Raw genomic sequence first — 113,392 nt, forward strand, 5'->3', positions numbered from 1 at the left:
GCCAAAGCCCGGCGGCGCCCCGCACCCGTCACTTCACTTTCGGGTTCAGCAGCGCCGCGATCTTCGGATCGTCCATGTTGGCCTTGGTCACCAGGTTGGCGCCGGTGTCGACGTTGGCGTCGACCTTTTCGCCCTTCGAGGCGGCAAGCGCGGTCTTGATGCCGTCATAGCCCATCCGGTAGGGGTCCTGCACGACCAGCGCCGCGATGGTGCCGTCCTTCAGGAAGCCGACCAGCTTGTCGTCATTGTCGAAGCCGACCAGCGCGACCTTGGCGGCCACCTTGTTTTCCGCGATTGCCTGGCCCGCGCCCTGCGCCATGATCAGGTTCGAGGCGAAGATGCCAACCAGGTTCGGGTCGGCGGTCAGGAGGTCGGTGGTGATGTTCAGGCCGGTCGTGGCCTGCCCGTCAGCGACCTTGTCGGCGGTCAGCTTCAGGTCGGGATACTTCGCCGCCAGTTCTTCCTTGAAGCCCTTGGCGCGCTGGTCCAGCGAACCGACGCCCGGCAGCGCGGTGATCAGCGCGACGTTGCCCGCGATCTTGCCGGTCTTTTCCTTGATCGCCGCGGCAAGCCCGTCGGCGGCCACGCGGCCGCCCTGCACGTTGTCGGTGGTCAGGAACGAGGTGAAGGCTTTCGAATCGGCGGCCGAGTCGATGCCGATGATCGGAACCGATTTGGCGGCCTCGTCGATCGGGGCGCCAAGCGCCTTGAACTCGGTCGGCGAGATCACGACGGCGGCGGGTTTGCCCGCGACGGCGTTCTCAAGGATGCTGATCTGGCCGTTGATGTCGGATTCCGACTGGGCGCCCAGTTCCGGCACGTTCACGCCCAGGTCTTTGCCGGCCTGACGCGCGCCCGCGAGCACGATCTGCCAGTAGAACGAGGTCGTGTCCTTCACGATGATCGGAATCGTCACGTCGGCGGCGAAGGACGGCGTTGCCGGCAGCAGGCTGACGGCAAACGCGGCCCCAAGGACGCCAAGCGTGGCGCGGCGGCCAAAGCTAGTCAATGATTTCATTTTTCTCTCTCCCTAGGCACGTCCAGTTCACGGGGCGCGATGGTGCCCTTCTGTCCGTTGCGAAGATGATTATTATGGATAAGAGACAAAGCTGACAAGGAGTTTCTCGCCGCCAACAGGTCGGGACGGGTTATCCCGACCGCGCCGCCAGCGCCCTCAGGCGCGGCATCGGCAGGGGTCCGGCGGCCCCCGCCCAGGTGATGAAGGCACCGATCCGGCTTTGCAGTTTGGCGCCGTGGCCCTTGGCGATATCGGCGACGCGATGCGCAAGGAACGGGTTGTCGAACCGCCCGAGCGTGGTCGCCAGATAGGCCTTGGCCTCTGGCCCCAGGCCGCGCGCGGCAAAGCCGGGCAGCACCTCGTCGTGATAGAGGCGCAGCAGGTCCGTGCGGGTACGGACATCGGCCAGCATTTCACGCACCGTCGTTTGCACGGGCCATCCGCCGTCCAGCCAGGTTTGCGCCAGGACGGTGTGGCCGAGGTTGAGGATGTGGACCTTCAGCCGCTGATAGGGCTCCAGGTCGTCGACGATCCGGATTGCGGGATGGGTGCAGGGCGGCACAAGGTTCGGTCGGCGCTCGATCGCCCACAGCGCATAGGGCTCGGCGACCGCGCCCAGCGGTTCAAGGGACTCCGACACGATGCGGTCGACAAGGCTGTTGGCGAACACGCAGCGCGCCGCCATCCAGTCGAGGAAGCCGGGCGTGGCCCCGTTGCGCCGCGCCATGTCGCGCACGAGGGTTTCAAGCACCGCGCCGTTTCGCGCCACCAGTTCGGTCGGAAAGACCGTCAGCCCCTCACCCCCGGCGGCATGGCGCGCCGCGAGGCAGGCGAGCAGCTTGCCCGGAAACGACGGCGGCACCGACGCCTCGGGGTGGCGCAGGTCGATGACCTCGTCGCCCGCGACCAGCCCCGCCTCGGTCGTGTTCGAGATCACGCAGCGCGCCTCTTGCGCCGCGATGCGCAGCACCTCGGGCCAATCCGCCTCGGCCGTCAGCCCGCGCGTCACCACATGCACCTGCTGGCGCGTCTCGACCGGCTGGCCGTCGACAAGGCCGCGGAGGATCACCCGATAGCCCGCGGGGTCGTTGAAGGCGCGCGCCCGCGCCAGACCCGCCGCGCCGCCGCTGGACGCAACGACGGTCACCGGCCCGGCCCCCGCCTCGTCGAGGAAGAGGTCGGCATGGGCTTGCAGGAACCGGCTGGTGCCGAATTGCAGCACCGTGCCGGAGGGGCGCCCGATCAATCCCATTGCACCGAGTCCATCAGGGTCTGGCGCGCCGATTGCAGGTGTCGGCGAAACGCTTCTTCGGCCCGCGCGGGATCATCCGCCAGCAGCGCCTCGATCACCGCCAGATGCTCGATCGCGGCAATCCGGTTGCGGTCCTTTTCATGCGACTTGTTCCAGCGGTAATGGAAGTGGAAGATCAGCGAAACGAGGGCAAAGAAATCGTCGACAAAGCGGTTGTGCAGCCGCGACGTGATCAGTTTGTGAAAACGCTCGTCGAGGCGCGGAAAGCGGAGGAAATCGTCGTCGATACGGCCCAGCAACGCCTTGTGCTGCGCAGCGAGCGCGCGAAGTTCCGTCACCGCCGCCGCGTCGAGCGGGGCCCCCAGCAGATCGCGCAGCGCGCGGATCTCGAACATCTCGCGCACGTCGAAGACCTCGATGGCGAAGTCGCGGGTGAAGCCGTTCAGCACCCAGTGGCGGTTCGGTTTCTTCTCGATCAAGCCAAAGCGCGAAAACCGGATCAGGTATTCCCGGATCGCCGAGTGGCTGACGCCGAACTCCCGCGCCAGTTCGCTTTCACGCAGGATCGCGCCTGGCGCCAGATCGCCGCTGAGGATGTAGTCCATGAACGCGGTCTCGACCCGTTCGGTGGCCGACAGCGTCTCTTCCTCGGCGAAGTAGTCCGGCGGGCCGGGCAGGCGGATGATCGTCTTGCTGCGCCCGTTCCAGCGGATCACGCCGGTCTTGTTCAGTTGGTTCAGCACCGCGCGCACCGTGGTGCGGCTGGCGTCCAGACGCGCGGCCAGTTCCGTTTCGGGTGGCAGGTCTTCGCCCAGCCCACGGCTTTGCACCAAGTCAAGGCTGCGATTGTGGATCACCTTGTAGACGCTGTTGCTGCGCGACACCGGGAGCCTCTCTGTTCTTTCCCGATAAATACACGCTACCGGCGCGGCGGCAAGAGGTACGCCACGGTTGGCCACCAGCAGGGGTCACGCGCGCGGTTTTGACCCGTCGCGGATCGCCTTGTGCACCGCCCGTTGCAGCTCCAGAAACGCGGTGGTTTCCATCACCTCTTCACGCCGCGGCCGCGCCAGCCCCACCTCGAAAACCTGCGTGATGCGGCCGGGCCCGATGCCCATCACGGCGATGCGGTCCGACAGGTAGACCGCCTCCTCGACATCGTGGGTGACGAACAGCACGGTCAGCCGGTGGCGTTCCCAGATGCCGGTCAGCAACTCCTGCATCTGGTGCCGCGTCAGCGCGTCGAGCGCGCCGAAGGGCTCATCCATCAGCAGCATCTTGGGCCGGTAGGACAGCGCGCGGGCGATCGCCACGCGCTGCTTCATGCCGCCCGACAGTTGCGCCGGATAGCGGTCGCTCGACCCGGTCAGCCCGACCAGCGCCAGATGTTCGCGCGCGATCTCGCGGCAGCGGGCCGCCGGTTCCCCCGCCGCCTTCAGCGCAAACTCGATGTTCTGCTGCGCCGTCAGCCAGGGCAGCAGGGTGTAGGACTGGAACACCACGCCGCGATCCAGCCCCGGTTTCAGGATCGGTGCGCCGTCGATATCCAGATCGCCCGCGTCGAAATCCTGCAACCCCGCGACGATCGACAGCAACGTGCTTTTCCCGCAACCCGAGGTGCCGACGAGCGAGACGAATTCGTTGTCGGCCAGATCGAGCGTGATGTCGTGCAGCACCTCGACCCGCTTGCCGGGCGGGCCGAAGCTTTTGCTCAGGGCCCCGATATGCAGCTTCGGCGCGGTCATTGCAGATCCCGTTCCTGCCGGAACAGCAGCTTTTCCAGCGCTTTCATCGCCTGATCGGTGATCAGGCCCAGCACCCCCAGCAGCAGGATGTAGCCGATGATCGTGTTGGTCTGAAAGAACCGCTGCGACACCGTGATCCGGTAGCCAAGGCCCGAGGTTGCCGCCACCAGTTCGGCCAGCACCAGCCAGGTCCAGGCCCAGCCCAGCGTGATGCGCATCGTGTCCCAGATGCCGGGCAGCGCGCTGGGCACCACGATGCGGGTCAGGATCTGGCGGTCGCTCAGGCCCAGCGTGCGGCCCAGCCCGATGAAGTCGCGCGGCACACGTTTGACGTTGTCCATGATCATCAGCACCTGCTGGAAGAAGGTGCCGATGAAGATGATCAGGAACTTCTGCAGGTCGCCGGTGCCGGTCCACAGGATCGACAGCGGCACGAAGGCCACCACCGGCATGTAGCGGATGAAATCCACCAAGGGCTCGATCGCCGCCTCCCAGGCGGTGAAGTTGCCGATCACGACGCCGATCGGGATCGCCAGCACCGAGGCGATCAGGAAGCCGAACCCGATCCGGTAAAGCGAGGCGGCAAGGTCGGTGCGCAGCGTGCCATCGGCGGCAAGGGTGTAAAGCCGGGCGATGACGCTGCCGGGCGAGGGCAGGAAGATCGGCGTGACCAGCCCGAAGGCGGTCACCGCCCACCAAAGCACGCCAAGCCCGGCAAAGACCGAGACCGCGATGCCGACGAACCGCCCCCGAGAGATCGGCGCACCGATCCCCGAGGCGCGCATCCGCGCCCTTTGCCCGGCCTTGCCCGCCATGCCCGGCCCGCGCGCCCTAACGGCCCGCTGCCGTCACGGCGCCGCCTTGACGAAGGCGGGGTCGATCATCTGCTCGGGCGTCACGTCGGCCTTCAGCAGTTCCGCCTTCTTCGCGGCCGCCTCGACATCGGCGAAGGTCTTGGTGGAAAAGTCGCCGGTCAGCGCGGTCTTGTTGTCGGCCACCGAGTAGTAGCGCACGCCGTCGAAGGCGGTGTTCAACTCGTCCACGCTGGCGCCGACGGCCTTCGAGATGATCGCGCGGCCGCCGGGCGTGTCGGCCTTGTAGGCGGCCAGCGCCTGATCCCAGCTCTTGATCATCGCCAGCACCTGGCCGGGGTGCGACTTGATCACCTCGTCGCGCACCACCAGCACGTCGCTGATCAGGCCGGGGTCGATGCCGGCCGAGAAGATTTCCTTCACGTCCTTGTCCTGCGCCATCGCGGCGGTCAGGTAGGGCTCGTAGGTCACCGCCACCGGCACCCGGCCCGCGATCAGCGCGCCGCCCGCATCCGAGGCGGGCATCGGCACCGGCTGGATATCCGCCACCGACATCCCGGCCTTGTCGAGCGCGTATTTCAGCAGGATGTCGCTGGTGGTGCCTTCCTCGAAGGCGACCTGCTTGCCCTTCAGATCGGCGATCGAGGTGATGCCCTTGCCCGCGATGATCGCGTCGGCGGTCATGCTGACGTCCAGCAGCAGCACGATCTTCACCGGCAGGCCCGCCGCCACCATGCCCATCGCGGTATGGGTGGCGATGTTGGCGGCATCAAGCTGGCCGCTGGCGAGCGCGGCGTTGATGTCCTTGTCTTCGGCGAAGTTCACGATCTGCACGTCGGCAAGGCCATTCTTGGCGAACAGGCCCTTGTCCTGTGCGACATACCACTGGCCATAGCCCAGCCAGGGCTCGATCCCCAGCTTGAAGCTGCCGGGTTCCGGCGTCGTCGGGATGCCGTCGGCCTGCACCGCAGGCGCGGCGCCAAGGCTCAGGAGGGCCGCGGTGACGAGCCCGAGAAACGGATTGGCGAAGGTTTTCATCTGGATATCCCCATTCTGTGGCCGGGCGCTGTCAGGTTCGCGGCGGCGTTCTTCTGGTTGGCACAAACACATCAGCACAAATGGTCATCGCGCCCGACCGGTCGGCGACGAGCCATTCCAACGCGGGCCGGGCGGTCCTGTCAAGGCCGCACACCCCCGCGCCCAAGCCATCAATCCGGCGCGATCGCATCAAGGAACGCGGTCACCCGGTCCCGACCCTGCAGCGGCGCGCTGCCCGCCATCACCGCCACCGAGAAGGCGATCAGCGATGACGTGGGCGTATGCGCCTGCGCCCCGGCGCGCAGGTTCATCACCAGCGTCGGGCACAGGAACAGCGCCAGCCGCAGCACCTCGCGCCAGTCGGCGGGCAGCAGGTCGCGCGCCTTCAACTCGGCCAGCAGCGGGCGCCAGAACTGGTCGGCCTTGACCGCCAGCAGATCGCGGCGGATCGGGGTCAGATCCCAGTCGGTCTCCACATGCAGATCGGTGCCGTCGCGGCGCGCCGTGGCGCGGAAGGCCGCCGTCGCCTCGGCGGGATCGTAAAGCCAGAACGGATGGGCGAAGACGTTGTGGAAGGTCGCCTTCACCTCGGCCAGCAGGGTCGGCACATGGCGCCCGGCGAAGGCCGGATCGAAGAAGATCAGGCGCGGCCCGGTCTCGCCCGCCGCATACCAGACATTGGCGTTGTGGGCATCGCCATGCGCCGTCACGCCGCCCGCGTCGGCCAGCCGGTCGGGGCGCAGCCGGTCGGCGGCGGCATCGAACAGCGCGCCAACGGGCCGCGCATAGGGGCGGCCGTTGATCACGAAACGCAGGCGGGCGAACTCCTCCCACGCAAGATCAAGGCCGGGAAACCGCACCGTCTGACCAAGGTAGAACGAGGCGAGCCGCCCGCCCGGATAGGCGCGCGTCCGGCTGTCGATCAGGCGTTCGTGGAACAGCCGGTGGATCGGTTCGGCCGCCGCCTCGGCGGCCGTGATCGGGTGCAGCGTCGCGCGGGTGACGCGCAGCAGATCGGCCGCCAGCGGCTGTTCGGCCCGCACCGCCAGCGCGCGCGCGGCGGGATCGTCGGCGCGGTCGAGCGCGTGCAGCACATCGGAAAAGCGCGGATCGTCGCGGCGGCGGTAGATCAGGATCTGCTCGCCCGGTTCGGCCGACATCCGCACCGGCAGATCGACCGGCAGCCCCACCTCGGCCAGCAACCCGGCGCGATAGTATTCGCCGGTCATCGCCTCCTCGCCCTCCTCCTGATGGAACTTGAAGAAAAAGGCGGTGCCCTGATGCGTGAAAAAGCCGTTCAGCGAGTTGAGGCTGTACTTGTCAAGGTTGATCCGCACGTCCTGCGCCACCATCCCGAACCGGTCGCGCAGCAGGGCGGCCAGCGCCACCGTCGCGGCCGCCGGATCGGCATAGGCCAGCGCCCTGATCTCGGCGGTGCGGCTCATCGCTTCAGATAGCCGTCGCGGATCGCCGACACCGCGTTGGCGTGCGAGCTGAAGCCCTCGTAATCCGCCAGCAGCCTGGCGTTGCGGGCAAGCTCGGGGTAGGCGACCGAGGTGACATAGCCGATCGAGGACCGCTTGACGAAATCGGTGACCGACAGCGGGCCATAGGTGCGCGCCCAGCGGCTGGTCGGCAGCACCGCGTTGGGGCCGAGCACGAAATTGGCCAGCGTGACCGGCGTGTGCGGCCCGAGCAGAATCTCGGCCGCCTCGGTGATCCGGCCCAGATGGGCGAAGGGATCCAGCGACAGAATCTCCAGATGCTCGGGCGCGAAGTCGTTGATGAAGGCGTAGCTTTCCTCGACCGAGCCGGTCAGCACGATGCCGCCGCGCGGGCCGGTCAGCACGGCGCGCGAGAACGCCACCCGCTGCGGCGTCATGCGCGCCCAATGGCCGGGCAGGGCGGCCAGCGCCTGTTCCGCCACGCGGCGGCTGTGGGTGACGAGGTAGGCCGCCGAATCCGGCCCGTGTTCCGCCTCGATCAGCAGATCGAGCGCGGCAAGGCCGCCGTCGATCCCGTCATCGGCAAAGATGATCGCCTCGGACGGGCCGGCGGGCAGGCCGGTGTCGATCACCTGTGCCAGCACCGATTTCGCGGCCACCACATAGGGGCTGCCGGGGCCAACCAGCTTGATCGCCGGGCGCACCGTTTCGGTGCCATAAGCCACCGCCGCCACCGCCTGCGCGCCGCCGCATTTGTAGACCGTTTCCACCCCCGCCAGCCGGGCCGCGACCAGCGTCGCAGCATCCACCCCGCCATCGGGCGTCGGCGGCGTGACGATGGAAATCTGCGGCACCCCCGCCACCACGGCAGGCACCGAGGTCATCATGGTGACCGAAGGAAACGCCCCCTTGCCGCGCGGCACATAGAGGGCGACCGACTGGATCGGCGTGAAACGGTCGCCGGCAAAGGCGCCGGGGCGGATTTCCTTCAGCCACATCGGCTCGGGGCGCTGTTCCTCGTGGAAGCTGCGGATGTTGGCGATGCCGAATACGATCGCCGCGATCACCTCGGGGGCGACGCTGCGGAAGGCCGCTTCGAACTCGGCCTGCGAGACCTGCAAGCCGCCCTCGGGCACCTCGGCACGGTCAAACTCGCGCGCAAAGCGGATCAGGGCGGCGTCGCCCTCCGCGCGGACGGCGGCGATGATCGGCTCGACCCGGCGCACATACTCCGACAGGTCGGTTTCGGCGCGGCGCAGCAGGGCGGCGCGTTCGGGCGGGGTGAGGGTGGCAAGGTCGTGGAAACGGATGTCGGACATGGGTCGCCTCTTGATCGGGCGGGGCAGGACTTGCCCCGTGTCGGAACGTCACGCGCGGGTCAGAGCGCGGCCAGAATGCCGCCATCGACCGCAAAGCACTGGCCCGTGATATAGGCCGAGGCGTCGGAGGCAAGGAAGACCGCGATGCCGTGCAGATCGGGCAGGGCGCCGAAACGACCCATCGGGATGCGCGCCCGCATCCGGTCCTGCCACGCGGGATCGGCGTAGAACGCATCCGTCATCGCGGTGCGAAAGTAGCCGGGCGCGATCGCGTTGACGCGGATGCCCTGCGGCGCCCACTCCGCCGCAAGCGCCCGCGTGATGCCCAGCAGCCCGGACTTCGACGCGCCGTAGGGCACCGCCGTCGGGATGCCCACGGCCGAGGTCAGCGAGCAAAGGTTGACGATGCAGCCGGGTCGATCCGCCGCGATCATCCGCCGGGCCGCCGCCTGCGCGCAGAAGAACGCGCCTTTCAGGTTGGTGTCGAGGATGCGATCCCACAGCGCCTCATCGACATCCAGCGAGGGGCGGACCTCTTCGACGCCCGCGTTGTTCACCAGAATGTCAAGCCCGCCCATCCGCTGCGCGGCCTCCTCGGTCGCCGTCGCGATGCGGCCCACATCGGTCACGTCGAGGCCGACCGCGTGCGCCGCGCCGCCTGCCTGCCGGATCGCGGCGCAGGTCTCGGCCAGCGCGGCGGGGTCGCGGGCGGTTACCGCCACCTCGGCCCCGGCGGCGCTCAGCGCCTCGGCGATGGCGCGGCCGATGCCACGGCTGGCCCCGGTGATCAGGGCGTGGCGGCCGGTCAGATCGAACAGCGTGGCGTTGGGCATGGCGTCCTCGGTCTGGTTCAGCGGCACGGTCAGACGATCAGGATGGTCGATCCGGTGGTCTGGCGCGCTTCCAAAGCGGTATGGGCGGCGGCGGCCTCGCGCAAGGGGCGCGTGGTCGCCACGTCAAGCCGGATCGAGCCGTTCAGCAGCCGCGCGAACAGATCGCCCGCGCGGTCCAGCAGTTCGGCCCGCTCGGCGATGTAGTCGAAGACCACCGGCCGGTTGGCCGACAGCGAGCCGCCCGCGGCAAGGTCCGACAGCGCGAAATCGCGGATCATCCCCGAGGATTGGCCGAAGTTCACGAACATGCCGCGCCGCCGCAGGCACTTGAGCGAGCCGCGCCAGGTGTCGGCGCCGACGCTGTCATAGACCGCGGCGCAGCCCGCGCCGCCGGTCAGCTCGGCGACCACCGCGGCAAAATCCTCGGTCCGGTAGTTGATGACGTAGTCGTAGCCATGCGCCAGCGCCAGCGTCACCTTTTCCGGTGTGCCCGCGGTGCCGATCGCCCGCGCCCCCAGTGCCCGCAGCCACTGACCCAGGATCAGCCCCACGCCCCCCGCCGCCGCATGAACCAGCACGGTATCCCCGGCCTGCACCGCGTAGGAGGCGGTCACCAGATACTGCGCTGTCAGCCCCTTCAGCATGGCGCCCGCGATCGCCACCGGGTCGATGCCCTCGGGCAGGCGCACCAGCCGGTCGGCGGGCACCGCGCGGTGAGTGCGATAGGCGCCATGCGGCAGGATATAGGCGACACGGTCGCCGGGGCGCAGGCCGGTCACGCCCTCGCCCACCGCCTCGACCACCCCCGACGCCTCGGCGCCGGGGATCATCGGGCCGGGGGGCCAGGGGTAAAGCCCGCTGCGGAAATAGATGTCGATGAAGTTCACCCCCACCGCGGTCTGGGCCACCAGCGCCTCGCCGGGGCCGGGGGCGGGGGTGGGCAGGTCGACCCATTCCATCACCTCGGGCCCACCGGGCGCGTGCGCGACAAGGCCCCCCGGCGTCATCGTCAGCTCTCGACCAGAAAGGCCGGATCGACCGGCAGTTGCATCGCGGTGACCAGATGGTTGGTCTGCGCCGCCAGCCCGATGATCGCCAGCAGTTCGGCATGCTGCGCCGGGGTCATCCCCTTGGCCCTTGCCGCGGCGGTGTGCGAGTGGACGCAGTAGGTGCAGCCATTGGCGGTGGAGACGGCGATATAGATCATCTCCTGCACCATCGGGGGCAGGGCGGTGTCGCCGGTCATCACCGCCTTGAGGCCGACCCAGGTTCGCGCCAGCGTCACCGGGTCGTTCGCCAGCCCGCGCCAGAAGTTGTTGACGAAATCCGATTTCCGCGTTGCGCGGATGTCGTCGAAGACGGCCTTGACGGCCGGAATCGCCTCGGCCTCGGCGTCGGTCAGCAGTTTCACGGTTGCCATGTCATCCTCCGTTTGGTCAGGCGTGCGCCCAGTCCATGTACAATTGCCGCGCCTTGCGGGCGATGGGGCCGAAGGGCAGCGGCCTGTCGTCGAACCCGATCACCGGCACCACTTTCGAGATGTTGCCGGTCGAGAAAATCTCGTCGGCCCCGCGGAAATCGGCGATGGTCAGCGTCATCTCGTGCACCATGACGCCCGCGCCGCGCAAAAGGCCGATGACGCGCTGGCGGGTGATGCCGTTCAGGAAGGTGCCGTTCGGGATCGGTGTGAACACCTCGCCGCCGCGCGCCATGAAGACGTTGGAGGTCGCCAGTTCCGCCACATTGCCGTTGGCGTCGCAGCACAGCGCGTTCTGGTAGCCCTTCGATTGCGCCTCGCGCACCATGCGGGCGTTGTTGGCGTAAAGGCAGGCGGCCTTGGCGTTGACCGGCATCACCTCCATCGTCGGGCGCCGAAAGCGGGTGGTGGTGATGGTAAAGCCGGTCGGCGCGACCATCGGCATCTCTTCCAGACAGAGCGCGAAATCGGTGCTGTCGGGCCTGGGTGGCAGCACGCCCGCGTCGCTGTCTTCGGCCCAGTACATCGGGCGGATGTAGACATCGGTGCCGGGCGCGAACTTCTTCAGGCCCTCGAAGGTCAGCGCCTCGATCGCCGCGCCGGTCAGGGTCGGCGCCAGCCCCAGCGCGCGGGCAGAGTCATTGACGCGGGCGGAATGGCGGTCAAGGTCGGGGGCGACTCCGTCAAACAGGCGCGCGCCGTCGAACACCAGGCTGCCCAGCCAGGCGCCGTGCGTTGCCGCGCCGAGGATGCGGGTGTCGCCCTGATGCCAGGCGCCGCGATAAAAGGTCCAGGTCGTTTTCGTCACGGTGTCTCCTTGGCCTCCGCCTAGTGGACGGCGGCATACATGATCTTTTCTTCCGTCGCCTCGGCGGGCGACAGTTCCTCGACGATGCGGCCCTGCCGACAGACAAGGATGCGGTCGGACAGGTTCAGAATCTCGGGCAGGTAGGACGAGATCATCACCACCGCCAGCCCGGCATCGGCCAAGCCGTTGATGATCTGGTGAATCTCGGCGATGGCCGCGACATCGACGCCGCGCGTCGGTTCGTCGAAGATCACGATGCGCGGCTGCTGCACCAGCCCCTTGCCGATCACCACCTTCTGCTGGTTGCCGCCCGACAGTTCCACCACGCGGGCATCGGGGTTGATCGACTTGATGTTCAGCTTGCCCGTCCATTCCGCCGCCAGGTCGTGGATGGCGCGGCTGCGGATCACCAGCCCCTGTTCGTGCCCCGCCGCCAGCAGGCCGCCGAACAGGTTCTCGCCGATCGACATGGTTTCGAAAATCCCCTCGGACTTGCGGTCCTCCGAGACATAGGCGATGCCGTCGCGCACCGCCTCGGCGGGCGTGGTGTAGCGCACCGGGCGATCATCGAGCGCGATGGTGCCGCCGCGCTTGAAGTCGCGCTTGAAGATGCCCGCGACGATCTTGAAGGTTTCCGTCCGGCCCGATCCGATCAGCCCGAAGACCCCGGTGATCTGCCCCTCGAACACCGAGAACGAGGTGTTGCGCACCATCGCCCCCATCGAGATGTCCTGCACCGACAGCACCTTGCGCCCCGGCTTGCGCAGCCGCGCCTCGTCGCGCTGGCGGTAAAGCGCACCCGACAGCGTGCGCCCGACCATCGCCGCGATGATCTTGTCACGGTCGAACCCGGCGGTCGGGCCGGTCGCCACCAGCTCGCCATCGCGCAGGATCGTGATGCGGTCGGAGATCAGCAGCGCCTCCTCCAGCGCGTGGGAGATAAAGACGATCGACACGCCGCGCGCCTTCAGACGGCGCAGCAGCGCGAAGAAGTGGCGCTTTTCCTCGGGGGTCAGGCTGGCGGTCGGTTCGTCGAAGATGATGACGCGGGCGTTGTGGTGCACCGCGCGGGCGATCTCGACCATCTGGCGCTTGGCGGCGCCCAGCGTTTCGACCATCGCGGTGGGATCGACCGGGAAGTTCAGCGATTGCAGGAACTGCTGCGCCGCGATGTAGGTGCCGCGCAGCCGGTTCATGAACGGCTCGGCGCCGAGGTAAAGGTTCTGCGCCACCGTCATCGAGGGCACCAGACTGGTTTCCTGAAACACCATCGCGATGCCGACCTGCAACGCCTCGTGCGGGTTCGCGAACCGCACCTGCTGCCCGCGGTAGATCATCCGGCCAGAGGTGGCTTCCACCACCCCCGCCATCACCTTGGTCAGCGTGGATTTGCCGGCCCCGTTCTCGCCCAGCAGGGCGTGAATCTCGCCCTCGGCCAGATCGAAATCGACCTCCCTGACGGCAGGCACGCTGCGGTAGGCCTTGGTGATCTTCTCCAGCCGCACGATCGGGGTCATGCCATGCCCTCCGGCGCCAGAACGCAGTTGCCGCCGCGGCTGGCGACCAGCGGGCGGCCCTGATGCTCGATCACGCTGCAGGTGCCGTGGTGGTGGCCGTTGGCGCGGCTGTGCAGGCTGCTGACCGGGGCAAGGTCGGGGCCAAGACGCACCGCCAGCCCGTAGGACCGGCTGGGCGACCAGGCCTTGTGCACCCCCATCGTGCGGATGCCGCCGCATTGCAACGGCTCCAGAAAGCTGCGGCCCGAGGCCATCGCCGGGGCGATCCAGAACGCGCGGGGCACGCTGGCCATCATGTCGAACCGGTAGTGGGTTTCCTGCAACACCAGCTCGATCAGCCGGTTGCGCGGGGCGAAGATCGCGAGCCAGGCCCCGCCATCGGCGCAGGGCGCGAGGCGCGCGGGATAGCCGGGCAGGTGCTTGAGCACCGGCTCCACGGTGCCATCGCCCACCCGCACCAGCCGGTGGCGCCAGCTTTCGCTGACCACGCAGCCCCTGGCGTCGGGCAGCAGGCCGAAGGGCCAGGCGAGGGCATCGGCCTGGGCGACGAAGGCGCCATCCGCCCCCCGCCGCCAGACCGAGCCACTGGCGTTCTTCTCCATCAGGTCGGCGACCCAGCCCGAGGCCGGGTGACGGTCGGACCCGTTCGCCAGCCACAACGCGCCATCGGGGCCATAGGCCAGCGCGGTGATGCAGGCGACACCCCTGGGCAGCGCGACGGGCGCGCCGTCCACGCTCAGGCTGCCGTCGTCCAGCGCCACCGCCAGCGCACCATCCGCGCCTGCGGCCAGCGCGGTGATGGCGGCGGGGAAGGCCCGCACCACTTCCGGCATGAAGTCGGGAAGAAGCTCAAAAAGGTTCGCCCCGCTGGTGGCCAGCAGCCGCCCGCCCGCGATACAGAGGTTGTCGGCCTCGGGCAGCGCGGCGAAGACCGGGGCCTCGTCCAGCGCGGTGTTGGCGCGGAAGGCGCCGTCCATCGGCGGGATGGTGATCGCGCGGCCGCGCAAGAGGTTCAGAAGCGGGTCAAAGATCATGCGCGCGGCCCCCAGTAGGCGTCGTTCGCCGTCCAGGTCGGGTCGGCGCCCTCGATCCGGAAGCGGCCGATGCGGTTGTTCAGGATGCCGCCGATGAACAGCTCGCCCTTGTGTTCGCGCATCGAGGTGACCATCGGATGCGCCAGCCCGGTCAGATCGCCCAGCGTCTGGAGGATCTCACCCTGTTCGGTGAACTTCACAACGCCGCCGGTGTTGATGTTGGGAAACAGCCAGTCATCCTGCGGCAGGCGCCGCGCCATCCGCTTGCGCATCGCCGGGTGGCGCAGCGACAGATCGAACGAGGGCGTGCGCATCCCCAGCCAGGCCATCCAGTAGGTGCCATCCGAGGCGCGGTTGATGTTGTCGGGATAGCCCGGCATGTCGCGGATCACGCATTCGGCGGTGTCGGCCTTCGGCCCCTCCAGCCAGTAGCGGTGGATGCGGCAGGCCCAGCTTTCGCAGAAGAAGACTGACCTGTTGTCATGCGCCATCACCACGCCGTTGGTGTAGCGATAGCCGTCCAGCAGCGTCTTGGTGCTGCCGTCGCGGGGGTCATAGACCAGCAGCCGCCCGGTCGCCCGGTTCTCGATGCTGTCGAGCGCCCAATCATGCGCGTCGTAACGCTTGGTGGAGTCGGTGAAATAAACGCGGCCGTCGGGCGCGATGTCGAGGTCGTTGGGGTCGCGCAGCCGGGCGTCATCGACGATCGAGGTGAACGACCGGCGGGTCTCGGCAGAGAGCTTGGTGACCTTGCGGTCGGGCGAGATCGCGTAAAGCCCCATCGCGCCGACGCAGCTCAGCAGGTTGCCCGCGCGGTCGAAGGCAAGCCCAAGGGGGAAGCCGCCGACATGGGCGAAGACCTCCGACCGTGCGTAGTCGGGGGCGAAGAAGCGCACGATCTCGCCATGCCGGGTGCCGCAGTAAAGGTGGTCGTCGCGGTCCAGGATCACGTCTTCCGGCCCCTCCACCGCGCCCAGCCCGATATGCGCCGCCTCCGCCAGCCGATTGTTCAGCGCATAGGGTGTGCCCGAGCCCGGCACCGCCGAAGGTGCCTCGCCCATGCGCAGGTAGACCGGGGCGACGTAAACCTCGTTCAGCACCTTGTGGCGGTTCTTCAGCCAGCGGATGTCGGTGGTGACCGCCACCGCCAGCAGCAGGCCCAGCACCATCTGGTTGGTGCCGGTGCCATAGCCCAGCCGGATCAGCCCGTTGGTCATCACCAGCACGATCACCGCGCCCATCAGCCCCTTGACGACCGAGCCGCGGCCGCCGCCCAGACTGTTGCCGCCCACCACGGCGGCGGTCAGCGCCAGAATCTCCAGCCCCTGCCCGGTGCCGGGGCCCGCGCCGCTGAGGCGGGTGGCGATCAGGAACCCCGCCGCCGCCGCGCAGAGGCCGGAAAACACGTAGGTCAGGAACACCGTCTGGCGCACCTTGATGCCCGCGTTATGCGCCGAGCGGCGCGAGCCGCCGACCGCCAGCACATGCCAGCCGGGGCGTGAACGGGTCAGCGCCACATGGGTGACGACCGCCAGCACCAGCGCCGCCAGAACCGGGATCGACAGGCCCGCCACCGTGCCGTCGCCGATGAAATCCCAGACGTCGGACGACGCGGTGGACATCTGGATTTTCGAGCCGAAGCTGACCACCAGAATGTCGTAAAGCGCGCGCCCGATGATGAAGGTCACCAGCGTTGTGATGAAGGCGCGCAGCCGCAGGAAGCCGATCAGATAGCCGTTGATCGCGCCGAACACCGCGCCGGTCGCCATCGAGGCGGCGAAGGCGAGCCAGACCGGCTGATCGAAGATGAAGAACACCGAGACCGCGGCAAAGGCCGACAGCGCGAAGATCGAGCCCACCGCCAGGTCGATGCCGCCGCCCAGCATCACCACCGTCAGGCCGATCACCACCAGGCTGAACTCGCCCAGTTGGCGGGTGGATTCCTGCAGCGCGTAAAGCTTGAAGAAGCCCGGAATGGCGCTGCCGAAACCTGCCACCACGATCACCAGCGCCAGAAACGGGATCGCGTTATCGGTCCAGCGCTTGGTCAGAATCTCGCCGATGACGTGATCGGGCACGAGGTTGTAGCGCCAGGCCTGCAGCCGCTCGCGGAGGGTCATCGGGCATCCATCGGGTCAGGGAAAGGAGGGCAGCCGAATGGCTCCGGCCGCCCGATCATGCCGGTGTCCGCGGCATCAGTTGCCGGCCATCGCCTGCAGCGCCTTCAGATCCCAGCAACTGTCGGGCCGCAGATCGGCCTTCGTCGTCGACTTCAGCAGAGTGTAGATGAAGGGTGACGAGGTGCCCGGCTTCTGCCCGCTTTGCAGCAGATACTTGATGATCGTCACCATGTTGGTGCTTTCCTGCGCCAGTTCGGTCATCACCACCGCGCCATAGGTGCCATTCTCGATCATGTCGCAGTCGGCCGCCTTCTCGCCGCCGCCGGTGGTGACCAGGAACACCTTGTCCTGCAGCTTGGCATCGCGGATCGCCGCTGCGGCGCCCGAGGCGTCACCATCCCAGAAGTCGATGATCGCGCAGATCTCGGGGTGCTGTTGCAGCATCGTGGTGGTCACGTTGCGCGAGGTGGTCGCGTCCCAGTTCGAGTCGGGCTTGGCCACGACCTCGAAATCGGGGTGCTTGGACAGCACGTCCATGATGCCCGCGTATTGGTAAAGGCTGGTCGCGTTGACCTCGTCGCCCTGCACCAGACCGATCTTCTTCGACCCGCCCGTGCAGCCCTTGATCGCCGCCTCGGCCTCCAACCGGCCAAGCTGGGTCCAGTCGCTGCCCAGATAGGCGTCGGCGGCGAAGTTGGCCGGGTTGTCGATCAGCAGAACATAGATGCCCGCCGCCTGCGCCTTCTTCATCAGCTTGGAGTAGGAGTTGAGGTCGGGCGACATCACCACCAGCACATCGGGCTTGTGGTCCGACGAAATCGCCTCGGTGATCGCCTGCGCCCCGGCCTCGACGCTCCAGTTCGGGTCGCGGGTCTCAAGCACGCCACTGAAGGCGGTCACCTCGCGTTTCAGGATCGCGGCCCAGCCCTGCGCCAGGTCGAAGCCCATCGCCATCGGGACCAGCAGCACATGCTTGCCCGCCAGTGCCTTGGCATAGATCGCCGGGGATGCGTCCTGGGCCGCGGCCGGAAGGGCGGCCAGACCCGCCACCGTCATCGCGGCGGCGGTCAGAAGGGTTCGTAGCATCTTCATCGCGTTGTCCTTTTCCCTGTTGGTTTTCGGTGGTCTCGGGGGTCTCAGATGTCCCCTTGTTGCGCGGTCTGTTCGTCGCGCGGGTTGAGCAGGCCATCGACGATGATCGCGAACAGCAGGATCGTCGATTTGATCAGGTTCTGATAGATCAGCGGAATGTCGAGGATCGTCATCGCGTTCAGCATCAGGCCGATCAGCGCCGCCCCCACCAGCACGTTGCGCACGCCGCCCTTGCCGCCCGACAGGCCGATGCCGCCGATCACCGCGACCAGCACGATGTCGTAAAGCAGGGTGGAGTTCACCACCCGGGTGTTGATCGAATGCAGGCTGGCCGCCGTCAGCAACCCGCCGGTAAAGGCGGTCAGCGCCGACAGCACATAGCGCAGTACCAGCATCGGGCGCACCGGAATGCCGATGTTGCGCGCCGCCACCGGGTTGTCGCCCGCGAAATAGACGTAGCGGCCCCATTTGGTGAAGCGCAGGAACAGGAACACCGCGCCCGACAGCAGGCCGAACAGGTAGACCTCGACCGGCACGCCCAGAAAGCGCAGCCCCCCCATCAGCGCCACCCAATGGCCATCGGGCACCGGCACCGCATCCGACATGATCAGTTGCGAGCGGACGTAGCCGAACACGAACGACCCGCTGGCCAGTGTCACGAAGATCGCGGGCACCTCGGCGTAGGCGACCAGAAACCCGTTCACCAGACCGATCGCCAGCACCCCCGCCAGCACCAGCGCCAGCGCGCTGTGATCGGCCATGCCGCCGCCCAGCAGTTGCAGATACCACGCCACCGACATCGCCATCACCGCGACCATCGACAGGTCGATGCCGCGGCCGATGATGACGACCGACATGCCCAGCGCCAGAATGCCCAGCACGGCGATGGACCGGACCACCGAGATCAGGTTGTCGACGGTCAGGAAGCCCGGCAGTTCCACCGCCGCCGCGCCGAAGATCAGCACGGCGACGACCAGAACGATCCGTTCCTGGTTCAGGGTTCTGAACTGCCGCAAGTCATTCCCGGCCATCTTTGCCCTGCCATCCTTCCAGCGCGTCGCAGGGGCCGTTCACAGCCCCGTGTTGCGCAGCGTAGCGACCGACAAACAGATGCGTCCAATGAAAGATTTGGCGGCAAACCCATGCCGATGCGGAATGAATCAGACGATGTGCAGATGCCCGCGCGCCGGTTGCGGATGGCTGGCCTGTTCCTCGGCCAGGATATGGGCGCGCAGGGCGGCCACGAAGCGGCGGCCATAGGCGGGCAGCGGCGCGCGGCTGTCGGACATGGCGCAGATGTCGAAGCGGACCAGTTCGCCGCGCAGCGTGATCGGCCGACTGACCAGTGCGCGCCCCGAAAGTCGCGCCGACGAGGGCACCACCGCGATGCCGTTGCCGCCCTCGGCCATCGCAAAGAGGGTATGCGGCGAGGTGCTTTCCAGCACGATCCGCGGCACCGCGCACGCAAGCCGACAGGCCGCGTCGAACACCTCGCGCGAGGCGTGGCGTTTGTTCAGCGTCAGGATCGGGCCTTCCAGCAGGTCGGTGATCTCGATCGGGCCGCCGGTGTCGGGCAGGAATTCGGGCGTGGCGACGGCAAGAAATGCCAGTTCGCCCAGCCGCACCGTCTCGAACACCTCGATGGGCGCCGAGGGCATCGCGCTGATCGTCAGATGAACGGTGCCCGCGTGCAGCTTTTCGGCCAGTTCGGGGCCGCCGCCATCCTCCAGCCGGACATCGACGCCGGGGTTGGCGCCGCGCCAGACACGCAGGAAATCGGGCAGGTAGCGCTCGATCAGTTGCGAACAGGCGCCGATCTTCAACAGCCCGCTCTGGTTGCGGGCCAGATCGCCCGCGAAGGCGCGCAGATCGCGGTCGGCGACCAGCACGCCGTTGATGCGGGTCAAGAGCGCCTCGCCCGCCGCCGTCAGGCGCACGTTGCGGCCCGACTTCTGAAAAAGCCGCAGGCCCAGCGATTCCTCCAGCCCCTGGATCTGGCGCGACAGGGCCGATTGCGTGATGTTCAGCCGCTGCGCCGCCAGCGTGATGTTGGCAAGCTCGGCTGCGGCGACGAAACCGGCGTAGGTGCGGATATCCATGACGGTGCCCCTGTCGTTGTGTCGACGCTAGGGGCGCTGCCGGGGCGCTGTCAACCGGCGGCTCAGTAGATCGCCGCGTAGCGGGCGCAGAGCGCATCGTCGATCGCGGCGCCCGCCAGCGCGATCTCCATCCGTTTCATGCCGGTGTAGGTCGCCACCAGACGCGGGTCGAACCAGCCGGTGACGGTGGTGTCGGCCATCAGTGCCGCCAGCGCGTCGGGCAAGCTTGCGGGCAGGCGGTGCAGGCCGAGGCGATCCCGCTCCGCTTGCGGCAGCAGCGCCGGATCGCCGGAAAACAGCGGCGGCGCGGGCAGGGCGGCACGCAAGCCTTCCAGCCCGGCGCGCACCATCACGGCCAGCGCCAGATGCGGGCAGGCGGTGGCGTCGGCGGGGCGGTATTCGATGTTGAAGGCGCGCGCCGGGTCGCCGCCGCCGATCCGGTTGACCGGGCAGATGCGCAGGCTCGCCTCGCGTTCGCGGTCGCCGAACCAGGTGTAGCTGGACGACCAGTGGTGCGGTTGCAACCGCAAGCCGCTGACCGGGCTCGGGGCGGTGAAGGCGATCAGCGCGGGCAGGTGGCGCAGGATGCCCGCCACGAAGGACGCCGCCTGCGCCGACACCCCGCCGGGCCGGGCGGCGTCATGGGTCACCGGACGATCGGCCGTGTCACTTAGCGAGAAATGGATATGCACGCCATTGCCGACGCCATCGACCGCGGTCTTGGGCGCAAAGCTGGCGCGCCAGCCGCGCAGCGCCGCCATCTCGCGCACCACCTCGCGCAGCGCCACCGCGCGATCGGCGGCCACCAGGCCGGGGGCGGGGGCGATCGCCACCTCGTACTGGTCGGTGCCGTATTCGGCGATGACGACCTCGGGGCCCATCCCCGCGGCATCGAGCAACGCCATCAGGTCGGTCGCAAACGGCTCCGCCCGCCGCAGCGCGCGCAGCGAGAAGGCGGGGGCGGCGGGCCAGCCTGCGCCGAGGATCTGGAACTCGTGTTCAAAGCTGATGCGCAGGCGCAGGCCGCATTCGGCCTCCAGCGCGGCCAGCGCCGCCTTCAGCACCCCGCGCGGGCACAGCGGCCAGGGCGCGCCGTCAAGCTCCACGATGTCGGCCTGCGCGAAGTCGAGCGGGGTGGGCGCGCCCGGCAGGGCAAAGTGCAACCGGCTGGCGGGATCGGCCAGCAACCGCAGATCGCCGGTGGAACCCCAGGGGTTGGGCTCCGCGATCAGGTCGAACGGGGTCAGCGCGGCATTGGCGGGCACCCAGCCGACCGAGTTCGGCCCGCCCTTGCGCCACGACGCGGCGGGGATTGCCCGGCCGCGGGTGATCCCGGCGAAATCGGTGGTGACGAGGCTGACGAGGCCGGTCACGCCGCAGCCTCCAGCCGGGCCAGCACGGTGGCGCTGTCGGTGACCCAACAGTAACCGCCGAAGGCGGCCAGCGCGGCGGTGTGGCGGGCCTCGGTGTAGGTCGCGCAGGCATCCTCGGGCAGCGTCACCAGATAGCCGCGGTCGGCGGCGTCGCGCACCGCCATGTCGACGCATTGGTCGGTCACCACCCCCGCCACGATCAGCCGCCGGATGCCCATGTTGCGCAGCACGTAGTCGATGGCGGTCGAGTTGAACACACCGGATGACGACTTGGGCAGCACGATCTCGTTCACCCGCGTGGCCAGGGGTTCGATCGGCCCGGCCTCGGGGTGGCCCTTGGGCACCAGCAGGCCCGACAGCCGATGGTCCAGCGAAATGTCGCGGCCGTCCTCGGTCAGCGCCTCGATGATGGTGTGCAGCACCGGCACGCCGACAGCACGGGCGGCGGCCAGCAAGCGGGTCTGGTTCGGGATCACCCGCTCGGCAAGGCGGCGGTGATAATAACTGTCGGCGCCCATGTCGGGGTGGCCGGGGTCACGGCCGGGGGTGCAGAACATCCGCTGCATGTCGACGAACAACAGCGCAGTATCGGCGCGGGCATAGTCGGTCATGCGCGGGTCGGGGCGGGTCATGCGCGGGATCCTTTCGGGCGGGGCCTGCGCATTTGGCGCAATCGGAACGCCGCCCGTCAAGGGGGCGTTCCAGGCCCCCCGCATTCTCAGCCCGTCGCGCCGGTGACGCAGAGCACCACCGACACCAACCGGATCGCCGATCGGCAATCCGGGGCTTGCAGCCTTGGCCGATCCGTCACGCCTCGGGCACGACCCGCACCGCGCCCTGTGCGGCGCTGGTGGCCATCAGGGCATAGGCCCGCAGCGCGGGCGTCACCTTGCGGGCGCGGGGGGCGGCGGGCTTCCAGCCCTTCGCGTCTTGCGCGGCACGGCGGCGGGCCAGTTCCTCGGCGGGCACCGCCAGCACGATGGACCGGCTGGGGATGTCGATCTCGACGCTGTCGCCGTCCTGCACCAGCCCGATCGTGCCGCCCGAGGCCGCCTCGGGCGAGACGTGGCCGATCGACAGCCCCGAGGTGCCGCCCGAGAAGCGGCCATCGGTGACCAGTGCGCAGGTTTTGCCCAGACCCTTCGACTTGATGTAGCTGGTCGGATACAGCATCTCCTGCATCCCTGGCCCGCCCTTCGGCCCTTCGTAGCGGATCACCACCACGTCGCCCGCGACGATCCGGTTGGACAGGATCGCCTCGACCGCCGCGTTCTGGCTTTCGAACACCCGCGCCGGGCCGGTGAACTTCAGGATGCTGTCATCCACCCCCGCCGTCTTCACGATGCAGCCTTCGGGCGCGAGGTTGCCGCTGAGCACGGCCAGCCCGCCATCCCTGGAAAACGGCGTTTCGGCCGAGCGGATCACGCCCTTTTCGCGGTCAAGGTCAAGATCGTCCCAGCGCGCGCTCTGGCTGAACGCCACCTGCGTCGGCACCCCGCCCGGCGCGGCGAGGAACAGGTGTTTCACGTCCTCTTGAGGATTGCGGCTGATGTCCCAGCGGTCGATCGCGGCACCAAGGCTGGGCGCGTGCACCGTCGGCAGGTCGCGCGCGATCAGGCCCGCCGCGTCAAGCTGGCCGAGGATCGCCATGATGCCCCCCGCGCGGTGCACGTCTTCCATGTGCACGTCGGATTTCGCCGGGGCCACCTTGCACAGCACCGGCACCCGGCGCGACAGCCGGTCGATGTCGGCCATGGTGAAATCGACCTCGCCCTCATGCGCGGCAGCAAGGATGTGCAGCACCGTGTTGGTCGAGCCGCCCATCGCGATATCGAGCGTCATGGCATTCTCGAACGCCGCCTTGGTCGCGATCGCGCGCGGCAGGGCGGTGGCGTCGTCCTGTTCATAGTAGCGCTTGGCCAGGTCGACGATCACCCGCCCGGCCTCAAGAAACAGCTCCTTGCGGTCGGAATGGGTGGCGAGGGTGGAGCCGTTGCCGGGCAGCGACAGCCCCAGCGCCTCGGTCAGGCAGTTCATCGAATTGGCGGTGAACATGCCCGAGCACGACCCGCAGGTCGGGCAGGCGGACCGCTCGATCACCTGCACGTCGGCGTCGCTCACGGCATCATCGGCCGCCGCGACCATCGCATCCACCAGATCCAGCGCGACCTGCTTGCCCTTGAGGACGGCCTTGCCCGCCTCCATCGGCCCGCCCGAAACAAAGACGGCCGGGATGTTCAGCCGCATTGCCGCCATCAGCATGCCGGGGGTGATCTTGTCGCAGTTGGAGATGCAGACCATCGCGTCGGCGCAATGCGCGTTGACCATGTATTCGACCGAATCCGCGATCAACTCGCGCGAGGGAAGCGAGTAAAGCATCCCGTCATGCCCCATCGCGATGCCGTCATCGACGGCGATGGTGTTGAATTCCTTGGCGACGCCGCCCGCCTTCTCGATCTCGCGCGCCACAAGCTGGCCGAGGTCTTTCAGGTGGACGTGACCCGGCACGAACTGGGTGAAGCTGTTGACCACGGCGATGATCGGCTTGCCGAAGTCGCTGTCCTTCATGCCGGTCGCGCGCCACAGGCCGCGGGCGCCGGCCATGTTGCGGCCGTGGGTGGTGGTGCGGGAACGGTAAGCGGGCATGGGTCTGCGTCCTTGTGAAAGACTTGGCTCGTGTATGGCTCGCACTTGGCGGCGCCGGGTTCAACCGATGTTCTGCGTGCTGGCGTCTATAAACCTGGGCCTTGGGCCCGGCAAGGCAAGCAGGGGGCGGCTCAGGGCCGCCAGCGCAGGAAGTTGGCGATCAGCCGCAGCCCGGTGGCCTGGCTCTTTTCCGGGTGGAACTGGGTGCCGACGACATTGCCGCGCCCGACGATGGCGGTGATGTCGCCCGCGTAGTCCACATGCGCCAGCCGGTCGGCGGGATCGGTCACGCGGAAGTGGTAGGAGTGCACGAAATAGGCATGCTCGCCGGTCATGATGCCGTCCAGCAGCGGGTGCGGGCGGTCGATCACCAGATCGTTCCAGCCCATGTGCGGCACTTTCAGATGCGGGTCGGCGGGGGTGATCTTCACCACCTCGCCCGCGATCCAGCCAAAGCCCGGCGTGTCTGCGTATTCATGCCCGCGCGTGGCCAGCATCTGCATGCCGATGCAGATGCCCAGGAAGGGGCGTCCCTTCACGCGCACCGCCTCGTCGATCGCGTCGAACAGGCCCGGCACCGCCAGCAGCGCGCGGCGGCAGGCCGGAAAGGCGCCGTCACCGGGCAGCACGACGCGATCGGCGCGCGCCACATCCTCGGGGCGGGACGAGACCAGCACGCTGCCCGTGCCGGTTTCGGTGGCCATCCGCTGAAACGCCTTTTCGGCCGAGTGCAGATTGCCCGACTCGTAGTCGACCAGAACCGTCAGCACTTAAAGCGCGCCTTTGGTTGACGGGATCGCGTCGGCCTTGCGCGGGTCGGTCTCGACCGCGTCGCGCAGAGCGCGGGCGACCGCCTTGAACGCGGCCTCGGCGATGTGGTGGCTGTTGATCCCGTGCAGCGCATCGACATGCAGCGTGATGCCGCCATGGGTCGCGAAGCCCTGAAAGAACTCGCGCACCAGTTCGGTGTCGAAGCTGCCGATCCTGGCTGTGGGGAAGGTCACGTTCCACACGAGGTAGGGCCGCGCCGACAGGTCGAGCGCCGCGCGCACCAGCGCATCATCCATCGGCAAGAGGCACGACCCGTAGCGGCGGATGCCGCGTTTGTCGGCCAGCGCCTGCGCCAAGGCCTGACCCAGCGCGATGCCGACATCCTCGACCGTGTGGTGGTCGTCGATGTGCAGGTCGCCCTTGGCCCGGATCGTCATGTCGATCAGCGAGTGGCGGGCCAACTGGTCCAGCATGTGGTCGAAGAACCCGACGCCGGTCTGGTTGTCGTAAACCCCCGAGCCGTCGAGGTTCACCGCCACGCGGATGTCGGTCTCGGCGGTGGTGCGGGTGATCTCGGCCGTGCGCATGGGCGCCTCCCTCGCGGTCTTCGGCGCGGGTTATAGGCGCTGGGTGCGGATAGGGAAAGGGGCTTGGCCGCGCCGCACCCGCCGGGGATCACGGCGATCGTGATGGCCATTTGCTAGGTTTTGCGGTGCGGAATGCCCACGTCTGTTGCACCGGCAGGGTTCGCCTGCCCGAAAGGAAACCCATGTCCGTTCCCAGTGTGCTTGTTCTCGGCGGCAATTTCGCGGGTCTCGGCGCCGCGCAGAAGATCCGGGAGTATGCGGGCGACGCCGTCACCATCACCTGCGTCGATCGCAAGGCCTATCTCGATTACATCCCCAACATCCCGCTGGAAATCTTCGAAGGCCGCGACCCGGCCGTCACCATGCACATGCCGCTGATGGATACGCTGGCGCGCGACGACATCCGTTTCGTTCAGGCGGCGGTGGAAGGCATCGACCTTGCCGCGTCGAAGGTGGCTGTGCGGCCCAGCGAGCGGGCCGGGGCCCCGGTCTATCAGTTGGACTACGATTACCTGGTGATCGCGCTGGGGGCCGAACTGGCCTATGCCGATATCGAGGGCTTTGCCGAATTCGGCCATACCGTTTCGGATGCCTTCCACGCCAACCGCCTGCGCCAGCATCTGGAAAGCGATGCGTTCAAGGGTGGGCCGGTGGCGGTGGGATCGGCGAAGTTCACGCAAGGAACCAAGGGCCGCCCCGCCTGGCTGCCCACCGCGATGGCCGCCTGCGAGGGGCCGCCGGTCGAGGTGGCGCTGTCGCTGGCAAGCTGGATGGTGGCGCACAAGAAGGGCGGGCCGAAGGACATCACGCTGTTCACACCCGGCGCGCTGATCGCCGAGGATGCGGGCGAAAAGGTGGTGGGCAAGCTCTTGGAAGCGGCGGCCGGGATGGGGTTCACCTATCGCAACAAGATGCAGGACATCACCCGCCTGACCAGGGATGGCATCGACTTTGCCAATGGCGAGAGCATCGCCGCCGATCTGAAGATCATCTTTCCGAACTGGAAGCCGCACGCCTTCCTCAGGGGCCTGCCGATCAGCGACGAGGTCGGCTTCATCATTACCGACATGACGATGCGTGCGCCCGGGTTCCCGCATGTCTTCGCCTGCGGCGACGCGGCGGCGATCACGGTGCCGAAACTCGGCGCCATCGGCCATCAGGAATGCGACGTGGTGGGGCGCCAGATCGCCAAGGACGTGGGCCGCATGACGGCCGAGGAGGCCGACAAGCCCTGGATGCCCGAGGTGATCTGCATCGGCGACATGGGCGATGGCAAGGCATTCTACATTCACTCGAATTCGTGGTTCGGCGGCGACACGCAGGTGCTGGAGATGGGGCACGTCCCCTATGCCCAGAAGATCGCCTACAAGGAACTGTTCTTCCGCTCGGGTGGCAGGGTGCCGAACTGGGGCCTGCCCTTCGCGAAATGGGCGACCGAACGGTTCCATTTCTGACCGGTCGCTGGCGCGGCCCGGCGTGCGGGCCGCGGCCAAAACAAAAGGGCACCGAAACCGGTGCCCTTTTGTTTTGTTGGAGCGGGCGAAGGGATTCGAACCCTCGACCCTAACCTTGGCAAGGTTATGCTCTACCCCTGAGCTACGCCCGCGTCCTTGGGTGAGCGGTGATTTATGGTCTCCACGCGGCGGCTGCAAGGGAAAAAATGCGGCCGCGGCGAATTCATCGGCGACCCCGCTTCTGCCGCACGAGGTTCAGCGTTTCGACCCCGCCCGCGAAGATCATCGCGGCATAGATGAAGCCACGGTCGATGTGATAGTGCGCGCCGTCGGCCGTCAGCGCCATGCCGACCATCACCAGGAACGCCAGCGCCAGCATCTTGGTCGAGGGGTGGCCCTCGATGAAATTCGCGATCGGCTCGGACGCGACCATCATCACCAGGATCGCGATCACGACGGCGGCGATCATCACCTCCAGATGGTCGGCGATCCCCACCGCCGTGATCACGCTGTCGAGCGAGAAGACGAGGTCCAGCACCATGATTTGAAGGATGGTGGCCCAGAAGGTGCCACGGCCCTCGGCATGGGGTTCGTGCCCATCGCCCTCCATTTCCGAAAAGATCTCGGTGGTGGCCTTCCATATCAGGAAAAGGCCGCCAATGATCAGGATCACGTCACGCCAGGTCAGGCCGAAGCCCTGAACGGTAAGGAAGGGTTGGCCCATCGACATGATCCAGGTGATCGAGAACAACAGCCCGACCCGCAACACCAGCGCGCCGACGAGGCCCAGAAAGCGTGCCTTTGCCCGCCGGTCGCGCGGCAGTTTGGAGGCTGCAATCGAAATGAAGATGACGTTGTCGACGCCGAGCACGATCTCGAGCACCGTCAGGGTGAAAAAGGACAGCCAGACGGCCGGGTCGGTCAGCAAGGCAAGCATCAGCACCTCCGAATCGGGCGACGTGCCCGGCGTTCGGGGAATGTAGGGGCTGCATTGCCCAAGCGGGAGGGAGTCGGGCCGAATTGTCGCGCGGCGGAGCATGGTTAGCGCAAGGATAAAGCGCGGCGACCTTTTCTGAAGTCGCGCCAACGGCGGGCAACTGTTGCCGGATCGTGGCCATTGCCGAGGTATGGCCGCAAGTATGTCAAGATAATGGCAAATTTCAGGTGCCGATTGGGCGTATCGCAACGGGCCGCAGCCCGAAATCACAGAGAGGAACCGCCATGTTCATGCCCAGCACTTCCGCCTTCGCCAACGCCGACCGCGCCGTCCTGAACGTTCTGCCGCCGCTGCGGCAGGCGGCGGGGCTGACCACCGGCAGTCTGATCGAAACCGCCGCCGGCTGGCGCGCCGTCGAGACGCTGGTGCCCGGCGACCGGGTGCAGACCTTCGACGGCGGCCTGCGGGCGATCCGCCGGGTCGCGCGGCGCGGTCTGCCGCTTGGCCCGAAGGCGCTGGTGCGGGTGCCCGGCGGGGTGCTGAACGCCTGTGCCGACCTGCTTTTGACGCGCGATCAGGCGGTGTTGCTTGACACGCCCGAAGCCGCGGTCCTCCTCGGCAACCCGCTGACGCTGGTGCCCGCCGCGGCACTGGTGGGCCACCGCGGCATCGGCTGGAAGGCCGCACGGTCGCCCGCGGCCCTGTTCAGCCTGCTGTTTGACGAAGAGGAGGTGGTTTTCGTCAATTCCGGGATGCTGATCCATTGCCCGGCCGATGCGGCCCCGTCGTTCTTCCCGGCGCTGGATGCGGCACGCGGGGCCGATCTGGTGGCGCTGATCGGCGCCGATGTCTGGCGTGGGCGTCGGGCGGCGTGATGGGGACTCAGGCGCGGCGGCGCTGGAACAGGGGTGGTGGCCCTGCGGCCTCTGCCACCGCCGCGCGGGCGATCATCTCGCAGATCTGGCGCGCCTTGCCCTCCAGCGCGGCCAGACGCGCCGCCAGCAGACCGGTTTCGGGGCCGGTCGCGGCGGGGACCATCGCATCAAGCGCGGCGCGGATCGTGCCAAGCTCGACTACCACATGTTCGATCACGAACCCTTCGAGCACGCGCTGAAGATCAGCGGTCATGTCTTTACCCCTCGTGCCCCCGTGGCAAGATTAGGGTCAGGGATGCTAACGAAGGGCTAACGCGCCTACTCGAACTCGACCAGCAGATCCTTGGCGTCGACCTGCGCGCCGGGATGCACCAGCACCGCCTTCACCACCGCTTCGCGGTCGGCGTGGATGCCGGTTTCCATCTTCATCGCCTCGATGGTCAGCAAGAGATCGCCCGCCGCCACCTTCTGCCCCGCCGTCACCCCGACCGAGGCGATCACGCCCGGCATTGGCGCGCCGACATGGGCCGGGTTGCCGTCCTGCGCCTTGGGCTTGGCGGCGGTCTGCGCCTTGATCAGGCGGTTCGGCACCCGGATCACGCGGGGCTGGCCGTTCAGTTCGAAGAACAGCTTGACCTCGCCATCCTCGCCGGTCTCGCCGATCGCCTGCAACCGCACCTCCAGCGTCTTGCCGGGGTCGATCTCGATCGCGATCTCTTCGCCCGGCGCCATGCCGTAGAAGAAGGTGCGGGTCGGCAGGGTGCGCACCGGGCCGTAGGTTCTGTGGCGACCCATGTAGTCGAGGAAGACCTTGGGATACATCAGGTAGCCGTTCAGGTCTTCATCATCGACCCGGAAGCCCAGAAGATCGTTCGACACCTGCGCCCGCACCGCTTCCAGATCGACCGGGGCAAGATGCTTGCCGGGGCGGTCGGTTAGCGGCCCCTCGCCCTTCAGCACCTTGGCCTGAATGGCGGCGGGCCAGCCCCCCGGCGGCTGGCCGAGGTTGCCGCGCAGCATGTCCACCACCGAGTCGGGGAAGGCGACCTCGACCGCCGGGTCTTCGACCTGCGCGCGGGTCAGGTTCTGCGCCACCATCATCAGCGCCATGTCGCCCACCACCTTGGACGAGGGCGTGACCTTGACGATGTCACCGAACATGCGGTTGACGTCGGCATAGGTCTGCGCGACCTCGTGCCAGCGTTCCTCCAGCCCAAGCGAACGGGCCTGCGCCTTGAGGTTGGTGAACTGGCCGCCCGGCATTTCGTGCAGGTAAACCTCGGACGCCGGGGCGGGCAGGCCGCTTTCAAACGCCGCGTATTGCCCGCGCACCTGTTCCCAGTAGTTCGACAGCCGCCGGATCGCGCCGATGTCCAGCCCGGTATCGCGCGGCGTGTTGCGCAGCGCCTCGACGATGGAGCCGAGGCAAGGCTGCGAGGTGCCGCCCGAGAAGGCATCCATCGCCGCATCCACCGCATCGACTCCGGCGTCGGCGGCGGCCAGGATCGTGGCGCCCGCGATGCCCGAGGTGTCATGGGTGTGGAAATGGATCGGCAGCCCGATCTCTTCCTTCAGCGCCTTGATCAGCACTTTCGCGGCGGCGGGCTTCAAAAGCCCCGCCATATCCTTCAGCCCCAGGACGTGGGCGCCCGCGGCCCGCAATTCCTTGCCCATGCTGACGTAATACTTCAGGTCGTATTTCGCGCGGTTGGGATCAAGCAGGTCGCCGGTGTAGCAGATCGAGCCCTCGCAGACCTTGTTCGCCTCGATTACCGCGTCCATCGCGACGCGCATGTTCTCGACCCAGTTCAGGCTGTCGAAGACGCGGAACACATCGACGCCGGTCCTGGCGGCCTGCGCCACGAAAGCCTGCACCACGTTGTCGGGGTAGTTGGTGTAGCCGACGCCGTTGGAGGCGCGCAGCAGCATCTGCGTCATCACGTTGGGCAGCCGTTCGCGGATGTCGCGCAGGCGCTGCCAAGGGCATTCCTGCAAGAAGCGGTAGGCCACATCAAAGGTGGCGCCGCCCCAGCATTCGACCGAGAACAGCCCCGGCAGGTTGGCGGCATAGGCGGGCGTCGCGTGGATCATGTCGATCGACCGCATCCGGGTGGCGAGCAGCGATTGGTGGCCGTCGCGCATCGTGGTGTCGGTCAGCAAGAGCTTGGTCTGCGCGGCCATCCAGTCGGCAACCGCCTGCGGCCCCTTCTGCTCCAGCAGGTTGCGGGTGCCGTAGGCTGGGGTTTCCGTGGTCAATGCAGGCGGCTTGGGCGCCTTCGCCTCGGCGTGCGGCTTCGCGCGGCCCGCTGTCTCGGGGTGGCCGTTCACGGTGATGTCGGCGATGTAGGTCAGGATCTTGGTCGCCCGGTCGCGGCGCTTCTTGAAGGTGAAGAGCGCCGGTGTCGTGTCGATGAACTTGGTCGTGTAGGTGTCGTTCAGGAACGTCGGGTGTTTCAGCAGGTTCTCGACGAAGGCGATGTTGGTCGACACGCCCCGGATGCGGAACTCGCGCAGCGCACGGTCCATCCGGGCGATCGCCTGTTCGGGCGTCTGCGCCCAGGCGGTGACCTTCACCAGCAGCGAGTCGTAGTAGCGCGTGATGACCGACCCGGAATAGGCGGTGCCACCGTCCAGCCGGATCCCCATGCCGGTGGCCGAGCGGTAGGTGTTGATGCGGCCGTAGTCGGGGATGAAGTTGTTCTGTGGGTCTTCCGTCGTCACGCGGCATTGCAGCGCGTGGCCGTAAAGTCGCACGCCGGATTGGTCGGGCACGCCGGTCGCCTCGGCCACCGTCTTGCCCTCGGCAATCAGGATTTGCGCCCGCACGATGTCGATGCCCGTCACCTGTTCGGTGACGGTGTGTTCGACCTGAACGCGCGGGTTGACCTCGATGAAGTAGAACTTCTCGTCGTCCATATCCATCAGGAACTCGACCGTTCCCGCGTTCTGGTAGCCGACGGCATTGCCGATCTTGAGGCCAAGCGCGCAGACCTCGGCCCGCTGCGCCTCGGTCAGGTAGGGCGCGGGCGCGCGTTCGACCACCTTCTGGTTGCGGCGCTGCACGGTGCAATCGCGTTCATAAAGATGGTAGAGGTTGCCATAGGCGTCGCCCATCAGCTGCACTTCGACGTGGCGGGCGCGCAGGATCATCTTTTCCAGATAACCCTCGCCGTTGCCGAAAGCGGCCTCAGCCTCGCGGCGACCCTCGCGCACCTTGTCGGCGAGTTCGTCGGGGCCGTTGATCGGCCGCATCCCGCGCCCGCCGCCGCCCCAACTGGCCTTCAGCATCAAGGGATAACCGACTGCGTCGGCCATCCGGTGCACCTCGGCCATGTCATCGCCCAGCACCTCTGTGGCCGGGATCACCGGCACCCCGGCCTTGATCGCCACCCGCCGCGCGCTGGCCTTGTCGCCAAGGGCGCGCATGGTGTCGGCGCGCGGCCCGATGAAGGTCAGCCCGGCGGCTGTCACCGCCTCGACGAAATCGGGGTTTTCCGACAGCAGGCCATAGCCCGGATGGATCGCATCCGCGCCCGACATCTTGGCGACCCGGATGATTTCGGGGATGCTCAAGTAGGCGGCCACCGGACCCAGCCCCTCGCCGATCCGGTAGGCCTCGTCGGCCTTGAAGCGGTGGAGGCTGAGCTTGTCCTCCTCGGCGTAGACGGCGACAGTCTTCTTGCCCAGTTCGTTGGCGGCGCGCATCACGCGGATGGCGATCTCGCCCCGGTTGGCAATCAGGATCTTGCGAAAGCCGGCCATGCGTTTCCCCCGCGGAATGGTCGAAAAGACCGGCTCACTCTAGGGGTGCTGCGGTGCAGCGCAAGAGGCTCCGATCGCGGGCGTGAAAGTTTTGCGACGCGCGGCGGCGCGGCGACAGCGGCACCGCCGGTTGGTGATCGCGCGCGCCGGAAAGGTTGGGAACACTGCGAGCACGGCTGTGCGATCCGGGGCCGACCGCACGCCGTCCAGCCTTGGAGCGGATCAGAGGTTTGTCAGCGTGTTGGACCCGTCAACGGGCGACCAGCACCAGACCTGGCCCTCGAACCCGTCGATCTTGCCATAGGGGACATCGCCGAACAGCGGCGGGTGCTGCGGGGCGTTCGAGGCGTAGACCTTGGCACCGCTGAGTTTCGCCATCGCGCTGCAAAACAGGTTGCCGTCCGGTTTGCCATAGCGGTTGGGGCCGGTGAAGCTGACCACGCTGCAGGCCACGATGTAGATTTCGTCGACCTTCCCCGCGAGTTGCGAAAACAGCGGAAGCTCCTGGAACCAGATTCCCCTGCCGATGCCGATATAGGCGGTATCGCCGTGGCTGTTGAACACGACGGCCTTGAGCCTGCCGCCGGGCGCCGAGTCGGCAACGCAGCGCGTCCAGCCGAGGATGTGGCCCGCTTCGGTGTCGGTCGCCACCTTCCACGAGTTCCACATCTTGTAGTCGGGGCCGGTGTTCTTTTCGGCATTCAGCGCCATGGACGGCTGCGCCAGGGTAATCATGGCTGTCTCCCAACAAATTTCGGAAAGTCCGCGATTTCAGGAATGACGTCCCGGCGGATAATCTGCGGCCGGTCTGCGGCATGCTACGACCGTTGCGCCCGGATTTCAATCGCGGCCGGTGCCGGGCCGGGAATCGCGCGAACAATCTGAGAACAATTCTTTAACTCGCAGCGGAACCGCGATAGATTGCCACCCATGAACAGCCATGACGAACACGACGCCTTCGAGGCCGCTGCCCATGTGCCGCTGTCCGCGCGCGCGATGGCCGCGCGCCCGGCGCCCTATCTGGACGGCCTCAACCCCGCGCAGCGCGCGGCGGTGGAGGCGCTGGATGGCCCGGTGCTGATGCTGGCGGGCGCGGGCACCGGCAAGACCAAGGCGCTGACCGCGCGCATCGCGCATCTGCTGACCACCGGGCGGGCGCGGCCGAACGAAATCCTTGCCGTGACCTTCACCAACAAGGCCGCCCGCGCGATGAAGGATCGGGTCGGGATGCTGCTGGGCGCCACGGTGGAGGGGATGCCCTGGATGGGCACCTTCCACTCGATCTCGGTGAAGATGCTGCGGCGGCACGCCGAACTGGTCGGGCTGAAGTCGTCGTTCACCATTCTGGATACCGACGACCAGATCCGGCTGATGAAGCAGGTGATCGCCGCCGCCGACATCGACGAAAAGCGCTGGCCCGCGCGGCAACTGGCCGGGATCATCGACCAGTGGAAGAACCGCGCCTGGACGCCGGAGAAGGTGCCGTCGTCCGAATCCGCCGCCTTCAACAACCGCGGCACCGAGCTTTATGCCGCCTATCAGGATCGGCTGCGCACCCTGAACGCGACCGATTTCGGCGACCTTCTGTTGCACATGGTCACGATCTTTCAGGCCCACCCCGACGTGCTGGCACAGTATCAGCGCTGGCTGCGCTACATCCTGGTGGACGAATATCAGGATACCAACGTCGCCCAGTACCTCTGGCTGCGGCTCTTGGCGCAACAGCACCGCAACATCTGCTGCGTCGGTGACGATGACCAGTCGATCTATGGCTGGCGCGGCGCCGAGGTGGGCAACATCCTGCGCTTCGAGAAGGATTTTCCCGGCGCGCAGGTGATCCGGCTGGAACAGAACTACCGGTCCACCCCGCACATCCTCGGCGCCGCTTCGGGCGTGATCGCGGCCAATGCCGGGCGGCTGGGCAAGACGCTGTGGACCGACCTGCACGAGGGCGAGAAGGTCCGCCTGATCGGCCACTGGGACGGCGAGGAAGAGGCGCGCTGGATCGGCGAGGAGGTCGAGCGGCTGGCCAGGGGGCCGCGCGGCGTCGAACCCATCTCGCTCGACGGCATGGCGATTCTGGTGCGCGCCAGCCACCAGATGCGGGCGTTCGAGGATCGGTTCCTGACCATCGGCCTGCCCTACCGCGTGATCGGCGGGCCACGGTTCTACGAACGCCTCGAGATTCGCGACGCGATGGCCTACTTCCGCCTCGCCGTCAGCCCCGACGACGATCTGGCCTTCGAGCGAGTGGTGAACACCCCCAAGCGCGGTCTGGGCGACAAGGCGCAGCAGACGATGCAGATGGCCGCCCGCCAGCACGGAACCACCCTGTTCGAGGGCGCGCGCATCCTGCTGGCGGATGGCGGCATCACCGGCAAGGGCGCCGGGCAGTTGCGCGCGCTGCTCGACGGCATCGCCCGCTGGCACGCCGTCACGCTGCGCACCGGGCACAACCATATCGAGCTCGCCGAGGCGATCCTGGAGGAGTCCGGCTACACCGCGATGTGGCAGCAGGACAAGACGCCCGAGGCGCCGGGGCGGCTGGAGAACCTGAAGGAACTGGTCAAGGCGCTGGAGCAGTTCGAGAACCTGCAGGGCTTCCTCGAACACGTCGCGCTGATCATGGACAACGACACCGAGGAACAGGGCGCCAAGGTTACCATCATGACCCTGCACGCCGCCAAGGGCCTCGAATTCCCCGCCGTCTTCCTGCCGGGCTGGGAGGACGGGCTGTTCCCCAGCCAGCGCAGCATGGACGAAAGCGGGCTGAAGGGGCTGGAGGAGGAACGGCGGCTGGCCTACGTCGGCATCACGCGGGCGGAACGGGTCTGCACGATTTCCTTCGCCGCGAACCGGCGGGTCTATGGCCAGTGGCAATCGGCGCTGCCCTCGCGGTTCATCGACGAACTGCCCGAGGAGCATGTCGAGGTGCTGACGCCGCCCGGCCTTTACGGCGGCGGCTACGGCGCGGTGGGCATGGCGTCCAGCATCGAGCAGCGCGCGGCCCGCGCCGATGTCTACAACTCGCCGGGCTGGAAGCGGTTGCAGGACCGCGCGGCAACCCGGCCGGTCAGCCAGCCGCGCGAGAGCCGGGCCCCGGTGATCGACCTTCAGGCGGTGTCGGCCTTCACGACGGGCGACCGGGTGTTCCACACCAAGTTCGGCTATGGCACCGTCACCGGAATCGAGGGTGACAAGCTCGACGTGGACTTCGACAAGGCCGGGCCGAAGAAGATCGTGGCCCGCTTCGTGGTGCCCGCCGACCGCGCCGACGACATCCCGTTCTAACGCCTCAGCCGCGCCGCCAGCAGATCGCCCATGTGCAACGTCAGGCCCGCGATCAGCCCCCAGAACGCGCCGCCGATTCCCAGCGCGCTGACGCCCGAGGCGGCAACGATCATTGTGGCCGCCGCACTGAACCGCCGCGCCGGGTCGGCGAAGGCCAACCCGACCGCGCCCAGCATCGGGTTGATCAGCGCCAGCCCCGCAATGGTGGCGATCAGCGTGGGCGGCACGGCGTGAATGCCCGCCAGAATCACCGGCCCGAATACCCCCAGCAGCGTCCACCACCCGGCGTAGGCGAGGCCCACCCGCCAGCGCCGCCGCGGATCGGGGTCGACATCCTCGCCCAGACAGATCGCGGCGGTGATCGCGGCCATGTTCAGGGTATGCGCGCCGAACAGGGCGCCCAGCGCCGAAAGCCCGCCCGTGACAGTCAGCGCCTTGCGCACCGGCGGGGCATAGCCCGCGCCCTGCAACACCGCGAACCCCGGCAGGTTCTGCGAGGCCATGGTGACAAGGTAAAGCGGCAGCCCAAGGCCGATCAGCGCGCCTGCGCTCCATTCCGGCAGGGTGAGATGCAGGGCGGGCAGGGCGGCCGCCACCTGGGGCAACGGAACGCCCGCGCCGAAGGTCAGCGCCACACCGGTCGCCAATGCGGCAAGCACCGCATAGGCGGGATTGACCAGCCGCACCAGCGCGAACACCGCGACCACTGGCAGCAGGAGCGCGGGCCGCGCCGCCGCGTTGGTCGGCACCGCAAGGCAGAATGGCAGCAGAACGCCCGCGAGCATGCCCGCCGCCAGCGCCGAGGGTAGCGCCCCGATCAGCCGCCCGAACGGACGGATCAGGCCGGTCAGCACGATCAGTGCGGCGGTCAGCAGGAAGGCCCCGACGGCCTCGGGCATCGTCAGCCCGTGCGAGGCCGCGATCAGCGCGGCACCCGGCGTGGACCACGCGAGGATCACCGGAATCCGGGTCCAGAGGCAGAGCGCGGCGGTGCCGATTGCCGTGACAAGGCAGATCGCCAGCACCCAGCTGGCCGTTTGCGCCGGGTCGGCGCCAACGGACGAGGCCGCCGAGAGGATCAGCGCGATCGTGCTGCCGTAGCCCACCAGCGCCGCGACGCCCGCCGCCGAAATTGCCGAAAACCGCACTGCACGCACCCCGGGATACCCTGCGGGACGCTAGCCGGGCCGCTGCCGGGCAACAAGTCGGGGGCTGAAATGAAAAACGGCGACGCCCAGGGAGGAGGAGGGGCGCCGCCGCAAAGTTACGATCAGCCCAGGGAGGAGGAGAGGGCCTTTCGTCAGAAACGGGGCAAAACCCCGGGTAGATGCGGCGGCGACGCTCAGGGAGGAGGAGGAGCGCCGCCGCCTGGTCACGACCGGCCCAGGGAGGAGGTTGGGCCTTTCGCGTCTCGGGTGGGTCGGACCTTGCGGCCCGGACCCGGAAGAAAAGGGCGGCGACATCAGGGAGGAGGAAGATGCCGCCGCCAGATAAAGAAGACCCAGGGAGGAGGAGAGGGCCTTCCAGATCGAATTCTTACTTGGCGTTCGCCGCTTCGATGGCCACGCGCCGGATCAGGGCGCGGTGAATGCCAAGGTCGGTCAGTTCCCGGTCCGACAGGACGCTCAGTTCCGCCACCGTCTGACGGTAGACCCGGCGGCGCGCGGCGCCTTCGCTGTAGACGCGCACCAGTGCGGTGACACGGTCACGAAGGCCGAAGCCTGCGGCGCGGGTGGTGGTGTTCAGATATGCCATTTCATATGCCTCGGTCGTTTCTGCTGCGGACGGTGTCCGTCTGCTGTTGTCGCTAACATACCCCGATGCTGCATCTGCACAATGGACCAAATGGTCAACGCTGCCATGCGGCAAATGCATAACCTGTGCTGACCTATTATTCAGCGGAATTCACCACCTTGCCCAATCCTTGATCGTTTGGTCAAGCGGGTCTTGCGCTCCGCCCGAAACACGACATGGTATGCCGCCGGAGTGGGCGAAGGAGAAAGCCATGTCTGTGACGCGCGAGGCCGTGCTGGCCGAACTGAGGCGTCTGACGTTGCCGGGCGGCGGCGATCTGGTGTCGCACGACATGGTGCGGGCGCTGATGATCGACGGCGGCGCGGTGCGATTCGTGATCGAGGCACCCGACCCGGATACGGCGCGCAAGCTCGACCCGATCGCGAAGGCGGCCGAGGATCTGGTGCGCCGGATGCCCGGCGTCACCGCGGCCAGCGTGATCCTGACCGCGCATGGCCCGGCGCAAAAGGCGCCACAGCAACCACCGCCGCAACTGAAGATCGGTGGCCACGCGACGCCGCAGGAGGGCGGGCCGCAGCGCGTGACGGGGGTGGACCGCATCCTGGCGATCGCCTCGGGCAAGGGCGGGGTGGGCAAGTCCACGGTGGCCTCGAACCTCGCCGTGGCGCTGGCCCGGCAGGGCCGCCGCGTCGGCCTGCTGGATGCCGACATCTACGGCCCCTCGCAGCCGCGCATGATGGGGGTGACGACCCGACCCGAGGCGCCGGACGGCAAGACGATCATTCCGCCGGTCGCGCATGGCGTGACGATGATGTCGCTCGGCCTCTTGCTGAAAGAGGATCAGGCGGTGATCTGGCGCGGCCCGATGCTGATGGGCGCGCTGCAGCAACTGCTGACCCAGGTCGCCTGGGGCAAGCTGGACGTGCTGATCATCGACCTGCCGCCCGGCACCGGCGACGTGCAACTGACGCTGGGCCAGCGCACGCAGGTGACCGGGGCGATCATCGTCTCGACCCCGCAGGACATCGCTCTGCTGGACGCCCGCAAGGCGATCAACATGTTCCAGACGCTGAAGACGCCGATCCTCGGGCTGATCGAGAACATGTCGTCCTACATCTGCCCGAACTGCGGCCATGAAGAGCATATCTTCGGCCACGGCGGCGTTGCGGCCGAGGCCAGGAAACTCGGCGTGCCGCTGCTGGGGGAGATTCCGCTCAATATCGACGTGCGCGTCGCGGGTGATGCGGGGGTTCCGATCGCCACCGGCGACGGTCCGATCGCCGAGGCCTATGCCAGGATCGCCCAGCGACTGGTGTCGGGCGGCATGGCCTGATCCCGTTCGGACAGCGTTCTTTCTGTCGGGTTCTCTGTGATGCAAGACGCCACTCGGTCGCCGGGGCGGTTTCTTGCCTCACGGACCGAATCACTTGCCTGTGAAGGGCCGTGATTCGGCCGCGCTTGCCGCCCATGGCCCTCGATTTCCGCTGATTTCCCGGCTGGGCGGCGCGACAGGCTGAAACTCCGGGATTTCATCCCACCAGCGCCATCCGGCCGCGGCCTCCAAATCTGGTATCGGCTGTCGCGCATTCCGCTAGGGATTGATCCCTTGGCCACAAAATCTTGCAACCACGTCTGGTTCAAAACAACAATTGGTATCAAGTGGGATAAAATCCCTTTGCCAGGCATGAAATTCCATGTCATCAAGAATGCAAGATGAGGACGGGCAGAACAGGGGCGGCAAGACCCCAAGCGTGAGGCAGGTTCATACGGGCCCCCACCCACATCGATACGGAAAAGATCCGGCGCGCGGGCGAGCAGACATCCCCCCAGGTGGCACGCGCAGCCGGTCATACCCAGCGATGGGAAGAGGGCGGCGGTTCGAGCAATGGCAGCAGCTCGACCGCCGTTTTCAATTCCAGCGTCGGCAAACGAGACAGACGGTGGCAAGGAGCGCGGTCGCGTGACGCGCAGGTTTCTCGGAATACATCCCGGAAAGGTGGACCCAAAGGGCCGGGTCTCGATTCCGTTCAAGTTCCGCAGGGTGCTTGAAGCGGATGATCCCGATTTTCCGTCCACCGGAAAGGCCACCCTTTGCATCGCCCACGGCCATCCGGACCGCCCTTATCTTGAAGGCTTCTCGGTGCAGTCGCTCGACGAGTTGCACAACCGGATCGACGCGCTGCCCTCGAACCATCCGCACAAGAACATGCTGGTCGATCTTTACTATTCCCGGGTCGAGGAATTCTCGGTCGATGACGCGGGCCGGATCGTGCTGCCGCAGAACCGGCGCGACATGATCGGGCTGGTCGAGGATGCGGTGTTCGTCGCCAAGGGCAACCGCTTCGAAATCTGGCCGCCCGCGCCCTATCACGCGCGCCGCGCCGCGCCGACCGATGCCTACCTGGCCGCGCAGGGCGACGACTTCGACCCGCTCAGCGTGATCGACGCACCCTTCGGAGGGCTGTGATGGCGGTCGCGGCGCACCCCATCGACCCCTCCGCCCCCCACGTTCCGGCCCTGCTCGGCCCCTTGCTGGCGGTCGTGGCACCGGTTTCCGGGGTCTGGCTCGATGGCACCTTCGGCGCGGGCGGCTATGCGCGCGGACTGCTGGAAGCGGGCGCGACGACGGTGATCGGCATCGACCGCGACCCGCTGGCCTTCGAGATGGCCGCCGACTGGGCCGGGGCTTACGGCGACCGGTTGCGGCTGGTGGAAGGCACGTTTTCCAACCTCGACACGCTGGCGGGCGAACAGCTTGACGGGGTCGTGCTCGATCTTGGCGTGTCGTCGATGCAGCTTGACCGACCGGAACGCGGGTTCTCGTTCCTGCGCGACGGCCCTCTTGACATGCGGATGAGCCAGTCCGGCCCGACCGCCGCCGAGCTGGTCAATGGCGCATCGGAGGCGATGCTGGCCGACATCCTTTACAACTACGGCGAGGAACGCGCCTCGCGCCGCATCGCGCGCGCCATCGGGGCGGCGCGCAAGGTGGTGCCGATCGTCACCACGCTGCAACTGGCCGAGATCGTCGCGGGCTGCCTGCCGCGCCCGAAGCCGGGCCAGAGCCACCCCGCCACCCGCAGCTTTCAGGCGATCCGTATCGCGGTGAACGCCGAGTTCGACGAACTGGTGAACGGGCTGGAGGCCGCCGAACGCGCACTGAAGCCGGGCGGGCGGCTGGCGGTGGTGACGTTCCACTCGCTGGAGGACCGCATCGTCAAGCGGTTCCTGCAACTCCGCTCGGGGCGCGAGGCGAATGCCAACCGCTATGCCCCCGAAAAGCCTGTGACGGATGCGCAGTTCCGCCTGCTGACCCGGCAGGCGGTGGCGCCGGATGCCGATGAAATGGCGCGCAACCCGCGCGCCCGGTCTGCCAAACTGCGCGCCGCAGAGCGGACCGAGGCTCCGGCCGGGGCTGTGGACCGCTCTGCCATCGGCCTGCCCGTGCTCGACCCGAAAGGACGGCCCTGACATGCGCCCACTGCTCTATGTCCTTTCTGCGCTGGCCGTGATGGGCCTCGCGTTCTGGGCCTACCGGCAGAACTACGCCACGCAGGACTCGCTCAAAGAGGTCGCGAGCCTCCAACGCGAAATCGGCCAATTGCACGAGGCGTTGGGGATGCAGCAGGCCGAATGGGCCTACGAGAACCGCCCGACGCGGCTGCGCGAGTTGGCGATGCTGAACTTCGACAAGCTCGATCTGTTGCCGATGACGCCCGAGCAGTTCGGCGACATCGCGGGGATCGCGCTGCCGCAACCGGTGGCGGCCGACGCGCCGCTGACGATCACCAATACGGTCGAAACCTCGGCGACGGTGAAAACCCCGCCGAAGGCGCCGCAAAAGGCGCCGCAAAAGGGGGCGCAGAAGCCCGTGCAGGTGCCCGTGCAGACGCCCGTGCAGATGGGGATGACGCCATGATCCGGACTCCGCTGCGCCCGCTGGCCCGTATTCTCACCGCCCGTGCCAAGGGCGAGAACCCCGACGCGATCGAGCGCGAAAACATCCGCCTGCGGCACGAGGAGATGCGCGACAGTTCACGCGATCAGGCCGAGGGGCGGCTGTTGATGCTGGGGCTGTTCTTCTTCGCGGCGTTCACGCTGGTGGGCGCGCGGATGGGACTGATGGCCGCCTCGCCGCCCAGCGAGCCGCAGGTTGCGTCGTCCGGCCCCTCGATCACCGCGCAGCGCGCCGATATCGTCGACCGCAACGGCCGAGTGCTGGCCACCAACCTGGCCACCTATTCGCTTTACGCCCAGCCGCACGACATGATCGATCCGGCCAAGGTCGCAAAGTCGCTGGTGAAGATATTCCCCGACCTCGACGAGACGCGGCTGGTGAAGGACTTTTCCGGCGATCGCACCTTCGTCTGGATCAAGAAGACCCTCTCGCCCGAGCAGATGCAGGCGGTGCACGACATCGGCGACCCCGGCCTGCTGTTCGGCCCGCGCGAGATGCGGCTTTATCCCAACGGGCGGCTGGCCGCGCATATCCTTGGCGGTGCGGGCTTTGGCCGCGAGGGCGTCGATTCCGCGGAGGTGATCGGCGTCGCGGGGGTCGAGAAGCAATACGACACCTGGCTGCGCGATCCCGCCAACGCCGGGCAACCGCTGCAACTGTCGATCGACCTCACCGTGCAGGCGGCAACGCGCGAAGTGCTCGACGCCGGGATGCACATGATGAACGCCAAGGGCGCGGCGGCGATCCTGATGGATGCCCACACCGGCGAGATTCTGTCGATGGTCTCGTTGCCCGACTTCGACCCGAACGACCGCCCGGCACCGCTGGTCAAGGGCGACGCGGCCGACAGCCCGCTGTTCAACCGCGCGGTGCAGGGGCTTTACGAACTCGGATCGACCTTCAAGGTCTTCGACGTGGGGCAGGCGCTCGACCTCGGGCTGATCACGCCGCAGACGATCATCGACACCCGGGGTCCGCTGATCTGGGGCAAGTTCAAGATCCACGACTTCCACAATTACGGCGACAAGCTTTCCGTGTCGGACGTGATCCGCGAAAGCTCCAACATCGGTGCGGCCCGGATCGCCACGCTGTTCGGGGGGGACAAGCAGAAGCCGTTCCTGAAAGCGCTGGGATTGCTTGACCCGTCGCCGGTGGAACTGGTCGAGGCGCCGGGGGTGCGGCCGCAGTTTCCGGCGAACTGGTCGGACCTCTCGACGATGACCATCGCCTACGGCCACGGCATCTCGGTCTCGCCGCTGCATCTGTGCACGGCTTACGCCTCGATGCTGAACGGCGGCATTCGGGTCTACCCGACGCTGATCAAGACCGATGCGCCCAAGACCGGCCCCCGCGTCATCTCGGCGGCGACATCGGACAAGCTGCGCACCATGCTGCGCTACGTCGTCACCAGCGGCACCGCGTCCTACGGCGACGTCAAGGGCTACGACGTGGGCGGCAAGACCGGCACCGCCGACAAGCCCGACCCGAAGGGTGGCTATTCCAACGACAAGGTGATCTCGACCTTCGCATCGGTGTTTCCGGCCCATGATCCGAAATACGTGCTGATCGTCACGCTGGATGAACCCTCTGACAACACCGGCAAAGACCCCCGGCGCACCGCGGGCTACACGGCGGTGCCGGTTGCGGCCGAGATCATCCGCCGCGACGCGCCGCTGCTGGGCCTGCGCCCCGAGATTGTGCCCGATCCGCAGAATGCGATAACACTCGCGCGCAACTGACGAGGTGGGTGGCGCTTGGAACATCGTAACGACAGCACGGGCGAGGCGCGGCGACTGACGCTGGCGGCGCTTGGCCTGACCGCGCGGGGCGGGCGCGAGGTCGGGGTGACGGGCCTTGCCGTCGACAGCCGCGAGGTGCGCGCCGGGATGCTGTTCGCCGCGCTGCCGGGCAGCACGGTGCATGGCGCGGCCCATATCGCGGCGGCGCTGGAGCGCGGGGCGGTGGCCGTGCTGACCGATCCCGAGGGGGCCGGGCTGGCGGCGCAGGCGCTGGCCGGGTCTAACGCCGCGCTGGTGGTGGTCGAAGAGCCGCGCGCGGCGCTGGCGCAGGCGGCGGCGCTGTGGTTCGGCGCACAACCCGCCACGATGGTCGCCGTCACCGGCACCAACGGCAAGACCTCGGTCGCCACCTTCACCCGGCAAATCTGGTCGGCGCTCGGCCATGCCGCGATCAACGTCGGCACGACGGGCATCGAGGGCGCGTGGGAGGCGCCGCTGCATCACACCACGCCCGACCCGATCACGCTGCATCGCGCGCTGGCCGAAGCGGCGGCGGCGGGCGTGACCCATGCCGCGATGGAGGCGTCATCGCACGGGTTGGACCAACGTCGGCTGGACGGGGTGCGGCTGAAGGCGGCGGGGTTCACCAACTTCACCCAGGACCACCTTGACTATCACAAGACCTTCGCCGCGTACTTCGCTGCAAAGGCTGGTCTTTTCACCCGCGTTCTGCCGGATGACGGCACCGCCGTGGTGAATTTGAACGACCCGAAAGGGGCGGAATTTGCCGCTTTGGCGCGGGCGCGGGGGCAAAACGTGCTCAGCGTCGGCCACGCCGAGGGCTGCGACCTGCGCATCCTTGGCCAGCGCTTCGACGCGCAGGGGCAAGAGCTGCGATTTGTCTGGAAAGGACAAGTCCGGCAAGTGCGGTTGGCCCTGATCGGAGGGTTTCAGGCCGAAAATGTGCTGGCCGCCACGGGCCTTGCCATCGCCTCGGGCAGCCCTCCGGCGGATGTGTTCGGCGTGCTTGGCCGGTTGACGACCGTGCGCGGCCGGATGCAACTGGCCGCAACCCGCGCCAACGGGGCGGCGGTGTTCGTCGATTATGCCCATACCCCCGACGCGGTGGAAACCGCGCTGACGGCGCTGCGCCCGCATGTGCTGGGGCGGCTGGTCATCGTCTTCGGCGCGGGCGGCGACCGCGACCGGACCAAGCGCCCGCTGATGGGTGCGGCGGCGGCGGCCCATGCCGATGTGCAGATCGTCACCGATGACAACCCCCGCAGCGAAGACCCCGTCAGCATCCGCGCCGCGATTCTGGCCGCCTGTCCGGGCGCGCAAGAGGTGGGCGACCGGGCCGAGGCGATCCTGCGCGGCATCGCGGCGCTGGGGCCGGGCGATGCGCTGCTGATCGCGGGCAAGGGCCATGAAAGCGGGCAGACGGTGGGCGGCACGGTCTATCCGTTCGATGACGTGGAACAGGCGAGCCTTGCCGTGGCGGCGCTGGACGGGGGCCGGGCATGACCGCGCTCTGGACCTCGGCCGAAGCCGCCGCCGCGACGGGGGGCCGGGCGACGCGGGCGTTCGCGGTGTCCGGCGTCTCGATCGACACCCGCACGCTGGACGAGGGCGACCTGTTCGTGGCGTTGAAGGACGTGCGCGATGGCCACGACTTCGTGGCGCAGGCGCTGGCGATGGGGGCCGCCGCCGCGCTGGTTTCGCGCATCCCCGAGGGCGTGGCCGCCGATGCGCCGCTCTTGATCGTGCCGGACGTGCTGGCCGCCCTTGGCGTGCTTGGCGCGGCGGCCCGTGCCCGCTGCAAGGCGAGGGTGGTGGCCGTCACCGGGTCGGTCGGCAAGACTTCGACGAAAGAGATGCTGCGCGCCGTGCTGGGCGGGCAGGGCCGCGTTCACGCCGCCGAGGCGAGCTACAACAACCACTGGGGCGTGCCGCTGACGCTGGCGCGGATGCCGGTTTCCGCCGAATACGCGGTGATCGAGATCGGCATGAACCATCCCGGCGAGATCGCGCCGCTGGCACGGCTGGCGCGCCCGCACGTGGCGATGATCACGACAGTTGCCGCCGCCCACCTTGAAGCGTTTGAAAGCATTGACGGGATCGCACGGGAAAAGGCTGCCGTCATCGCCGGGCTTGAACCCGGCGGGGTGGCCGTGCTGAACGCCGACTTGGCCACCACGCCGATCCTGATCGCCGCCGCCGAGGCCGCGGGCGCCCGGATCATCACCTTCGGCGCCGCGGCGACGGCCGATTTTCGCCTGCGCGAGGTGCAGGTGACGCGCGACACCACCGTGGTGCAGGCCGAGGCGGCAGGCCGGGCGCTGCTGTTCAAGATCGGCTCGGCCGGGCGGCACTTCGCGATGAACGCGCTGGGTGTGCTGGCGGTGGCCGAGGCGCTGGGGCTCGACCTCGGGCTGGCGGCGATCGACATCGGCCATTGGCGGCCGCCCGAGGGGCGTGGCGCACGCGAGCGGATCGTGCTCGATCTCGTCAACGAGACGGTGGCCTTCGATCTGATCGACGACGCCTTCAACGCCAACCCGGCCTCGATGGCGGCGGCGCTTGACGTGCTGGGCGGGGCCGAGCCGACGCATGGCGTCGGGCGCGTCGCCGAGGGTCGGCGCATCGCCATTCTGGGCGACATGCTGGAGCTTGGGCCCGACGAGCTGGCTTTGCACCGCGCCATTGCGGCCCATCCGGCGCTGCCGAAAATAGCGCAGATTCATTGTGTTGGCCCCCGGATGCGGGCGCTGTGGGAGGTCTTGCCGCGGCGCCAGCGCGGGCTCTGGACCGACACCGGCGCCGAGATGGTGGCCGAGGCGCGCCATCTGGTCGATGCGGGCGATGTCGTGCTCGTGAAAGGCTCGAAGGGGATCAAGGTCAGCCGCGTGGTTGACGCCCTGCGCAATTTGGGGCAAGCGGCCGCTACCGCACGCCGGAGGACGGAATAGATGCTGTATTGGCTGAGCCAGTTGTCCGAGGGCGGCGGGATCTTGAACCTGTTCCGCTACATCACCTTCCGGTCGGGCGGGGCGTTCTTCACGGCGCTGATCTTCGGCTTCGTTTTCGGGCGGCCGCTGATCGACTTCCTGCGCGCGCGCCAGAAGAAGGGCCAGCCGATCCGCGAGGACGGGCCGCAGACCCATTTCGTCAAGGCGGGCACGCCGACGATGGGGGGCGTGCTGATCCTGGGCGCGCTCCTCGTCTCGACGCTGCTCTGGGCGCGGTTGGACAACGTCTATGTCTGGCTGACGCTGTTCGTGACGCTGGGCTTCGGGCTGATCGGCTTTGCCGACGACTGGAAGAAGGTGACCAAGCAGAACACCAAGGGCGTGTCGAGCCGGGTGCGGTTCCTGCTGGGTCTCCTGATCGCGGCGATTGCGGGCTATGTGGCGACGCATGCGCAGCCGACCGAATTCACCAACACGCTGGCCGTGCCGTTCCTGAAGAACGTCTTGATCCATATGGGGTTTTTCTACATTCCCTTCGCCATGATCGTGATCGTCGGCGCCGCCAATGCGGTGAACCTGACCGACGGGCTCGACGGGCTGGCGATCATGCCGGTGATGATCGCGGCGGCCACACTGGGGGTGATCGCCTATGTGGTCGGGAACTACAACTATGCGGGCTATCTGGACCTGCACTTCGTGCCGGGCACCGGCGAGTTGCTGATCTTCGTGTCCGCCCTGATCGGCGGCGGGCTGGGGTTCCTGTGGTACAACGCGCCACCGGCGGCGGTGTTCATGGGCGATACCGGGTCGCTGGCCCTGGGCGGCGCGCTGGGGGTGATCTCGGTGGCGATCAAGCACGAGATCGTGCTGGCGATCGTCGGCGGGCTGTTCGTGGTCGAGGCGATGAGCGTGATCATCCAGGTGCTTTACTTCAAGCGGACCGGCAAGCGGGTGTTCCTGATGGCGCCGATCCACCATCACTTCGAGAAGAAGGGCTGGGCCGAACCGCAGATCGTGATCCGGTTCTGGATCATCTCGCTGATCCTCGCGTTGATCGGGCTGGCGACCTTGAAGTTGCGGTGAACGGGGTTGGCGCCGGGCCCGGCCCGGCGAAAGCCGGGGGTTTCACACCCCCGGACCCCCGTGGGATATTTGCAGACCGAAAATGGGGGCGCGGCGCCGACCCCGCGGTTTGGCGGCAAGCCATTTCGGTTGCCAGAAAATCGGGGCGCCGAAAAAGCACCGAAAAAGCACCGACGCCGAACCGACGCCCGCCGCTTGCGGAAGGCGGCGGGGGCGGGGCACTGTGACCGCCGACAAGCGGGAGGGTGACACATGATTCCGATGCAGGGCTACGAGGGGCGCAAGGTTGCCGTGCTGGGGCTGGGCCGCTCGGGGCTGGCCACCGCGCGGGCGCTGGCGGCGGGCGGGGCCGAGGCGCTGCTGTGGGATGACAGCCCCGAGGCGCGCGCCAAGGCCGAGGTGGCGGGGCTGCGGCTGACCGACCTGACGCGGGATCGCGCGCTCGAGGGCGTGGCGGCGCTGGTGGTGTCGCCCGGCATCCCGCATCTTTACCCCGCGCCGCACAAGGTGATCGCGCGCGCGCTGGAGCTTGGGGTGCCGGTGGACAATGACATCGGGTTGTTCTTCCGGTCCTGGGCGACGGCCGACTGGGACCAGTTCGAGCAGGTGCCGAAGGTCGTGGCGGTGACCGGGTCGAACGGAAAATCGACCACGACGGCGCTGATCCACCACATTCTGGAGGTCGCGGGGCGGCCGACGCAGGTGGGCGGCAACATCGGGCGCGGAGTGTTCGATCTGGACCCGGCGCAGGATGGCGAGGTGGTGGTGCTGGAACTGTCGTCCTACCAGACCGACCTTGCCCGCGCGCTGACGCCGGATGTGGCGGTGTTCACCAACCTGTCGCCCGATCATCTGGACCGGCACGGCGGTATCGGCGGCTATTTCGCGGCCAAGCGGCGGCTGTTCGCCGAGGGCGGGCCGGACCGCGCGGTGATCGGGGTGGACGAGGTGGAGGGGCGGTATCTGGCCAACCAGCTTTCGGAAGGCATCGGCGATGACCGGGTGATCCGGGTGTCGTCCGGCCAGAAGCTGGACGAGGCGGGCTGGTCGGTCTTTGCGCGCAAGGGGTTTCTGGCGGAGTGGCGGCGCGGCAAGCAGGTCGCCTCGGTCGATCTGCGCGAGGTGAAGGGGTTGCCGGGCGCGCACAACCACCAGAACGCCTGCGCCGCCTATGCGGTGCTGCGGACGTTCGGGGTGGCGCCGAAGGTGATCGAGCAGGCGTTCCACTCGTTTGAAGGCTTGCCGCACCGCAGCCAGCTGGTGGGCGAGCGGGGCGGGGTACGGTTCGTCAACGACAGCAAGGCGACCAACGTCGACAGCGCGGCGAAGGCCTTGCAGGCGTTCCCGAAGATCCGCTGGATCGCCGGGGGACTGGGCAAGGAGGGCGGCATCGGCGGGCTGGTGCCGTTCCTTGACTCGGTGGTGAAGGCCTACCTGATCGGCCATTCGGCGCGCGAGTTCGCGTTGCAGATCGGCCAGACGCCGCACGAGATCTGCGAGACGATGGAGCGCGCGGTAGCGCGGGCGGCGGCCGAGGCGCAGCCGGGCGAGACCGTGCTGCTGGCCCCGGCGGCGGCAAGCTTCGACCAGTATCCGAACTTCGAGAAGCGGGGCGAGGATTTCACCGCGCGGGTGAAGGCGATCATCGCGGGGTGAGGCGCCACCCAACAGCGGCAAGGTGATCCGGGGGCCGCGCACAGGCGATGTGCGGTGGCGGTGAATTGCCCAAATGGTGCGGATTGGCGATCCTGACGGGGTAAGTTCCTCAGGAAAGGGCATGACATGACGATGGGTGCGACGGCGGAAACGGGCAACGCGGCAACGGTGGCGATCTGGGTGCTGCGCGTGCTGGTGGCGGCGCTGTTCTTCTTTGCGGCCTACATGAAGCTGAGCGGGCAGCCGCAGATGGTGGACGAGTTCAACATGGTCGGGCTTGGCCAGTGGTTCCGCATTTTCACCGGGCTGGTCGAAGTGGCGGGCGCCGTCCTGCTGCTGATCCCGGCGCTGTCGGTGGTCGGGGCAGTGATCCTGCTGGGCGTCGATGCGGGCGCTTTCGTGGCGCAGTTGACCGCGATCCACATGGACGTGGTGCATACCTTCGTCATCGCGGCGGTGATTGCCCTGGTGATCTACTTGCAGCGCGGGCAGCTTCGCGCCCTGCTCGGCCGCTGATCGCGGGGCCGCGGCGGGATGGTGCCGCCGCTTGGCTTTTTCCTAGCCAGGCGGCGCCGTCTGGGATAATCTGCCGATCAGACCCGGACAACCGGGCGAACAGGCAGAGCGGTATCCGATGACAGAGATGGTGTTTGGCGCCGCGCCCGCGCGGGCGGGCGATCCTATCCTTCCCCGCTGGTGGCGCACCGTGGACCGCTGGTCGCTGGCCTGCATCCTGTTGCTGGTCGGCCTCGGGCTGCTGCTGGGCCTTGCGGCCTCGGTGCCGTTGGCCACGCGCAACGGGCTGCCGCCGTTCCACTATGTCGAGCGGCAGGCGCTGTTCAGCGGTCTGGGGATGATCGCGATGTTCCTGACCTCGCTCTTGTCGCCCGACGTGGTGCGGCGGCTGGGGGTCACCGGGTTTCTGGTGACCTTCGTCGCGCTGGCGCTGCTGCCGTTCCTCGGTTCGGACTTCGGCAAGGGCGCCGTGCGCTGGTATTCGCTGGGCTTCATCTCGGTGCAGCCGTCCGAGTTTCTCAAGCCCGGCTTCGTCGTGCTTTGCGCCTGGCTGATGGCCGCGAGCCAGGAGATCAACGGCCCGCCGGGCAAGCTGGCCTCGTTCGCGGTGGCGATCGTGGTGGTGGGATTCCTTGCCATGCAGCCGGACTTCGGGCAGGCGGCGCTGGTGCTCTTTGCCTGGGGCGTGATCTATTTCATCGCCGGGGCGCCGATCCTGCTGCTGGTCGGCGTGGCCGGCATGGTCGCCTCGGGCGGGGTCGCGGCCTATACCTATTCGGACCACTTCGCCAAGCGGATCGACGGTTACATGTCGGCCGACATCGACCCGCGCACCCAGGTTGGTTATGCCGTCAACGCGATTCAGGAGGGCGGCTTTCTGGGCGTCGGCGTCGGCGAGGGCCAGGTGAAATGGCAACTGCCGGACGCCCATACCGACTTCATCATCGCGGTGGCGGCCGAGGAATACGGGCTCTTGATGGTGCTCTTCATCCTTGGGCTTTACACCACCATCGTAGTGCGGGCGCTGACCCGGCTGATGCGGGAACGGGATCCGTTCATCCGGCTGGCGGGCAGCGGGCTGGCCTGCATCTTTGGCGTGCAGGCGCTGGTGAACACCTCGGTGGCGGTGCGGCTGTTGCCGGCCAAGGGGATGACGCTGCCGTTCGTCAGTTATGGCGGCTCGTCGTTGATCGCCACCGGGATCACCGTGGGGATGCTGCTGGCGCTGACGCGGACCCGGCCGCAGGGCGAAATCGGCGCCTTCTTCAAGCGGAGCCTCTGATGGCGGGCGGTGCGGCATCCGGGCGCCTGCTGCTGATCGCGGCGGGCGGCACCGGCGGGCACATGTTCCCCGCGCAGGCGCTGGCCGAGGCCATGGTGCGGCGCGGCTGGCGGGTGCGGCTGTCGACCGATGCGCGCGGCGCGCGCTATGCGGGCGGCTTTCCGCATGTGGTGCAGGTGGTGCAGGTGCCTTCGGCCACCTTCGCCCGCGGGGGGATTGTCGCGCGTGCCGGGGTTCCGTTTCGCATTCTGGGCGGTGTGATGGGGGCGATGCGGGCAATGCTGCGCGATCCGCCTGCCGTTGTGGTGGGCTTTGGCGGCTATCCGACGATCCCGGCTTTGGCGGCGGCGGTGCTGATCGGGCGGCCGCGCATGATCCACGAACAGAACGGCATTCTGGGCAAGGTGAACACAAGGTTTGCCAGCCGTGTGAATGCCATCGCCTGCGGCACCTGGCCGACCGCCTTGCCGGAAGGCGTGAAAGGCACTCACACCGGCAACCCGGTGCGCGGCGCGGTGCTGGACCGGGCCGGGGCGGCCTATATCCCGCCGGGCGATTACCCGATGAGCCTTGTGGTGATCGGCGGCAGTCAGGGCGCGCGCATCCTGTCGGACGTGGTGCCCGCCGCGGTGGCGGCGCTGCCCGAAGCGCTGAAGGCCAACCTGCGCGTGGCCCATCAGGCCCGCGACGAGGACCGCGAGCGCGTCACCGCCGCCTATGCCGAAGCCGGGATCGACGCCGAGGTGCAGCCGTTCTTTGCCGATATTCCGCGCCGGTTGAGCGAGGCGCAACTGGTCATCAGCCGCTCTGGCGCCTCATCCGTTGCCGATATCAGCGTGATCGGCCGCCCCTCGATCCTGATCCCCTATGCCGCTGCGACCGGCGATCACCAGAGCGCCAACGCGCGCGGGCTGGTCGATGCCGGTGCGGCGATCCTGATCCCCGAATCCGCGCTCGATCCGGCCAGCCTGTCCACGCAGATCGCGACCGTCCTTGGTCACCCCGAAGGTGCGGCGCGGATGGCGGTGGCCGCGCTGTCCTGTGGCCGCCCCGACGCCACCGAACGGCTGGTCGAGATGGTCGAGCGCCTTGCAGAGAAAGCGACGCCATGAGCGCAGCGACCAAACTTCCGGGCGAACTCGGACCCATCCACTTCGTCGGCATCGGCGGCATCGGCATGTCGGGCATCGCCGAGGTGCTGATGACGCTGGGCTACCGGGTGCAGGGGTCCGACGCGCGGGCGTCGAAGATCACCGAACGGCTGGTCTCGCTGGGCGCGACCTTCTTTGAAGGCCAGGCGGCGGCGAATATCGGCGAGGCGGCGGTGGTGGTGATCTCCTCCGCGATCAAGAAAGGCAACCCCGAGCTGGAAGAGGCGCGGCGGCGCAAGCTGCCGGTGGTGCGCCGGGCCGAGATGCTGGCCGAACTGATGCGGCTGAAATCGAACATCGCCATCGCGGGCACGCATGGCAAGACCACCACCACCACGATGGTGGCGACGCTGCTGGACAAGGGCGGCTTCGACCCCACCGTGATCAACGGCGGCATCATCCACGCCTACGGATCGAACGCGCGGGCCGGGGCGGGCGAGTGGATGGTGGTCGAGGCCGACGAGTCGGACGGTTCGTTCAACCGGCTGCCCGCCACCATCGCAGTGGTGACCAACATCGACCCCGAACACATGGAGCACTGGCACACCTTCGAGGCGCTGCGGCAGGGCTTCACCGATTTCGTCTCGAACGTGCCGTTCTACGGGCTGGCGGTCTGCTGCACCGACCACCCCGAGGTGCAGGCGCTGGTCGGCCGCGTCACCGACCGCCGCATCGCCACCTTCGGCTTCAACGCGCAGGCCGACGTGCGCGCGCTGAAGCTGCGCTATGAGAACGGCACCGCGCATTTCGACGTCGCCCTGCAGGGCGAGGGGCGGGACGAGCAGGGCCAGGTCAGCCTGATCGAGGGTTGCACCCTGCCGATGCCGGGCGATCACAACGTCTCGAACGCGCTGGGCGCCATCGCCGTGGCCCGCCATCTGGGCATGAAGAAAGACGAGATCCGCGAGGCGCTGGCAGCCTTCGGCGGCGTCAACCGGCGCTTCACCAAGGTGGCCGAGGTGAACGGCGTCACCATCATCGACGATTACGGCCACCACCCGGTGGAGATTGCGGCGGTGCTGAAGGCGGCGCGGCAGGCGACCAAGGGGCGCGTCATCGCCGTGCACCAGCCGCACCGCTACACGCGGCTTCACAACCTGTTCGAGGAGTTCTGCACCTGCTTCAACGAGGCCGACGTGGTGGCGATCGCCGAGGTTTATGCGGCGGGCGAAGACCCGATCCCCGGCGCCTCGCGCGATGATCTGGTCGCCGGGCTGATCGCCCACGGCCACCGCCACGCCCGCGCCATTCTGGACGAGGGCGACCTTGCCCGGCTGGTGAAGGAACAGGCGCGGCCGGGCGACATGGTCGTCTGCCTCGGCGCCGGGTCGATCTCCGGTTGGGCGAACGCGCTGCCGGGGCGGCTGGCATGACGATCTGGCCCGCCCTTGCCGCCATCCTCTGGGTCTTCGTTGCCACCGGCACGGCGATGCTGCCGATGCGCTGGCAAGCCCTGCCGGGGTTGCCACTGCTGGTGCTGGCGCCGGTGGTGATCGTCTGGCTGGGCCGCGCCTACGGGCCCTGGCTGGTGGCGGTGGCGGTGTTCGCCTTCCTGTCGATGTTCCGCCGCCCGCTTTGGTTCCTCAGCCGCCGCGCGCTGGGCCTGCCGGTTGAACGCCCGGACCGGGGGCGCCGATGACGCTGTCGCTGATCCTCGCCTGCCTCTGGGCGCTGCTCGCCACCGGCATCGCCATGACCTCGGGCCGCTGGCACTGGCCCGCCGCCTATGCGCTGATCGCGGTGGGCATCCCGCTGGTGGGCTTTGTCACCTTGCAGAACGGGCCGGTGGTCGGCCTCTTCGTGCTGGCGGGTGGCGTGTCGATGCTGCGCTGGCCGGTGCGGTTCTTCGCCCGCTGGCTGGCGCGGCAGGTGCGTCGGCGGGGGGACACTGCGGGCGAATGACGCGCGGGGCTTGCCGGACCGCGCGCGGCCGGGCAGGGTGCGGGCATGGTGGATGCGGTGGATATCAGGGATAGGGCTAGCCTTGAGGCTTGGCTCAAGGGGCGTCCGCAGAAGGAGGCGGTCGCCGTCGCTACGCGCGCGGCGTTGCGCGTGGCCCCGCTATATTGGGGCTGGCTTGCGCACACGTCGCGCAGAGATGATTTGACAGAACTCGCGATTTGCCGACCCCTGCTGATTGCGGGGGTTGCGGCTGTTCGACCAAGCCCCGCAATCCGGTCCGTTGCAGAGCTGGCTATCAACGCAGCCGACGCGGCCATCGCCGGAGCAACCACCTACTACGTCACCTCCTTCAACAAGAGCTATGTCACCTCAGATGGCAAGTTACTTGTCACCGCTGACAATGCCGACGCTCAAGACGCAGCCCGAGCCACCCAAGCCGCGGTCCACTCCGCCGCCTACGCCGACCCCGACGCCACTGCTTACGCCGCTTCCGCTGCGGGCGCCTCTGCCGAGGCCGCCGACAGAGCCGCCGCCCATGCCGCCGTCGCAACATTGGCCATCTGGTACGAAATCCGCGCCGACTGCTTGGAGTTGGAGGGGCGGGCCGACCCGATGCGCCTGCCCCTCTGGACCGGGGCGCCGCCCGACTGGCTGCCAGCACCGCTTCCCCACGAGGCATGGCCCATGCGCGAGGGACCGGGCTGGCAGCTCTGGCACGACTGGTACGAGGGCTACCTGACCGGCCATCCGCTCGATATCGGCCTGCTGGAACAGATCGCGCGGATTGCGCCAGAGGATTGGCGCACGAGCGATGCGCATGTGAACGGGATCATCGAGGGGATTTACCAGAAGTACAAAGGCAGCAAAGGAGACCCGGACCAATTGGTGGACCAAGCGGTTCGCAAAGCCACCAAACCGCCCAAATCAACCGTCAAGCGTGTTCGGGCGGCAATTTCGGCGAACCGCGAGGCACTCCCTCCAACGTTCGATGCGATCGAAGCCGCGATCTCCTGCGAAATCGAACGAGAGCAGACGCGCAACTATAAGGACGATCTCGACCGCGAAGAGGCCGATCGGCGGATCGGTGTCTTGCTGACGTTGCACGCGGCGCTGACGCAGTTGCGCGCGACGGTTCCCAAGGAAGGGGACATTTTGGAACCCCAAGCGGAAGCGGCCGTGACTCTTCTGAAACTTTACGGGGACAAGCTTCGGGAGTTGCCACGAGAGAAGGTCGATGAAGTCGTGGAGGGGCTTTGGGACACTGGCAAGGGGACTGTGAAAGTTACCCTGATCCTCGGATCGGTTGCGATGGCAGGGCTCTTTGGGCTTCCCTCCTACATCGGCGTCGCTCTGGGTTCGATGGCATTCGCCCGAAAAGGCGCCGGGAAAATAATCCAGGATGCGATGGCGCGTTACTTTCCCCCGAAATGAGAAACTTGCGATACGCACGGCGGGCCGCTAGCACTCCCCCATGACACACCCCCTCCCCACCCCCCGCGGCGCCCTGACCCCCAACCGTCCGCTGGCCGAGTTGACGTGGTTGCGCGTGGGCGGGCCGGCGGAGTGGTTGTTTCAGCCTGCCGATCTTGACGACCTGTGCGCGTTCCTGAAGGCGCTCGATCCGGCGGTGCCGGTGTTTCCGATGGGCGTCGGGTCCAATCTGATCGTGCGGGATGGCGGGTTGCGGGCGGTGGTGATCCGGTTGGGGCGGGGGTTCAATGCGGTGACGGTGGCGGGCGATACGGTCACGGCGGGGGCCGCAGCGCTGGATGCGCAGGTGGCGCGCAAGGCGGCGGAGGCGGGGGTGGATCTGGCGTTCCTGCGCACCATTCCCGGCTCGGTCGGTGGGGCGGTGCGGATGAATGCGGGGTGCTACGGGTCTTATGTGGCGGATGTCTGCACCGGCGTGACCGCCGTCACCCGCGCGGGCGAGGTGGTGGTGCTGACGCCCGCCGAGTTGGGGTTTGGCTACCGCCACAGCGCCTTGCCCGAGGGCTGGGTGATCGTCGGCGCCACCTTCGCGGCGCCGCGCGGCGATCCGCAGGCGCTGGAGGCAAAGATGGCGGAGCAGATCGCGCGGCGCGATGCGAGCCAGCCCACGAAGGACCGCAGCGCGGGGTCCACCTTCCGCAATCCGGCCGGGTTTTCCTCGACCGGGCGGGCCGACGACACGCATGAGTTGAAGGCCTGGGCGCTGATCGACAAGGCCGGATTGCGCGGCGCGCGGCGGGGCGGGGCGCAGATGTCGGAAAAACATCCGAACTTTCTGATCAATACCGGTGGCGCCACGGCCACCGACCTTGAAGGACTTGGCGAGGAGGTCCGAAAAAGGGTTTTCCAAGACTCCGGCTTGTTGCTAGAGTGGGAAATCATGAGGGTCGGCGAACCGGCCCCACAGGATAAAGACCAGAACAAAGAATAACGGGCACGAAGCCCGATCGAGGCACAAGTGGCGGGCATGTCGAGCAGGACAGCCTTCCGGGTTGCGGTATTGATGGGGGGGCCTTCCGCCGAGCGGGAGGTGTCGCTCGTCACGGGGCGCGAATGCGCCGCGGCGCTCAGGAAGGCCGGATATGATGCGGTAGAACTGGACGCGGGTCCGGATCTGGTCGCACGTCTGGCCGAAATCTCTCCCGACGTCTGCTTCAACGCGCTGCACGGCCGCTGGGGCGAGGATGGCTGCGTGCAGGGCCTGCTGGAATGGCTGCGCCTGCCTTACACGCATTCGGGCGTGCTGGCCTCGGCGCTGGCAATGGACAAGACGCGGACCAAGGCGGCCTATCGCGCCGCCGGGCTGCCGGTCGCCGAAAGCCGCATCGCCTGCAAGGCCGAGGTCGAGGGGCATCACGTGATGCCCCCGCCCTATGTGGTGAAGCCGAACAACGAGGGCTCGTCGGTCGGCGTCTACATCGTGGCGGAGGGCGCCAACGCGCCGCCAAAGCTGGGGCCGGAGATGCCCGACCATGTGATGGTCGAAGCCTATGTTCCGGGGCGCGAGCTGACCGTGACGGTGATGGGCGACCGCGCGCTGACGGTGACCGATATCCTGTCGGACGGCTGGTACGACTACCACGCCAAGTATGCCCCCGGCGGGTCACGCCATGTGGTGCCGGCCGATCTTCCGGCCGACATCTTTGCCGCCTGCCTTGACTACGCCAAGCGCGCGCATGACTGCCTGGGCTGCCGCGGCCTCAGCCGCACCGATTTCCGCTGGGACGAGGCGAAGGGGCTGGCCGGGCTGATCCTGCTGGAAACGAACACCCAGCCCGGCATGACGCCCACCTCGCTGTCGCCCGAGCAGGCGGCGCAGGGGGGGATTTCCTTCCCCGACCTGTGCCGCTGGATCGTGGAGGACGCGTCATGCAACCGGTAGCGATGTTCCGCCGCGACCCCGCGCCCAGCCGGATGGCCTACCGGATGCAGCGGCTCTGGCTGACGCCGCTGTTCCGCATCTTCCTGCGCCACATCCTGCCGGGTCTGGTCGTGGCGCTGTTCTTCGCCATCTACCTTGGCGATGCCCAGCGTCGCGACGCGCTGATCACCCGGTTCGACACCCTGCGCACCGAGATCGAGCACCGCCCCGAGTTCATGGTCTCGATGCTGTCGATCGACGGCGCCTCGCCCGAACTGGGCGATGCCGTGCGGTCGATGCTGTCGATCCCGTTTCCGCTGAGTTCCTTCGACATCGACCTGGAAGCGACGCGCGCCAGGATCGAGGCGCTCGACGCGGTCGCCTCGGCCGATCTCCGCGTCGTGGCGGGTGGCGTGTTGCAGGTGACGATCCGCGAACGCGAGGCCGCCATGGTCTGGCGCACCCGCGACGGGATCATGCTGGTCGATGCCACCGGCCACCGCGTCGCCGCGCTGACCGAGCGTGCGGCGCGGGCCGATCTGCCGCTGATCGCGGGCGACGAGGCCGATCAGGCGGTGCCCGAAGCGCAGGCGATCCTTGCGGCGGCGGGCCCGCTGGCCGATCGCATCCGCGGCCTCGTGCGGGTCGGCGCGCGGCGGTGGGATGTGATGCTGGACCGCGATCAGGCGATCCTGTTGCCCGAAACCGATCCGGTGACGGCGTTCGAGCGGGTGATCGCGCTCGACCAGTCGCAGGGCCTGCTGGCGCACGACATCGTGGCCGTCGACATGCGCCTGCCCGGCCGCCCCGTTTTGCGCCTTTCCGCCGATGCCTTTGCCGCCCGGCAGAAGGCGCTTGGTCTTGCCCCCACAGGAGCTGTCAGCAAATGACCGACCTCTACCAATCCCAAAGGGCCATGCGGAACATGCGCCGCGCCGCCATGCAGCGGGGCGTGATCGCGATCCTCGACATCGGCACCTTCAAGATCGCCTGTCTGGTGCTGCGCTTCGACGGGCCGGGGCGGCTGGGCGAACAGGACACTGTCGGCCCGATGGCGGGGCAGTCGAGCTTTCGGGTGATCGGCGCGGCCACCACCCGGTCGCGCGGGGTGCGGTTCGGCGAGATCGACGCCATGCCGGAAACCGAGCGCGCCGTGCGCACCGCCGTGCAGGCGGCGCAGAAGATGGCCAATGTGCGGGTTGATCACGTCATCGCCTGCTTCTCGGGCGCGCGGCCGCGGTCCTACGGGCTGGTCGGCGAAACCCATGTGCAGGACCGTGTGGTCAGCGAACAGGATGTGGCCCGCGCGCTGGCGGCCTGCGACGTGCCCGACATCGGCGAGGGGCGCGAGGTGCTGCACGCCCACCCGGTCAACTTCGCGCTGGACCACCGCACCGGGCTGGGCGATCCGCGCGGTCAGGTCGGCACGCGGCTGGCCTGCGACATGCACATGCTGTCGGTCGATGCGGCGGCGGTGCAGACACTGCTGCTCTGCATCAACCGCTGCGATCTGGAGGTCGCGGGCATCGCCTCGTCGGCCTATGTCGGCGGCATCGCGAGCCTGGTCGAGGATGAACAGGAACTGGGCGCGGCCTGCATCGACATGGGCGGCGGCACCACCGGCCTGTCGGTCTTCATCAAGAAGCACATGATCTATGCCGACTCTGTGCGGATCGGCGGCGACCATGTGACCTCGGACATTTCCAAGGGCCTGCAGGTGCCGATGAACATCGCCGAGCGGATCAAGACACGCCACGGCGGCGTGCACGCCACCGGCATGGACGACCGCGAGATGATCGAGATCGGCGGCGACAGCGGCGACTGGGACAAGGACCGCCGGTCGGTCAGCCGCGCCGAACTGATCGGCATCATGCGGCCGCGGGTCGAGGAAATCCTCGAGGAAGTGCGCGCGCAGCTTGACGCCGCCGGGTTCGACAGCCTGCCCAGCCAGCAGATCGTGCTGACCGGCGGCGGCAGCCAGATCCCCGGCCTTGACGGGCTGGCCGCCAAGATCCTCGGCCAGCGTGTCCGCCTTGGTCGGCCGCTGCGTGTGCAGGGCCTGCCGCAGGCCGCCACCGGCCCGGCGTTCTCGGGTGCGGTCGGGCTCTGCCTCTTTGCAGCGCACCCGCAGGACGAGTGGTGGGATTTCGACATTCCGGCCGATCGCTACCCGGCCCGCTCGCTGAAACGGGCGGTGAAATGGTTCAAGGACAACTGGTGACCACCACAGGATGACGTAATGGCAAAATCCCGCTTGTCTGATGCAACCAAGGACCACATTTTGTGGCCAGATGGTGTTTTTTTCGTGACCTCGGGGCCGTCTCTGGGTAGACTCGCCCCAATGCGGGGGCATATCGGGCGGGACAGGCCGAACAACTTGGGCAGGCGGGCAAAGCAATGACATTGAATCTGATGATGAGTGACCGGGAAGAGCTGAAGCCGCGGATCACGGTGTTCGGCGTCGGTGGGGCGGGCGGCAATGCCGTCAACAACATGATCGACAAGAACCTGGAAGGCGTCGAGTTCGTCGCCGCCAACACCGACGCGCAGGCGCTGGCCCAAAGCAAGGCGGCGTCGAAGATCCAGATGGGCCTCAGGGCCACCGAGGGTCTTGGCGCCGGTGGCAAGCCCACGGTCGGCGCGATGTCGGCGGAAGAGACGATCGAGGAGATCGTCGACCACCTTGCCGGGGCGCACATGTGCTTCATCACCGCGGGCATGGGTGGCGGCACCGGCACCGGCGCCGCGCCGATCATCGCGCAGGCGGCCCGCGAGCTGGGTGTGCTGACGGTGGGCGTGGTCACCAAGCCGTTCCAGTTCGAGGGCGCCAAGCGGATGCGCCAGGCCGAGGAAGGCATCGAGGCGCTGCAGAAGGTCGTCGATACCCTCATCATCATTCCGAACCAGAACCTGTTCCGGCTGGCCAATGAACGGACCACGTTCACCGAAGCCTTCGCTTTGGCCGATGACGTGCTCTACCAGGGCGTCAAGGGCGTCACCGATCTGATGGTGCGCCCCGGCCTGATCAACCTCGACTTCGCCGACGTGCGCGCGGTGATGGACGAGATGGGCAAGGCAATGATGGGCACCGGCGAGGCCAGCGGCGAAGACCGTGCCGTGCAGGCTGCCGAGAAGGCGATCGCCAACCCGCTGCTGGACGAGATCAGTCTGCATGGCGCGCGTGGCGTGCTGATCAACATCACCGGCGGCTATGATCTGACCTTGTTCGAACTCGACGAGGCCGCGAACATCATCCGCGAGAAGGTCGACCCGGACGCCAATATCATCGTCGGCTCGACGCTTGACACCTCGATGGAGGGCATGATCCGCGTGTCGGTCGTGGCGACCGGCATCGACGCCACCACCGTGAAGGCCGACATGCCGGTGCCGCGCCGCCGGATGTCGGAACCGCTGGCCCACACGCCCGCGCCCGCGTCGCGGTATGAGGCGCCGAAGCCGCAGCCGCAGGTGGCCGCGCAGGCGCCCGCGCCGCGCCCGCAATATGCCCCGGCCGAACCGTCGCTGTTCCAGATGCCCGAGCCCGAGATGATGGACGAGCACGAGGACGACCGGGCAGGCTACGCGCCCGCGAAGGCCAGCGACGAACTGCCGCCGCCCGCCTATCGCCCGGCCGATCCGCGCCCGCGAGTCGAGGCCCGCAGGCCCGAGGAGGACGCCGCCAGCTTCGTTGCGCCCCGTGCGCGCCCGGCCGGCTCGCCCTCGCCGGAAGCGATGGCCCGTCTTGCCGCCGCAGTCAGCCGGGCCCCGGCCCGACCGGCCCCGGCCGGACCCGCCCCCTCCGGGGCAGCGACGGCGGCCCCCGCGGCAGCCCGCCCGGCCGCCCCGGCGCAGCCCCGCCCCGCGACGGCTGAAAAACCGCGCTTCGGGATCAACTCGCTGATCAACCGGATGACCGGGCACGCCGCCGATGGTCAGCCCGAACGCGCCCCGGCGCCGACCCGGGCGCAGCCGCCCGTGACCGCCTATGACGACGAGCAGGACGCCGACCCCGAGCAGGACCGCATCGAGATTCCCGCCTTCCTTCGCCGGCAGGCTAACTGAACACGGTCACAACTTCTTAAACCGGGCTGGAGAAATCCAGCCCGTTTTCTTTTGTTTGCAATGTGTTGGCTTGGCACGAATCGGCACTCGGCATGATCCCGCCAAGGTCTGAAGGCACTGTTACATCTCGTTGCAAAGTGTGAATTGAGCTTCCGCGTCGTCACGCATAAGCCACGAATGCGGCATTACGAATGCCTCATTCCGGGAAGAACGACGGTGCAGAACGCAATCAAATCTCCGGTCAGCTTCACGGGCGTCGGTCTTCATACCGGTGCGCCCGTGCGCATGACCGTGCGCCCGGCTTCGGCGGACTATGGAATCTGGTTCAAACGGACCGACCTGAGCAAGGGTGACCCGATGGTCCCCGCGATCTGGAGCGCGGTGGTTCCCTCACGGCTGTGCACCCTGGTGGCGAACGCCTCGGGCACCACGGTCTCGACCATCGAGCACATCATGGCGGCCTTGGCGGGCTGCGGCATTCACAATGCGCTGATCGAGATCGACGGGCCGGAAGTGCCGATCCTCGACGGTTCGGCGATGCCCTTCGTCGAAGGCATCCTCGCGCGCGGGGTGCGGATGCTCGCGGTTCCGGTGCGCGCCTTCCGCGTGCTCAAGCGCGTCGAAGTGCGCGAGGGCGAGTCGGTGGCGCGGCTCGATCCGGCGACGGCGCTGGAAATCGACTTTCGCATCGACTTCTCTGACGGCGCCATCGGTCGGCAGGCGAAGGCGCTGAACATGGCGAACGGCGCCTTTGTGCGCGAACTTTGTGCCAGCCGCACCTTCTGCCGCCAGTCCGACGTCGACACCATGCGGGCGAACGGCCTCGCGCTGGGTGGCACACTGGACAATGCGGTGGTGGTTGACGGCGATCTGGTGCTCAGCCCCGGCGGCTTCCGTCAGGCGGATGAGGCGGTGCGCCACAAGATGCTTGACGCGCTGGGCGACCTTGCGCTGGCGGGGGCGCCGATCCTGGGCCGCTACACCGGCATCCGGGCCGGTCACGCGCTGACCAACCGGTTGCTGCGCGCGCTTTTCGCCGATCCGGCGGCGTATCGTCTGACCGAAGTCGCGCCCGACGAGCGCGCGATGCTGCCCGGTATCGGCGTGCACCGCGCCGACCTTCCGGCCTGGTCCTGACCCCGTCGCAAAGGGTCCAAAGGCGTTTTGCGCCCCGGATTTTTCTGTGCTAGGACACGGGCAGGCATGGACGGGGGAACACCGTCCGATCGTGCAAGAACGCGGTGGGGTAGGCAGATCATGGCAGGCGACAGGTCAACGGCGGCGCTGCTCGGAACACTTGCGCTTGTCGTCTTCGTGGCGGGCTGCGGGCCGCGCAAGCCCAAGGAGACTCCCACCGACGATCTGACCGCCGCGCAGATCTACAAGCGCGCCGAGTACGAGTTGGAGACGAAGAAGGACCCCAAGTCCGCAGCCAAGGACTTTGGCGAGGTGCAGCGGCTTTATCCCTATTCCGACTGGGCCAAGCGCGCGCTGATCATGGAGGCCTTCGCCGACCATCAGGCCCGCAAGTACGATGACAGCCGGGCGGCGGCGCAGCGGTTCCTGGACTTCTATCCGGCCGACAGTGATGCGCCCTATGCACAGTATCTGCTGGCGCTGTCCTACTACGACCAGATCGACGCCGTCGGGCGCGATCAGGGCGTGACCTTCCAGGCACTGCAGGCGCTGCGACTGGTGATCGAACGCTATCCCAACAGCGACTACGCGCGCTCGGCGATCCTGAAGTTCGACCTCGCCTTCGATCACCTCGCCGCGAAAGAGATGGAGATCGGGCGCTACTACCTCAAGCACGGCGATTATGCCGCCGCGATCAACCGCTTCCGTGTTGTGGTGGAACAGTACCAGACCACGACCTACACGCCCGAGGCGCTGGAGCGGCTGGTGGAATGCTATCTTTCGCTGGGCCTGACCGACGATGCGCAGACCGCAGGGGCGATTCTTGGCCACAACTTCCAGTCCAGCCCGTTCTATCAGGATGCCTTTGTGCGGCTGAAGAACAAGGGGCTCGCGCCCGAAGTGAAGGGGCAGGGCTGGCTGCGCAACGTGTTCAACCGCGTCCCGACGGCAAGCACGAACCCGTAGGCGGGGGCCGACGGCCATGCTCCGCAGCCTCGACATCCGCGACCTTCTGATCATCGACCGGATTGACCTGACGTTCCAACCGGGTCTGAACGTGCTGACCGGCGAAACCGGCGCGGGCAAGTCGATCTTGCTGGATGCGTTGGGCTTTGTGCTGGGCTGGCGCGGGCGGGCGGAACTGGTGCGCGCGGGCGCCGCGCAGGGCGAGGTGACGGCGATCTTCGATCTTGCCCCCGGCCACCCCGCGCGCGCCGTGCTGGCCGAGGCCGGTCTGCCCGCTGACGATGAATTGATCTTGCGCCGGGTGAATGCCGCCGACGGGCGCAAGACCGCCTGGGTGAATGACCGGCGCACCAGTGGCGAGGTGCTGCGGGCGCTGTCGGATACGCTGGTGGAACTGCACGGCCAGCAGGACGACCGCGGGTTGCTGAACCCGCGCGGCCACCGCGACATCCTTGACGCCTTTGCGGGCGTTACACCGTTGCTGGCCGAAACGCGTGCCCGCTGGCGTGAGCTTGCCGTCGCGCGCAAGGCGTTGGCCGAGGCGGAGGGCGCGCTGGCGGCGGTGCGCGCCGAGGAGGAATACCTGCGCCATGCCGTGGCCGAACTGGACCGGCTGAACCCTGCGCCCGGCGAGGAGGCCGAGCTTGACGCCCGCCGCCGCCTGATGCAGGGCGCCGTTCGCATCCGCGAGGATATCGCCCGCGCCCATGCCGCGCTGGGGCCGCAGGGCGCCGAGGGCCTGCTCACCGACGCGACGCGCTGGCTCGGCGGTGCCGCCGACCGCGCCGAGGGGCGGCTGGACGGCGCGCTCGCCGCGCTGGAGCGTGCGATGATCGAGCTTGGCGAGGCGCAGCAGGGGGTGGAGGACTGCCTGTCGGCCCTCGACTTCAACCCCGCCGAGCTTGAGGCGGTGGAGGAGCGGCTGTTCGCCATCCGCGCGCTGGCCCGCAAGCACGGTTGCCTGCCCGACGATCTGGCCACCTTCGCCGACCGGCTGCGCGACAAACTCGCCGCGCTCGACGGTGGGGCGAAGAACCTGTCGCGGCTGGCGTCGGACGTGACCACGGCGACGGCGACCCATCTGGCGGCCTGTGCCACCCTTTCCGCCGCCCGCCGCACCGCTGCGGCGGCGCTGGATGCCGCAATGGCCGCCGAACTGCCGCCCTTGAAGCTGGAGCGCGCGACCTTCCGCACCGACATCACGCGCGCCGAACCGGGGCCGGAGGGGGCCGATACGGTTGCCTTCACGGTCGCCACCAACCCCGGCGCGCCGCCCGGTCCGCTGGATCGCATCGCCTCGGGCGGCGAGTTGTCGCGGTTTCTCCTCGCGCTCAAGGTCTGCCTGACGCGGGGCGAAACGCCGGTGACGATGATCTTCGACGAGATCGACCGCGGCGTCGGTGGCGCCACCGCCGATGCCGTCGGCCGCCGTCTGCGCGCGCTGGCCGCCGAGGCACAGGTGCTGGTCGTCACCCACTCGCCGCAGGTCGCGGCACGGGGCGCGCACCACTGGCGGGTCGAAAAGCGGGTGATCGACGGCGTCACCACCTCGGTCGTCACGCCGCTGGACCGCGCCGAGCGGGTGGACGAGATCGCCCGGATGCTGGCGGGCGACACGATCACCGAGGCCGCCCGCGCCGCCGCCCGCGCGCTGCTGAAAGGCTAGGGCGGCACTCCGCCACGTTGACAGGCCGCGGCGCCCGTGGGACGCTTGCGAAAGCGTTGAGGGGGGCTGCCATGCGGAGTCGTCTGGGCGTCTGTCTTGCGGCGGGGCTGATGGCGGGGCTTGGCCCCGCGCCGGTGCTGGCCACCGCCTGCAATCAGGAAATCGTGGTGCCGATCCACTTCGCGCGGGGCGCGCAGTGCTGGCGCTTTTCCGGCGTGGCGACCACCTTCACGGGCGCGTTCGGCGCCGGTCAGCATGTCGTCGCCCGTGCGGTGGGGCAGGAGTATTTCTCGGACGGCAACCAGACCACGATGCAGATCGCTCCGTGGCAGATCTACCTGAGCGGGCCGGGCAACTTTTCGGCCTCCGACGACGGGAACGGGCGGCTTGACGCCTATCTGGGCCAGGGCGGCGACTACAGCTTCCAGATCGGCCCCTGCGCCGTCTGGGGTAATCAGGGTACCATCGAGATCTGTGCGCAATAGCGGCCAAAGCGAACTGCGTTCATCCTGAATCAGAATTCGCCCTCGTTCGCGCCGCGCATCCGCGTGGCCATCTCGCCCAGATCGCGGCTGAGGCCGGGCGCGGCGAGGATGCGCGCCAGTTCGCCCCGGATCATGCCCTGCCGGTCGGCATCATAGCGGCCCCAGGTCTCGAAGGCGGTCGACATCCGCGCCGCCGTCTGCGGGTTCACCGGGTCGAGCCGGATCAGCCAGTCCGCCAGCAACCGATAGGCGGCGCCGCCCTGGTGGTGAAAGCCCGCATGGTTGGCCGACAGCGCACCCAGCACGGCACGGAAGCGGTTGGGGTTTTTCCAGTCGAAATCCGGGTGGCGGGTCAGCGCCCCGGCGGTGGCGGCCAACCGGTCCGGCGCGGCCTCGATCACTTGCAGGGTGAACCACTTGTCCATCACCAGCCGGTCATGCGCCCATCGCCGGGCAAACGTGGCCAGTTCCCCGTCGCCGGTGCCGATCATCAGGAGGCAGCCGAGGGCGCCCAGTTGCTCGGTCATGTTGCCGGCCTCGGCGAACTGCTTGCGGGCGCGGGCGCCGTCGTCGAGGCGCGTCAGATAGGCCAGCGCCTGCAACCTGAGCGCGCGCGCGCCCGCGCCGCGCGCGTCGGGTGTGTAGGGGCCGGTCACCGCCATCGCCGTGTGCAGGCTGGCAAGGTGTTCGCGCAGATGCGCGGCCACCGCTGCCGCCAGCCGTTCGCGCGCGGCGTGGATCGCGGCCGGGTCGGGCGTGCGCCCGGCGGCGTGCAGCGTCTGCGCCATGTCGTCCTCGGACGGCAGACGCAGCGCATAGGCGCGGAACGCCGGGTCCAGACTTTCGTCGCGCGCCACGCGGGCCAGCGCGTCCAGATAGGCCGGGCCGGGGGCCGCGCCCTCGGTCACCATGCGGGTCAGCACGTCCTTGGCCAGGCTGCGCCCGGCCTCCCATTTGTTGAACGGGTCGGTGTCGTGCGCCAGCAGGAACGCCCGTTCCTCGGGCGTCGCGGCGCGGTCAAGCACGACGGGCGCCGAGAAGCCGCGCAGGATCGAGGGCACCGGTCGGCTGGCAAGGCCGTCGAAGCTGAAGCTCTGGGTGGCCTCGGTCATCTCGAGCACCGTCGTTTCCACCACCTCGTCGCCATTCGGATTGAGCAGGCCGACCGCGATCGGGATCACCCGCGGCGGCTTTTGCGGCTGGCCGGGGGTGGGCGCGGTTTCCTGTTTGAAATGCAGCGTGTAGCGGCCGTCCTTCCAGTCCTCGGTGACCGACAGGCGCGGCGTGCCCGCGTCGGTATACCAGCGTTTGAACTGGGTCAGGTCGCGCCCGGTGGTATCCTCGAACACCGTCAGCCAGGCCTCGATCGTGGTCGCCTGCCCGTCGTGGCGCCTAAAATAGAGGTCGAGCGCCTTGCGGTAGTCGTCATCCCCCACCAGCCGTTTCAGCATCCCGATCACCTCGGCGCCCTTTTCATAGACTGTCGCGGTGTAGAAATTGTTGATCTCGACGTAATGATCCGGCCGGACCGGATGCGCCAGCGGCCCGCCATCCTCGCGGAACTGGCGCGCGCGCAGGGTCAGCACATCCTCGATCCGCTTCACCGCCGCCGACCGCATGTCGCCCGAGAACTGCTGGTCGCGGAACACCGTCAGCCCTTCCTTCAGGCAAAGCTGGAACCAGTCGCGGCAGGTGATGCGGTTGCCGGTCCAGTTGTGAAAATACTCGTGCGCGATGATCGCCTCGATCCGGGCGAAGTCATCATCGGTCGCGGTCTCGGGCAGCGCCAGAACGTAGCGCGAGTTGAAGATGTTCAACCCCTTGTTCTCCATCGCGCCCATGTTGAAGTCATCGACGGCGACAATGTTGAAAATGTCCAGGTCGTATTCGCGTCCGTAGCTGTCTTCATCCCATGCCATCGAGCGTTTCAGCGCACCCATGGCATAGTCACACTTCATCTCGTCGCCCGGCCGGACCCAGATGTTCAGATCGACCTGACGCCCGGACATCGTGCGGAAGAAATCCGTGTGGGCGACCAGTTCGCCCGCCACCAGCGCGAAGAGGTAGGACGGCTTCGGCCAGGGGTCGTGCCATTCGGTAAAGCCGGGGCCGGCCGCGGTGGGGTCGCCGTTCGACAAAAGCACCGGCAGATCGGATTCGATCCGCACCGAGAACGGCGCCATCACGTCGGGCCGGTCGGGGTAGAAGGTGATCTTGCGGAACCCTTCCGCCTCGCACTGGGTGCAGTACATCCCCTTCGACATGTAAAGCCCTTCCAGCGCGGTATTGGCCGCGGGCGCGATCTCCACCTCGGCCTCCCACAGGAAGGCACCCTCGGGCAACACGTCGGCGGGCACCGTCAGCCCGCGGTCATCCGGCGTCAGGTGCAGGGCGACACCATCGACCGCGGCCGAGATCAGCCGAAGCTCCTCGCCGTCCAGCCGCAGGTCGGGGCGGCCGGGGCGGGCCGGGTTCGGCACGAAGCGGATCGCCGAGAGCACGCGCGTCGCGCGGGGCGCCAGCCGGAAGGTCAGCGCGACATGCTCGATCAGATGCGAAGGGGGCGTGTAATCCGACAGGTGAACGGGCTGGGGGGTGGCGTCCTTCATCGGGGTCTCCTGTGCGGCGGTCGGCCAAGGTGTAGCCCTTCGCGGGGCGGGTGCAAGGCGGGGCTTTACCTTTCCGTGCGCCGCGCTAAACCTGTGTTCCATGAATGTTCTCGTCTGGTTCAAGCGCGATCTGCGGGTGGCGGATCACCCGGCGCTGGCCCTTGCGGCCGGTCTGGGCCCGGTCCTGCCGCTGTACATCGTCGAGCCCGACTACTGGCGCCAGCCCGACGCGGCCGCCCGCCACTGGGCGTTCATCGCGGAAAGCCTGGCCGAACTGCGCGCGGCGCTGGGGGCCCTGGGCGCGCCGCTGGTGGTGCGGGTGGGCGAGGCGGTGCCGGTGCTGGAGCGGCTGTGCCGGGCGAACGGCATCACCCGGATCGTCTCGCACGAGGAAACCGGCAACCTGTGGACCTTCGCGCGCGACCGGGCGGTGGCCGACTGGGCGCGGCGCGAGGGGGTGGAGTGGTGCGAACTGCCGCAGCAGGGCGTGACGCGGCGCCTGCCCGCACGCGCCGCGTGGGGCGGACGGCGCGCCGCCTTTCTGGCCGCCGGGCCGCTGGCCGCGCCGGCGGCGCTTGCGCCCGTGCCGGGGGTGGAGCCGGGGCCGATCCCCTCGGCCCGCGCGCTGCGGCTGGCCGAGGACCGCTGCCCGCACCGGCAGGCGGGGGGGCGCGCGCAGGGGGCGCTGTTGCTCGAGTCGTTCCTGGCGGTGCGGGGGCGCCCCTATCGGGCCGCGATGGCCTCGCCCGCCACGGGCGAGCGCGCCTGTTCGCGGCTGTCGCCGCACCTGGCCTGGGGCACGCTGTCGGGGCGCGAGGTCGCGGCGGCGGTCGAGGCGCGGGCGGCCGAACGGCCCGGCGCGGGCTGGGGCGGCAGCCTTGCCGCGTTCCAGTCGCGCCTCGTCTGGCGCGACCACTTCATGCGGACGCTGGAGGATCGGCCGGATATCGAGACCGCCTGCCTGCACCCCGCCTACGAGGGGCTGCGCCCGCGCGACGCCGACGCAACGCGGCTGGCCGCCTGGGCGGTGGGCGAAACCGGGGTTCCCTTCGTCGATGCCTGCATGCGCTACTTGCGGGCCACGGGCTGGCTGAACTTCCGCATGCGCAGCATGGTGATGTCGGTCGCGGCGCAGCACCTGTGGCTGGATTGGCGCGACGCGGGGCTGCCGCTGGCCCGGATGTTCACCGACTATGAACCCGGCATCCACTGGCAGCAGGCGCAGATGCAGGCGGGCACCACCGGGATGAACACGATCTGCATCTACAACCCGGTAAAGCAGGGGCTGGCGCAGGATCCCGGCGGCGCCTTCACCCGCCGCTGGGTGCCCGAACTGGCCGAGGTGCCCGACCTGTTCCTGCAGGAGCCCTGGCGCTGGCCGGGGGCGCAGGGTGTGCTGGGCCGGAAATATCCCGAACCGCTGGTGGACATCGTCGCCGCCGCGCGGGCGGCGCGCGCGGCGGTTCATGCCCTGCGGCAAGGCCCCGGCTTGCGTGACGAGGCTGCGCTGCCGGTGGCGCAGCTTTCCCTGCGGCAGGGCGCGCGGCCGCGCAAGCTGCGGTCAAACGTGGCCCCCGGCCAACTGAGCCTTGGCCTCTGAGGTGCAAGAAGGGCGACCGGCCGATGAGGGTCTGCGCCTGCTGCGGGCGGCCTTTCGCCTGGCGCAAAAGCAATGGCGAAGGTCCGGGCCGAGGTGCGCTTCTGTTCGGGCCAATGCCGGGCCGCGGCGAAGCGGCGTGGGCTTCGCGCCCCCGCGCCCCCGCGGGATATTTAAGGGCCGAAAATGGCGGGGGCGGCGGTATCGAGGAATTGCGCGAGGCAGGACAGCGTCGAGGCGAGGCCCTCGCGGGCGCGGAACCGTTCCATTGCGACAAGGGTGGCGGGGCTGTCGAAGCGCGAATGCATCTCGATGCGGCTGCCGGTGGCGGTGGCGCTGAACCGGGCGCGGGCGCCGAAGCAGACCTGGCCCGCTCCGTCATCGTCGATGACGTAGTCGATCCGCTCCATCGGGATCATCGCGGGGTAGCGCACGCGGTTGGCGTAGCGCGTGCCATCGGGGCCGATCATGGTGAACCGCCACAGGCCGCCGGGGCGCAGGTCGATCTCATGCGTCTGGCAGGTGAAGCCCTGCGGGCCCCACCACAGCGGCAATTGCGCCGGATCGGTCCAGGCCGCCCAGAGCCGGGGCAGCGGCGCGGCGAGGTCGCGCGCGGCCAGCAGGTCGCGCGTCACGTCGAAGGTGTCGGGGATTTCGGGCCGCGCGGTCACAGCGTCACCGCCAGCGCGTCGAGTTGATCGGCGGCAATACCCCAGCCCTGCTGGAAGCCCATCGCTTCGTGGCGTGCGGCAGTTTCGGCGTCGCGGTGGCGGGCCAGCACGGAATAGTCGGTGCCGTCGGGGTGGTCGCGCAGCGTCAGGATCGCGGTGAAACCAAGGCCGGGCACCGCCACCGGGCGGTAGTCGGACAAGAGGATGTCGGTGAACACCAGCTTTTCGCGCGGCACGACCTCGAGCAGGCTGCCGTCGTTGGGGTAGAGCGCGCCCCCGACGTTCATCAGCGTGAAGAAGCGGCCGCCCGCGCGCAGGTCAACCTCCGCCTCGGTGACGAAATGCGGCTTGGGGCAGAACCACTGTTTCAGCAACTCGGGCCGGGTCCAGCAATCCCAGACCAGCGCGCGCGGCGCCTTGAGGATGCGGTGCAGGGTCAGGTCAGTGCTCATCGGGGGCTCCTCGGGTCAGGGTGGCAAGGTGGGCTTCCAGCCGGTCGAGCCGCGCTTCCCACATCTGGCGCTGCTGGGCGAGCCAGTCGGTGGCGGGGGTAAGCTGCTGCGGCAGGGCGCGGCAGGTGCGGGTGCGCCCGGTCTTTTCGGTGGCGATCAGGCCCGCGTCTTCAAGCACCGTCAGGTGGCGCAGCACGGTGGGCAGGGCGAGGCCGGTCGGTGCCGCAAGATCGGTGACGGCGGCGGGGCCCTGCATCAGGCGTTGCAGCATGTCGCGGCGGGTCGCGTCGCCAAGCGCGTGGAACAGGGCGGAGAGGGCGGGATCATGCTTCGTCATGTGGCTAAGTATTGCCCTGCGGGGCGAGTCGGGCAAGCGAAAACTTAGCCGGTGTGCTAAATATTGATCGGTGCCCCCTCTTCGGTGGAGATGGCAGGTGCCTCGCGCAGAATTGGCCTCCTGGTTTGACCGCCTTTGTTGCCTATCGGAAACCTTTTCCCTAATGGTGTGCCGTGGCATACCGGGTGCGCGGCGCCCGCCGGGATCGGAGCAGGTGACATGACGGAACGTGTTGAAAGGCAAGGGCTTCAGGTCGATGCGCGGCTGGCCGGGTTCATCGACTCGCAGGCGTTGCCGGGCACCGGGGTCAGCGCGGCGGCGTTCTGGGGCGGGCTTTCGGCGCTGATCCACGACCTGGGGCCGAAGAACCGGGCGCTGCTGGCCCGGCGCGAGGCGCTTCAGGCCCAGATCGACGCCTGGTATATCGCGCGCCGGGGCCAGCCGCAGGATCAGGCCGCCACCCTCGGGTTCCTGCGCGAGATCGGCTATCTGGCGCCCGAGGGGCCGGATTTCACCATCGACACCGCCAATACAGATCCGGAGATCGCCACTATCCCCGGCCCGCAACTGGTCGTGCCGGTGATGAACGCGCGCTATGCGCTGAATGCGGCGAATGCGCGCTGGGGCTCGCTTTACGATGCGCTCTACGGCACCGATGCGATGGGCGATCTGCCGACGGGCGCGGGCTTCGACCCAGCGCGGGGCGCGCGGGTGGTTGGCTGGGGCCGGGCATTTCTGGATGACGTGGTGCCGCTGGCTTCGGGCAGCCATGCCGACGTGACGAGTTATCGCGTCGAGTGGGGCGCGCTGGTTCCGGCGCTGAACGACCCTTCGTGGTTCGTGGGCTATGCCGGCCGCCCCGAGGCGCCGACCGCCATCGTGCTGCGGCAGAACCACCTGCACATCATCCTCGACATCAATGACGCCAGCCCGATCGGCCGCACCGACCGCGCCCAGGTCGCCGACATCCGGCTGGAGGCCGCGGTGTCCTCGATCATGGATTGCGAGGATTCCGTTGCCGCCGTCGATGGCGAGGACAAGGTGGTGGCCTATGCCAACTGGCTGGGCCTGATGACGGGCGAGCTGTCCGAGAGCCTGAGCAAGCACGGCCGCATGATCCTGCGCGAGTTGGCGCCCGACCTGACCTTTACCGCCGCCGCCGGGGGCCGCCTGACGCTGAAGGGCCGCGCGCTGATGCTGGTGCGCAACGTCGGCCACCTGATGACCACGCCCGCCATCCTCGACCGTGACGGGCTGGAGGCGGGCGAGGGGCTGATGGATGCGTTCTGCACCACGCTCTGCGCGATCCACGACCTGCGCAAGACCGACGGCCCGCGCAATTCCGTCACCGGGTCGGTCTATGTCGTGAAGCCGAAGATGCACGGGCCGGAAGAGGTCGCCTTCGCCGACGAGATCTTCACCCGCGTCGAGGCGGCTTTGGGTCTGCCGCAGTATACCGTGAAGCTGGGCATCATGGACGAGGAACGCCGCACCAGCGCGAACCTGAAGGAATGCATCCGGGCGGCGCGGCACCGCGTCGCCTTCATCAACACCGGTTTCCTTGACCGCACCGGCGACGAGATCCACACCTCGATGGAAGCCGGGCCGATGGTGCGCAAGGGCGACATGAAGGCCAGCGTCTGGATCAGCGCCTACGAGGATCGCAACGTCGATATCGGCCTGGCCTGCGGGCTGTCGGGTCGCGCGCAGATCGGCAAGGGGATGTGGGCGATGCCCGACCTGATGGCCGACATGCTGCGCCAGAAGATCGGCCACCCGATGGCGGGGGCAACTACGGCCTGGGTGCCCTCGCCCACCGCCGCCACGCTGCATGCGACGCATTACCACCGGGTGGACGTGTTCGCCCGGCAGGCCGAGATCGCGAAAAGGGGGCCGCGCGGGCGGCTGGAAGACCTGCTGATGGTGCCGGTCGCCGCAGGCGTCAACTGGTCCGCCGCCGAGGTGCAGGCCGAGGTCGAGAACAACGCGCAGGGCATTCTGGGCTATGTCGTGCGCTGGGTCGATCAGGGCGTCGGCTGCTCCAAGGTGCCCGACATTCACGACGTCGGCCTGATGGAGGACCGCGCGACCTGCCGCATCTCGTCGCAGGCGCTGGCGAACTGGCTGCACCACGGCGTGGTGAGCGCGGCGCAGGTGATGGCCGCGATGCGGAAGATGGCCGCCGTGGTCGACCGTCAGAACGCGGGCGATGCCGCCTACACGCCGATGGCGCCGGATTTCGACGGCCCGGCCTTCCTTGCCGCCTGCGATCTGGTATTCCGGGGCCGCACCCAGCCGTCAGGCTATACCGAACCGGTGCTGCACGCCCGCCGCCTGCAACTGAAGGCCAACCGCACCCCGCAAGTCACCGCCAATTGAGGGCACAAGCATGATCCCGATCAAGAAAGCCCGCACCATCATCAAGACCGCGTTCGCCAAGGGCGCCGAGGCGGGGATGAAGCCGCTGTCGGTCGTCGTGCTCGACGCGGGCGGCCATGTCATCGCCTTCGAGCGGTCGGATGGCGCCAGCCCCGGCCGTTTCGACATCGCGCGCGGCAAGGCCTATGGCTGCGTCATGCTGGGCCTGGGCGGCAAGGCGATCCACGGCCGCAGCCAGACCACGCCCGCCTTCATCGACGCGATGAACGGGCTTTACGGCGGCCGGTTCGTGCCGGTGCCGGGGGGCGTGCTGGTGCGAGACGCGCGCGGCACCGTCATCGGCGCCGTCGGTGTCACCGGCGACACCTCCGACAACGACGCGGTGGCCGCCTGCGCGGGCATCGAGGCGGCGGGCTTCACCCCCGAAGCCTGAGGGGGGCCGCGCAAAGAGGCACGGCGGCGCTGCCGGGCGCGTTGTCCGGCGCGGCCGGATGGGGTATGATCATCGCACGTTGAGCGTCGATCATTTTCATGTCCTTTCAAGGTGCGCCATGCCCGCCATCAATTACACCGTTCCCGGCCTCATCGTGCCGGTCATCCAGCCCTCCAGCATGAGCTGCTGGGCCGCCATGTTCACGATGATGTATTCGTGGCGCAACCAGGTCTCGATCCCGATCGCCACGGCGGTGGCCACGCTGGGGCCCGAGTATGCGAAGTGCTTCAAGGACAACACCGGCCTGCCGATCGAAGCCAACCGCGCGCTGGCCGAGACGGCGGGCATGACCGCCGAGCCGCTGATGAACCCCTCGATCGAGGGCTGGACGGCGCTGTTGCAGCGCAACGGCCTGCTCTGGACCAGCTACGGGTGGCAGGCGCGCGGCCCCGACGGGCTGACGGTGACGCGCGAGGGGCGCCACATCATCATCTTCTACGGCATCGAGGGCGACGGCACCGGCGCGGGCACCAACATCAAGTACATCGACCCCTCGGACGGGCTGTCGCACACGATGACGGTGGACCAGATGGTGCAGGGCCACGAGACCGGCTTCACGCTGCGCCCGTTGACCGACCAGCAGTTGCAGCAATTCTCGCAGATCATGCACTACTGATCGCGCCAGCAGCGCAAAACCGCACAATTTTGCGACACCTGCCCCCACGAACAGCGATTGTGCGCGATTGCCCCCTCGACCCACGCCGCGGCCGCGCCTATCTTTTTTGCCAAAGAGGCGGGGTAACAACCATGACGCGGCCCGTGGTCGGCATCATCGGCAACATGACCATGCTCAACGAGACCTACCGCGTTCACGCCGGAGGTCTGATGAACAGCCACGCGGTGGCCGAGGTGGCCGAGTGTCTGCCGCTGATCGTCCCGGCCGATCCGCATTTCGTCACGGTCGACGAGTTGATGGACCGGTGCGACGGGTTCCTGCTGACCGGCGGGCGCCCCAACGTGCACCCCTCGGAATACGGCGAAGAGGAAACCGAGGCGCACGGCACCTTCGACCGCTGCCGCGACGCCATCACCCTGCCGCTGATCCGCGCCTGCGTCGAGCGTGGCCAGCCCTTCCTCGGCGTCTGCCGCGGCTTTCAGGAGGTGAACGTGGCGATGGGCGGCACGCTCTGGCCCGAGATCCGCGACCTGCCGGGGCGAATGAACCACCGGATGCCGCCCGACGGCACGCTGGACGAGAAATTCGCGCTGCGCCACATGGTCAGCTTCACCCCCGGCGGGGTCTTCGCCCGGCTGCTGGGGGCCGATGCGGTGATGACGAACTCGCTGCACGGCCAGGGGATCAAGACGCCGGGCAGCCGCATCGTGATCGACGGCACCGCCCCCGACGGCACGCCCGAGGCGATCTATGTGAAGGACGCGCCCGGCTTCACCCTGTCGGTGCAGTGGCACCCGGAGTATAACGCAGCCGCCGATCCGGTCTCGCGCCTGCTGTTCCACGCCTTTGGCGAGGCCGTGCGCGCCTGGGCCGCGCGTGGCCTGGCCGCGCCGGCGCGGCTGCGTGCCTGACACTCCGGTTGATCTGACGCAAGGCGCCGGTGCCGGTTCCGGGCAACGATGCCCGGCAGAAGGGATACCGCCATGCGCATCGCCATCATCTACGCCAGCACCGACGGCCAGACGCGCAAGATCGCGCGTTTTGCCGCCGACCGCCTGACGGACGGCGGCCACAGCGTCGAATTGCTGCCCGCCGCCGAAGCTGCCGACGTCGACCTTGCCCGCTTCGACGCCGCGATCCTTGCCGGGTCGGTGCACATGGGCGGGTTTCAGCCCGCGCTGGTTGCCGTCGCCCAGGCGCAGGCTGCGGCGCTGGCGCGGATCCGGACGCTGTTCCTGCCGGTGTCGCTGTCGGCCGCGGGGACTGACGCGAAGGACTGGCAGGGCCTGCGCGAGATCGTGGCCAGGTTTGCGGCCGACACCGGCTGGACGCCCGGCCGCACCGAACACGTCGCGGGCGCCTTCCGGTTCACCCAGTATGATTTCTTCCGGTCCTGGGCGATGCGCTGGATCGCGGCGCAGAAGGGCGAGACGGTCGATCCCCACGCCGACAAGGAATACACCGACTGGGCGGCCCTGTCCGCGCTGCTGGCGGACTGGGCGGCCTGAGCGCGCCTGCCACCGTGGCGACGGGGGGCTGTCTGCCCCCCAGCCCGCCCACAAGGCGGGCGTTCTTCGCTGGAAATCCTCCAGTGGAGGATTTCCGAACGCTCATCACCCCCCGAGATTATTTCCGCCAAGAAGAATGGGCAGAAGCGTCAGGTGACGCGGGCGCGCACCTTGTACTCCGGCTGGTCCCAGAGCGCGCCGCCCATCACCTCGGCCAGGATCGCCACGGCGCCATCCACCTCGGCCTCGCCGATGTAAAGCGGCGTGAAACCGAAGCGCAGGATGTTGGGCGCGCGGAAGTCGCCGATCACGCCGCGCGCGATCAGCGCCTGCATGATCGCGTAGCCCTCGGGGTGGCGGAAGCTGACCTGAGAGCCGCGCGCCGCAGGGTCGCGCGGGCTGGCCAGTGTCAGGCCGGGGCAACTGGCCTCGACCCGCGCGATGAAACGTTCGGTCAGCTCGATGGAGCGGGCGCGCACCTCGGCCATGTCGGCCAGATCCCAGATGTCCATCGCCGCCTCGAGTGCGGCGAGTTGCAGGATCGGCGGGGTGCCGACGCGCATCCGCTCGATCCCGCGGCCGGGGCGGTAGGCAAGGTCGAAGGCGAAGGGGGCCGCGTGGCCGAGCCAGCCGGACAGGGCGGGCCGCGCCACCTCGGCATGGCGGGGGGCGACGTAGATGAAGGCCGGGCCGCCAGGGCCCGCGTTCAGGTATTTGTAGGTGCAGCCCACCGCGAAATCGGCGCCGCACCCGGCCAGGTCCACCGGCAGCGCGCCCGCCGAATGCGCCAGATCCCAGACCGTGAGCGCGCCCACCGCATGGGCCTTTGCCGTAAGCCGCGCCATGTCGTGCTTGCGGCCGGTGCGATAGTCGATCTCGGTGATCATCGTGACCGCGACCGTTTCGTCGATCGCCGCCTCCACCTCCTCGGGCGCCACCGTCTTGAGCGCATAGCCCTGGCCCAGCGTGCGCACCAACCCGTCGGCCATGTAGAGGTCGGAGGGGAAGTTGCCGGTGTCCGACAGGATCACCCGGCGGGCGGGGTTCATCTCCAGCGCCGAGGCGAGCGCCTGGTAGACCTTGATCGACAGCGTGTCGCCCAGCACCACCGTGCCCGGCTCCGCCCCGATCAACCGCCCGATGCGCAAGCCCAGCCGCGACGGCAGTTCCATCCAGCCGGCCTTGTTCCAGCCGGTGATCAGCATCTCGCCCCATTCGGCTTCGATGGTGCGGGCCACCCGCGCGGCGGCCGCCTTCGGCAGCGGCCCCAGCGAGTTGCCGTCGAGGTAGATCATCCCCTCGGGCAGGTGGAACAGGATTTTGGTCGCGGCGAAATCGGTCATCGATGGGCCTCCCTTGCCGGGTCACAAAGGCCAGCGGCCCGGTCAATGTCAAGCCTGCGCCCGGTTTCTTCCTGGCGCAAATACTCCCGCCGGAGGCGCGCCGCACGGACGCGGCGCCCGGCCCAACGGGGCGAAGGCGCGGGCGGAGCCCGGGTCCGACGCCCGGCGGGAGAGCCCGTTCAGGCCTGTCCGCCAGTGATCTCGATCGCCTGGCCGTTCACGCTTTCCGAGCCCGGCTCGCACAGCCACAGCGCCGCCGCCGCCACCTCCGCCGGCGCGATCAGGCGGCCGTGGCGGTTCGCGCTGATCATCATGTCGCGCGCCTCGTCGGGGCTGATCCCGGCGCGCTCGGCGATCGACTCGCTGTTGCGCAGCACGATGTCGGTGTCGGTGTAGCCGGGGCAGAGCGCGTTGAAGGTGATGCCGGTGCCAAGGTAGTCCTCCGACAGCGCGCGGATCAACCCGATCACGCCGTGCTTGGAGGCGGTATAGGCGGGCGCGCCTTTCAGCCCGCGCAACCCGGCCACCGATGACACGGCGATCACCCGGCCCCAGCCTTCGGCGCGCATGCCCTGCAGGCAGTCGCGGATCGTCAGGAATGCGCCGTCGAGGTTGGTCGCCATGATCCGGCGCCAGAAGCTCAGTTCGGTCTTGTGCAGCGCGCGGCCCTCGGCGATGCCTGCGTTCGCGACGCAGATGGTGATCGGCCCCAGTTTGCGCGTCGCCTGCTGGATCGCGTTGGTGATCGAGGCTTCCACCGTCACATCCATCATCACCGGGTTCAGGCCGTGGATATCGCCCGCCTGTTCCAGCACATTGTCGCGCCGCCCGGTGATCGTCACCTGCGCGCCCGCGCGCGCCAACGCCTGCGCGATGGCCAGACCGATGCCCGTTCCGCCGCCGGTCACCAGCGCGTGCCTGCCGTCAAGGCTCATGGTCCGCATCCCTCCCGACCCATGACCGCGACGTTAGCCGTTTGTTCCGGCACGTCAACGTCTTCTGGTCATGGTCAGGGGTGCCAGCCATCGGTCAGCGTGGTCAGGAATGCGGTGATGTCGGCTACTTCCGCCTCGCTCAGCGCGGGGGCATCACCCGCGTGCCGGTCGAGCGGCGCGTCGATCCGGTCGATATTGCCCCGGAACGCGGGCGGCAGGTCGTTGTAGGCCGCGACCGTGCCATCGGCGGCGCTGGGGTAGATGCGCGCGGGGGCGGTGTCGCGCAGGGTGTAGAAGCGCACCGCGTCGGCCAGATGGGTGTAGACCCCGTTGTGGAAGAACACATGCCGGGTCGCCACGTTGCGCAGCGTCGGCGTCTTGAACAGGCCGCAGCCGGTGGCCGCGGGCACATCCGTGCGCAAGGGGCCACAGAGGCCGAGGTCGTGATAGGCCGGATCGGCATTGGCCGGAATGCCCGGGCTGCGCGGCACGGCGAGCGCCTCGAACTCGAAATCGGTGAACAGCGGCGGCTTGCCGTCGGCCGAGGGCTTGTCGAGGTGGCAGGCGGCGCAATTGCCCTTGGTCGGCGCGTCGAACAGCGTCAGGCCGCGCGCCTCGGCGGCGGTCAGCGTGGCCTTGCCCGCCAGATAGGCGTCGTATTTGCTTGAATACGGGTGGAACGAGACATCCTCGACCTCGAAGCGGGCGATGGTATAGGCAGCCTCGTCCGCCGTCATTTTCGGGTCTTTCAGCACCTGCGCGCCGAACAGCCGCCCCAGCCGGTCGCCATAGCTGGCGACGATCCTGGCGGCGAGCGCGGGCAGATCGCCATTCGCCATCTCGAACGGCGACAAGAGCGGCCCCAGCGCCTGTTCCTGCAGGGTATCGGCGCGCCCGTCCCAGAACATGCCGCCGCGCGCCACCTGCGCGGCCGAGGTGTCGCCCGCCTTGGGCGCGGTCACCTTCATCGCCACCACGAGCTTGCCGATGGCATTGCCCGCGTCGAGTTCGGAAATGTCGCTGGTCTCGGCCACCGCGATCGGCGCGGCCTCGGCGGCCTCGCCGGTGGCATCGGCGGGGCCGATGGAAAAGGGTGGCGAGGTCGCCTTGTAGGTCAGGGTCGGCACGGCGCGAACGCCAGGCTGATCCATCCCCGGCCCGCCGACTTGCACGGCAAGCTCGTTGGACGGCGCGTAATGGTTCGCCGGGTCGTGGCAGAAAGCGCAGGACATCACGCCCGAGCCCGACAGCGCCGGGTCGAAGAACATTGCGCGGCCCAGTTCGGCCACCGCGCTGAGCGGCGGCGCGGCATCGGCGAGGCCACCAACAGGCGCCGCCGCCGCGAGCGCGAGACCCGCGACGGCGGCAGACAGGCGGCGGCGCGCCAGGGGCAGGCCGCCGCGCATCATCACTTTGCCGCCCCGGTGGCGGGATCGAGGGTCAGCATCGCGGTCTGCGGATGGGCCCAGTCGAACATGCCGTTGATCGACCCGGCGATCGCGTCGAACGAGCCCTGGCCAAGGCGCTGCCCGCCCATCCAGTTGTCCTCGATGAAGCGCATCACGCTGGTCTGGTCGGTGACGGTATGGTCGACGTAGTTCGCCCGCGCGTAGGGCGAGACCACCAGGAACGGCATCCGCGTGCCATAGCCGCAGCGGCCCTGCACCGGCTGGCCGAAGACCCCCGGCAGCGGCGTGCCGGTGCCGCAACTGTCGCCGGTCAGCACGTCGTAGCCCTTCACCGGCAGGTTCGACGGGTTCACCACCGCATGGGAGTGGTCGTACCAGCCATCCGAGTCGTCATAGGCGATGACGATCGCGGTGTCCTTCCAGAACGGCGAGGCTTGCAGCGCGTTCACCGCCTGCACGACGAATTCCTGTTCGTCCAGCGGGTCGGAATAGCCCGCGTGGCCGTCCTGATAGGCGGCGGCCTTCAGATAGCTGACGGCGGGCAGGTTGCCCGCGGCCAGCGCGGCGTAGAAGTCGGTCATGTCGTACTGGTGGTTCGCGCCGCCGTCGCTCGCGGTGCCGATCACAGCCACCGAGGCGGGCCGGGTGTGGGTCGGGTTCGCGGTCGAGGGGTAGTACTGGAACGGCTGGTGATGCGGAATGTAGTCGCCCGATTTGACGTTGATCAGCGCCGAGGTCGTGGTGCGGCCGCAGCCGGTCGTGCCGTCGGCGTTGGTCGCGGTCAGATCGAAGCCGCCCTCGAAGAAGCCCCAGGTGATGCCCCTGTCGTTTAGCATGTCGCCGATGTTGCGCCCGATCATCAGCGCGGTGGGATACTTCGGGTTCGAGCACAGGTCTCCGGTGGGGTCGAGGTCCGAGATCATCGTCCAGTTGCCGTTGCCATCCGGCACCACGCGGCCACCATCGTAGGTGCCGTCCTTCTCCAGCGCGTAGCCGGGCGGCAGCGCCATGCCGTTGGTCTGACCCGAAATCAGGTTGATCGCGCCCGGCGTCGAGGGGCCGAAGGTGGTCGTGAAATTCGCATCGCTCATCGCGTAGGCCTGCGCGTAGGCCCAGAGCGCGGTGACGGTGTTGCCGTCATAGTAGCCCATCACCTGGCCCTTGGTGCCGAAGGCGCCCGCGCTATCCTTGGTGCCCTTGCCGGTCATCTTCGGGAACAGGTCCATCCTGAAGCCGTCATAGGCGGCCTGCTCGGCGGTATAGCCGTGGTTCTGGTCGGCGGTCCCGACCTGCGTGCGGTCCAGCCGGAACGGCCCGGAGGCATCTGCGCCGTTGTTGGCGCCCGCGTTGGGATTGGTGTCCAACAGCCCGGCATGGGCCAGCGTGTCGATGTCTGCGGGCGTATTGGCGGCGGCGGTGAAGGCAGGCTCGCCCGCCGGGTTCGCGGCCTTGGGGTAGGTCGCGAAGTAATGGTCGAACGAGACGTTTTCCTGAAAGATCACCACGAGATGCCTGATCGGCGTGGCGGTATTGGCGGCGGTATCGGCCTGGGCCTGCAGGGCAAGCAGCGCAAGAACGCTGCAAGCCGCCAGCGGGGCGCGGAAAGCGGTTCGCATCATGGGGACTCCTTCGGAATTGGCGTTGGCGCCGGGACGGACGTGCCAAAGGAGTGTGACAGGCCGGTGAAATCGGCCACGCACGATTGTGTGAGGCCACCCGGCGCCCCGCCTCAGGGGTCCTGTTCCACCGGGTGTTTCACCACTGGGATTGGGATCGGGGCCGCATCCGGCGCGGGCGTGTCGTCCAGCGCCCCGGCGACCGCTTGCGGCTGGCCCAGATCGTAGCTGACCAGCCCCAGTTGGCGCGCCGCGGCGAGCGACAGAATCTCGCTGTCCAACCCCTGCGAGGCCTGATAGCGCCGCAGCGCCGCCCGCGTCGGCGCATCCATCACGCCGGTCAGCGGCCCGTGGTAATAGCCCCGCGCCAGCAGCGCGCGTTGCAGCGTGCCAGTGAATTCGGGCGTCATGTCCTCGGGGCAGGGGCTGCGGAACCAGACCTGCTGGCGGTCCTGCACGATCTTCTGCCGCGTCACCGTCTGGTACACCGCCGGGGTTGCCGGATGGCCTGCCGTCGCCGGTTGTCCCGGCGTGACCAGATCATGTTCGGTATCCGTCTCGAACACCGCGGGCGTCACCGCATCGGCCCAGCACGCGCCCGGTTTTGACGCGGGCGGGGTTTTCGCGTTCGAGTGGATCAGTTCGCCCGCCAGCGAGGCGGGGCCGGGCGGGCCCGAGGTCATCAGCGGGTCGCCGGGTGCGGCGGCCTCGCAGCCAGCCAGCGCCAGCGCCAAGCCGAGGGGAACAAGAAGGCGGATCATGCGGCGCGGAACTCCTGCCCGGTTTGCGGCACGTTAGCGGGTTGTGCCGGTTCGCGAAAGGGTCACGGCTGGTCGCCTGCGCGGGTGCCGTCGGGGCGGAAGCCGGGGCGCAACAGTTCGTCCAGCAGATGCGACATATCCTCGATCTCTTCGGCCACCACATGCACCACGCCCGCCTCGCGCTGCAGCCGCCCGGTGACGCGCAGAAGGCGCCCGGCGATCACCGCGCGGCGAAAGCGTTCGAACACCCTGGCCCAGACCACGATGTTGCAAACGCCCGTCTCATCCTCCAGCGTGACGAAGATCACGCCCTTGGCGGTGCCGGGACGCTGGCGCACCAGCACCAGCCCGGCCACGGCGACCCGCGCGCCTGCCGGCGGCTCGTCCAGCCGCGCGGCGGGCAGACAGGAAGGGGGGCGCGGCCAGCGGCCGGGCGGGGGCGAGCGATCGGCGAACATGCGAACGAATGTAGAACATGCGCCCCCGTCGGGCAAGGCTCAGGTCCGCTTTCCGGTCGCGTGCCGGACGTTGAAGGCTTCGGCCGTGTTGCCGTGCGGGTAGGTCACATCGGGCACCGGCACGTCCAGATGCGCACAGAGTGGCGCCCAGCCATCGCCCAGGCGATGTACCAGGAGCCGCCCCGGCGGCACCTCGGCCAGCACGGCCTCGACATTCGCGCGGTAGAGCGCAAGCGCGTGTTCGCGTTCACCCATGCGGCCGTCGAACACCTGCCTCTCGATCAGCGCCTTTCCAACTGAAGCCAGATCGTCGCTGCTGCTCAGTCCCTTCAGGATCGTGCGGGAAAAGCTCTCCCACCAGCTTTCGGCGCTGCGCCAGGTCAGGATGACCCTTGCCTCGGGGTAAACCCCGATCAGTTCGCGCCAATAGGCGGCCGAAGGCCAGTCCACGCAGGCGACATACCCCTCGAACAGGCTCTCCCAATCTTTCGGCCCACCTGCCACCATTTCCCGCCAGCGCTGCTTCTGCACCGGGTTGTCGATCACTTCATACATGTGGTGACAGGGCCCGAAGCCGAGGATCGTCAGCGCCTCGCGCATCGAATCCGTCCCGGTTCGCCCGAATCCCGTCCCGATCACCTTAAGCACCATGCCAGCCTCCCCGCTGTTTCCGGCATGCTGCGCCGCCCGGTCCGCAAACGCAACAGAGGGGTGGAAGGCCCCCCGAAGCTGCGCTAGATAGCCCGGGACACGCGGTTTCCGGGGACGAAGAATGGCCAAGATCACCTATGTCGAATTCGGCGGCAAAGAGCATGTCGTGGACGTCCCGAACGGCCTGACCGTGATGGAAGGTGCGCGCGACAACGGCATCCCGGGGATCGAGGCCGACTGCGGCGGCGCCTGCGCCTGCTCCACCTGTCACGTCTATGTCGATCCGTCCTGGGTCGGGAAACTGCCCAAGAAGGACGCGATGGAAGAGGACATGCTCGATTTCGCCTGGAACCCCGACCCGGTCCGCTCCCGCCTGACCTGCCAGATCAAGGTCTCGGCCGCGCTCGACGGGCTGAAGGTCTTCATGCCCGAAAAGCAGATCTGACGGCGCGGGCAGTTTACCCGGTGCCGGTCCCGAAAACGTAGGGCCAGAACACCAAGACCCCGACGCAGGCCGCACCGACCGCGCAGATCAGCACGGCCGCCGCCGCCACATCCTTGGCGTCGCGGGCCAGCGCATTCCACTCCGGGCTCGCCAGATCGACGAGGCGTTCCAGCGCGGTGTTCATGGCTTCGGCAGACAGAACGAGCGCGATGGCGAAGATCAGGATGATCCAGTCGCCGGCGCGCACCGGCAGATAGGCCGCCACGCCGATCACCAGAACCGCGACGCAGAGGTGGATCACCGCATTCGGCTGCCGGACGAGAACCCCCAGCCCGCGCGCAGCGTGCCTGAAGGAGGCGGTTCTGGCCCGAAGGGATCCCATGCCGCAGTCAGAAATGCTGCGTATAGGTGATGGCCGCGCCCCCGGGTGCGGGGCCGACGTTTAGCTGCGAATTCTGCGACGTGGTGAAATACTGCGCCAGCCCCCAGCCAAGCGCCGCACCGGCGATCACGTCCCGCGCGTAATGCTTCCTGGCCTTCACCCGAGCGATCCCGGTCAGCGCCGCCGCCCCATAGGCCCAAGGCACAAACTGCGGGTACTCGTCGCCGTACCGGATCGAGAAATAGGTCGCCGCAGCGAAGGCGACCGCCGCGTGTGCGGAGGGAAATCCATCGTTGCCCGAACCGTCGGGCCGACGCTCGTGCACGGTGGCCTTGAGCGCCTCGGCGGCCAGGAAGGTCGAACCGAACGTGAACAGAAGCTGCTTGCCGCCAGTGGCATCGGACCGCGCAACCGTCGTCCCCGCCGCCAGCGCGCCGAGGCCGAGCACAAGGACCGTGGAGCCCTTGTCCCAAAGCTTGGTATCCGCTCGGGCCGGAACGGGCGCCAGACCGTTTGCGGAGATTGCGAAAACCAGACCTGCACTGGCCAGTGAAACGCGCCTCATTCCAAATCTCCTTCACCTTGCGGCCCGGGTCGCCCTCCGCTCAGGGCCTCAAATCACGGCGGCGCGTCTGTCCTCGCACCAAAACGGACAGGGATTTCACGCAATCCCCGATTTTTGCAGTTCCGACGCCACAGTAGCGGCGTGTTTCCGAAACGGATAGCCGAAACAGTCGCGGATCGTCGCGCGACCTGCACGCGCGTCAGAGCGCGCGCCAGCCGATGTCGCGGCGGCAGAAGCCCTCGGACCAGTCGATCGCGTTGACCATCGCGTAGGCCCGGTCACGCGCCTCGCGCAGCGTCGCGCCGCGGGCGGTGACATCCAGCACCCGGCCGCCATTCGCCACCAGCACGCCATCCCGCGCCGCCGTTCCGGCATGGAACACCATGTGGAAGCTGTCCTCGGGCAGCGCGTCAAGGCCGCGGATCACGCTGCCCCTGGCATAGGCACCCGGATAGCCCTTTGCCGCCATCACCACACTCAGCGCATGGTCGTCGGCCCAGTTCACCCGGGCTTCGGCCAGCCGCCCCTCGGCGCAGGCCAGCAACAGGTCGAGCGCCTGCGCCCCCAGGCGCATCATCAGCACCTGGCATTCCGGATCGCCGAAGCGGACGTTGTATTCCACCAGCCGGGCGCGGCCGTGCTCGATCATCAGCCCGGCATAAAGCACGCCCCGGTAGGGCGTTCCGCGCCGCGCCATCTCGGCCACCGTGGGGCGGATGATCTCGGCCAGCACCTGGTCGACGATGGCATCGGTCAGCACCGGCGCCGGGGAATAGGCACCCATGCCGCCGGTGTTCGGCCCGGTGTCACCGTCGCCGACCCGCTTGTGGTCCTGCGCGGTGCCGACCGGCAGCGCCGTCTCGCCGTCGCAGAGCACGAAGAAGCTCGCCTCCTCGCCCGCCATGAAGGCCTCGATCACCACCTCGGCCCCGGCCGCGCCCAGCGACCCGCCGAACATGTCCTCCACCGCCGCCACCGCCTCGTCCACCGTCAGCGCCACGACGACGCCCTTGCCGGCCGCCAGTCCATCCGCCTTCACCACGATCGGCGCGCCCTGCGCCCGGATATGCTCCACCGCCGCGGCGGCTTCGGTGAACCGCGCCCAGGCCGCCGTCGGCGCCCCGCAGGCATCGCAAACCTCCTTGGTGAAGGTCTTCGACGCCTCCAGCCGCGCCGCCGCCGCCGAGGGCCCGAAGGCCAGGATGCCCGCCGCCGCCAGCGCGTCCGACACCCCCGCCGCCAGCGGCGCCTCGGGCCCGATCACCACGAAGTCGATCGCGTTCTCGGCGGCGAAGGCAACCACCGCGGCACCATCGAGCACGTCAAGGTCGGCGCATTCCGCCGCCGCCGCGATCCCGGCATTGCCCGGTGCCACGATCAGCCGGTCGCACTTGGGGTTCTGCGAAATGGCCCAGGCCAGCGCATGTTCGCGCCCGCCGCCGCCCAGCACCAGGATGTTCATGCCCCGTCCCCTTCCGCTTGCCTGCCGCGCGTTCTAAGGTCAGCGCGACCGGATCACAAGCGAGCCGCCATGTCCGACCTGATCGACATTGATGCCCCCGGCAACGCGCCCGAATTCACCGTGTCCGAGCTGTCGGGCGCGATCAAGCGCACGCTGGAGGGCGAATTCGCCCATGTCCGTGTGCGCGGCGAGGTCGGCCGGGTCTCGCGCCCCGCCTCGGGGCATTTCTACTTCGACCTCAAGGACGACCGCAGCGTGATCGCCGCGATTTCGTGGAAAGGCCAGGCCGCCCGCCTCACCGCGAAGCCCGAGGAGGGGATGGAGGTCATTGCCATCGGCCGCCTGACCACCTTCCCCGGCCAGTCGAAATACCAGTTGATCGTCGACGACCTGATCCCCGCCGGGGCCGGCGCCCTGATGGCGATGCTGGAGAAACGCAAGGCCATGCTGGCGGCCGAGGGGTTGTTCGACACCGCCCGCAAGGCGATGATCCCCTACCTGCCCGACGTGATCGGCGTCATCACCTCGCCCTCGGGCGCGGTGATCCGCGACATCCTGCACCGTCTGCGCGACCGCTTCCCGCGCCATGTGCTGATCTGGCCGGTGGCGGTGCAGGGCGCCGCCTGCGCGCCCGAGGTCGCCGCCGCCATCGCCGGGTTCAACGCCATCGCCCCCGGCGGCCCGATCCCGCGCCCCGACCTGCTGATTGTCGCGCGCGGCGGCGGCAGCCTCGAAGACCTCTGGGGCTTCAACGAGGAAATCGTCGTCCGCGCCGCCGCCGCATCGGCCATCCCCCTCATCTCCGCCGTCGGGCATGAGACCGACACGACGCTGATCGACTATGCCGCCGACCTGCGCGCCCCCACCCCCACCGCGGCCGCCGAACTGGCCGTTCCGGTCCGCCTCGAACTGATCGCCGCACTCGACGCCTTCGCCGCCCGCCAGAGCCACGCGCTGAGCGAGGGCCTGTCCCGCCGCAGCCAGCGCCTGCGCGACCTCGCCCGCGCGCTGCCGCGCCTCGATGCGCTCACTGCCTCGCCCGGCCAGCGCCTCGACCTGCTGTCCGAACGCCTGCCGAACGCGCTGGCCCAGACCGCGGCCCGCAAGCGCACCGCCTTTGCGCAAACGGCCGCCCATATCCGCCCGCGCCTGCTTGCCGACCTCGCCGCCCGCCTGCGCGAACGCCTGACCGCCCGTGCCGACCGCCTGGGCCCCGCGCTCGCGCGCCCGGTCCAACAGGCGCGCCGCGATCTTGACCGCCTCGGGCTGCGCCTCCAGCCCGCCACGCCCGCCCGCGATGCTGCCCGCGCCCGCGCCGACCTCGACCGGCTCAGCCTGCGCCTGACCCGTGCCGCCGCCGCGCAGACCGAAGGCTGGCGCACCCGCCTCGACGCGCTCGACCGCATGCGCCAGACGCTGGGCTATACCGAAACCCTGAAACGCGGGTTCGCCGTGGTCCGTGCCGAAGGCACCGTCGTCACCACCAAAGCCGCCGCCGAAACCGCCGCGAGCCTGGAAATCGAGTTCCAGGACGGCCGCCTCACCCTCGGCGCCCGCCCGGCCCGCAAACCCAAGGGCGAGCCGCCGACGCAGGGCAGCCTGTTCTAATTCTTCCGTTCGGAAGTATCCTCGGGGGGTGTGGGGGGCAGACAGCCCCCCACCGCCAGCCCCGGATGTGCCCTCAGCCGATCCGCTTGCCGGTAGCCCCATCGAACAGGTGCAGCGCCCCCGGCTCCGGCGCGAGCCACAGCAGCCCGCCGACCTCACCACCGGGGGGCAGGGCGCAGACGAAGCTCTGCCCCTCCACCCGGCCATGCACCAGCCGCTGGGCGCCCAGCTCTTCCAGATAGGCGACCTTCAGCGGGATTGCCCCCGCGGTTCCGGCGGGCACCACACGCAGATCCTCGGGCCGCAGGCCCAGCGTCAGCTTGCCGTGGGCGCTCACCCCCTCGGGCAGCGCCACCACCGCCGCGCCGATCCGGGCCATCCCGCCGCTCGCCTCTGCCGCCAGCAGGTTCATCGCGGGCGCGCCGATGAAGGCCGCGACGAAGGCCGAGGCGGGGCGGCGGTAGACCTCCAGCGGGGTGCCGACCTGCTCGATCCGGCCGACGTTCAGCACCACGAGCCGATGCGCCAGCGTCATCGCCTCCAACTGATCATGCGTGACATAGATCGAGGTCGTGCCCAGCCGCGCCTGCAACTGCTTGATCTCGCCACGCATCTGCACCCGCAGCTTGGCGTCGAGGTTCGACAGCGGCTCGTCGAACAGGAACACCGCCGGTTCGCGCACGATGGCGCGGCCCATCGCCACCCGCTGGCGCTGCCCGCCCGACAGCGCCTTGGGCTTGCGGTCGAGGTAGGGCCCGATTTCCAGAATCGCCGCCGCCTCGGCCACCCGCCGTGCGATGTCGTCGCGCCCCATGCCGCGGTTCTTCAAGCCATAGGCAAGGTTCTGGCGCACCGACATGTGGGGGTAAAGCGCATAGTTCTGGAACACCATCGCGATGTCGCGCTCGGCGGGTTCGACCTCGTTCACCACGCGGCCGCCGATCCGGACGGTGCCGTGGCTGATCCCCTCCAGCCCCGCGATCATGCGCAGCAAGGTGGACTTGCCGCAGCCCGACGGCCCGACCAGCACCAGCAATTCGCCATCCGCGATGGCCAGGTCGATGGCGTGCACGGCGGCGACATTGCCCGCATAGGTCTTGCCGACGCCCTCAAGCGTGATCGCGGCCATTCACTTCTCCGTCTCGATCAGGCCCTTGACGAAGAGCCTTTGCATGAGGATCACCACCAGCACCGGCGGCAGCATCGCCAGCACCACCGCCGCCATGATGAAGTTCCACTGCGGGGTGGAGTCGGTCACGTCGGCCATCCGCTTGATCCCCGCCACGATGGTGTAATAGCGCGAGTCGGTCGTCACCAGCAGCGGCCAGAGGTACTGGTTCCAGCCGTAGATGAAGAGGATCACGAACAGCGCGGCGATGTTGGTGCGGCTCAACGGGATCAGGATGTCGCGGAAGAACTTCATCGGCCCGGCGCCGTCGATGCGGGCGGCGTCCAGCAACTCGTCCGGGATCGTCATGAACACCTGCCGGAACAGGAACGTCGCGGTGGCCGAGGCCATCAGCGGGATCGACAGCCCAGCATAGCTGTTCAGCATGCCCAGATCGGCCACCACCTTGAAGGTTGGCACGATGCGCACCTCGACCGGCAGCATCAGCGTGATGAAGATCGCCCAGAACGCCAGCGTGCGGAACGGAAAGCGGAAGTAGACGATGGCGAAGGCCGACAGGATCGAGATCGCGATCTTCCCGATCGCGATCGACAGCGCCATGATCAGGCTGTTCATCATCATCAGCCCCAGGGGCGGCGCACCCGAGGATGACAGGCCCACCCCCAGCATGGTCGCGTAGTTTTCCACCGCGTGCGGGCCGGGCAGCAAGGGCAGCAGCCCGGACTGGAAATCGAACGGCGCGCGGGTCGAGGCGATCAGGGCGATGTAGACCGGGAAGGCCACCAGTGCCACGCCGAGGATCAGCACGGCGTGGGCGAGGAAATTCAGGAACGGGCGGTTCTCAACCATGTGCGGCCCCCATCAGTACTGCACGCGGCGTTCGATCCAGCGGAACTGGATCACCGTCAGCGCGATCACGATCACCATCAGCACCACCGACTGCGCCGAGGACGAGCCGAGGTTCAGGCCGATGAAACCGTCGTTGTAAACCTTGTAGACAAGGATGTTGGTCGCCTGCGCCGGGCCACCCTGGGTGGTCGCGTGGATCGTCGCGAAGGTGGAAAACATCGCGTAGACCACGTTCACCACCATCAGGAAGAACGTGGTCGGCGACAAGAGCGGCAGCGTGATGGTCCAGAACCGCTTGGCCGGGCCTGCGCCGTCGATGGCGGCGGCCTCGCGCAGCGATTGCGGGATGGAGTGCAGCCCGGCGACGAAGAAGAGGAAGTTGTAGCTGATCTGGCTCCAGCCGGCCGCGACCACCACAAGGATCATCGCATCGGTGCCGTTCAGCGAATGATCCCAGTGATAGCCGACCCGGTCGAGCAGATAGGGCAGCAGGCCGATGGTCGGGTTGAAGATGAACCACCACATCACCCCGGCCACGGCGGGAGCCACCGCATAGGGCCAGACCAGCAGCGTGGTATAGGCCGTTGCCGTCCTGATCATCCGGTCCACCGCCAGCGCCAGGATCAGCGCCGCGCCCAGCGACAGCAACGTGACCGCCACGGTGAAGACCACCGTGACCTTCAGCGAATTCAGATAGTCCGGGTCGGACAGCAGCGCGGTGTAGTTCGCCAGCCCGACGAAGGTCGTCTTCAGCCCGAAGGCATCCTCGCGCTGAAAGCTCTGCACCACGGCCTGCCCGGCGGGCCACAGAAAGAAGATCGCCGTCACCGCAAGCTGGGGCGCCAGCAACAGATACGGCAGCAGCTTGTGGCGGAAGATCGTGCGCTTGGTGTCCATCGTTGACCTTGCAGGAACGCGACAAGCCCGCGTGCGGTGACGCGGGCTTGCCGTCGGCCGGGGCCGGTTACTTGTTGGCGGCTTCGAACTGCGCGATCAGGTCGTTGCCACGGGCATCGACGGCGTCCAGCGCCTGTTGCGCGGTCTGCGACCCCGCCAGCAGCTTCTGGAACTCCTGGTCGATGACGTCGCGCACCTGCACGTAGTTGCCGAACCGCAGCCCCTTGGAGTTGTCGGTGGGCGGGTTCAGGGTGATTTCCTTGATCCCGACATCGGCGCCCGGCGTCTTGTCATAATAGCCCTGCGACTTGCTCAGGTCATAGGCGGCCAGGGTGATCGGCAGATAGCCCGAGAACTGGTGCCAGTCGGCCTGCACGGCGGCCGACGACAGGTAGGTCAGGAAGCTGGCGACGCCCTGATACTCGGCCTTCGGGCGGCCTTGCAGCACCCAGAGGGTGGCCCCGCCGATGATCGAGTTCTGCGGCGCGCCCGTCGTGCCGGCATAGTAGGGCATCATGCCATAGCCGACCTCGAAGGTCTTGGCGTTGGCCACAACACCCGCGCGGCTGGCGGACGAATTCATGTACATCGCACACTCGCCCGAATAGAACTTCGGCGGCGCGTCGTTGCCGCCGCCCGGCCCGCCGTATTCGAACACGCCGGATTTCTGCCAGGTCGCGAGGTCGTCCCAGTGTTTCACCAGCAAGGCGTCCTTGGCATAGGTCAGCCGCGCGTCCATGCCGCCGATGCCGTTCTGCAGGGTGCCGATCGGCTGGTTGTGCCAGGCCGAGAAGTTCTCGGTCTGCACCCACGAGATCCAGCCCGAGGTGAAGCCGCACTTGGCCGCGCCCGACTCCATGATCTTCTTCGAATCGGCGACCACGTCCTCCCAAGTCGCGGGCGGCACGTTCGGGTCCAGCCCCGCCTTCTTGAAGGCGTCCTTGTTGTAGTAAAGCATCGGCGTCGACGAGTTGAACGGCATCGACAGCATGTTGCCGTCGGCGTCGGTGTAATAGCCGACCACGGCGGGCAGGAATGCCTTGGGCTCGAACGGCGTGCCGGTGTCCTTCATCAGCTGATAGACCGGATAGACGGCGCCCTTGGCGGCCATCATGGTGCCGGTGCCGACCTCGAAGACCTGCACAATGTCGGGCTGCTGCTTGGCGCGGAAGGCGGCGATCGCGGCGGTCATCGTCTCGGGGTATGACCCCTTGTAGGTCGCCTCGACGGTGTATCGGTCCTGGCTCGCGTTGTAGCCGGCCACGATCTGATCCAGTTTCTGGCCCAGTTCGCCGCCCATCGCATGCCACCAGGTGATGGTGGTGCGGGCGCTCGCGGCGCTCAGCGACCCTCCGAGCATCAGGCCTGCGATCAAAATCTTCCGCATCATTGCGGCTACTCCCGATTTGGTTGGTGAACGCCGTCACCCTTAGGCTGACGACGCTACAGGATTGCGCTCGTTCCGTGTAGCTTTTGTAACGCCTGTACCGCGCTTTCGAACGTGCGTCCTGACCCCGCGCGGGATCGCCCCGTCGCCGCACCCGCGCGGCAGCCCTTGCGGAACGGCGGGATTTGCACGAATGCTCACGGCCGAAATGACCCACTTGTTCAACGCCATCATCGATATGCTGGCCGCGCACCCCGCGCTGGCGCTTGGCATCGTTTTCCTTGTCGCCATGGGCGAGGCGCTGCTGATCGTCGGGTTGTTCGTGCCCTCGACCACCGTCCTTGTCGGTGCGGGCACGCTGATCGGCGTGGGCGAGCTGCCGTTCTGGCCGGTGTTCCTGTTCACCGTCGCGGGCTGCGTGGCGGGTGATGCGGTCTCCTACTGGGTCGGCTGGCGCTACAACGAGCGCATCCGCCTGGTCTGGCCGTTCAGCAGATACCCGTCGGTGATGACCCAGGGCGAGGCGTTCTTCAACCGCTACGGCGCGATGAGCATCTTCATCGTGCGCTTCATTCCGGGCGCCAAGGCGGTGGTGCCCGCGATCGCCGCTATGGCCGGGATGCGCGCTTTCGAGTTCACGGTGATCAACATCGCCTCGGCCTTCGTGTGGTCGGCGGTGCATATCCTGCCCGCCATCGCGCTGGGCCGCGGCATCCGCGTGGCGCATCTGGCCGACCCGCGCCTGATGATCCTTGTGGCGGTGGTGGCGGTGGTGCTGGTGCTGGCCTGGTTCGCGACCCGGCTGGCCTATTTCATCCTGCTGCCCCGGCTGGATCGCGCCCGCCGTGCGCTGGTCGAACGGCTGGCCCCGAACTCAGCCGCCTGGGCGCAGGGGGCCGTGCGGGTGCTGGAAAACCGCGACGGTCTGTTCGTGACCTTCGTCCTTGGCCTGCTGGCGCTGCTGGCGCTGCGGGTCTTTGTCTACGTCATCGCCGCGCTTTTGCTGGCGCAGGGCCTGCTGCGCTCGGATCAGGCGATCAGCGCCTTTGCCCAGACCCTGCGCGACGAGACGGTGACGCACTGGATGACGGCGATCACCATGCTGGGCGATGGCCGGGTGCTGGTGCCGATCCTGGTGATGCTGGTCGGGCTGTTCGCGCTGCGGCGCCAATGGGGCGTGGTGGGCACCATGCTGGCCGCCGCCTTCGCCGCCGCCGGGTTCGAGCCGATGCTGGCCACCCTGCTGTCCCGTGTGCCGCCGGGGTTTGGCCCGCTGGATGCCGGGCGCGCGCAGGTGACGGCGATCGGCAACATCGCCCATGCCACGGTGGTCTACGGCCTGCTGTCGCTGTTCCTTGCCCGTGCCGTGCCGCGCAGCTACCAGGTGGCGGTCTACCTTGCCACCGTGCTGCTGATCGCGCTGATCGCGGTGTCGCGCATCTATCTGCTGTCGCACTGGCCCAGCGACGTGCTGGCGGGGCTGACTTTCGGCACCGCGCTGGTGCTGGTCACCGCGTTCCTGCTGCACGGCCGGGGTGTGCAGGTGCCGCGCCGGGGCCTTGCCGTGCTGGTCGCCGTCACCGTGCTGGGCGTGATCCCGTCGCACCTGATCCTGGGCTATCCGCGCGCGCAGCGGGCCTATGCGATCTCGACGCCGGTGGTCGATCTCGCCCGCGCCGACTGGCTCGCGGGCGGCTGGCGTGATCAGGCCCCGGCGCGCATCCTGCTGGATGGCGACTACGGCGAGCCGATGATCCTGCAAAGCGACCGCGCCTTGTCCGACCTCGTGCAGCCCTTCCTGCACGCGGGCTGGGCGCTCTCGAACGCCTCGCAACTCGACTCGCTTCTGGGCGCGATCCTGCCCACCACCGAGGGGCTGGCCCCGCATTCGCCCTGGCCGCTGACCCATGTCGGGCGCACGCCGGTGGCGACGCTGTTGAAGCCGGTGCCGGGCACCCCCGCGCGCCGCTATGCGCTGCGGGTCTGGGACAGCGGCGTGGTGATCACCGATGGCGGCGCGCGGCATCCGCTGCTGCTCGCCTCGGTCGCGGGCGAGGAGCTTGACCCGGTCACGCTGGGCTGGTCGCTGCTGGAACCGCTCGACCTCGACGAGGCCCAGACCGCGGTGATCCGCGCGGCGGCGGCGCAGGTGCTGGGCGTGCCCGATCCGGGGCAGGGGCCGCTGCTGGCGCCGCGCTAGGCTGGCGCCGCCTCTGGCCTTGGCGCCGCCCGCGCATTAGGCTTGCCCCGACCCCGACCGGAAGGACACCCGATGACCTGGACCCCCGCCGCCACCCGCTATGACAGCATGATCTACCGCCGCTGTGGCAAAAGCGGGCTCAAACTGCCCGCGATCTCGCTTGGCCTGTGGCACAACTTCGGCCACGACACGGCCCATCAGGTCAAGCGCGACATCTGCCGCACCGCCTTCGACGCGGGCATCACCCACTTCGACCTGGCCAACAACTACGGCCCGCCGCCCGGCAGCGCCGAGGAGGCGTTCGGCGAGATCCTGCGCACCGATTTCGCGGGCTACCGCGACGAACTGATCATCTCGTCCAAGGCCGGCTATGAGATGTGGGACGGCCCCTACGGCGAATGGGGCAGCCGCAAATACCTGATCGCGTCCTGCGACGCCTCGCTGAAACGCATGGGCCTTGATTACGTCGACATCTTCTATTCGCACCGCTTCGACCCCGACACGCCGCTGGAAGAAACGATGGGCGCGCTGGACCAGATCGTCCGCTCGGGCCGCGCGCTTTACGCCGGCATCTCGTCCTACAACTCGGAACGCACGCGCGAAGCGGTGGCGATCCTGCAAGACCTCGGCACCCCCTGCGTGATCCACCAGCCCAGTTACAACATGATCAACCGCTGGGTCGAAACCGACGGGCTGAAGGCGACGCTGCGCGAGCTTGGCATCGGTTCCATCGCCTTCACGCCGCTGGCGCAGGGGATGCTGACCGACAAATACCTGAAAGGCATCCCCGAGGGCAGCCGCGCCAGTCAGGGCACATCGCTGATGAAAAGCTGGCTGTCCGACGAGGCGATCGGCAATATCCGCGAACTGAACGCCATCGCCACCGCGCGCGGCCAGACCCTGGCGCAGATGGCCATCGCCTGGGTGCTGCGCGAGGGCGGCATCACCACCGCGCTGATCGGCGCCTCGCGCCCGTCGCAGGTCACCGATTGCGTCGGCGCGCTGGGCAACCTGAGCTTCACGCCCGAGGAGCTTGCCGCCATCGACCGCTGGTCGGATGCGGGCAACGTCAACCTCTGGCAGCGCTCGTCGGATAGCTGAGGCCGCCGCTGCTACAGGTCCAGCGCCCCCTGCGCGCCGCGGTCGGTTTCCTTCGCGGCGCGCTTGAAGCCGTCATCGCGCCGCGCGGGCAGTTGCACCGCGCGGTCGCGCAGGTGCATCGCGTCCTCGATCGTCACGATCTGGATGCGCGGCACCGGGGCAAAGCCCGGCAGTTCGAACTGCCCGGCCCCCGCCGCCTCCACCACCATGTGCTTGGAGGGTTCGGTCAGCGTCAGGAACACGCCGATCCCCGCCCCCTCGCGCTCGATCACCCCGCGCAGGTCGCGGATCATGTGGACGCCCACATTGTCGCCCGCCTTCACGCTGACGATCGCCCGGCCCTCGTGTTTCGCACCGAAATAAAGGTTGCCGTCGATCCCCTTGTCGGCGCCCTTCTTGCTCAGGTTGCCGGGCTGCGCCGCGATCAGCGACAGCGCCCATTTCTCGAACTCGAAGTAGTAGGAAGTAGTAGTTCTTGTCGTCGCGCCCGCGCGCGGCAAGGTTGCGCGCGCCGTCGATATCCTGCGGCACGCCGTGGGTGGTGAACTGCACCCCCTCGAAGGCATCGCGCAGCCGCTTTTCGATCAGCCCGATGGCCAGATGCGTCACGTCGATGCCGATCCACTGCCGCCCCAGCTTCTGCGCCGCATGCACCGTGGTGCCGCAACCGCAGAACGGATCGAGCACCACATCGCCGGGGTTGGACGAGGCGTTGAGAATCCGCTCCAGCAGCGCCACGGGCTTCTGGGTGGGGTAGCCGAGGCGTTCTTGGGCTTGGGAGTTGAGGGGAGGAATGTCGGTCCAGACCGTCCCCATCACGCCGCCCTCTTGCTCATTCAGGTAGCGTTTTAGTCGGGGCCGTTTGCTTACGTCAGGATTTCCTGCCGCATCCGTTGGATACCATACGCGCCCATCGGCGTCGAGTTTTGTCATTGTTTCAAGGGAGTAGCGCCAACCCTTTTGGGGAGATTCATGGCCTCTCCACTCATACATCATATTCGGGCGCGGATTTGGGCTGGTCATGTTGTCCAGCATGTAGGGGCCGCGCCCATCCTTGTCGTCGCTGCGATACTTACTCGAAATATAGTCCGCGGAGTGCATCTCACGCGGCGTATTCCAAGTGAATTTTGCCGGGTTCTTGGTGTAGAAAAGAATTATGTCCGACACTCTGCTCCACGTCTTGCTGTCGCTGTGCGTCGTCGTGCGTTTCCAGTTGATTTCATTCTGATAACTCGTCGCCCCAAACACCGCATCCAGCAAAATCTTCAGGTAGTGGCTCGCGGTCGGGTCGCAGTGCAGATAGAGGCTGCCGGTCGGTTTCAGCACCCGGTGCAGCTCGATCAGGCGCACCGCCATCATGGCGAGGTAGGCCATCATGTCGTTGTCGCCCAGAAAACTGCGGATCGCCCGCAGCATCGTGCTCGCCGCCGCATTGCCGCCCCGCATCACATCGCCGAACGCCGCCTCGGCGCTGTCGTTCCAGTGCCAGGTGTCGTCGAACGCCTCGATCTGTGCCGCGCTGTCGCTGCCGGTCGGGCCCTTGAACAGCACGTTGTAGCTGGCGTTACTGTTGAACGGCGGGTCGAGGTAGATCAGGTCCACACTTTCGGTCGCGATGCTGTCGCGCAGCACCGTCAGGTTGTCGCCGTAGTAAAGGTGGTTCATCCGGCCCGCGCCCCGCGTTTGCCCCGGTCTCGCACGGCGGGGTTACGCTCAGGTTAACCACGCCCCGGCGGCCCGGCCAAGCCCGAAGGCGCGCGGGCGGAAGGCGGTGCTAACGTCGGTGTGGTTTCGGTGCGGTTTCGGTGTGGTTTCGGTATCCCGATTTCGCCGCCTTCCCAACGGCTTGCGCGCCCTTCGCCCGGCCGCCGCCCGCGCTTCGGCGCGCCGCGTTTACGCCCCGTTAAGCGCCATCCGCAAAATATTCTGCGGCCCCGACCGGCCGCCGAGCCAGAGCGCGCCGGTATCGGCAAAGCCCGCCTTCAGATAGACCGCCCGCGCGCCGGGGTTGCGTTCGTTCACCGTCAGCACCAGGCTTTCGACGCCGGGATAGGCGTCGGCCATCAGCCCGCGCAGCCCCGCCATTGCCGCCGTGCCGATCCCCTCGCCCTGCCGCGCGGCGTCGATCAGCACCGACCGCAGCCCCGGCTCGCCCGGCCGCGCGAAGTCGTGCGCGGCGGCAAAGCCTTGATCTATCACCAGAAACCCGACGATGTCGCCGTGCCACAGGATCGCCCAGGCGTCCTGACCTTCGGGCAGCGCGGCCAGCCGGGCGCCCGGATCGGCGGTGAACTGATCCTGCCCCGGTGCCATCGTCAGATGGTCGATGCGCGCCCCGTCGTCTGGCGCAAGTCGTTGAAAGGAAACGCTCACCCCTCCATCGCCTCCAGTTCGTCGATGAAGCCCGCGATCATGCTCAGGCCCTTGTCCCAGAACTTGGGGTCGCTGGCGTCGAGCCCGAACGGGGCCAGAAGCTCCTTGTGGTGCTTCGATCCGCCCGCCTTCAGCATGTCGAAATACTTGTCCTGAAAGCCCGGCGTGCCCTCGGCGTAAACCGCATAAAGCGCGTTCACCAACCCGTCGCCGAAGGCATAGGCGTAGACGTAGAACGGCGAGTGGATGAAGTGCGGGATGTAGGCCCAGAAGGTTTCATAGCCGTCCATGAACTCGAACACCGGGCCCAGGCTTTCGGCCTGAACGCTCATCCACAGCGCGTTGATGCCATCGGGCGTCAGTTCGCCATCGGCGCGGGCGGCGTGCAGTTTGCACTCGAAATCGTAGAACGCGATCTGGCGCACCACCGTGTTGATCATGTCCTCGACCTTGCCCGCCAGCAGCGTCTTGCGCTCGGCCGGGGTTTTCGCCTGATCCAGCAGGCGGCGGAAGGTCAGCATCTCGCCGAAGACGGAGGCGGTTTCGGCCAGCGTCAGCGGGGTGGAACTGAGCAGCTCGCCCTGACCCGCCGCCAGCACCTGATGCACGCCGTGGCCCAGTTCATGCGCCAAGGTCATGACATCGCGGGGTTTTCCGAGGTAGTTCAGCATCACGTAAGGGTGCACCGTGGTCACCGTGGGGTGCGCAAAGGCGCCCGGCGCCTTGCCCGGCTTCACGCCCGCGTCGATCCAGCCGCGCTCGAAGAACGGCTGCGCGATCTCGGCCATCCTGGGCGAGAAGGCCCCGTAGGCGCCCAGCACGGTCGCCTTCGCCTCGTCCCAGCCGACCAGCCGGGGCGTTTCGATCGGCAAGGGGGCGTTGCGGTCCCAGACCTGCAATTTCTCCAGCCCCATCCACTTCGCCTTCAGCGCATAGTAGCGGTGCGAGAGCTTGGGATAGGCCGCCACCACGGCATTGCGCAGCGCCTCCACCACCTCGGGCTCGACGTGGTTGGCAAGGTGGCGCCCGGTCTGCGGGGTGGGCATCTTGCGCCAGCGGTCCTCGATCTCCTTCTCCTTCGCCAGCGTGTTGTGGACGCGGGCGAAAAGCTTGACGTTACGCTCGAACACCACCGCCAGCGCACGCGCCGCCGCCTCGCGTTTCGCGCGGTCGGGGTCGGTCAGCAGGTTCAGCGTGGCTTCGAGGTTCAGCGGTTCCTCCTCGCCCTTCACGTCGAACATCAGCCCCGCCATCGTCTCGTCAAAGAGCTTGTTCCAGGCCGAGGCGCCGACCGAGGACTGGTCGTGGAGGAGCTTTTCCAGCTCATCCGACAACTGGTAGGGCTTCATCGCCCGCATCCGGTCGAACACCGGCTTGTAGCGGGCAAGGTCGGCGTTCTGCGCCAGCAGGCCCGCCAGATGGGCCTCGTCCAGCCGGTTGAACTCCAGGCTGAAGAACACCAGCGGCGTGGTGGCGTCGGTGATCGTCTCCTGACAGTCGCCCATGAACTTGGCGCGCTCGCTGTCCATCGTGTTCTGGTAATAGCGCAGGCCCGCGAAGGACATGATGCGCCCGGCGGTGATGTCGATCGCCTCGTACCGCTGCACGCAGGCCAGCAGGGCCGCCGCATCCAGGTCGGCCAGCTTGCCCTCGTAATCGGCGGCGAAGTCGCGGCAGGCGGTTTCGACCCAGGCGATGTCGCGCTCGAGCTCGGGCGCGTCTTCGCTGGTGTAGAGGTCGGTCAGATCCCAGTCCGGCAGGCGGCCAAGCGATCCGCCGCCGCTGGCGTTGGCATCGAAGACGGGGCGGGAAACTGCGGGCGTCATGGCAACCTCATGGCTTGTTCGCCCCATCTTGGCCCGCAGGGTGGCGGGGTGCAAGGTCGGGGTCGCCCAGGCGTATGCCTCATTTTTGGGCAGACGCCCGCCTTTGTCGCCCGGTGGCACAGGCGGCACTTCCATCTTGGCAAACCCGCTGATTAACTGACACCAAGCAGTGCAGGCGAGACATGGCCCCGACCTATTTCAACGAAATGTATCACGACGGCCGCGTCCGTTTGCCCTACGCGCATCTTGAGAACTGGACGGCCGAGATGCCGGCCGAGTTGCGCAGCCTCAAGCAGGCCGAGGCCGAGGCGCTGTTTCGCCGCATCGGCATCACCTTTGCCGTCTACGGCGAGGGTGGCGACCCGGACCGGCTGATCCCGTTCGACATGTTCCCCCGCGTCTTCACCAACGCCGAGTGGACGAAGATGGAACGCGGCATCAAGCAGCGGGCGCGGGCGCTGAACGCCTTTCTCGTCGATATCTACGGGCGGGGCGAGATCGTGCGGGCGGGGCGCGTGCCCGCCAGGCTGGTCTACCAGAATGCGGCCTATGAAAAGGCGGTGGCGGGGTTCGTGCCACCGCGCGGGGTCTACAGCCACATCGTCGGCATCGACATCGTGCGCACCGGGCCCGAGGATTTCTTCGTGCTGGAGGACAACTGCCGCACCCCCTCGGGTGTCAGCTACATGCTGGAAAACCGCGAGATCATGATGCGGATGTTCCCGACGCTGTTCCGCGAGAACCGCATCCAGCCGGTCGACCGCTACCCCGAACTGCTGCGCCGCACGCTGGCCAGCGTCGCGCCACAGAAATGCGACGACGAGCCGACGGTGGTGATCCTGACGCCCGGCCATTTCAACTCGGCCTATTACGAGCATACGTTTCTGGCCGACCTGATGGGGCTGGAACTGGTCGAGGGGCAGGATCTGTTCGTCGAGGGCGAATTCGTCTGGATGCGCACCACCGAGGGCCCGAAGAAGGTCGACGTGATCTACCGCCGGATCGACGACGCCTACATCGACCCGCTGTGCTTCCGCCCGGATTCGATGCTGGGGGTGCCGGGGCTGATGGACGTCTACCGATCTGGCGGCGTCTCGATCTGTTCGGCCCCCGGCGCGGGCGTGGCCGACGACAAGGCGATCTACACCTTCGTGCCCGAGATGATCCGCTTCTACCTGGGCGAGGCGCCGATCCTGCAGAACGTGCCGACCTGGCAATGCGGCAAGTCGGACGAGCTGAAATACGTGCTCGAAAACCTGGGCGAGCTGGTGGTGAAAGAGGTGCACGGATCGGGAGGCTACGGCATGCTGGTCGGGCCGAAATCGACGCGCGACCAGATCGTCAGCTTCGCCGAGCGCATCAGGGCCGACCCCGGCAACTACATCGCCCAGCCGACACTGGCGCTATCGACCGTGCCGACCTTCGTCGATCAGGGCATCGCGCCGCGCCATGTCGACCTGCGGCCCTACTGTCTGGTGGGCGAGCGGGTGGAACTGGTGCCCGGCGGGCTGACCCGCGTGGCGCTGACCGAAGGAAGCCTGGTGGTGAACTCGTCGCAGGGCGGCGGTGTCAAGGATACCTGGGTGCTGGCGGAGTGATGACATGCTGAGCCGGACCGCCGACAACCTCTACTGGATCACCCGCTACATGGAGCGCGCCGAAACGATGGCGCGTCTGCTCGATGTGGGCAGCCGCATGTCGCTGCTGCCGTCCACCGGCGAGGGCTATCTGAGCGAGTGGGACAGCCTGCTGCAAGCCTCGGGCACCGCCGAGGGGTTTGCGCGGAAATACGGCGAGCCGGTACAGCGCAACATCGAAAGCTATTTCTTCTTCGACCGCGACAACCCGTCCTCGATCGCCTCCTGCATCGGCTCGGCGCGCGAGAACGCCCGCATCGTGCGCGGTGCGCTGACGACTCAGGTCTGGGACGCGCTGAACGGCGCCTTTCAGGACATGCGCAATCTGGAACGCCGCCCGCGGTCCGAGGTTGATCTGAGCTTTCTCACCGACTGGACGATGCGCCATTCGGCGCTGCTGCGCGGGGCGATCGACGGCACGCAACTGCGCAAGGACGGCTGGGATTTCCTCAACCTCGGCTATTATCTCGAACGCGCCGACAACACCGCCCGCCTGCTGGACGTGAAGTATTACGTCCTGCTGCCGGGGGTGGAGTTCGTCGGTTCCGGTCGCGACAACTACCAGTGGACCACGCTGCTGCGCGCCATGTCGGCACATCGCGCGTTCCACTGGGCCTATGGCGGCGAGGTGACCGCCCGCAAGATCGCCCATTTCCTGATCCTCAACAGCCAGTCGCCGCGCTCGCTGCGCACCTCGGTGGAGGGGATGACCCTGCACCTCGACCGGCTGGCGCGCGGCTACGGCCGCACCTCGGGCGCACAAAGCAAGGCGCGGTCGCTGCTGGCCGAAGTCGCCGAACTGACGGCCAACGACATTTTCGACGAGGGCCTGCACGAGTTTCTGACCCGCTTCATCCGCGAGATCGCCACGCTTGGCGCGCTGGTGCATGAGGTTTATCTGAGCGGGGACCAGCGATGATCCTGTCCGTCCTGCATACCACCACCTACCGCTATGAAAAGCCGGTCCGCGGCGTGGTGCAAAGTCACCGCCTGACGCCATCGGTCTTTGACGGGCAGAAAGCCCTGCGCTGGAGCGTCGAGGTCGAGGGCGGCATCGCCGGTGGCGCCTTCCGCGATGGCGCGGGCGACTGGATTCAAAGCCACTCGGTGCATGGCCCGGTGTCCGAGATCACCGTGCGCGTCTTCGGCGATGTCGAGACCTTCGACCTTGCGGGCGTGCTGCGCGGTCATCGCGAAAGTGTGCCGCCCGAGGCCTATCTGCGCGAAACCGCCTCCACCCGCGCCGATGCCGCGCTGGTGGAACTGGGACGCGCCGCGATGGAAGGGATGCGCGACACACTCGACGGCGCCCACCGCATGTCGGCGGCGGTGGCCGAGGCGATCGCCTATCAACCCGGAGCCACCCAGTCGCAAACCTCGGCCGCCGAGGCGATGGCGCAGGGGCAGGGCGTCTGTCAGGACCACGCCCAGGCACTGATTGCCGCCGCGCGGTCGCAGGGCCTGCCCGCGCGCTATGTCTCGGGCTACCTGCTGGGAACCGAGGGCGCCGGACCGCACGAGGCCGCCCATGCCTGGGCCGAGATCTGGATCAAGGGGCTGGGCTGGATCGGCTTTGATCCGGCCAACAGTTGCTGCCCCGATGACCGCTTCATCCGCCTCGGGTCCGGCTACGATGCGCAAGATGCCGCACCGATCCGTGGCATCGCGCGCGGGCCGGGCAGCGAAAGCCTTGATGTGACCGTTGCCATCCTGGCGGTGCAGCAATAGTGTCGCGCGATTGCCTTTCACAAGGGTGTGAACCATGACCTATTGCGTGGGCCTGCTCTTGCACAAGGGCATGGTCCTTCTGTCCGACACGCGCACCAACGCGGGGCTCGACAACATCTCGACCTATCGCAAGATGTTCGTGTTCGAGGTGCCGGGCGAAAGGGTCATCACGATTCTGACGGCAGGCAGCCTGTCGGTGACGCAGACCACGATCGCGCGGTTGCACGATGCCATCGACAACCCCGAGGCGACGCCCGAAACCTCGATCCTGCGCGCCGAGACCATGCTGAAGGTCGCCTACATCGTGGGCGAGGCGCTGTCGTCGACCCGGCGCGAGATCGACGAGAAGCTGGCGATGATGAATCAGGGCGCCACCGCCTCGATGATCGTCGCCGGGCAGCGCAAGGGCGGGGGGATGCGGATGTTCCTGATCTACCCGGAAGGCAACTTCATCGAGGCGACCGAGGATACGCCCTTCCTGCAGATCGGCGAGCACAAGTATGGCAAGCCGATCCTTGACCGCGTGGTGAACCCCGACACGACGCTGGAAGACGCGCAGAAGGCGGTGCTGCTGTCGATGGATTCCACGCTGCGCTCGAACCTTTCGGTGGGGATGCCGCTTGATCTGGTGGTGATCGAGAAGGACGCGCTGCGCGTGTCGATGAAGCGCCGGATCGAGGCGGGCGACCCGCAGTTCAGCGCGATGAGCGCGGCCTGGAGCCAGGCGCTGCGGGACGGTTTCACCCGCATCGTCATCTGACCGATGCCCCGCGTCCTGGTCACCGAACCGGTGCACCCCGATGCGCTGGCGCTGTTGCGCGATGCCGGGCTCGACGTGGTCGAGGCGGCGCAATTGACGCCCGGCGAGGTCGAGGAGGCGCTGCACGAGGCCGAGGTGATTCTGGTCCGCACCCGGCGGCTTGATCCGGCGCTGATGACGCGGCCGCTCCGGCTGGTGTCCAAGCACGGCACCGGGGTCGACAATGTGCCGCTGGCCGCCGCGCGGGCGGGCGGGGTCTGGGTCACCAACACCCCCGGCGCCAACGCCATCGCGGTGGCGGAACACACGCTGATGCTGATGCTGGCGCTCGCCAAGGCGCTGCCCGCGATGCAAGCGGCGGTTCGGGCGGGCGCCGCGCCAGGCCCTGCGGTGCGGGTGGTCGATCTGGCCGGGCGGCGGCTGCTGCTGGTGGGCTACGGCGCCAGCGGGCAGCGGGTCGCCGCGTTGGCCGCGGCCTTCGGGATGCAGGTGACGGTGCATTCGCCGCGCCTGACCGGCACGCACACCCCCGAGGGCCACCGCATCGCCCCCGACCTGCGCGCCGCGCTGCCCGAGGCCGAGGTGCTGAGCCTGCATTGCCCGCTGACCCCCGCGACGCGCGGGTTGATCGGCGCTGATGAGATCGCCCGGCTGCCGGTCGGCGCGCTGGTCATCAACACCGCGCGCGGCGGCCTGATCGACGAGGCGGCACTGGCGGCGGCGCGGCATCTGGGTGGCGTCGGGCTGGACGTGACCGAGGTTGAACCGATCCGCCCCGATCATCCGCTGATGGGCCTGCCGAACGTGATCTTGACGCCCCATTCGGCCGGTGTCAGCGCGGGCGCCTTCCGCCGCATGGGACTGGACGCCGCGCAGAACATCCTCGACGTGCTGGCCGGGCGCCCGGACCCGGCGAAGACCGTGGTCGCGCCCTAAAGCGAATTGCGTTTATCCTGGATCAGAATTCGCCCGAAGACTTGGGCGAATTCTGATGTTTCGGTGTCGGATGAAACGCAATTCGCCTTAACGGTTGGCGTCGAACAGGGCGCCGGCCGCGTCGAAGAAGCGCGCGCGCCGGTCCGGCGTTTCCATCATCAACTCATGCTCGGCTCCCGCAACCATCTCAAGTCGTCCGCCGGGCCAGCGCCTCATGCGGTTGTGCACCGGCACCGCGTCAACCACCTGCTCGTTTCCGCCCAGCATCGTCAGGGTCGGCACGGCGGGCGAGGGCAGCAGGGCCAGCGCCGAACACTCGTCGATCGCCTCGTGCAGCCAATGCAGGCTCGGCCCGCCAAGCGCCAGATCGGGCGCGCCGGCGATCTGCGCCTTCATGTAGCGCCACATGGCCTCGTCGGTGGTCAGCACGTTGCCGGCGAACGGCGCCGAGGCGACATAGGTAACCGGCCCGGTGCTGGGTACATAGTTGTTTGCAAGGCCGAACAACCGGCTGGAATGCGTCATCAGCCAGGCAAAGGGCCGGGCCGTCGACGACAACAGGATGCCCCACATCGGCGCGGAAAACACCGCCGCCTTGACCGACATGCCCCCGATCAGCGCCCGCAGCGCGATCGCCCCGCCCATCGAGTGGCTGACGAGGTAAAGCGGTTGCGGCAGCGAAAGCGTCTGCACCGCCTTCAGCACCGCGGCGACATCCTGCTGGAAATCACCGAACCGCGCCACATGGCCCACGTTGCGGTCCGCCAGCGGCCGGTCGGCGAGGCCCTGGCCGCGCCAGTCCACGCTGACCATCGCATAGCCGCGCCGCGCGAAGTCAGCCGCCGCGCGGCCGTATTTCTCGACGTATTCGGTGCGGCCGGGGAACAGCAGCACGGTGCCCTTCGCGCCCCCCTCGGGCCAGATGGCGATGCGGATGCGCAGGCCATCGGCGGTGGTCAGCCACAGGGCATGCCCCCCCGCCGGGCCATCGGCGAGGGCGGTGTGGAAGGGTGCGGCCTGCATCAGCTCAGTGCCGAGCCAAGCTGCATCGCAAGACCCATGTTGCCATCGACCGCCAGCTTGCCCGTCATGAACGCCATCGTCGGGTTCAGGTCGCCGTCGAGGATCGCCTTGAAGGTTTCCGCGTCGGCGGTCAGCGTCACGTCGGCCGGTTCGTCGCCCGCGCGCACGCCGGTGCCGTCGATCATCAGCGCGCCTTCGCCCGGCACGACGAATTTCGCCACTCCGTCGAAGCCGCCGCTCATCCGCTTGCTCAGGGCCGTCACCGCCGCGTCGATCACGTCGCTCATGTCAAATCCTCCGATTGTGACCACGGGGCTCTCGCATTTCCCGCAGGCAAGGTTACATTCCAGAGTGTTATGGGTGCACCTGCCGGATATCTCAATCGTGTCGTTGCGGCAATTCTTGCCCTGTGGCTTGCGGGCGCGCCGGTGCTGGCTGCGTCGCAGGATCAGGGACAGGCCACGGATCAGGCGCAAGAACTGCGCGACCTGAGGTCCGACGATTCTTCCACCTGGCGCAAGGCCGAATCAGACCTGACGCGGCAATGGTCGAGTTCCGGCTCGCCCGCGCTGGACCTGCTGCTGGAACGCGGCCGCGCGGCGATCGACGCGGGCGATTTTCGTGGCGCGGCCGAACATCTGACCGCCCTGATCGATCATGCGCCGGATTTCGCCGAAGCCTACAACCTGCGCGCCGAGGCCTATTACCACGCCGGGCTCTTCGGCCCCGCCATCGAGGACATCGGCAAGACGCTGAGCCTGAACCCGCACGAGTTCGGTGCGCTGGCGGGCCTTGGCGCCATCCTTGAAGCGATCGGCAAGCCCAAGGACGCGCTGGCCGCCTACAAGATGGCGCAGGCTATACATCCCCACCTGCCAACGGTAATGGACGCCATCAAGCGGCTTCAGGCGACGTCGGCCGGACAAGAACTCTAATCGAGGCGTCCCCATGCGCGAGCAGGCGAGGGTGACTGCGGTCCTCGGGCCGACCAACACCGGCAAGACCCATCACGCCATCGAGCGGATGCTTTTGCACCGCACGGGCGTGATCGGCCTGCCGCTGCGCCTGTTGGCGCGCGAGGTCTACGACCGCATCGTGGCTGTGCGCGGCCCCTCGGTGGTGGCGCTGGTGACGGGCGAAGAGCGCATCGTCCCCGACCGCACGCAATACTGGGTCTGCACCGTCGAGGCGATGCCGCTGGAGATCGGCGCCGATTTCGTCGCGGTGGACGAGATTCAGCTGTGCGCCGACCCCGACCGCGGCCATGTCTTCACCGACCGGCTGATGCGCGCGCGCGGGCTGGTGGAAACCATGTTCCTCGGCTCCGACACCATGCGCCCGGCGATTGCGGCGATGGTGCCGGGGGTGCAGTTCGTGCACCGCGAGCGGTTTTCGCAACTGACCTACGCCGGTTCGAAAAAGATAAGCCGGATGCCGCCCCGGTCGGCCATCGTCGGCTTCTCGGTCGAAAACGTCTATGCCATCGCCGAACTGATCCGGCGCCAGAAGGGCGGCTGCGCGGTGGTGATGGGCGCGCTTTCGCCCCGCACGCGCAACGCGCAGGTGGCGCTCTACCAGAACGGCGACGTCGATTATCTGGTCGCCACCGACGCCATCGGCATGGGCCTGAACCTCGACATCCAGCACGTCGCCTTTTCCGCGTTGGCCAAGTTCGACGGCCACCGGATGCGCGCCTTGTTCCCCTATGAACTGGCGCAGATCGCGGGCCGGGCCGGGCGCCATGTGCACCCCGGCACCTTTGGCGTGACCGGCGAGGCACATGCGCTGGATGACGAAATCGTCGATGCCATCGAGTCGCACCGCTTTCAGCCGGTGCGCAAGCTGCACTGGCGCAACGACGATCTGGAGTTTGGCACGCCCGAACGGCTGATCGGCTCGCTGGAACGCCACACCAACCACGACTGGCTGACCCGCGTGCGCGATAGCGACGACCTGACCGCGCTGAAAGCGCTGGCCGCGATGCCCGAGGTGCGCGACCGGGTGCGCGGCGGCCCCGATGTGCATCTCTTGTGGGACGTCTGCCGCATTCCCGATTTCCGCAGCGCCTCGGAAACCGAACACGCCACCTTGCTGGCCCGCATCTTCGAGTTCCTCCATGCCGGTGGCCGGGTGCCGAACGACTGGATGGCGAAGGCGATTGCCCGGATCGACCGCACCGACGGCGATATCGACACGATCTCCAAACGGTTGGCGTATATCCGCACATGGACTTATGTCGCGCAGCGGCGCGGCTGGGTGGATGACGAAAGTCATTGGCGCGACGAAACGCGCGCGGTAGAAGATCGCCTGTCAGACGCGCTTCACGCGGTGCTGACCCAGCGATTTGTAGACCGGCGCACATCTGTGCTGCTGCGGCGGTTGAAACAGAAGGAGACCCTCGTGGCCGAGGTGAACGACAAGGGCGAAGTGACGGTTGAAGGTGAATTCATCGGCCGGTTGGAAGGGTTCCGCTTCCGCCAGGACGCGAGTTCCTCGCCCGACGAGGCGCGCACGCTGCGCCAGGCTGCGGTGCAGGTGCTGCGCCCTGAATTCAGCCTGCGGGCCGATCGCTTCTACAATGCGCCGGATCCCGAGCTCGACTTCACCGAGCAGGGCGGCCTGATGTGGGGCAACCAGGCGGTGGGCAAGCTGATCGCCGGGTCCGAGGGGTTGAAGCCGCAGGTTGACGCCTTCGTCGACGAAGAGGCCGGGCCCGAGGTCGCCGAAAAGGTGCGCCGCCGCCTGCAGCACTTCATCGACCGCAAGGTGGCCGCGCTTTACGAGCCGCTGCTGGCGATGTCGCGCGACGAGGCGCTGACCGGGCTGGCGCGCGGCTTCGCGTTCCGGATGCACGAGGCGTTGGGGGTGCTGTCGCGCGAAGCGGTGGCTGATGAGGTCAAGCAGCTTGACCAGGAGGCCCGCTCGGCGCTGCGCAAGCACGGGCTGCGCTTTGGCCAGTTCACGATCTTCCTGCCCGCGCTCCTGAAGCCCGCGCCGACCCGGCTGCGGCTGGTGCTGTGGTCGCTGGCGCACGGCTTGCAGGACTTTCCGTCCAGCCCGCCGCCCGGCCTTGTCACCATCCCGAACCTGCCCGAGGTGCCGCGCGAGCATTACACGCTGGGCGGCTACCGCCCCGCGGGCGCCCGCGCGATCCGCATCGACATGCTGGAACGGCTCGCGGACCTCTTGCGCGCCAAGGACAGCCGCGCAGGTTTCGAGGCGACGCCCGAGATGCTGTCGATCACCGGCCTGACACTGGACCAGTTCGCCGACCTGATGGGCGGCCTGGGTTACAAGGCCGAGAAGGCCGAGCGGCCGAAGGCCCGGCCGGAACCGGTGGTGACGGTGGCGGGCGAGGTGCCCGAAGTGCCGTCCGAGATGCCGGAGCCGACCCCCGCCGAAGCGCCGGTGGAGACGCCGCCGGAGGCGCCGCCGGAGGCGCCGGAACCCGCGCCGGCCGAGGTGCCGGGCGACATGCCGTCCGAGACGCCGCCGGGTGAGTCCTCCCCGGAACTGACCGAGGCGCCGGTGGTGGAGACCGAAAGCTTCTACACCTTTACCTGGGCGCCGAAGCCGCGCGGCGAACGGCGGGGCGATCGCAAGCCCGAACGCAGCGGCGCCCCGCGCAACCGTGGCCCGCGTCAGGGCCAGGGTCAGACCCCGGTGTCGGCGCAACCCGCCGAGGTGGTTGCCGCCGAAGCAGCGCCCGCCGCACCCGCTGTGGAAGGCGAGGCCCGTCCGCCCCGCGCGGACCGCCGCCCCGACCGGCAGGACCGCCCCGACCGCAACCGCCCGAAGGGTGGCAAGCCGCAGGGCGAGCGCAGCGGCGAAGGGCGCGGCGAGCGTCCGCAGCACGGCAAGCCCGGCGACAAGGCACCCCGCCGCGAAGAGCGCGCCAAGAACTTCGAGGCGCGTCCGCCCCGGCGCGAAACGCCGATCGACCCCGACAACCCCTTTGCCGTGCTCGCGGCCCTGCGCGACCGGACCTGAACTTGGCGGGCGCGCCCGCTCCAGCCCCGCGCGAGACGATCCGTCTCGACAAATGGCTGTGGCAGGCGCGCTTCTTCAAGACGCGGGGGCTGGCGACGCGGGCCGTGCAGGAGGGCGTGGTGCGGCTGAACGCGGTGCGGGTGATCAAGCCCGCGCAGCTTATCGGCGCGGGCGATACGCTGACCTTCGCGCAGGCTGACTGCATCCGCGTGGTGCGCTGCCTTGCCGCAGGGCTGCGCCGCGGCCCGACGCAGGAGGCGCAGACGCTTTACGAAGACCTCGCGCCGCCCGAAACCGATGGCGGGAAAGAACGCCGCACCATGCCGGTTTCCCCACCACCCCCGCTTGAATGATGCGGGCCACTGGTCTAGCTAAATCCCGTCGTCCTGTGAGAGAGCCCGCGCATGACCTACGTCGTGATCGATAACTGCATCGCCTGCAAATACACCGACTGTGTCGAAGTCTGCCCGGTGGATTGCTTCTACGAGGGCGACAACATGCTGGTGATCCACCCGGACGAGTGCATCGATTGCGGCGTCTGCGAACCGGAATGCCCGGCCGATGCGATCCGCCCGGACACCGAGCCCGACATGGAAAAGTGGGTGGAGTTCAACCGCAAATATTCCGAGATGTGGCCGGTGATCGTGACCAAGAAAGACCCGCTGCCCGAGGCGACCGAGCGTGACGGCGAGCCCGGCAAGCTGGGCAAGTATTTCTCGGAAGCGGCGGGGCCGGGCGGCTGACGGCGGGAGTTCGCCGATTCGGCGAGCGCGTCTAGGGTTTGCAGCCTGACGCAACCACAATATTTGGGCCCAGGGGGCAGATGAACCCTTTCGTCGCGGCTGCCGGGCTTTGATTCGGCGTCGCAGCATGCTATATAAGTGTCACAAAGATAACTGGAAGCCTACCCGCCATCCGCAGAGCTGCTCGCCTGCGCGGTGGATTTATCAGCGCCAAGGGAACGTGAACGCCGGGGATCATTTGTCCCGGGTGGTTTTCTTGTCTCTGAGTCGGGTTCCTCACGAGGAAGCGACTGAATGACCAAGACCAAGAAATCCGACTTCCGCCCGAACGACTTCGTGGTTTACCCTGCGCATGGCGTGGGCCGGATCATGTTGATTGAAGAGCAGGAAATCGCCGGGCTGCGGCTGGAACTGTTCGTCATCTCGTTCGAGAAGGACAAGATGACGCTGCGGGTTCCGACCCACAAGGCGACCGAGATCGGCATGCGTTCGCTGTCGTCGCCCGACGTGGTGACCAAGGCGCTCGACACGCTGAAGGGCAAGGCCCGCGTCAAGCGCGCGATGTGGTCGCGCCGGGCGCAGGAGTATGAACAGAAGATCAACTCGGGCGATCTGCTGTCGATCGCCGAGGTCGTGCGCGACCTGCACCGGTCGGATGATCAGCGCGAACAGAGCTATTCCGAGCGTCAGCTTTACGAGGCGGCGCTGGAACGGCTGACCCGCGAAGTGGCGGCGGTCAGCGGCGTGGACGAGATGAACGCGCAAAAGACCGTCGGCACCGCGCTGACCTCGCGCGCGGCCTGAGCCCGTCACAGTTTTTCAGGATGCCGCGCGGGGTGACCCGCGCGGCATTCTTCTTTGGCGACGACGGAACCGGCGCCAATGGGCGACCGGCTGCCGCGCGATTCCAGAGCCCGCAACCGGAAATGAATTGACCCCAGAGAGATGTGACGCATTAATCCGGGGTTTTGGGGGGCGCATGGGCAGGGTATCCGATTGGGGCATTCCGGCGGGGCTGGTGGCGCTGAGCCTTGTTCCGGTCACGGCAGGCAGTGTCAGGCTGATGCAACTGGCCAGCGGAAACGCCACGGACGAAAACGCCCGGTTCTTCGACGCGCCGCTTCCGGCTGTTCTGCATATCGCGGCGGTCACGCTGTTCAGCCTGCTGGGTGCGATGCAATTTTCCCCGCGTCTGCGCCGTGTCATGCCGCGCTGGCACCGATGGGCGGGGAGGGTGGTCGTGCCCTGCGGTCTGGTGGCGGCGCTGACGGGCCTGTGGATGTCGCAGTTCTACGCGCTGCCGCCGACAGACGGCACGGCACTTTACCTCATACGGGCGGTCGTGGGGGGCTGGATGACCTTCGCCCTGTGCCGCGGCTATGTCGCCATCCGCCACCGCGACGTGGCCACGCACCGCGACTGGATGCTGCGCGGCTATGCCATCGGTATGGGGGCGGGCACGCAGGTGCTGACCAGTGTGCCCTATTTCCTGGCTGTGGGCATGCCCGACACCGCGACGCGCGCCGTTCTGATGGGGGCCGGCTGGGCGATCAACGCGGGCGTCGCCGAAGCGATCATCGCGCGCCGGGCCCGTCCTCGGGGTCTTGCCGTCGCCTGACCGCGGCCAGCCTGTGGACCCTGTCCCGTGCTTGCGCTATCAGGCGCCGACCCTTGCAGGAGCGCGCGCCATGTCCGGCCATGACACCCCGATCCCGATGACCGCCGCAAGATCCGGCCCGCTGCAAGGCGTGGCCGAGGTGCCGGGCGACAAGTCGATCAGCCACCGCGCGCTGATCCTGGGTGCGATGGCGGTCGGCGAGACCAGGATCACCGGCCTGCTGGAAGGCCAGGACGTGCTCGATACCGCCAAGGCGATGCGCGCCTTCGGGGCCGAGGTCACCCGGCACGGGCCGGGCGCCTGGTCGGTGCACGGCGTCGGCGTTGGCGGCTTCGCGGAGCCCGCCGACATCATCGACTGCGGCAATGCGGGCACCGGCGTGCGGCTGATCATGGGGTCGATGGCCACCACGGCGATGACGGTGACGTTCACCGGCGATGCCTCGCTCAGGAAGCGGCCGATGGGGCGGGTGACCGATCCGCTGGCGCTGTTCGGGGCGCGGGCCTATGGGCGCAGCGGCGGGCGACTGCCGATGACGGTGGTCGGCGCCGCCGATCCGCGCCCGGTGCGCTACACCGTGCCGGTGCCCTCGGCGCAGGTGAAATCGGCGGTGCTGCTGGCCGCGCTCAACGCGCCGGGCGAGACGGTGGTGATCGAGCGGGAACCCACGCGCGACCATTCCGAACGGATGCTGCTGGGTTTCGGCGCGCAGTTGACGGTGGAAAAGACCGCCGCGGGCGACGTGATCACCCTGCTCGGCCGCCCCGAGCTGCGGCCGCAAACGGTGGCGGTGCCGCGCGATCCGTCCTCGGCGGCGTTTCCGGTCTGTGCGGCGCTGATCGTCGAGGGGTCCGATATCCTGGTGCCCGGCGTCAGCCAGAACCTGACCCGCAACGGGCTTTACCGCACGCTGGTGGAGATGGGCGCCGACATCGCGTTTCAGAACCCGCGCGAAGAAGGCGGCGAGCCGGTGGCCGATCTGCGCGTCCGTTTCACCGGCACTCTGAAAGGTGTCGAGGTGCCGCCCGAGCGTGCGCCCAGCATGATCGACGAATTCCCGGTGCTGTCGGTCGTCGCCGCCTGCGCCGAGGGCACCACCGTGATGTGCGGCGTCAAGGAGATGCGCGTGAAGGAAAGCGACCGCATCGACGCGATGGCGCGCGGCCTTGAGGCCTGCGGCGTGCGGGTGGAAGAGGATGAGGATACGCTGATCGTGCACGGGATGGGCGCGGGCGGGGTGCCGGGTGGGGCGACCTGCGCCGTCCACCTCGACCACCGCATCGCGATGAGCTTTCTGGTTCTCGGCCTCGCATCGAAAAAGCCGGTCTGCGTTGATGACGGCTCGCCCATCGCGACCAGCTTTCCGATCTTCGAGGCGCTGATGGCGGGTCTTGGTGCCGAGATCCGGCGCGGCTAACTGGCCGAGGCAAGCAGCGCGCCGCGCTTGACCAGCCGCGCCCGTCGCTTGGGCCAGCGGCGGCCCGACCGGCCGAGGATCGCATCCTCGCGGATCGTGACGTGGTAGCCGCGGTTCAGCGCGGCCTCGGCCGTGGTGGCGACGCAGGCCGAGGCGTCGAGCCCGGCGATTTCCAGCGAGCCCACGCCAAGGTAATCCAGCAGCGCGTCCAGCGTGCCGTCGGCGAACCCGTCCTGCACCGACTTGTCGATCACATGGTCCACGTCCCTGATGGGCTCCACCAACTGCGCGCCGGGGCTGCCTGCCAGCGCGGTGCCGTGCATCGCAAGCTTCGACAGCAGCCGCATCCCCGGATCGCGCCAGCCGTGCCGCAGCGCCACGACCGGGCGCCCGGTCACCCGCGCGGCGTCGATCAGCGTCGAGATGCGGCGCATCACCGCCGCACGCTCGGCGGCGGGGTAGGGACCGGGCTCCAGAAAATCGCGCTGCAGGTCGAT

General features: G+C 68.1%; 103 protein-coding genes, 1 tRNA gene and 1 pseudogene (1 of these 105 cut by a window edge). 50 read left to right on the forward strand and 55 right to left on the reverse strand.

What is annotated here, in order from left to right; all coding sequences use genetic code 11:
- Positions 1-28: 28 nt before the first annotated feature.
- The 23 genes from AC11WY_RS00005 to hisB form a co-directional block, all read right to left on the reverse strand.
- On the reverse strand, positions 29-1,018 hold the full coding sequence (locus AC11WY_RS00005; protein WP_482921204.1) for a substrate-binding domain-containing protein: 990 nt from the start codon (positions 1,016-1,018) through the stop codon (positions 29-31).
- 130 nt (positions 1,019-1,148) lie between these two features.
- Complete coding sequence (locus tag AC11WY_RS00010) at positions 1,149-2,270, reverse strand: mannitol dehydrogenase family protein (RefSeq protein ID WP_482921206.1); 1,122 nt, start codon at positions 2,268-2,270, stop codon at positions 1,149-1,151.
- The gene (locus AC11WY_RS00015; RefSeq protein ID WP_482921208.1) at positions 2,261-3,154 is read right to left on the reverse strand and encodes a GntR family transcriptional regulator; all 894 of its coding nucleotides are present in this window, start codon (positions 3,152-3,154) and stop codon (positions 2,261-2,263) included. The genes AC11WY_RS00010 and AC11WY_RS00015 overlap by 10 nt, the downstream gene beginning before the upstream one ends.
- 84 nt (positions 3,155-3,238) lie before the next feature.
- Positions 3,239-4,015, reverse strand: coding sequence for an ABC transporter ATP-binding protein (locus AC11WY_RS00020; RefSeq protein WP_482921211.1), 777 nt, complete (start codon positions 4,013-4,015; stop codon positions 3,239-3,241).
- Positions 4,012-4,830: an ABC transporter permease gene (locus AC11WY_RS00025; RefSeq protein WP_482921213.1), complete on the reverse strand. Its 819-nt coding sequence runs from the start codon at positions 4,828-4,830 to the stop codon at positions 4,012-4,014. Before AC11WY_RS00025 ends, AC11WY_RS00020 begins: the two co-directional genes overlap by 4 nt.
- 33 nt (positions 4,831-4,863) lie before the next feature.
- Positions 4,864-5,865, reverse strand: a complete 1,002-nt coding sequence (locus AC11WY_RS00030; protein WP_482921215.1) for an ABC transporter substrate-binding protein — start codon at positions 5,863-5,865, stop codon at positions 4,864-4,866.
- A gap of 170 nt (positions 5,866-6,035) precedes the next feature.
- A complete protein-coding gene (locus tag AC11WY_RS00035; RefSeq protein WP_482921217.1) occupies positions 6,036-7,310 on the reverse strand; it encodes a hypothetical protein in 1,275 nt (424 codons plus the stop codon).
- Complete coding sequence (hisD, locus tag AC11WY_RS00040; RefSeq protein ID WP_482921219.1) at positions 7,307-8,629, reverse strand: histidinol dehydrogenase; 1,323 nt, start codon at positions 8,627-8,629, stop codon at positions 7,307-7,309. Before hisD ends, AC11WY_RS00035 begins: the two co-directional genes overlap by 4 nt.
- 59 nt (positions 8,630-8,688) lie before the next feature.
- The gene (locus tag AC11WY_RS00045; RefSeq protein ID WP_482921221.1) at positions 8,689-9,489 is read right to left on the reverse strand and encodes an SDR family NAD(P)-dependent oxidoreductase; all 801 of its coding nucleotides are present in this window, start codon (positions 9,487-9,489) and stop codon (positions 8,689-8,691) included.
- Between the two features lie 2 nt (positions 9,490-9,491).
- Positions 9,492-10,469, reverse strand: a complete 978-nt coding sequence (locus tag AC11WY_RS00050; RefSeq protein ID WP_482921223.1) for a quinone oxidoreductase family protein — start codon at positions 10,467-10,469, stop codon at positions 9,492-9,494.
- A gap of 2 nt (positions 10,470-10,471) precedes the next feature.
- The gene (locus AC11WY_RS00055) at positions 10,472-10,882 is read right to left on the reverse strand and encodes a carboxymuconolactone decarboxylase family protein (RefSeq protein WP_482921224.1); all 411 of its coding nucleotides are present in this window, start codon (positions 10,880-10,882) and stop codon (positions 10,472-10,474) included.
- 16 nt (positions 10,883-10,898) lie between these two features.
- Positions 10,899-11,747 (reverse strand): branched-chain amino acid aminotransferase, encoded by an 849-nt coding sequence (locus AC11WY_RS00060; protein WP_482921225.1) that lies wholly within the window; start codon positions 11,745-11,747, stop codon positions 10,899-10,901.
- 20 nt (positions 11,748-11,767) lie between these two features.
- Positions 11,768-13,264 carry a sugar ABC transporter ATP-binding protein gene (locus AC11WY_RS00065; RefSeq protein ID WP_482921226.1) on the reverse strand — a complete coding sequence of 499 codons (1,497 nt, stop codon included), beginning with the start codon at positions 13,262-13,264 and terminating at the stop codon, positions 11,768-11,770.
- Entirely contained in the window at positions 13,261-14,298 is a 1,038-nt protein-coding gene (locus tag AC11WY_RS00070; protein WP_482921228.1) for an SMP-30/gluconolactonase/LRE family protein, read from the reverse strand. The genes AC11WY_RS00065 and AC11WY_RS00070 overlap by 4 nt, the downstream gene beginning before the upstream one ends.
- Positions 14,295-16,418 carry an ABC transporter permease gene (locus AC11WY_RS00075; protein ID WP_482921230.1) on the reverse strand — a complete coding sequence of 708 codons (2,124 nt, stop codon included), beginning with the start codon at positions 16,416-16,418 and terminating at the stop codon, positions 14,295-14,297. The genes AC11WY_RS00070 and AC11WY_RS00075 overlap by 4 nt, the downstream gene beginning before the upstream one ends.
- Before the next feature lie 75 nt (positions 16,419-16,493).
- The gene (locus AC11WY_RS00080) at positions 16,494-17,510 is read right to left on the reverse strand and encodes a sugar ABC transporter substrate-binding protein (protein WP_482921232.1); all 1,017 of its coding nucleotides are present in this window, start codon (positions 17,508-17,510) and stop codon (positions 16,494-16,496) included.
- A gap of 44 nt (positions 17,511-17,554) precedes the next feature.
- Positions 17,555-18,541, reverse strand: coding sequence for an ABC transporter permease (locus tag AC11WY_RS00085; RefSeq protein WP_482921234.1), 987 nt, complete (start codon positions 18,539-18,541; stop codon positions 17,555-17,557).
- Positions 18,542-18,670: 129 nt separating this feature from the next.
- Positions 18,671-19,609, reverse strand: a complete 939-nt coding sequence (locus tag AC11WY_RS00090) for a LysR family transcriptional regulator (protein WP_482921236.1) — start codon at positions 19,607-19,609, stop codon at positions 18,671-18,673.
- A 62-nt stretch (positions 19,610-19,671) separates the two neighbouring features.
- Entirely contained in the window at positions 19,672-20,982 is a 1,311-nt protein-coding gene (locus AC11WY_RS00095) for a type I glutamate--ammonia ligase (protein ID WP_482921238.1), read from the reverse strand.
- Positions 20,979-21,614, reverse strand: a complete 636-nt coding sequence (locus tag AC11WY_RS00100) for a cysteine hydrolase family protein (protein ID WP_482921240.1) — start codon at positions 21,612-21,614, stop codon at positions 20,979-20,981. The genes AC11WY_RS00095 and AC11WY_RS00100 overlap by 4 nt, the downstream gene beginning before the upstream one ends.
- 175 nt (positions 21,615-21,789) lie before the next feature.
- On the reverse strand, positions 21,790-23,628 hold the full coding sequence (ilvD, locus tag AC11WY_RS00105; protein ID WP_482921242.1) for a dihydroxy-acid dehydratase: 1,839 nt from the start codon (positions 23,626-23,628) through the stop codon (positions 21,790-21,792).
- A gap of 131 nt (positions 23,629-23,759) precedes the next feature.
- Positions 23,760-24,398, reverse strand: coding sequence for an imidazole glycerol phosphate synthase subunit HisH (gene hisH, locus AC11WY_RS00110; RefSeq protein ID WP_482921244.1), 639 nt, complete (start codon positions 24,396-24,398; stop codon positions 23,760-23,762).
- Positions 24,399-24,986 (reverse strand): imidazoleglycerol-phosphate dehydratase HisB, encoded by a 588-nt coding sequence (gene hisB, locus AC11WY_RS00115; RefSeq protein WP_482921246.1) that lies wholly within the window; start codon positions 24,984-24,986, stop codon positions 24,399-24,401.
- 182 nt (positions 24,987-25,168) lie between these two features.
- On the opposite strand from hisB, the gene AC11WY_RS00120 reads away from it, so the two are divergent.
- Positions 25,169-26,440 carry an NAD(P)/FAD-dependent oxidoreductase gene (locus tag AC11WY_RS00120; RefSeq protein WP_482921248.1) on the forward strand — a complete coding sequence of 424 codons (1,272 nt, stop codon included), beginning with the start codon at positions 25,169-25,171 and terminating at the stop codon, positions 26,438-26,440.
- Positions 26,441-26,517: 77 nt separating this feature from the next.
- Here AC11WY_RS00120 and AC11WY_RS00125 read toward each other — a convergent pair.
- Positions 26,518-26,592, reverse strand: a tRNA-Gly gene (locus AC11WY_RS00125).
- Positions 26,593-26,663: 71 nt separating this feature from the next.
- Positions 26,664-27,377 carry a TerC family protein gene (locus AC11WY_RS00130; RefSeq protein ID WP_482921250.1) on the reverse strand — a complete coding sequence of 238 codons (714 nt, stop codon included), beginning with the start codon at positions 27,375-27,377 and terminating at the stop codon, positions 26,664-26,666.
- A 290-nt stretch (positions 27,378-27,667) separates the two neighbouring features.
- On the opposite strand from AC11WY_RS00130, the gene AC11WY_RS00135 reads away from it, so the two are divergent.
- Positions 27,668-28,252, forward strand: coding sequence for a Hint domain-containing protein (locus AC11WY_RS00135; RefSeq protein WP_482921252.1), 585 nt, complete (start codon positions 27,668-27,670; stop codon positions 28,250-28,252).
- Between the two features lie 7 nt (positions 28,253-28,259).
- Here AC11WY_RS00135 and AC11WY_RS00140 read toward each other — a convergent pair whose 3' ends face one another.
- The 3 genes from AC11WY_RS00140 to AC11WY_RS00150 all read right to left on the reverse strand — a co-directional run bounded on the left by AC11WY_RS00140 (position 28,260) and on the right by AC11WY_RS00150 (position 32,749).
- Positions 28,260-28,505, reverse strand: coding sequence for a hypothetical protein (locus AC11WY_RS00140; RefSeq protein WP_482921254.1), 246 nt, complete (start codon positions 28,503-28,505; stop codon positions 28,260-28,262).
- 65 nt (positions 28,506-28,570) lie between these two features.
- Positions 28,571-32,014: a pyruvate carboxylase gene (gene pyc / locus AC11WY_RS00145; protein ID WP_482921256.1), complete on the reverse strand. Its 3,444-nt coding sequence runs from the start codon at positions 32,012-32,014 to the stop codon at positions 28,571-28,573.
- Between the two features lie 222 nt (positions 32,015-32,236).
- Complete coding sequence (locus tag AC11WY_RS00150; protein ID WP_482921258.1) at positions 32,237-32,749, reverse strand: hypothetical protein; 513 nt, start codon at positions 32,747-32,749, stop codon at positions 32,237-32,239.
- Positions 32,750-32,944: 195 nt separating this feature from the next.
- On the opposite strand from AC11WY_RS00150, the gene AC11WY_RS00155 reads away from it, so the two are divergent.
- Positions 32,945-35,305, forward strand: coding sequence for an ATP-dependent helicase (locus AC11WY_RS00155; protein ID WP_482921260.1), 2,361 nt, complete (start codon positions 32,945-32,947; stop codon positions 35,303-35,305).
- Here the strand turns inward: AC11WY_RS00155 and AC11WY_RS00160 are convergent.
- Both AC11WY_RS00160 and AC11WY_RS00165 read right to left on the reverse strand, forming a co-directional pair.
- On the reverse strand, positions 35,302-36,453 hold the full coding sequence (locus AC11WY_RS00160; protein ID WP_482921262.1) for a benzoate/H(+) symporter BenE family transporter: 1,152 nt from the start codon (positions 36,451-36,453) through the stop codon (positions 35,302-35,304). The two genes, AC11WY_RS00155 and AC11WY_RS00160, sit on opposite strands and share 4 nt — an antisense overlap.
- A gap of 388 nt (positions 36,454-36,841) precedes the next feature.
- Positions 36,842-37,060, reverse strand: coding sequence for a DUF1127 domain-containing protein (locus AC11WY_RS00165; RefSeq protein WP_482921264.1), 219 nt, complete (start codon positions 37,058-37,060; stop codon positions 36,842-36,844).
- Between the two features lie 250 nt (positions 37,061-37,310).
- On the opposite strand from AC11WY_RS00165, the gene AC11WY_RS00170 reads away from it, so the two are divergent.
- From AC11WY_RS00170 to AC11WY_RS00290, 25 genes are all read left to right on the forward strand, one after another.
- On the forward strand, positions 37,311-38,393 hold the full coding sequence (locus AC11WY_RS00170) for an Mrp/NBP35 family ATP-binding protein (RefSeq protein WP_482921266.1): 1,083 nt from the start codon (positions 37,311-37,313) through the stop codon (positions 38,391-38,393).
- Between the two features lie 627 nt (positions 38,394-39,020).
- Positions 39,021-39,527: a division/cell wall cluster transcriptional repressor MraZ gene (locus AC11WY_RS00175; protein ID WP_482921268.1), complete on the forward strand. Its 507-nt coding sequence runs from the start codon at positions 39,021-39,023 to the stop codon at positions 39,525-39,527.
- Positions 39,527-40,531, forward strand: coding sequence for a 16S rRNA (cytosine(1402)-N(4))-methyltransferase RsmH (gene rsmH, locus AC11WY_RS00180; RefSeq protein WP_482921270.1), 1,005 nt, complete (start codon positions 39,527-39,529; stop codon positions 40,529-40,531). The genes AC11WY_RS00175 and rsmH overlap by 1 nt, the downstream gene beginning before the upstream one ends.
- Position 40,532: 1 nt before the next feature.
- Positions 40,533-40,979, forward strand: coding sequence for a cell division protein FtsL (ftsL, locus tag AC11WY_RS00185; protein ID WP_482921272.1), 447 nt, complete (start codon positions 40,533-40,535; stop codon positions 40,977-40,979).
- Entirely contained in the window at positions 40,976-42,757 is a 1,782-nt protein-coding gene (locus AC11WY_RS00190) for a peptidoglycan D,D-transpeptidase FtsI family protein (RefSeq protein ID WP_482921274.1), read from the forward strand. The genes ftsL and AC11WY_RS00190 overlap by 4 nt, the downstream gene beginning before the upstream one ends.
- Before the next feature lie 15 nt (positions 42,758-42,772).
- Positions 42,773-44,281: a UDP-N-acetylmuramoyl-L-alanyl-D-glutamate--2,6-diaminopimelate ligase gene (locus tag AC11WY_RS00195; RefSeq protein WP_482921276.1), complete on the forward strand. Its 1,509-nt coding sequence runs from the start codon at positions 42,773-42,775 to the stop codon at positions 44,279-44,281.
- Entirely contained in the window at positions 44,278-45,726 is a 1,449-nt protein-coding gene (locus tag AC11WY_RS00200; protein ID WP_482921278.1) for a UDP-N-acetylmuramoyl-tripeptide--D-alanyl-D-alanine ligase, read from the forward strand. Before AC11WY_RS00195 ends, AC11WY_RS00200 begins: the two co-directional genes overlap by 4 nt.
- Positions 45,727-46,809, forward strand: coding sequence for a phospho-N-acetylmuramoyl-pentapeptide-transferase (mraY, locus tag AC11WY_RS00205; RefSeq protein WP_482921280.1), 1,083 nt, complete (start codon positions 45,727-45,729; stop codon positions 46,807-46,809).
- Positions 46,810-47,061: 252 nt separating this feature from the next.
- The gene (murD, locus tag AC11WY_RS00210; RefSeq protein ID WP_482921282.1) at positions 47,062-48,465 is read left to right on the forward strand and encodes a UDP-N-acetylmuramoyl-L-alanine--D-glutamate ligase; all 1,404 of its coding nucleotides are present in this window, start codon (positions 47,062-47,064) and stop codon (positions 48,463-48,465) included.
- 126 nt (positions 48,466-48,591) lie between these two features.
- Positions 48,592-48,981, forward strand: a complete 390-nt coding sequence (locus tag AC11WY_RS00215; RefSeq protein WP_482921284.1) for a DoxX family protein — start codon at positions 48,592-48,594, stop codon at positions 48,979-48,981.
- Between the two features lie 118 nt (positions 48,982-49,099).
- Entirely contained in the window at positions 49,100-50,263 is a 1,164-nt protein-coding gene (locus AC11WY_RS00220) for a peptidoglycan glycosyltransferase FtsW (protein ID WP_482921286.1), read from the forward strand.
- A complete protein-coding gene (locus tag AC11WY_RS00225; protein ID WP_482921288.1) occupies positions 50,263-51,375 on the forward strand; it encodes a UDP-N-acetylglucosamine--N-acetylmuramyl-(pentapeptide) pyrophosphoryl-undecaprenol N-acetylglucosamine transferase in 1,113 nt (370 codons plus the stop codon). The genes AC11WY_RS00220 and AC11WY_RS00225 overlap by 1 nt, the downstream gene beginning before the upstream one ends.
- Positions 51,372-52,787, forward strand: coding sequence for a UDP-N-acetylmuramate--L-alanine ligase (gene murC / locus AC11WY_RS00230; protein WP_482921290.1), 1,416 nt, complete (start codon positions 51,372-51,374; stop codon positions 52,785-52,787). Before AC11WY_RS00225 ends, murC begins: the two co-directional genes overlap by 4 nt.
- Entirely contained in the window at positions 52,784-53,053 is a 270-nt protein-coding gene (locus tag AC11WY_RS00235) for a DUF2484 family protein (RefSeq protein ID WP_482921292.1), read from the forward strand. Before murC ends, AC11WY_RS00235 begins: the two co-directional genes overlap by 4 nt.
- Entirely contained in the window at positions 53,050-53,316 is a 267-nt protein-coding gene (locus tag AC11WY_RS00240; RefSeq protein WP_482921294.1) for a DUF2484 family protein, read from the forward strand. The genes AC11WY_RS00235 and AC11WY_RS00240 overlap by 4 nt, the downstream gene beginning before the upstream one ends.
- A 45-nt stretch (positions 53,317-53,361) precedes the next feature.
- Positions 53,362-54,747, forward strand: coding sequence for a hypothetical protein (locus tag AC11WY_RS00245; protein WP_482921296.1), 1,386 nt, complete (start codon positions 53,362-53,364; stop codon positions 54,745-54,747).
- Positions 54,748-54,787: 40 nt separating this feature from the next.
- Positions 54,788-55,738, forward strand: coding sequence for a UDP-N-acetylmuramate dehydrogenase (gene murB, locus AC11WY_RS00250; protein WP_482921298.1), 951 nt, complete (start codon positions 54,788-54,790; stop codon positions 55,736-55,738).
- 36 nt (positions 55,739-55,774) lie between these two features.
- Entirely contained in the window at positions 55,775-56,689 is a 915-nt protein-coding gene (locus AC11WY_RS00255) for a D-alanine--D-alanine ligase (protein WP_482921300.1), read from the forward strand.
- Positions 56,677-57,558, forward strand: a complete 882-nt coding sequence (locus AC11WY_RS00260; protein WP_482921302.1) for a cell division protein FtsQ/DivIB — start codon at positions 56,677-56,679, stop codon at positions 57,556-57,558. The genes AC11WY_RS00255 and AC11WY_RS00260 overlap by 13 nt, the downstream gene beginning before the upstream one ends.
- Entirely contained in the window at positions 57,555-58,889 is a 1,335-nt protein-coding gene (gene ftsA / locus AC11WY_RS00265; RefSeq protein ID WP_482921304.1) for a cell division protein FtsA, read from the forward strand. Before AC11WY_RS00260 ends, ftsA begins: the two co-directional genes overlap by 4 nt.
- A 176-nt stretch (positions 58,890-59,065) precedes the next feature.
- A complete protein-coding gene (gene ftsZ / locus AC11WY_RS00270) occupies positions 59,066-60,730 on the forward strand; it encodes a cell division protein FtsZ (protein ID WP_482921306.1) in 1,665 nt (554 codons plus the stop codon).
- 216 nt (positions 60,731-60,946) lie between these two features.
- Complete coding sequence (gene lpxC / locus AC11WY_RS00275) at positions 60,947-61,867, forward strand: UDP-3-O-acyl-N-acetylglucosamine deacetylase (protein WP_482921308.1); 921 nt, start codon at positions 60,947-60,949, stop codon at positions 61,865-61,867.
- Between the two features lie 120 nt (positions 61,868-61,987).
- The gene (locus AC11WY_RS00280) at positions 61,988-62,833 is read left to right on the forward strand and encodes an outer membrane protein assembly factor BamD (protein ID WP_482921310.1); all 846 of its coding nucleotides are present in this window, start codon (positions 61,988-61,990) and stop codon (positions 62,831-62,833) included.
- 16 nt (positions 62,834-62,849) lie between these two features.
- The gene (recN, locus tag AC11WY_RS00285; protein WP_482921312.1) at positions 62,850-64,499 is read left to right on the forward strand and encodes a DNA repair protein RecN; all 1,650 of its coding nucleotides are present in this window, start codon (positions 62,850-62,852) and stop codon (positions 64,497-64,499) included.
- A 71-nt stretch (positions 64,500-64,570) separates the two neighbouring features.
- The gene (locus AC11WY_RS00290; RefSeq protein ID WP_482921314.1) at positions 64,571-64,984 is read left to right on the forward strand and encodes a hypothetical protein; all 414 of its coding nucleotides are present in this window, start codon (positions 64,571-64,573) and stop codon (positions 64,982-64,984) included.
- Between the two features lie 29 nt (positions 64,985-65,013).
- Here the strand turns inward: AC11WY_RS00290 and pepN are convergent, their stop codons facing one another.
- Positions 65,014-67,593, reverse strand: a complete 2,580-nt coding sequence (gene pepN / locus AC11WY_RS00295; protein WP_482921316.1) for an aminopeptidase N — start codon at positions 67,591-67,593, stop codon at positions 65,014-65,016.
- A gap of 100 nt (positions 67,594-67,693) precedes the next feature.
- Here pepN and AC11WY_RS00300 point away from each other — a divergent pair, with 100 nt between their 5' ends.
- Positions 67,694-69,193 carry an FAD-binding domain-containing protein gene (locus AC11WY_RS00300; RefSeq protein ID WP_482921318.1) on the forward strand — a complete coding sequence of 500 codons (1,500 nt, stop codon included), beginning with the start codon at positions 67,694-67,696 and terminating at the stop codon, positions 69,191-69,193.
- Positions 69,194-69,363: 170 nt separating this feature from the next.
- Here the strand turns inward: AC11WY_RS00300 and AC11WY_RS00305 are convergent, their stop codons facing one another.
- The 3 genes from AC11WY_RS00305 to AC11WY_RS00315 are packed head-to-tail and all read right to left on the reverse strand — an operon-like array spanning position 69,364 to position 70,650.
- The gene (locus AC11WY_RS00305; RefSeq protein WP_482921320.1) at positions 69,364-69,861 is read right to left on the reverse strand and encodes an SRPBCC domain-containing protein; all 498 of its coding nucleotides are present in this window, start codon (positions 69,859-69,861) and stop codon (positions 69,364-69,366) included.
- The gene (locus AC11WY_RS00310) at positions 69,858-70,313 is read right to left on the reverse strand and encodes an SRPBCC family protein (RefSeq protein WP_482921322.1); all 456 of its coding nucleotides are present in this window, start codon (positions 70,311-70,313) and stop codon (positions 69,858-69,860) included. The genes AC11WY_RS00305 and AC11WY_RS00310 overlap by 4 nt, the downstream gene beginning before the upstream one ends.
- Positions 70,303-70,650, reverse strand: a complete 348-nt coding sequence (locus AC11WY_RS00315) for an ArsR/SmtB family transcription factor (protein WP_482921324.1) — start codon at positions 70,648-70,650, stop codon at positions 70,303-70,305. The genes AC11WY_RS00310 and AC11WY_RS00315 overlap by 11 nt, the downstream gene beginning before the upstream one ends.
- Before the next feature lie 219 nt (positions 70,651-70,869).
- Between AC11WY_RS00315 and AC11WY_RS00320 the strand changes: the two genes are divergently transcribed.
- The 5 genes from AC11WY_RS00320 (at position 70,870) to AC11WY_RS00340 (ending at position 75,646) form a co-directional block, all read left to right on the forward strand.
- Complete coding sequence (locus AC11WY_RS00320) at positions 70,870-73,029, forward strand: malate synthase G (RefSeq protein ID WP_482921327.1); 2,160 nt, start codon at positions 70,870-70,872, stop codon at positions 73,027-73,029.
- A 10-nt stretch (positions 73,030-73,039) separates the two neighbouring features.
- Complete coding sequence (locus tag AC11WY_RS00325) at positions 73,040-73,462, forward strand: GlcG/HbpS family heme-binding protein (RefSeq protein WP_482921329.1); 423 nt, start codon at positions 73,040-73,042, stop codon at positions 73,460-73,462.
- 118 nt (positions 73,463-73,580) lie between these two features.
- On the forward strand, positions 73,581-74,138 hold the full coding sequence (locus AC11WY_RS00330; protein WP_482921331.1) for a papain-like cysteine protease family protein: 558 nt from the start codon (positions 73,581-73,583) through the stop codon (positions 74,136-74,138).
- A 131-nt stretch (positions 74,139-74,269) separates the two neighbouring features.
- On the forward strand, positions 74,270-75,049 hold the full coding sequence (locus tag AC11WY_RS00335) for a gamma-glutamyl-gamma-aminobutyrate hydrolase family protein (RefSeq protein ID WP_482921333.1): 780 nt from the start codon (positions 74,270-74,272) through the stop codon (positions 75,047-75,049).
- Between the two features lie 72 nt (positions 75,050-75,121).
- A complete protein-coding gene (locus tag AC11WY_RS00340) occupies positions 75,122-75,646 on the forward strand; it encodes a flavodoxin domain-containing protein (RefSeq protein WP_482921336.1) in 525 nt (174 codons plus the stop codon).
- Positions 75,647-75,795: 149 nt separating this feature from the next.
- Here AC11WY_RS00340 and kynU read toward each other — a convergent pair whose 3' ends face one another.
- The 7 genes from kynU to AC11WY_RS00375 form a co-directional block, all read right to left on the reverse strand.
- On the reverse strand, positions 75,796-76,989 hold the full coding sequence (kynU, locus tag AC11WY_RS00345; RefSeq protein ID WP_482921338.1) for a kynureninase: 1,194 nt from the start codon (positions 76,987-76,989) through the stop codon (positions 75,796-75,798).
- Positions 76,990-77,168: 179 nt separating this feature from the next.
- Positions 77,169-77,924, reverse strand: coding sequence for an SDR family NAD(P)-dependent oxidoreductase (locus tag AC11WY_RS00350; protein WP_482921340.1), 756 nt, complete (start codon positions 77,922-77,924; stop codon positions 77,169-77,171).
- Between the two features lie 74 nt (positions 77,925-77,998).
- On the reverse strand, positions 77,999-79,333 hold the full coding sequence (locus AC11WY_RS00355) for a cytochrome-c peroxidase (RefSeq protein ID WP_482921342.1): 1,335 nt from the start codon (positions 79,331-79,333) through the stop codon (positions 77,999-78,001).
- Entirely contained in the window at positions 79,333-80,952 is a 1,620-nt protein-coding gene (locus tag AC11WY_RS00360) for a phospholipase C (protein WP_482921344.1), read from the reverse strand. The genes AC11WY_RS00355 and AC11WY_RS00360 overlap by 1 nt, the downstream gene beginning before the upstream one ends.
- A 110-nt stretch (positions 80,953-81,062) precedes the next feature.
- On the reverse strand, positions 81,063-81,710 hold the full coding sequence (locus AC11WY_RS00365) for a peptidoglycan-binding domain-containing protein (RefSeq protein WP_482921346.1): 648 nt from the start codon (positions 81,708-81,710) through the stop codon (positions 81,063-81,065).
- A 62-nt stretch (positions 81,711-81,772) separates the two neighbouring features.
- Positions 81,773-82,168 (reverse strand): OB-fold nucleic acid binding domain-containing protein, encoded by a 396-nt coding sequence (locus AC11WY_RS00370; RefSeq protein ID WP_482921348.1) that lies wholly within the window; start codon positions 82,166-82,168, stop codon positions 81,773-81,775.
- Between the two features lie 39 nt (positions 82,169-82,207).
- A complete protein-coding gene (locus AC11WY_RS00375) occupies positions 82,208-82,819 on the reverse strand; it encodes a sulfotransferase family protein (RefSeq protein ID WP_482921350.1) in 612 nt (203 codons plus the stop codon).
- 121 nt (positions 82,820-82,940) lie between these two features.
- Between AC11WY_RS00375 and AC11WY_RS00380 the strand changes: the two genes are divergently transcribed.
- Positions 82,941-83,264, forward strand: coding sequence for a 2Fe-2S iron-sulfur cluster-binding protein (locus tag AC11WY_RS00380; RefSeq protein WP_482921352.1), 324 nt, complete (start codon positions 82,941-82,943; stop codon positions 83,262-83,264).
- Between the two features lie 13 nt (positions 83,265-83,277).
- On the opposite strand, the gene AC11WY_RS00385 is transcribed toward AC11WY_RS00380, so the two are convergent.
- From AC11WY_RS00385 to purD, 3 genes are all read right to left on the reverse strand, one after another.
- Positions 83,278-83,646, reverse strand: a complete 369-nt coding sequence (locus AC11WY_RS00385) for a diacylglycerol kinase family protein (RefSeq protein WP_482921354.1) — start codon at positions 83,644-83,646, stop codon at positions 83,278-83,280.
- 7 nt (positions 83,647-83,653) lie between these two features.
- Positions 83,654-84,211, reverse strand: coding sequence for a phosphatase PAP2 family protein (locus AC11WY_RS00390; protein ID WP_482921356.1), 558 nt, complete (start codon positions 84,209-84,211; stop codon positions 83,654-83,656).
- 199 nt (positions 84,212-84,410) lie between these two features.
- Complete coding sequence (purD, locus tag AC11WY_RS00395; protein WP_482921358.1) at positions 84,411-85,673, reverse strand: phosphoribosylamine--glycine ligase; 1,263 nt, start codon at positions 85,671-85,673, stop codon at positions 84,411-84,413.
- Between the two features lie 69 nt (positions 85,674-85,742).
- Here purD and xseA point away from each other — a divergent pair, with 69 nt between their 5' ends.
- The gene (gene xseA / locus AC11WY_RS00400; protein ID WP_482921360.1) at positions 85,743-87,281 is read left to right on the forward strand and encodes an exodeoxyribonuclease VII large subunit; all 1,539 of its coding nucleotides are present in this window, start codon (positions 85,743-85,745) and stop codon (positions 87,279-87,281) included.
- A gap of 73 nt (positions 87,282-87,354) precedes the next feature.
- On the opposite strand, the gene AC11WY_RS00405 is transcribed toward xseA, so the two are convergent.
- The 4 genes from AC11WY_RS00405 to ugpB all read right to left on the reverse strand — a co-directional run bounded on the left by AC11WY_RS00405 (position 87,355) and on the right by ugpB (position 91,546).
- Positions 87,355-88,410, reverse strand: coding sequence for a sn-glycerol-3-phosphate import ATP-binding protein UgpC (locus AC11WY_RS00405; RefSeq protein WP_482921362.1), 1,056 nt, complete (start codon positions 88,408-88,410; stop codon positions 87,355-87,357).
- A complete protein-coding gene (gene ugpE / locus AC11WY_RS00410) occupies positions 88,411-89,259 on the reverse strand; it encodes a sn-glycerol-3-phosphate ABC transporter permease UgpE (protein ID WP_482921364.1) in 849 nt (282 codons plus the stop codon).
- A 12-nt stretch (positions 89,260-89,271) separates the two neighbouring features.
- On the reverse strand, positions 89,272-90,156 hold the full coding sequence (ugpA, locus tag AC11WY_RS00415; RefSeq protein ID WP_482921366.1) for a sn-glycerol-3-phosphate ABC transporter permease UgpA: 885 nt from the start codon (positions 90,154-90,156) through the stop codon (positions 89,272-89,274).
- Positions 90,157-90,223: 67 nt separating this feature from the next.
- Positions 90,224-91,546, reverse strand: a complete 1,323-nt coding sequence (ugpB, locus tag AC11WY_RS00420; protein WP_482921368.1) for a sn-glycerol-3-phosphate ABC transporter substrate-binding protein UgpB — start codon at positions 91,544-91,546, stop codon at positions 90,224-90,226.
- A gap of 190 nt (positions 91,547-91,736) precedes the next feature.
- On the opposite strand from ugpB, the gene AC11WY_RS00425 reads away from it, so the two are divergent.
- Together AC11WY_RS00425 and mgrA are read left to right on the forward strand one after the other, a co-directional pair.
- On the forward strand, positions 91,737-93,743 hold the full coding sequence (locus tag AC11WY_RS00425) for a VTT domain-containing protein (protein ID WP_482921370.1): 2,007 nt from the start codon (positions 91,737-91,739) through the stop codon (positions 93,741-93,743).
- 72 nt (positions 93,744-93,815) lie between these two features.
- Positions 93,816-94,844: an L-glyceraldehyde 3-phosphate reductase gene (gene mgrA / locus AC11WY_RS00430; RefSeq protein ID WP_482921373.1), complete on the forward strand. Its 1,029-nt coding sequence runs from the start codon at positions 93,816-93,818 to the stop codon at positions 94,842-94,844.
- An 11-nt stretch (positions 94,845-94,855) separates the two neighbouring features.
- On the opposite strand, the gene AC11WY_RS00435 is transcribed toward mgrA, so the two are convergent.
- From AC11WY_RS00435 to AC11WY_RS00450, 4 genes and pseudogenes are all read right to left on the reverse strand, one after another.
- Complete coding sequence (locus AC11WY_RS00435; protein ID WP_482921537.1) at positions 94,856-95,410, reverse strand: restriction endonuclease; 555 nt, start codon at positions 95,408-95,410, stop codon at positions 94,856-94,858.
- 94 nt (positions 95,411-95,504) lie between these two features.
- A pseudogene (locus AC11WY_RS00440) lies at positions 95,505-96,509 on the reverse strand (site-specific DNA-methyltransferase); the annotation flags it as partial.
- Positions 96,510-96,737: 228 nt separating this feature from the next.
- Positions 96,738-97,217 carry a GNAT family N-acetyltransferase gene (locus tag AC11WY_RS00445; protein ID WP_482921375.1) on the reverse strand — a complete coding sequence of 160 codons (480 nt, stop codon included), beginning with the start codon at positions 97,215-97,217 and terminating at the stop codon, positions 96,738-96,740.
- Positions 97,214-99,043: a M3 family oligoendopeptidase gene (locus tag AC11WY_RS00450; protein WP_482921377.1), complete on the reverse strand. Its 1,830-nt coding sequence runs from the start codon at positions 99,041-99,043 to the stop codon at positions 97,214-97,216. Before AC11WY_RS00450 ends, AC11WY_RS00445 begins: the two co-directional genes overlap by 4 nt.
- A gap of 182 nt (positions 99,044-99,225) precedes the next feature.
- Between AC11WY_RS00450 and AC11WY_RS00455 the strand changes: the two genes are divergently transcribed.
- The 5 genes from AC11WY_RS00455 to AC11WY_RS00475 are packed head-to-tail and all read left to right on the forward strand — an operon-like array spanning position 99,226 to position 104,104.
- Entirely contained in the window at positions 99,226-100,641 is a 1,416-nt protein-coding gene (locus AC11WY_RS00455; RefSeq protein WP_482921379.1) for a circularly permuted type 2 ATP-grasp protein, read from the forward strand.
- A 4-nt stretch (positions 100,642-100,645) separates the two neighbouring features.
- Positions 100,646-101,599, forward strand: a complete 954-nt coding sequence (locus AC11WY_RS00460; protein ID WP_482921381.1) for an alpha-E domain-containing protein — start codon at positions 100,646-100,648, stop codon at positions 101,597-101,599.
- Entirely contained in the window at positions 101,596-102,408 is an 813-nt protein-coding gene (locus AC11WY_RS00465; RefSeq protein WP_482921383.1) for a transglutaminase family protein, read from the forward strand. Before AC11WY_RS00460 ends, AC11WY_RS00465 begins: the two co-directional genes overlap by 4 nt.
- A gap of 34 nt (positions 102,409-102,442) precedes the next feature.
- A complete protein-coding gene (locus AC11WY_RS00470; RefSeq protein WP_482921385.1) occupies positions 102,443-103,168 on the forward strand; it encodes a proteasome-type protease in 726 nt (241 codons plus the stop codon).
- A gap of 3 nt (positions 103,169-103,171) precedes the next feature.
- The gene (locus AC11WY_RS00475) at positions 103,172-104,104 is read left to right on the forward strand and encodes a hydroxyacid dehydrogenase (protein ID WP_482921387.1); all 933 of its coding nucleotides are present in this window, start codon (positions 103,172-103,174) and stop codon (positions 104,102-104,104) included.
- Positions 104,105-104,191: 87 nt separating this feature from the next.
- Here AC11WY_RS00475 and AC11WY_RS00480 read toward each other — a convergent pair whose 3' ends face one another.
- Positions 104,192-105,127, reverse strand: a complete 936-nt coding sequence (locus AC11WY_RS00480; RefSeq protein ID WP_482921389.1) for an alpha/beta fold hydrolase — start codon at positions 105,125-105,127, stop codon at positions 104,192-104,194.
- Positions 105,127-105,414 (reverse strand): SCP2 sterol-binding domain-containing protein, encoded by a 288-nt coding sequence (locus AC11WY_RS00485; RefSeq protein WP_482921391.1) that lies wholly within the window; start codon positions 105,412-105,414, stop codon positions 105,127-105,129. Before AC11WY_RS00485 ends, AC11WY_RS00480 begins: the two co-directional genes overlap by 1 nt.
- A gap of 141 nt (positions 105,415-105,555) precedes the next feature.
- Between AC11WY_RS00485 and AC11WY_RS00490 the strand changes: the two genes are divergently transcribed.
- From AC11WY_RS00490 to aroA, 7 genes are all read left to right on the forward strand, one after another.
- On the forward strand, positions 105,556-106,062 hold the full coding sequence (locus AC11WY_RS00490; protein WP_482921393.1) for a tetratricopeptide repeat protein: 507 nt from the start codon (positions 105,556-105,558) through the stop codon (positions 106,060-106,062).
- Between the two features lie 13 nt (positions 106,063-106,075).
- Positions 106,076-109,117, forward strand: coding sequence for a helicase-related protein (locus AC11WY_RS00495; protein ID WP_482921395.1), 3,042 nt, complete (start codon positions 106,076-106,078; stop codon positions 109,115-109,117).
- A 2-nt stretch (positions 109,118-109,119) separates the two neighbouring features.
- Positions 109,120-109,470, forward strand: a complete 351-nt coding sequence (locus AC11WY_RS00500; protein ID WP_482921397.1) for an RNA-binding S4 domain-containing protein — start codon at positions 109,120-109,122, stop codon at positions 109,468-109,470.
- Between the two features lie 51 nt (positions 109,471-109,521).
- On the forward strand, positions 109,522-109,860 hold the full coding sequence (gene fdxA, locus AC11WY_RS00505) for a ferredoxin FdxA (protein WP_482921399.1): 339 nt from the start codon (positions 109,522-109,524) through the stop codon (positions 109,858-109,860).
- Between the two features lie 294 nt (positions 109,861-110,154).
- Entirely contained in the window at positions 110,155-110,664 is a 510-nt protein-coding gene (locus AC11WY_RS00510) for a CarD family transcriptional regulator (RefSeq protein ID WP_482921401.1), read from the forward strand.
- A gap of 175 nt (positions 110,665-110,839) precedes the next feature.
- The gene (locus tag AC11WY_RS00515) at positions 110,840-111,478 is read left to right on the forward strand and encodes a DUF2306 domain-containing protein (protein ID WP_482921403.1); all 639 of its coding nucleotides are present in this window, start codon (positions 110,840-110,842) and stop codon (positions 111,476-111,478) included.
- Between the two features lie 70 nt (positions 111,479-111,548).
- Positions 111,549-112,895 carry a 3-phosphoshikimate 1-carboxyvinyltransferase gene (gene aroA, locus AC11WY_RS00520; protein ID WP_482921405.1) on the forward strand — a complete coding sequence of 449 codons (1,347 nt, stop codon included), beginning with the start codon at positions 111,549-111,551 and terminating at the stop codon, positions 112,893-112,895.
- On the opposite strand, the gene AC11WY_RS00525 is transcribed toward aroA, so the two are convergent.
- Positions 112,892-113,392, reverse strand: partial view of a cysteine hydrolase family protein gene (locus tag AC11WY_RS00525; protein WP_482921407.1) — the 3' portion only. It continues 129 nt past the right edge of the window; only the last 501 of its 630 coding nucleotides appear in the window; the start codon falls outside the window, past its right edge — the gene reads right to left on this strand; the stop codon is at positions 112,892-112,894. The genes aroA and AC11WY_RS00525 overlap by 4 nt on opposite strands.

The organism is Solirhodobacter sp. (assembly GCF_964715405.1).

Coding starts and splice junctions, on each gene's coding strand:
- AC11WY_RS00375 (WP_482921350.1), bottom strand. CDS start 82,819: ATGGTGCTTAAGGTGATCGGGACGGGATTCGGGCGAACCGGGACGGAT.
- pepN (WP_482921316.1), bottom strand. CDS start 67,593: ATGAAGGACGCCACCCCCCAGCCCGTTCACCTGTCGGATTACACGCCC.
- AC11WY_RS00365 (WP_482921346.1), bottom strand. CDS start 81,710: ATGATCCGCCTTCTTGTTCCCCTCGGCTTGGCGCTGGCGCTGGCTGGC.
- AC11WY_RS00320 (WP_482921327.1), top strand. CDS start 70,870: ATGACGGAACGTGTTGAAAGGCAAGGGCTTCAGGTCGATGCGCGGCTG.
- AC11WY_RS00070 (WP_482921228.1), bottom strand. CDS start 14,298: ATGATCTTTGACCCGCTTCTGAACCTCTTGCGCGGCCGCGCGATCACC.
- AC11WY_RS00290 (WP_482921314.1), top strand. CDS start 64,571: ATGCGGAGTCGTCTGGGCGTCTGTCTTGCGGCGGGGCTGATGGCGGGG.
- AC11WY_RS00460 (WP_482921381.1), top strand. CDS start 100,646: ATGCTGAGCCGGACCGCCGACAACCTCTACTGGATCACCCGCTACATG.
- AC11WY_RS00240 (WP_482921294.1), top strand. CDS start 53,050: ATGACGCTGTCGCTGATCCTCGCCTGCCTCTGGGCGCTGCTCGCCACC.
- AC11WY_RS00470 (WP_482921385.1), top strand. CDS start 102,443: ATGACCTATTGCGTGGGCCTGCTCTTGCACAAGGGCATGGTCCTTCTG.
- pyc (WP_482921256.1), bottom strand. CDS start 32,014: ATGGCCGGCTTTCGCAAGATCCTGATTGCCAACCGGGGCGAGATCGCC.
- ugpE (WP_482921364.1), bottom strand. CDS start 89,259: ATGGTTGAGAACCGCCCGTTCCTGAATTTCCTCGCCCACGCCGTGCTG.
- AC11WY_RS00135 (WP_482921252.1), top strand. CDS start 27,668: ATGCCCAGCACTTCCGCCTTCGCCAACGCCGACCGCGCCGTCCTGAAC.
- murD (WP_482921282.1), top strand. CDS start 47,062: ATGATTCCGATGCAGGGCTACGAGGGGCGCAAGGTTGCCGTGCTGGGG.
- AC11WY_RS00090 (WP_482921236.1), bottom strand. CDS start 19,609: ATGGATATCCGCACCTACGCCGGTTTCGTCGCCGCAGCCGAGCTTGCC.
- AC11WY_RS00465 (WP_482921383.1), top strand. CDS start 101,596: ATGATCCTGTCCGTCCTGCATACCACCACCTACCGCTATGAAAAGCCG.
- AC11WY_RS00245 (WP_482921296.1), top strand. CDS start 53,362: ATGGTGGATGCGGTGGATATCAGGGATAGGGCTAGCCTTGAGGCTTGG.
- AC11WY_RS00340 (WP_482921336.1), top strand. CDS start 75,122: ATGCGCATCGCCATCATCTACGCCAGCACCGACGGCCAGACGCGCAAG.
- AC11WY_RS00190 (WP_482921274.1), top strand. CDS start 40,976: ATGATCCGGACTCCGCTGCGCCCGCTGGCCCGTATTCTCACCGCCCGT.
- AC11WY_RS00120 (WP_482921248.1), top strand. CDS start 25,169: ATGTCCGTTCCCAGTGTGCTTGTTCTCGGCGGCAATTTCGCGGGTCTC.
- AC11WY_RS00005 (WP_482921204.1), bottom strand. CDS start 1,018: ATGAAATCATTGACTAGCTTTGGCCGCCGCGCCACGCTTGGCGTCCTT.
- AC11WY_RS00260 (WP_482921302.1), top strand. CDS start 56,677: ATGCAACCGGTAGCGATGTTCCGCCGCGACCCCGCGCCCAGCCGGATG.
- recN (WP_482921312.1), top strand. CDS start 62,850: ATGCTCCGCAGCCTCGACATCCGCGACCTTCTGATCATCGACCGGATT.
- AC11WY_RS00350 (WP_482921340.1), bottom strand. CDS start 77,924: ATGAGCCTTGACGGCAGGCACGCGCTGGTGACCGGCGGCGGAACGGGC.
- AC11WY_RS00370 (WP_482921348.1), bottom strand. CDS start 82,168: ATGTTCGCCGATCGCTCGCCCCCGCCCGGCCGCTGGCCGCGCCCCCCT.
- murC (WP_482921290.1), top strand. CDS start 51,372: ATGAGCGCAGCGACCAAACTTCCGGGCGAACTCGGACCCATCCACTTC.
- AC11WY_RS00055 (WP_482921224.1), bottom strand. CDS start 10,882: ATGGCAACCGTGAAACTGCTGACCGACGCCGAGGCCGAGGCGATTCCG.
- AC11WY_RS00455 (WP_482921379.1), top strand. CDS start 99,226: ATGGCCCCGACCTATTTCAACGAAATGTATCACGACGGCCGCGTCCGT.
- ilvD (WP_482921242.1), bottom strand. CDS start 23,628: ATGCCCGCTTACCGTTCCCGCACCACCACCCACGGCCGCAACATGGCC.
- AC11WY_RS00100 (WP_482921240.1), bottom strand. CDS start 21,614: ATGACCCGCCCCGACCCGCGCATGACCGACTATGCCCGCGCCGATACT.
- AC11WY_RS00035 (WP_482921217.1), bottom strand. CDS start 7,310: ATGAGCCGCACCGCCGAGATCAGGGCGCTGGCCTATGCCGATCCGGCG.
- AC11WY_RS00010 (WP_482921206.1), bottom strand. CDS start 2,270: ATGGGATTGATCGGGCGCCCCTCCGGCACGGTGCTGCAATTCGGCACC.
- AC11WY_RS00030 (WP_482921215.1), bottom strand. CDS start 5,865: ATGAAAACCTTCGCCAATCCGTTTCTCGGGCTCGTCACCGCGGCCCTC.
- AC11WY_RS00050 (WP_482921223.1), bottom strand. CDS start 10,469: ATGACGCCGGGGGGCCTTGTCGCGCACGCGCCCGGTGGGCCCGAGGTG.
- ftsA (WP_482921304.1), top strand. CDS start 57,555: ATGACCGACCTCTACCAATCCCAAAGGGCCATGCGGAACATGCGCCGC.
- AC11WY_RS00280 (WP_482921310.1), top strand. CDS start 61,988: ATGGCAGGCGACAGGTCAACGGCGGCGCTGCTCGGAACACTTGCGCTT.
- AC11WY_RS00325 (WP_482921329.1), top strand. CDS start 73,040: ATGATCCCGATCAAGAAAGCCCGCACCATCATCAAGACCGCGTTCGCC.
- AC11WY_RS00510 (WP_482921401.1), top strand. CDS start 110,155: ATGACCAAGACCAAGAAATCCGACTTCCGCCCGAACGACTTCGTGGTT.
- AC11WY_RS00065 (WP_482921226.1), bottom strand. CDS start 13,264: ATGACCCCGATCGTGCGGCTGGAGAAGATCACCAAGGCCTACCGCAGC.
- AC11WY_RS00405 (WP_482921362.1), bottom strand. CDS start 88,410: ATGGCCGCGATCACGCTTGAGGGCGTCGGCAAGACCTATGCGGGCAAT.
- AC11WY_RS00310 (WP_482921322.1), bottom strand. CDS start 70,313: ATGAGCACTGACCTGACCCTGCACCGCATCCTCAAGGCGCCGCGCGCG.
- AC11WY_RS00360 (WP_482921344.1), bottom strand. CDS start 80,952: ATGATGCGAACCGCTTTCCGCGCCCCGCTGGCGGCTTGCAGCGTTCTT.
- hisB (WP_482921246.1), bottom strand. CDS start 24,986: ATGCGCACGGCCGAGATCACCCGCACCACCGCCGAGACCGACATCCGC.
- mraY (WP_482921280.1), top strand. CDS start 45,727: ATGCTGTATTGGCTGAGCCAGTTGTCCGAGGGCGGCGGGATCTTGAAC.
- AC11WY_RS00140 (WP_482921254.1), bottom strand. CDS start 28,505: ATGACCGCTGATCTTCAGCGCGTGCTCGAAGGGTTCGTGATCGAACAT.
- AC11WY_RS00425 (WP_482921370.1), top strand. CDS start 91,737: ATGCTCACGGCCGAAATGACCCACTTGTTCAACGCCATCATCGATATG.
- AC11WY_RS00080 (WP_482921232.1), bottom strand. CDS start 17,510: ATGAAGATGCTACGAACCCTTCTGACCGCCGCCGCGATGACGGTGGCG.
- AC11WY_RS00200 (WP_482921278.1), top strand. CDS start 44,278: ATGACCGCGCTCTGGACCTCGGCCGAAGCCGCCGCCGCGACGGGGGGC.
- AC11WY_RS00150 (WP_482921258.1), bottom strand. CDS start 32,749: ATGATTACCCTGGCGCAGCCGTCCATGGCGCTGAATGCCGAAAAGAAC.
- mgrA (WP_482921373.1), top strand. CDS start 93,816: ATGACCTGGACCCCCGCCGCCACCCGCTATGACAGCATGATCTACCGC.
- AC11WY_RS00315 (WP_482921324.1), bottom strand. CDS start 70,650: ATGACGAAGCATGATCCCGCCCTCTCCGCCCTGTTCCACGCGCTTGGC.
- ugpA (WP_482921366.1), bottom strand. CDS start 90,156: ATGGACACCAAGCGCACGATCTTCCGCCACAAGCTGCTGCCGTATCTG.
- AC11WY_RS00450 (WP_482921377.1), bottom strand. CDS start 99,043: ATGACGCCCGCAGTTTCCCGCCCCGTCTTCGATGCCAACGCCAGCGGC.
- AC11WY_RS00225 (WP_482921288.1), top strand. CDS start 50,263: ATGGCGGGCGGTGCGGCATCCGGGCGCCTGCTGCTGATCGCGGCGGGC.
- AC11WY_RS00255 (WP_482921300.1), top strand. CDS start 55,775: ATGTCGAGCAGGACAGCCTTCCGGGTTGCGGTATTGATGGGGGGGCCT.
- AC11WY_RS00220 (WP_482921286.1), top strand. CDS start 49,100: ATGACAGAGATGGTGTTTGGCGCCGCGCCCGCGCGGGCGGGCGATCCT.
- AC11WY_RS00355 (WP_482921342.1), bottom strand. CDS start 79,333: ATGATGCGCGGCGGCCTGCCCCTGGCGCGCCGCCGCCTGTCTGCCGCC.
- AC11WY_RS00475 (WP_482921387.1), top strand. CDS start 103,172: ATGCCCCGCGTCCTGGTCACCGAACCGGTGCACCCCGATGCGCTGGCG.
- rsmH (WP_482921270.1), top strand. CDS start 39,527: ATGGCGGTCGCGGCGCACCCCATCGACCCCTCCGCCCCCCACGTTCCG.
- fdxA (WP_482921399.1), top strand. CDS start 109,522: ATGACCTACGTCGTGATCGATAACTGCATCGCCTGCAAATACACCGAC.
- AC11WY_RS00385 (WP_482921354.1), bottom strand. CDS start 83,646: ATGGGATCCCTTCGGGCCAGAACCGCCTCCTTCAGGCACGCTGCGCGC.
- AC11WY_RS00300 (WP_482921318.1), top strand. CDS start 67,694: ATGAATGTTCTCGTCTGGTTCAAGCGCGATCTGCGGGTGGCGGATCAC.
- AC11WY_RS00020 (WP_482921211.1), bottom strand. CDS start 4,015: ATGACCGCGCCGAAGCTGCATATCGGGGCCCTGAGCAAAAGCTTCGGC.
- AC11WY_RS00170 (WP_482921266.1), top strand. CDS start 37,311: ATGTCTGTGACGCGCGAGGCCGTGCTGGCCGAACTGAGGCGTCTGACG.
- AC11WY_RS00515 (WP_482921403.1), top strand. CDS start 110,840: ATGGGCAGGGTATCCGATTGGGGCATTCCGGCGGGGCTGGTGGCGCTG.
- AC11WY_RS00165 (WP_482921264.1), bottom strand. CDS start 37,060: ATGGCATATCTGAACACCACCACCCGCGCCGCAGGCTTCGGCCTTCGT.
- hisD (WP_482921219.1), bottom strand. CDS start 8,629: ATGTCCGACATCCGTTTCCACGACCTTGCCACCCTCACCCCGCCCGAA.
- AC11WY_RS00390 (WP_482921356.1), bottom strand. CDS start 84,211: ATGAGGCGCGTTTCACTGGCCAGTGCAGGTCTGGTTTTCGCAATCTCC.
- AC11WY_RS00235 (WP_482921292.1), top strand. CDS start 52,784: ATGACGATCTGGCCCGCCCTTGCCGCCATCCTCTGGGTCTTCGTTGCC.
- AC11WY_RS00495 (WP_482921395.1), top strand. CDS start 106,076: ATGCGCGAGCAGGCGAGGGTGACTGCGGTCCTCGGGCCGACCAACACC.
- ftsZ (WP_482921306.1), top strand. CDS start 59,066: ATGACATTGAATCTGATGATGAGTGACCGGGAAGAGCTGAAGCCGCGG.
- AC11WY_RS00435 (WP_482921537.1), bottom strand. CDS start 95,410: ATGCCTTCGAGGGGGTGCAGTTCACCACCCACGGCGTGCCGCAGGATA.
- ftsL (WP_482921272.1), top strand. CDS start 40,533: ATGCGCCCACTGCTCTATGTCCTTTCTGCGCTGGCCGTGATGGGCCTC.
- murB (WP_482921298.1), top strand. CDS start 54,788: ATGACACACCCCCTCCCCACCCCCCGCGGCGCCCTGACCCCCAACCGT.
- AC11WY_RS00075 (WP_482921230.1), bottom strand. CDS start 16,418: ATGACCCTCCGCGAGCGGCTGCAGGCCTGGCGCTACAACCTCGTGCCC.
- purD (WP_482921358.1), bottom strand. CDS start 85,673: ATGAACATCCTGGTGCTGGGCGGCGGCGGGCGCGAACATGCGCTGGCC.
- AC11WY_RS00485 (WP_482921391.1), bottom strand. CDS start 105,414: ATGAGCGACGTGATCGACGCGGCGGTGACGGCCCTGAGCAAGCGGATG.
- AC11WY_RS00155 (WP_482921260.1), top strand. CDS start 32,945: ATGAACAGCCATGACGAACACGACGCCTTCGAGGCCGCTGCCCATGTG.
- AC11WY_RS00025 (WP_482921213.1), bottom strand. CDS start 4,830: ATGGCGGGCAAGGCCGGGCAAAGGGCGCGGATGCGCGCCTCGGGGATC.
- AC11WY_RS00085 (WP_482921234.1), bottom strand. CDS start 18,541: ATGGCCGGGAATGACTTGCGGCAGTTCAGAACCCTGAACCAGGAACGG.
- AC11WY_RS00330 (WP_482921331.1), top strand. CDS start 73,581: ATGCCCGCCATCAATTACACCGTTCCCGGCCTCATCGTGCCGGTCATC.
- AC11WY_RS00215 (WP_482921284.1), top strand. CDS start 48,592: ATGACGATGGGTGCGACGGCGGAAACGGGCAACGCGGCAACGGTGGCG.
- AC11WY_RS00335 (WP_482921333.1), top strand. CDS start 74,270: ATGACGCGGCCCGTGGTCGGCATCATCGGCAACATGACCATGCTCAAC.
- xseA (WP_482921360.1), top strand. CDS start 85,743: ATGTCCGACCTGATCGACATTGATGCCCCCGGCAACGCGCCCGAATTC.
- ugpB (WP_482921368.1), bottom strand. CDS start 91,546: ATGATGCGGAAGATTTTGATCGCAGGCCTGATGCTCGGAGGGTCGCTG.
- kynU (WP_482921338.1), bottom strand. CDS start 76,989: ATGACCGATTTCGCCGCGACCAAAATCCTGTTCCACCTGCCCGAGGGG.
- AC11WY_RS00380 (WP_482921352.1), top strand. CDS start 82,941: ATGGCCAAGATCACCTATGTCGAATTCGGCGGCAAAGAGCATGTCGTG.
- AC11WY_RS00480 (WP_482921389.1), bottom strand. CDS start 105,127: ATGCAGGCCGCACCCTTCCACACCGCCCTCGCCGATGGCCCGGCGGGG.
- AC11WY_RS00130 (WP_482921250.1), bottom strand. CDS start 27,377: ATGCTTGCCTTGCTGACCGACCCGGCCGTCTGGCTGTCCTTTTTCACC.
- aroA (WP_482921405.1), top strand. CDS start 111,549: ATGTCCGGCCATGACACCCCGATCCCGATGACCGCCGCAAGATCCGGC.